The organism is Mesorhizobium sp. B2-3-15, from assembly GCF_006442875.1.
Taxonomy (GTDB): domain Bacteria; phylum Pseudomonadota; class Alphaproteobacteria; order Rhizobiales; family Rhizobiaceae; genus Mesorhizobium; species Mesorhizobium australicum.
This window is the reverse complement of the sequence record NZ_VFVO01000004.1, coordinates 228,900-340,560: the sequence shown is the minus strand read 5'-3', so window position 1 is coordinate 340,560 and position 111,661 is coordinate 228,900. Positions and strand designations below refer to the sequence as shown.

General features: G+C 60.0%; 114 protein-coding genes and 8 pseudogenes. 50 read left to right on the top strand and 72 right to left on the bottom strand.

All coding sequences use genetic code 11. The annotated features are described in order from the left end of the window. Positions 1 to 157: 157 nt before the first annotated feature. The 5 genes from FJ954_RS11220 to FJ954_RS11200 all read left to right on the top strand — a co-directional run bounded on the left by FJ954_RS11220 (position 158) and on the right by FJ954_RS11200 (position 2,356). A complete protein-coding gene (locus FJ954_RS11220) occupies positions 158 to 364 on the top strand; it encodes a hypothetical protein (protein ID WP_140619116.1) in 207 nt (68 codons plus the stop codon). Positions 365 to 471: 107 nt separating this feature from the next. Further along, positions 472 to 654: a hypothetical protein gene (locus tag FJ954_RS11215; RefSeq protein ID WP_140661331.1), complete on the top strand. Its 183-nt coding sequence runs from the start codon at positions 472 to 474 to the stop codon at positions 652 to 654. A 511-nt stretch (positions 655 to 1,165) separates the two neighbouring features. Continuing rightward, positions 1,166 to 1,348: a DUF3606 domain-containing protein gene (locus FJ954_RS11210; protein ID WP_348641130.1), complete on the top strand. Its 183-nt coding sequence runs from the start codon at positions 1,166 to 1,168 to the stop codon at positions 1,346 to 1,348. 18 nt (positions 1,349 to 1,366) lie between these two features. Next, positions 1,367 to 1,678 (top strand): hypothetical protein, encoded by a 312-nt coding sequence (locus FJ954_RS11205; protein ID WP_140661330.1) that lies wholly within the window; start codon positions 1,367 to 1,369, stop codon positions 1,676 to 1,678. A gap of 237 nt (positions 1,679 to 1,915) precedes the next feature. Continuing rightward, complete coding sequence (locus FJ954_RS11200) at positions 1,916 to 2,356, top strand: two pore domain potassium channel family protein (protein WP_181171415.1); 441 nt, start codon at positions 1,916 to 1,918, stop codon at positions 2,354 to 2,356. A 132-nt stretch (positions 2,357 to 2,488) separates the two neighbouring features. On the opposite strand, the gene FJ954_RS11195 is transcribed toward FJ954_RS11200, so the two are convergent. The 5 genes from FJ954_RS11195 to FJ954_RS31810 all read right to left on the bottom strand — a co-directional run bounded on the left by FJ954_RS11195 (position 2,489) and on the right by FJ954_RS31810 (position 6,799). Continuing rightward, on the bottom strand, positions 2,489 to 2,896 hold the full coding sequence (locus tag FJ954_RS11195) for a low affinity iron permease family protein (RefSeq protein WP_140619124.1): 408 nt from the start codon (positions 2,894 to 2,896) through the stop codon (positions 2,489 to 2,491). A 52-nt stretch (positions 2,897 to 2,948) separates the two neighbouring features. Next, entirely contained in the window at positions 2,949 to 3,191 is a 243-nt protein-coding gene (locus tag FJ954_RS11190; RefSeq protein WP_210241311.1) for a hypothetical protein, read from the bottom strand. Positions 3,192 to 3,751: 560 nt separating this feature from the next. Next, entirely contained in the window at positions 3,752 to 4,048 is a 297-nt protein-coding gene (locus tag FJ954_RS11185; protein ID WP_140619126.1) for a hypothetical protein, read from the bottom strand. 829 nt (positions 4,049 to 4,877) lie between these two features. Further along, a complete protein-coding gene (locus tag FJ954_RS11175; RefSeq protein ID WP_140619129.1) occupies positions 4,878 to 5,975 on the bottom strand; it encodes an ABC transporter substrate-binding protein in 1,098 nt (365 codons plus the stop codon). A gap of 182 nt (positions 5,976 to 6,157) precedes the next feature. Beyond that, the gene (locus FJ954_RS31810; RefSeq protein ID WP_210242367.1) at positions 6,158 to 6,799 is read right to left on the bottom strand and encodes a CGNR zinc finger domain-containing protein; all 642 of its coding nucleotides are present in this window, start codon (positions 6,797 to 6,799) and stop codon (positions 6,158 to 6,160) included. A 51-nt stretch (positions 6,800 to 6,850) separates the two neighbouring features. Between FJ954_RS31810 and FJ954_RS11165 the strand changes: the two genes are divergently transcribed. Beyond that, positions 6,851 to 7,645 (top strand): DUF2066 domain-containing protein, encoded by a 795-nt coding sequence (locus FJ954_RS11165; RefSeq protein WP_140619131.1) that lies wholly within the window; start codon positions 6,851 to 6,853, stop codon positions 7,643 to 7,645. A gap of 123 nt (positions 7,646 to 7,768) precedes the next feature. On the opposite strand, the gene FJ954_RS11160 is transcribed toward FJ954_RS11165, so the two are convergent. Then, complete coding sequence (locus FJ954_RS11160; RefSeq protein WP_224641786.1) at positions 7,769 to 8,836, bottom strand: GlxA family transcriptional regulator; 1,068 nt, start codon at positions 8,834 to 8,836, stop codon at positions 7,769 to 7,771. On the opposite strand from FJ954_RS11160, the gene FJ954_RS11155 reads away from it, so the two are divergent. Further along, complete coding sequence (locus tag FJ954_RS11155) at positions 8,835 to 9,149, top strand: DUF1272 domain-containing protein (protein ID WP_140619134.1); 315 nt, start codon at positions 8,835 to 8,837, stop codon at positions 9,147 to 9,149. The genes FJ954_RS11160 and FJ954_RS11155 overlap by 2 nt on opposite strands. 31 nt (positions 9,150 to 9,180) lie before the next feature. Then, positions 9,181 to 9,651, top strand: a complete 471-nt coding sequence (locus FJ954_RS11150; protein WP_140619136.1) for an OsmC family protein — start codon at positions 9,181 to 9,183, stop codon at positions 9,649 to 9,651. A 132-nt stretch (positions 9,652 to 9,783) separates the two neighbouring features. Here FJ954_RS11150 and nadE read toward each other — a convergent pair whose 3' ends face one another. Continuing rightward, the gene (gene nadE, locus FJ954_RS11145) at positions 9,784 to 10,611 is read right to left on the bottom strand and encodes an ammonia-dependent NAD(+) synthetase (protein WP_140661328.1); all 828 of its coding nucleotides are present in this window, start codon (positions 10,609 to 10,611) and stop codon (positions 9,784 to 9,786) included. Between the two features lie 219 nt (positions 10,612 to 10,830). Further along, complete coding sequence (locus FJ954_RS11140) at positions 10,831 to 11,367, bottom strand: DUF892 family protein (RefSeq protein WP_246681060.1); 537 nt, start codon at positions 11,365 to 11,367, stop codon at positions 10,831 to 10,833. Positions 11,368 to 11,435: 68 nt separating this feature from the next. Between FJ954_RS11140 and FJ954_RS31975 the strand changes: the two genes are divergently transcribed. Both FJ954_RS31975 and FJ954_RS11130 read left to right on the top strand, forming a co-directional pair. After that, the gene (locus tag FJ954_RS31975) at positions 11,436 to 11,600 is read left to right on the top strand and encodes a hypothetical protein (RefSeq protein WP_246677754.1); all 165 of its coding nucleotides are present in this window, start codon (positions 11,436 to 11,438) and stop codon (positions 11,598 to 11,600) included. A gap of 1,510 nt (positions 11,601 to 13,110) precedes the next feature. Then, a complete protein-coding gene (locus FJ954_RS11130) occupies positions 13,111 to 14,328 on the top strand; it encodes an NAD(P)/FAD-dependent oxidoreductase (RefSeq protein WP_140619139.1) in 1,218 nt (405 codons plus the stop codon). Positions 14,329 to 15,515: 1,187 nt separating this feature from the next. On the opposite strand, the gene FJ954_RS11125 is transcribed toward FJ954_RS11130, so the two are convergent. The 18 genes and pseudogenes from FJ954_RS11125 to FJ954_RS11035 form a co-directional block, all read right to left on the bottom strand. Further along, entirely contained in the window at positions 15,516 to 16,100 is a 585-nt protein-coding gene (locus FJ954_RS11125) for an OmpA family protein (protein ID WP_181166428.1), read from the bottom strand. A 245-nt stretch (positions 16,101 to 16,345) separates the two neighbouring features. Next, the gene (locus FJ954_RS31530) at positions 16,346 to 16,588 is read right to left on the bottom strand and encodes a hypothetical protein (protein ID WP_181166430.1); all 243 of its coding nucleotides are present in this window, start codon (positions 16,586 to 16,588) and stop codon (positions 16,346 to 16,348) included. A gap of 345 nt (positions 16,589 to 16,933) precedes the next feature. Then, on the bottom strand, positions 16,934 to 17,203 hold the full coding sequence (locus FJ954_RS11115) for a hypothetical protein (RefSeq protein ID WP_140619297.1): 270 nt from the start codon (positions 17,201 to 17,203) through the stop codon (positions 16,934 to 16,936). Positions 17,204 to 17,362: 159 nt separating this feature from the next. Then, entirely contained in the window at positions 17,363 to 18,307 is a 945-nt protein-coding gene (locus FJ954_RS11110) for an AraC family transcriptional regulator (RefSeq protein WP_181177799.1), read from the bottom strand. A 560-nt stretch (positions 18,308 to 18,867) separates the two neighbouring features. Then, positions 18,868 to 20,700: a mechanosensitive ion channel family protein gene (locus FJ954_RS11105; RefSeq protein WP_140661392.1), complete on the bottom strand. Its 1,833-nt coding sequence runs from the start codon at positions 20,698 to 20,700 to the stop codon at positions 18,868 to 18,870. Between the two features lie 130 nt (positions 20,701 to 20,830). After that, positions 20,831 to 21,994 (bottom strand): annotated as a pseudogene (locus FJ954_RS11100) (alpha/beta hydrolase); the annotation flags it as partial. 52 nt (positions 21,995 to 22,046) lie between these two features. Further along, positions 22,047 to 22,955 (bottom strand): formylglycine-generating enzyme family protein, encoded by a 909-nt coding sequence (locus FJ954_RS11095; protein ID WP_140661391.1) that lies wholly within the window; start codon positions 22,953 to 22,955, stop codon positions 22,047 to 22,049. Between the two features lie 128 nt (positions 22,956 to 23,083). Next, positions 23,084 to 24,592, bottom strand: a complete 1,509-nt coding sequence (locus FJ954_RS11090; RefSeq protein ID WP_140661325.1) for an arylsulfatase — start codon at positions 24,590 to 24,592, stop codon at positions 23,084 to 23,086. A 76-nt stretch (positions 24,593 to 24,668) separates the two neighbouring features. Then, positions 24,669 to 25,586 (bottom strand): transporter, encoded by a 918-nt coding sequence (locus tag FJ954_RS11085; protein WP_246681051.1) that lies wholly within the window; start codon positions 25,584 to 25,586, stop codon positions 24,669 to 24,671. A gap of 621 nt (positions 25,587 to 26,207) precedes the next feature. Then, positions 26,208 to 26,546: a hypothetical protein gene (locus FJ954_RS11075; protein ID WP_246677756.1), complete on the bottom strand. Its 339-nt coding sequence runs from the start codon at positions 26,544 to 26,546 to the stop codon at positions 26,208 to 26,210. A 105-nt stretch (positions 26,547 to 26,651) separates the two neighbouring features. Then, entirely contained in the window at positions 26,652 to 27,299 is a 648-nt protein-coding gene (locus FJ954_RS11070; RefSeq protein WP_140661324.1) for a helix-turn-helix domain-containing protein, read from the bottom strand. A 133-nt stretch (positions 27,300 to 27,432) separates the two neighbouring features. Further along, the gene (gene arcC / locus FJ954_RS11065) at positions 27,433 to 28,356 is read right to left on the bottom strand and encodes a carbamate kinase (protein WP_140661323.1); all 924 of its coding nucleotides are present in this window, start codon (positions 28,354 to 28,356) and stop codon (positions 27,433 to 27,435) included. A gap of 1 nt (position 28,357) precedes the next feature. Continuing rightward, positions 28,358 to 29,359, bottom strand: coding sequence for an ornithine carbamoyltransferase (argF, locus tag FJ954_RS11060; RefSeq protein ID WP_140619154.1), 1,002 nt, complete (start codon positions 29,357 to 29,359; stop codon positions 28,358 to 28,360). Between the two features lie 17 nt (positions 29,360 to 29,376). After that, a complete protein-coding gene (locus tag FJ954_RS11055; protein ID WP_140661322.1) occupies positions 29,377 to 30,591 on the bottom strand; it encodes an arginine deiminase in 1,215 nt (404 codons plus the stop codon). A gap of 14 nt (positions 30,592 to 30,605) precedes the next feature. Next, on the bottom strand, positions 30,606 to 32,072 hold the full coding sequence (gene arcD / locus FJ954_RS11050; RefSeq protein WP_140619158.1) for an arginine-ornithine antiporter: 1,467 nt from the start codon (positions 32,070 to 32,072) through the stop codon (positions 30,606 to 30,608). 515 nt (positions 32,073 to 32,587) lie between these two features. Continuing rightward, positions 32,588 to 33,157, bottom strand: coding sequence for a cytochrome b (locus FJ954_RS11045; RefSeq protein WP_140661321.1), 570 nt, complete (start codon positions 33,155 to 33,157; stop codon positions 32,588 to 32,590). Between the two features lie 273 nt (positions 33,158 to 33,430). After that, a complete protein-coding gene (locus FJ954_RS11040) occupies positions 33,431 to 33,961 on the bottom strand; it encodes a cytochrome b/b6 domain-containing protein (RefSeq protein ID WP_140619305.1) in 531 nt (176 codons plus the stop codon). 43 nt (positions 33,962 to 34,004) lie between these two features. Then, entirely contained in the window at positions 34,005 to 34,283 is a 279-nt protein-coding gene (locus FJ954_RS11035) for a PepSY domain-containing protein (protein ID WP_127259068.1), read from the bottom strand. A gap of 259 nt (positions 34,284 to 34,542) precedes the next feature. Here FJ954_RS11035 and FJ954_RS11030 point away from each other — a divergent pair, with 259 nt between their 5' ends. Next, entirely contained in the window at positions 34,543 to 35,040 is a 498-nt protein-coding gene (locus FJ954_RS11030) for a sulfocyanin-like copper-binding protein (protein WP_140619161.1), read from the top strand. 167 nt (positions 35,041 to 35,207) lie between these two features. Here FJ954_RS11030 and FJ954_RS11025 read toward each other — a convergent pair whose 3' ends face one another. From FJ954_RS11025 to FJ954_RS11000, 6 genes are all read right to left on the bottom strand, one after another. Further along, entirely contained in the window at positions 35,208 to 35,798 is a 591-nt protein-coding gene (locus FJ954_RS11025; protein WP_140661320.1) for an NAD(P)H-dependent oxidoreductase, read from the bottom strand. 32 nt (positions 35,799 to 35,830) lie between these two features. Then, entirely contained in the window at positions 35,831 to 36,217 is a 387-nt protein-coding gene (locus FJ954_RS11020; RefSeq protein ID WP_140661319.1) for a hypothetical protein, read from the bottom strand. Between the two features lie 86 nt (positions 36,218 to 36,303). Then, positions 36,304 to 37,554, bottom strand: a complete 1,251-nt coding sequence (locus FJ954_RS11015) for an MgtC/SapB family protein (RefSeq protein ID WP_140661318.1) — start codon at positions 37,552 to 37,554, stop codon at positions 36,304 to 36,306. 13 nt (positions 37,555 to 37,567) lie between these two features. Next, entirely contained in the window at positions 37,568 to 38,017 is a 450-nt protein-coding gene (gene trxC, locus FJ954_RS11010; RefSeq protein WP_140661317.1) for a thioredoxin TrxC, read from the bottom strand. Between the two features lie 28 nt (positions 38,018 to 38,045). Beyond that, a complete protein-coding gene (locus FJ954_RS11005; protein WP_140661316.1) occupies positions 38,046 to 39,899 on the bottom strand; it encodes a heavy metal translocating P-type ATPase in 1,854 nt (617 codons plus the stop codon). Between the two features lie 31 nt (positions 39,900 to 39,930). Next, on the bottom strand, positions 39,931 to 40,317 hold the full coding sequence (locus FJ954_RS11000; protein ID WP_140661315.1) for a DUF302 domain-containing protein: 387 nt from the start codon (positions 40,315 to 40,317) through the stop codon (positions 39,931 to 39,933). A 164-nt stretch (positions 40,318 to 40,481) separates the two neighbouring features. Between FJ954_RS11000 and FJ954_RS10995 the strand changes: the two are divergent. Next, a pseudogene (locus tag FJ954_RS10995) lies at positions 40,482 to 43,164 on the top strand (bifunctional acetate--CoA ligase family protein/GNAT family N-acetyltransferase). 23 nt (positions 43,165 to 43,187) lie between these two features. On the opposite strand, the gene FJ954_RS10990 reads toward FJ954_RS10995, so the two are convergent. Further along, entirely contained in the window at positions 43,188 to 44,741 is a 1,554-nt protein-coding gene (locus FJ954_RS10990) for a bifunctional aminoglycoside phosphotransferase/ATP-binding protein (protein WP_140661314.1), read from the bottom strand. Between the two features lie 49 nt (positions 44,742 to 44,790). Beyond that, positions 44,791 to 45,189 (bottom strand): c-type cytochrome, encoded by a 399-nt coding sequence (locus FJ954_RS10985; RefSeq protein WP_140619176.1) that lies wholly within the window; start codon positions 45,187 to 45,189, stop codon positions 44,791 to 44,793. Positions 45,190 to 45,364: 175 nt separating this feature from the next. On the opposite strand from FJ954_RS10985, the gene FJ954_RS10980 reads away from it, so the two are divergent. Continuing rightward, positions 45,365 to 46,201, top strand: a complete 837-nt coding sequence (locus FJ954_RS10980; RefSeq protein WP_140619178.1) for a universal stress protein — start codon at positions 45,365 to 45,367, stop codon at positions 46,199 to 46,201. Between the two features lie 73 nt (positions 46,202 to 46,274). On the opposite strand, the gene FJ954_RS10975 is transcribed toward FJ954_RS10980, so the two are convergent. The 5 genes from FJ954_RS10975 to FJ954_RS10955 all read right to left on the bottom strand — a co-directional run bounded on the left by FJ954_RS10975 (position 46,275) and on the right by FJ954_RS10955 (position 50,220). Continuing rightward, the gene (locus tag FJ954_RS10975) at positions 46,275 to 46,721 is read right to left on the bottom strand and encodes a pyridoxamine 5'-phosphate oxidase family protein (RefSeq protein WP_140661313.1); all 447 of its coding nucleotides are present in this window, start codon (positions 46,719 to 46,721) and stop codon (positions 46,275 to 46,277) included. A 33-nt stretch (positions 46,722 to 46,754) separates the two neighbouring features. Next, the gene (locus FJ954_RS10970; RefSeq protein ID WP_140661312.1) at positions 46,755 to 47,426 is read right to left on the bottom strand and encodes a phosphoribosyltransferase; all 672 of its coding nucleotides are present in this window, start codon (positions 47,424 to 47,426) and stop codon (positions 46,755 to 46,757) included. Positions 47,427 to 47,429: 3 nt separating this feature from the next. After that, on the bottom strand, positions 47,430 to 47,864 hold the full coding sequence (locus tag FJ954_RS10965; RefSeq protein WP_140661311.1) for a DUF2267 domain-containing protein: 435 nt from the start codon (positions 47,862 to 47,864) through the stop codon (positions 47,430 to 47,432). A 118-nt stretch (positions 47,865 to 47,982) separates the two neighbouring features. Continuing rightward, on the bottom strand, positions 47,983 to 49,260 hold the full coding sequence (gene hemA, locus FJ954_RS10960; RefSeq protein ID WP_140661310.1) for a 5-aminolevulinate synthase: 1,278 nt from the start codon (positions 49,258 to 49,260) through the stop codon (positions 47,983 to 47,985). A 135-nt stretch (positions 49,261 to 49,395) separates the two neighbouring features. After that, complete coding sequence (locus FJ954_RS10955) at positions 49,396 to 50,220, bottom strand: universal stress protein (protein ID WP_140619186.1); 825 nt, start codon at positions 50,218 to 50,220, stop codon at positions 49,396 to 49,398. A gap of 201 nt (positions 50,221 to 50,421) precedes the next feature. On the opposite strand from FJ954_RS10955, the gene FJ954_RS10950 reads away from it, so the two are divergent. After that, positions 50,422 to 50,805: a phasin family protein gene (locus tag FJ954_RS10950; RefSeq protein ID WP_140619188.1), complete on the top strand. Its 384-nt coding sequence runs from the start codon at positions 50,422 to 50,424 to the stop codon at positions 50,803 to 50,805. Between the two features lie 91 nt (positions 50,806 to 50,896). Further along, complete coding sequence (locus FJ954_RS10945; RefSeq protein WP_246677776.1) at positions 50,897 to 51,172, top strand: cytochrome c; 276 nt, start codon at positions 50,897 to 50,899, stop codon at positions 51,170 to 51,172. A 107-nt stretch (positions 51,173 to 51,279) separates the two neighbouring features. Here FJ954_RS10945 and FJ954_RS10940 read toward each other — a convergent pair whose 3' ends face one another. Beyond that, complete coding sequence (locus tag FJ954_RS10940) at positions 51,280 to 51,666, bottom strand: translational machinery protein (protein ID WP_140619192.1); 387 nt, start codon at positions 51,664 to 51,666, stop codon at positions 51,280 to 51,282. Positions 51,667 to 51,724: 58 nt separating this feature from the next. Continuing rightward, positions 51,725 to 51,964, bottom strand: coding sequence for a lipoyl domain-containing protein (locus FJ954_RS10935; RefSeq protein WP_140619195.1), 240 nt, complete (start codon positions 51,962 to 51,964; stop codon positions 51,725 to 51,727). A 362-nt stretch (positions 51,965 to 52,326) separates the two neighbouring features. On the opposite strand from FJ954_RS10935, the gene FJ954_RS10930 reads away from it, so the two are divergent. Beyond that, complete coding sequence (locus FJ954_RS10930; RefSeq protein WP_348641129.1) at positions 52,327 to 52,599, top strand: hypothetical protein; 273 nt, start codon at positions 52,327 to 52,329, stop codon at positions 52,597 to 52,599. Here the strand turns inward: FJ954_RS10930 and fixJ are convergent. Next, complete coding sequence (fixJ, locus tag FJ954_RS10925; protein WP_140619197.1) at positions 52,596 to 53,210, bottom strand: response regulator FixJ; 615 nt, start codon at positions 53,208 to 53,210, stop codon at positions 52,596 to 52,598. The two genes, FJ954_RS10930 and fixJ, sit on opposite strands and share 4 nt — an antisense overlap. After that, entirely contained in the window at positions 53,197 to 54,753 is a 1,557-nt protein-coding gene (locus FJ954_RS10920; RefSeq protein ID WP_140661309.1) for a PAS domain S-box protein, read from the bottom strand. The genes fixJ and FJ954_RS10920 overlap by 14 nt, the downstream gene beginning before the upstream one ends. A gap of 187 nt (positions 54,754 to 54,940) precedes the next feature. Between FJ954_RS10920 and FJ954_RS10915 the strand changes: the two genes are divergently transcribed. From FJ954_RS10915 to FJ954_RS31970, 5 genes and pseudogenes are all read left to right on the top strand, one after another. Continuing rightward, positions 54,941 to 55,750 carry a universal stress protein gene (locus FJ954_RS10915; protein ID WP_181166443.1) on the top strand — a complete coding sequence of 270 codons (810 nt, stop codon included), beginning with the start codon at positions 54,941 to 54,943 and terminating at the stop codon, positions 55,748 to 55,750. After that, positions 55,750 to 58,404: a magnesium-translocating P-type ATPase gene (gene mgtA, locus FJ954_RS10910; RefSeq protein ID WP_246681059.1), complete on the top strand. Its 2,655-nt coding sequence runs from the start codon at positions 55,750 to 55,752 to the stop codon at positions 58,402 to 58,404. The genes FJ954_RS10915 and mgtA overlap by 1 nt, the downstream gene beginning before the upstream one ends. A gap of 47 nt (positions 58,405 to 58,451) precedes the next feature. Beyond that, positions 58,452 to 58,876, top strand: a pseudogene (locus tag FJ954_RS10905) (NUDIX domain-containing protein). A 73-nt stretch (positions 58,877 to 58,949) separates the two neighbouring features. Further along, a complete protein-coding gene (locus tag FJ954_RS10900; protein WP_140619203.1) occupies positions 58,950 to 59,219 on the top strand; it encodes a DUF6455 family protein in 270 nt (89 codons plus the stop codon). A gap of 350 nt (positions 59,220 to 59,569) precedes the next feature. After that, positions 59,570 to 59,851 (top strand): hypothetical protein, encoded by a 282-nt coding sequence (locus tag FJ954_RS31970; protein WP_246677759.1) that lies wholly within the window; start codon positions 59,570 to 59,572, stop codon positions 59,849 to 59,851. A 97-nt stretch (positions 59,852 to 59,948) separates the two neighbouring features. Here FJ954_RS31970 and FJ954_RS10890 read toward each other — a convergent pair whose 3' ends face one another. From FJ954_RS10890 to FJ954_RS10880, 3 genes are all read right to left on the bottom strand, one after another. Continuing rightward, positions 59,949 to 60,647, bottom strand: a complete 699-nt coding sequence (locus FJ954_RS10890) for a CBS domain-containing protein (protein WP_140661308.1) — start codon at positions 60,645 to 60,647, stop codon at positions 59,949 to 59,951. A 132-nt stretch (positions 60,648 to 60,779) separates the two neighbouring features. Further along, on the bottom strand, positions 60,780 to 61,247 hold the full coding sequence (locus FJ954_RS10885; RefSeq protein ID WP_140619207.1) for a DUF2231 domain-containing protein: 468 nt from the start codon (positions 61,245 to 61,247) through the stop codon (positions 60,780 to 60,782). A 109-nt stretch (positions 61,248 to 61,356) separates the two neighbouring features. Beyond that, positions 61,357 to 61,590, bottom strand: a complete 234-nt coding sequence (locus FJ954_RS10880) for a hypothetical protein (protein WP_140619208.1) — start codon at positions 61,588 to 61,590, stop codon at positions 61,357 to 61,359. Positions 61,591 to 61,775: 185 nt separating this feature from the next. Between FJ954_RS10880 and FJ954_RS10875 the strand changes: the two genes are divergently transcribed. The 3 genes from FJ954_RS10875 to FJ954_RS10865 are packed head-to-tail and all read left to right on the top strand — an operon-like array spanning position 61,776 to position 64,053. Next, positions 61,776 to 62,045: a PepSY domain-containing protein gene (locus FJ954_RS10875; RefSeq protein WP_246677760.1), complete on the top strand. Its 270-nt coding sequence runs from the start codon at positions 61,776 to 61,778 to the stop codon at positions 62,043 to 62,045. Further along, positions 62,045 to 62,710 (top strand): response regulator transcription factor, encoded by a 666-nt coding sequence (locus tag FJ954_RS10870; RefSeq protein ID WP_140619212.1) that lies wholly within the window; start codon positions 62,045 to 62,047, stop codon positions 62,708 to 62,710. The genes FJ954_RS10875 and FJ954_RS10870 overlap by 1 nt, the downstream gene beginning before the upstream one ends. Then, complete coding sequence (locus tag FJ954_RS10865) at positions 62,710 to 64,053, top strand: HAMP domain-containing sensor histidine kinase (RefSeq protein ID WP_140619214.1); 1,344 nt, start codon at positions 62,710 to 62,712, stop codon at positions 64,051 to 64,053. The genes FJ954_RS10870 and FJ954_RS10865 overlap by 1 nt, the downstream gene beginning before the upstream one ends. 7 nt (positions 64,054 to 64,060) lie before the next feature. Here FJ954_RS10865 and FJ954_RS10860 read toward each other — a convergent pair whose 3' ends face one another. The 3 genes from FJ954_RS10860 to FJ954_RS10850 are packed head-to-tail and all read right to left on the bottom strand — an operon-like array spanning position 64,061 to position 67,090. Then, a complete protein-coding gene (locus tag FJ954_RS10860; RefSeq protein ID WP_140661307.1) occupies positions 64,061 to 65,572 on the bottom strand; it encodes an RnfABCDGE type electron transport complex subunit D in 1,512 nt (503 codons plus the stop codon). After that, a complete protein-coding gene (locus FJ954_RS10855; RefSeq protein ID WP_246677761.1) occupies positions 65,569 to 66,291 on the bottom strand; it encodes an FAD:protein FMN transferase in 723 nt (240 codons plus the stop codon). The genes FJ954_RS10860 and FJ954_RS10855 overlap by 4 nt, the downstream gene beginning before the upstream one ends. Positions 66,292 to 66,316: 25 nt before the next feature. Continuing rightward, the gene (locus tag FJ954_RS10850) at positions 66,317 to 67,090 is read right to left on the bottom strand and encodes an FMN-binding protein (RefSeq protein ID WP_140619219.1); all 774 of its coding nucleotides are present in this window, start codon (positions 67,088 to 67,090) and stop codon (positions 66,317 to 66,319) included. Between the two features lie 214 nt (positions 67,091 to 67,304). On the opposite strand from FJ954_RS10850, the gene FJ954_RS10845 reads away from it, so the two are divergent. The 3 genes from FJ954_RS10845 to FJ954_RS10835 all read left to right on the top strand — a co-directional run bounded on the left by FJ954_RS10845 (position 67,305) and on the right by FJ954_RS10835 (position 68,895). Further along, positions 67,305 to 67,823: a cytochrome b/b6 domain-containing protein gene (locus FJ954_RS10845; protein ID WP_140619221.1), complete on the top strand. Its 519-nt coding sequence runs from the start codon at positions 67,305 to 67,307 to the stop codon at positions 67,821 to 67,823. 4 nt (positions 67,824 to 67,827) lie between these two features. Further along, positions 67,828 to 68,523 (top strand): VIT family protein, encoded by a 696-nt coding sequence (locus tag FJ954_RS10840; RefSeq protein ID WP_140619223.1) that lies wholly within the window; start codon positions 67,828 to 67,830, stop codon positions 68,521 to 68,523. 156 nt (positions 68,524 to 68,679) lie between these two features. Next, positions 68,680 to 68,895 (top strand): DUF1858 domain-containing protein, encoded by a 216-nt coding sequence (locus tag FJ954_RS10835; protein WP_140619225.1) that lies wholly within the window; start codon positions 68,680 to 68,682, stop codon positions 68,893 to 68,895. 3 nt (positions 68,896 to 68,898) lie between these two features. Here the strand turns inward: FJ954_RS10835 and FJ954_RS10830 are convergent, their stop codons facing one another. Beyond that, positions 68,899 to 69,600, bottom strand: coding sequence for a Crp/Fnr family transcriptional regulator (locus FJ954_RS10830; protein ID WP_140619227.1), 702 nt, complete (start codon positions 69,598 to 69,600; stop codon positions 68,899 to 68,901). Positions 69,601 to 69,747: 147 nt separating this feature from the next. Between FJ954_RS10830 and FJ954_RS10825 the strand changes: the two genes are divergently transcribed. Both FJ954_RS10825 and FJ954_RS10820 read left to right on the top strand, forming a co-directional pair. Beyond that, positions 69,748 to 70,185 carry a pseudoazurin gene (locus FJ954_RS10825; protein ID WP_140661306.1) on the top strand — a complete coding sequence of 146 codons (438 nt, stop codon included), beginning with the start codon at positions 69,748 to 69,750 and terminating at the stop codon, positions 70,183 to 70,185. Between the two features lie 96 nt (positions 70,186 to 70,281). Then, a complete protein-coding gene (locus FJ954_RS10820) occupies positions 70,282 to 71,457 on the top strand; it encodes an NnrS family protein (RefSeq protein WP_140661305.1) in 1,176 nt (391 codons plus the stop codon). A 58-nt stretch (positions 71,458 to 71,515) separates the two neighbouring features. Here FJ954_RS10820 and FJ954_RS10815 read toward each other — a convergent pair whose 3' ends face one another. Then, entirely contained in the window at positions 71,516 to 72,385 is an 870-nt protein-coding gene (locus tag FJ954_RS10815; RefSeq protein ID WP_140661304.1) for an SUMF1/EgtB/PvdO family nonheme iron enzyme, read from the bottom strand. A gap of 52 nt (positions 72,386 to 72,437) precedes the next feature. Continuing rightward, a complete protein-coding gene (gene nirK / locus FJ954_RS10810; protein WP_140619233.1) occupies positions 72,438 to 73,544 on the bottom strand; it encodes a copper-containing nitrite reductase in 1,107 nt (368 codons plus the stop codon). A gap of 362 nt (positions 73,545 to 73,906) precedes the next feature. Between nirK and FJ954_RS31965 the strand changes: the two are divergent. Then, a pseudogene (locus FJ954_RS31965) lies at positions 73,907 to 74,063 on the top strand (cytochrome c biogenesis protein CcmE); the annotation flags it as partial. A 29-nt stretch (positions 74,064 to 74,092) separates the two neighbouring features. Here the strand turns inward: FJ954_RS31965 and FJ954_RS10800 are convergent. The 10 genes and pseudogenes from FJ954_RS10800 to ccoN all read right to left on the bottom strand — a co-directional run bounded on the left by FJ954_RS10800 (position 74,093) and on the right by ccoN (position 82,962). Beyond that, on the bottom strand, positions 74,093 to 74,635 hold the full coding sequence (locus tag FJ954_RS10800) for a CBS domain-containing protein (RefSeq protein WP_348641133.1): 543 nt from the start codon (positions 74,633 to 74,635) through the stop codon (positions 74,093 to 74,095). A 30-nt stretch (positions 74,636 to 74,665) separates the two neighbouring features. After that, positions 74,666 to 74,878: pseudogene (locus FJ954_RS32355) on the bottom strand (hypothetical protein); the annotation flags it as partial. Beyond that, complete coding sequence (ccoS, locus tag FJ954_RS10795; RefSeq protein WP_140619235.1) at positions 74,859 to 75,029, bottom strand: cbb3-type cytochrome oxidase assembly protein CcoS; 171 nt, start codon at positions 75,027 to 75,029, stop codon at positions 74,859 to 74,861. The pseudogene FJ954_RS32355 and the gene ccoS, both read right to left, overlap by 20 nt. Next, complete coding sequence (locus FJ954_RS10790; RefSeq protein WP_140661303.1) at positions 75,026 to 77,314, bottom strand: cation-translocating P-type ATPase; 2,289 nt, start codon at positions 77,312 to 77,314, stop codon at positions 75,026 to 75,028. Before FJ954_RS10790 ends, ccoS begins: the two co-directional genes overlap by 4 nt. Further along, positions 77,311 to 77,808 carry a FixH family protein gene (locus tag FJ954_RS10785; RefSeq protein WP_140661302.1) on the bottom strand — a complete coding sequence of 166 codons (498 nt, stop codon included), beginning with the start codon at positions 77,806 to 77,808 and terminating at the stop codon, positions 77,311 to 77,313. The genes FJ954_RS10790 and FJ954_RS10785 overlap by 4 nt, the downstream gene beginning before the upstream one ends. Continuing rightward, on the bottom strand, positions 77,805 to 79,364 hold the full coding sequence (gene ccoG / locus FJ954_RS10780; RefSeq protein ID WP_140661301.1) for a cytochrome c oxidase accessory protein CcoG: 1,560 nt from the start codon (positions 79,362 to 79,364) through the stop codon (positions 77,805 to 77,807). The genes FJ954_RS10785 and ccoG overlap by 4 nt, the downstream gene beginning before the upstream one ends. A 216-nt stretch (positions 79,365 to 79,580) precedes the next feature. Beyond that, a complete protein-coding gene (gene ccoP / locus FJ954_RS10775; protein ID WP_140619241.1) occupies positions 79,581 to 80,444 on the bottom strand; it encodes a cytochrome-c oxidase, cbb3-type subunit III in 864 nt (287 codons plus the stop codon). Positions 80,445 to 80,446: 2 nt separating this feature from the next. Continuing rightward, positions 80,447 to 80,596, bottom strand: coding sequence for a cbb3-type cytochrome c oxidase subunit 3 (locus FJ954_RS10770; RefSeq protein ID WP_140619244.1), 150 nt, complete (start codon positions 80,594 to 80,596; stop codon positions 80,447 to 80,449). 12 nt (positions 80,597 to 80,608) lie between these two features. Continuing rightward, positions 80,609 to 81,340, bottom strand: a complete 732-nt coding sequence (ccoO, locus tag FJ954_RS10765; RefSeq protein WP_140619246.1) for a cytochrome-c oxidase, cbb3-type subunit II — start codon at positions 81,338 to 81,340, stop codon at positions 80,609 to 80,611. A gap of 11 nt (positions 81,341 to 81,351) precedes the next feature. Continuing rightward, positions 81,352 to 82,962 carry a cytochrome-c oxidase, cbb3-type subunit I gene (gene ccoN, locus FJ954_RS10760; protein WP_140619248.1) on the bottom strand — a complete coding sequence of 537 codons (1,611 nt, stop codon included), beginning with the start codon at positions 82,960 to 82,962 and terminating at the stop codon, positions 81,352 to 81,354. A gap of 110 nt (positions 82,963 to 83,072) precedes the next feature. Between ccoN and FJ954_RS10755 the strand changes: the two genes are divergently transcribed. Further along, positions 83,073 to 83,615: a hemerythrin domain-containing protein gene (locus FJ954_RS10755; RefSeq protein WP_348641128.1), complete on the top strand. Its 543-nt coding sequence runs from the start codon at positions 83,073 to 83,075 to the stop codon at positions 83,613 to 83,615. A 2-nt stretch (positions 83,616 to 83,617) separates the two neighbouring features. On the opposite strand, the gene FJ954_RS10750 is transcribed toward FJ954_RS10755, so the two are convergent. Beyond that, on the bottom strand, positions 83,618 to 84,346 hold the full coding sequence (locus FJ954_RS10750) for a Crp/Fnr family transcriptional regulator (RefSeq protein ID WP_140619311.1): 729 nt from the start codon (positions 84,344 to 84,346) through the stop codon (positions 83,618 to 83,620). Positions 84,347 to 84,508: 162 nt separating this feature from the next. Between FJ954_RS10750 and hemN the strand changes: the two genes are divergently transcribed. Next, on the top strand, positions 84,509 to 85,858 hold the full coding sequence (gene hemN / locus FJ954_RS10745) for an oxygen-independent coproporphyrinogen III oxidase (RefSeq protein ID WP_140619250.1): 1,350 nt from the start codon (positions 84,509 to 84,511) through the stop codon (positions 85,856 to 85,858). 254 nt (positions 85,859 to 86,112) lie between these two features. On the opposite strand, the gene FJ954_RS10740 is transcribed toward hemN, so the two are convergent. From FJ954_RS10740 to FJ954_RS10730, 3 genes are all read right to left on the bottom strand, one after another. Next, a complete protein-coding gene (locus FJ954_RS10740; protein ID WP_140619252.1) occupies positions 86,113 to 86,445 on the bottom strand; it encodes a DUF779 domain-containing protein in 333 nt (110 codons plus the stop codon). Between the two features lie 67 nt (positions 86,446 to 86,512). After that, entirely contained in the window at positions 86,513 to 88,030 is a 1,518-nt protein-coding gene (gene adh, locus FJ954_RS10735; RefSeq protein ID WP_140619254.1) for an aldehyde dehydrogenase, read from the bottom strand. A gap of 134 nt (positions 88,031 to 88,164) precedes the next feature. Next, complete coding sequence (locus FJ954_RS10730) at positions 88,165 to 89,133, bottom strand: helix-turn-helix domain-containing protein (protein WP_140619313.1); 969 nt, start codon at positions 89,131 to 89,133, stop codon at positions 88,165 to 88,167. Positions 89,134 to 89,876: 743 nt separating this feature from the next. Here FJ954_RS10730 and FJ954_RS10725 point away from each other — a divergent pair. Next, positions 89,877 to 90,470, top strand: a pseudogene (locus tag FJ954_RS10725) (SOS response-associated peptidase family protein). Between the two features lies 1 nt (position 90,471). Here FJ954_RS10725 and FJ954_RS10720 read toward each other — a convergent pair. Further along, a complete protein-coding gene (locus tag FJ954_RS10720; RefSeq protein WP_140661300.1) occupies positions 90,472 to 90,747 on the bottom strand; it encodes a hypothetical protein in 276 nt (91 codons plus the stop codon). Between the two features lie 105 nt (positions 90,748 to 90,852). After that, entirely contained in the window at positions 90,853 to 91,608 is a 756-nt protein-coding gene (locus FJ954_RS10715) for a hypothetical protein (protein ID WP_140619257.1), read from the bottom strand. A gap of 73 nt (positions 91,609 to 91,681) precedes the next feature. Between FJ954_RS10715 and FJ954_RS10710 the strand changes: the two genes are divergently transcribed. Then, positions 91,682 to 92,143, top strand: a complete 462-nt coding sequence (locus FJ954_RS10710; protein WP_140619315.1) for a hypothetical protein — start codon at positions 91,682 to 91,684, stop codon at positions 92,141 to 92,143. Positions 92,144 to 93,054: 911 nt separating this feature from the next. Here the strand turns inward: FJ954_RS10710 and FJ954_RS10705 are convergent. Then, a pseudogene (locus tag FJ954_RS10705) lies at positions 93,055 to 94,077 on the bottom strand (IS110 family transposase). 645 nt (positions 94,078 to 94,722) lie between these two features. Between FJ954_RS10705 and FJ954_RS10700 the strand changes: the two are divergent. The 7 genes from FJ954_RS10700 to FJ954_RS10665 all read left to right on the top strand — a co-directional run bounded on the left by FJ954_RS10700 (position 94,723) and on the right by FJ954_RS10665 (position 102,997). Further along, positions 94,723 to 96,300, top strand: coding sequence for a hypothetical protein (locus FJ954_RS10700; RefSeq protein ID WP_140619259.1), 1,578 nt, complete (start codon positions 94,723 to 94,725; stop codon positions 96,298 to 96,300). Then, on the top strand, positions 96,284 to 97,474 hold the full coding sequence (locus FJ954_RS10695; RefSeq protein ID WP_210243315.1) for a PAN domain-containing protein: 1,191 nt from the start codon (positions 96,284 to 96,286) through the stop codon (positions 97,472 to 97,474). The genes FJ954_RS10700 and FJ954_RS10695 overlap by 17 nt, the downstream gene beginning before the upstream one ends. A gap of 91 nt (positions 97,475 to 97,565) precedes the next feature. Beyond that, the gene (locus FJ954_RS10690) at positions 97,566 to 98,396 is read left to right on the top strand and encodes a thermonuclease family protein (RefSeq protein ID WP_140661298.1); all 831 of its coding nucleotides are present in this window, start codon (positions 97,566 to 97,568) and stop codon (positions 98,394 to 98,396) included. Between the two features lie 908 nt (positions 98,397 to 99,304). Next, positions 99,305 to 100,201: a hypothetical protein gene (locus FJ954_RS31960; RefSeq protein WP_246681049.1), complete on the top strand. Its 897-nt coding sequence runs from the start codon at positions 99,305 to 99,307 to the stop codon at positions 100,199 to 100,201. A gap of 105 nt (positions 100,202 to 100,306) precedes the next feature. Further along, positions 100,307 to 101,233 (top strand): radical SAM protein, encoded by a 927-nt coding sequence (locus tag FJ954_RS10680; RefSeq protein ID WP_181177798.1) that lies wholly within the window; start codon positions 100,307 to 100,309, stop codon positions 101,231 to 101,233. After that, positions 101,218 to 101,841 carry a transcriptional regulator BetI gene (gene betI / locus FJ954_RS10675; RefSeq protein ID WP_181177797.1) on the top strand — a complete coding sequence of 208 codons (624 nt, stop codon included), beginning with the start codon at positions 101,218 to 101,220 and terminating at the stop codon, positions 101,839 to 101,841. The genes FJ954_RS10680 and betI overlap by 16 nt, the downstream gene beginning before the upstream one ends. A 373-nt stretch (positions 101,842 to 102,214) precedes the next feature. Beyond that, positions 102,215 to 102,997, top strand: a complete 783-nt coding sequence (locus tag FJ954_RS10665; protein ID WP_140619319.1) for an alpha/beta hydrolase — start codon at positions 102,215 to 102,217, stop codon at positions 102,995 to 102,997. A gap of 199 nt (positions 102,998 to 103,196) precedes the next feature. Here FJ954_RS10665 and FJ954_RS10660 read toward each other — a convergent pair whose 3' ends face one another. Continuing rightward, positions 103,197 to 104,438, bottom strand: coding sequence for a GMC family oxidoreductase N-terminal domain-containing protein (locus FJ954_RS10660; RefSeq protein ID WP_348641127.1), 1,242 nt, complete (start codon positions 104,436 to 104,438; stop codon positions 103,197 to 103,199). Positions 104,439 to 104,688: 250 nt separating this feature from the next. Next, complete coding sequence (locus FJ954_RS10655) at positions 104,689 to 104,970, bottom strand: DUF1127 domain-containing protein (protein ID WP_246681048.1); 282 nt, start codon at positions 104,968 to 104,970, stop codon at positions 104,689 to 104,691. A 182-nt stretch (positions 104,971 to 105,152) separates the two neighbouring features. Between FJ954_RS10655 and FJ954_RS10650 the strand changes: the two genes are divergently transcribed. From FJ954_RS10650 to FJ954_RS10610, 9 genes and pseudogenes are all read left to right on the top strand, one after another. Further along, a complete protein-coding gene (locus FJ954_RS10650; RefSeq protein WP_140619266.1) occupies positions 105,153 to 105,362 on the top strand; it encodes a DUF3072 domain-containing protein in 210 nt (69 codons plus the stop codon). Between the two features lie 157 nt (positions 105,363 to 105,519). After that, complete coding sequence (locus FJ954_RS10645; protein WP_140661295.1) at positions 105,520 to 106,002, top strand: YidB family protein; 483 nt, start codon at positions 105,520 to 105,522, stop codon at positions 106,000 to 106,002. Beyond that, a complete protein-coding gene (locus FJ954_RS32350) occupies positions 105,999 to 106,244 on the top strand; it encodes a DUF4112 domain-containing protein (RefSeq protein WP_348641126.1) in 246 nt (81 codons plus the stop codon). The genes FJ954_RS10645 and FJ954_RS32350 overlap by 4 nt, the downstream gene beginning before the upstream one ends. Positions 106,245 to 106,258: 14 nt before the next feature. Beyond that, the gene (locus FJ954_RS31955; protein ID WP_246681058.1) at positions 106,259 to 106,447 is read left to right on the top strand and encodes a DUF4112 domain-containing protein; all 189 of its coding nucleotides are present in this window, start codon (positions 106,259 to 106,261) and stop codon (positions 106,445 to 106,447) included. 376 nt (positions 106,448 to 106,823) lie between these two features. After that, positions 106,824 to 107,333, top strand: a complete 510-nt coding sequence (locus tag FJ954_RS10635) for an EF-hand domain-containing protein (protein ID WP_140661294.1) — start codon at positions 106,824 to 106,826, stop codon at positions 107,331 to 107,333. A gap of 239 nt (positions 107,334 to 107,572) precedes the next feature. Beyond that, the gene (locus FJ954_RS10630) at positions 107,573 to 107,866 is read left to right on the top strand and encodes a hypothetical protein (RefSeq protein WP_140661293.1); all 294 of its coding nucleotides are present in this window, start codon (positions 107,573 to 107,575) and stop codon (positions 107,864 to 107,866) included. A gap of 195 nt (positions 107,867 to 108,061) precedes the next feature. Continuing rightward, positions 108,062 to 108,585: pseudogene (gene folP, locus FJ954_RS10625) on the top strand (dihydropteroate synthase); the annotation flags it as partial. 3 nt (positions 108,586 to 108,588) lie between these two features. After that, entirely contained in the window at positions 108,589 to 108,948 is a 360-nt protein-coding gene (gene folB, locus FJ954_RS10620; protein WP_023773903.1) for a dihydroneopterin aldolase, read from the top strand. Positions 108,949 to 109,659: 711 nt separating this feature from the next. Next, entirely contained in the window at positions 109,660 to 109,986 is a 327-nt protein-coding gene (locus FJ954_RS10610) for a SemiSWEET transporter (protein WP_140620524.1), read from the top strand. Between the two features lie 75 nt (positions 109,987 to 110,061). On the opposite strand, the gene FJ954_RS10605 is transcribed toward FJ954_RS10610, so the two are convergent. After that, entirely contained in the window at positions 110,062 to 111,570 is a 1,509-nt protein-coding gene (locus FJ954_RS10605) for a protein adenylyltransferase SelO (protein ID WP_246681047.1), read from the bottom strand. Between the last annotated feature and the right edge of the window lie 91 nt (positions 111,571 to 111,661).

Sequence of the window (111,661 nt, the reverse complement as noted above, 5' to 3'; positions counted from 1 at the left end):
CGATCCTGTCCGTTCATTCACGGTCTGCTTGCTCCCGTGTTATCGTTGCCGCGACGTTAAGAACGGCCGCGCACCTTGACAAGTTAGGCAGCCTACGGCTGGGCCAAACTCCTCTGCCGGCGGTTGGAACCTTTTCCAGCCGCGCGGATTGCTGTGCATGACAAAAACCCCTGAAGTTGCTCCACCCATTCTTCCCGAGACCAGCCCGGACCGACCTGTCAATTGCGAGGTCGCTCTGGAAACCGCATTCGCCGCCCTTGTCGCCACCTCCATCGCCCAAGGATGGACCCAGGAAGAGACGGCCGAAACGCTGCACAAGCTGGCCATGGAGCATCTCGAACAGCTCAAGATCATAACAGCCTAATCGGTCCGGCGCGGCTCCGGAATTTCGACACGTCACATGTCGGATTATTTGCATTCAAATGAATTTCACGACGCTATAGATGCTGCCTCAACGTCTGGGAGGAGAGCATGGCTCCGCATGAGCAGCATGCCGTTGAAATCATCCGCGAGAAGAAATGGACCGTGCGTGTGACCGCCTATGGGAGCGTCATCACGTTTACTTTCGAATCTGAAGAGTACGCGCCCTCATACGCGGACGGGCAGGCGTTCCGCCTCGGCGTCGAGGTTGTCGAATTAAAGAAATGCGCCTAGCTACAAATCAGCGAACTTTTTCCCGCACTTCTTTTGGAAGGGGGATTTCGGAGGCAACGGCTTCACCGGGTCGCCAGACTGCTGCGTCCTAGCCTGCGCATGCAATCGGCCGGCGCAGGATGCGGCATGCGGTCGTAATGGTCGCCAGCTGTCGTTGGGCTGACAGGTCGCGATCGCCAGCGTGGGCACGATTTGCCGTGCGTTATCGGAATACTTCCTCTCAAATTAGGCTACGGTCATGGGACTTCATGGCCCTGGGGAGGGCTGTTTCCTTTTTTACCGGCTCACCAAAGTTCTGCCGTTCGAAGTCGCCGTCGACGCCACCGACAACCCGAGCCTTTCTAGGGGGAAAGTATGCCATTGCGGCCAAGGGGCTCACGGCGAGCATTGACGGCTAGTAGGCCAGCCCCCTCAGCATCTCAGCCCCGCGCCGGACTCGCCCGCCGAGACGAAGCGGCCATGCCTGTGCAACAAAGCCAGGCGAACCACGTTGCCCCTCAGGAGTGGAGGAATGAAGATGGCAGACGACAAGCGAAAGAGAGACTCTCGGGATCGGAACCGCGTCTCGGTCGAAGAAGACTACGAGGTGCGATATCTCTCTGGAAGTCCGGGGATTACGGCCCAGCAAGTCCGCGACCTGGTTGAGCAACACGGTAATGACGCCGAAACGCTGGAACGCGAAGCGAAGAACTAAAGGCTCGCTGAGGCCAAGATGGCAAAGTACCAGGTGGAAGAGATCTACGTTGACACCGTCGTGTCGTCTCGCGTCGTCGTGGAGGACGATCCGATGAAAGCAGCCGAACAGGCTGCCGGGCAAAGAGTGTCCCCAAGGGCACTGCAGGAACATTGGTTCCGTGTGGTTGATGAAGAGCAAGCCGCCGTCTATGAATACAGCTTGGCCGCACGTGACGAGCATCCAGTTCGGTTGGAAGGCAAGGGCCGCTCCGGCCTTGGTCGGCCGATCCCCGGCAAGATTCGCGGGTCTGAACTCGCCGACGAGCACCAACCATTTCCAGATCAGTAGGGCCTGCGTCAAGCCTTCTGGGATGAGGTGCCTGGGCATGACCTGTTGGAGAAAGAGCCCGCACAGATCCTCAAGTTACCACCCCGAATCCAGTAAACCCACCGACCGGGCGTCGATGAAGTTTCTTCGCGACTTGGACGAGCCGGACGCAATAATTCTATATCGCAGAAAATCAGACCGTGACACAGGCACTCAATCGCGCGATCAACACGAAGCCTCCTTGAATGGTGCATGGTCATGAACGTCATCGCAGTGAGTCTCGTATCGCTCGTTCTGGCGATAGCGTGTGTTCTGGTCCACTACGAGGCGTTCAAAATGGTCGCGAGCTCTGCCCGTTCAGCCGAGGTCGGCGGGTTCCCCAGCCGAGGACGACTGCTGATCGTAATCTTCGGAGCGCTTGCGGCACATACCGTCGAGATTACGTTCTACGGGTTCGTCTTCTGGGGCCTCCATAGCTATCGGGTGTTCGGCGAAATCGTCGGAGAAATCTCCAATGGATGGGTCGACTTCCTGTATTTCTCCGTCACCAATTACACGACGCTGGGAGTTGGCGATATCAGGGCCGAGGGTCCGATCCGACTGATTGCCTCATCGGAGGCGCTCACTGGCCTGGTGCTGTTGAGCTGGACGGCCTCGTTCACCTACCTTTCCATGGAGAATTTTTGGAAGAGGAGGTAGCGCCGCGAGATCCCAGGCCCGTCTCGATATGAGGTCTACTGAAATGACTAAGGAAGCTACGGCAGCGATCGCGGGCATGTTGCTTCGTGCCATTGGCGAGGAGCGGTTTAATGCCGTTTCTCATACTTACGGTCAGCGATGTTCTTTCCTTGCGCCTTCGCCGCCTTTGCGTGTCTGCCCGGTTGAGCGGGCGCGGGCCACTGCGGCCTCACAGGTCGACCTGATCTCTTCAACCTCGGTCGCGGTTAGAAGATCTATCCCGATGAAGCTGTTCTTGCCTGTACTCACCCGCACCAGCTCGTCAAGCTTAGCCTGTACCGCCGCCCCATCTCGGTTCTGCGTATTCTGGATGAGGAAAACCATCAGGAAGGTAATGATCGTCGTAGAGGTGTTGATGATTAGCTGCCAAGTTTCTGAAAAGGCGAGCACAGGTCCGTAGAAACCCCAGACCGCTATCAACGCAATGCAAAGGATGAATGTGATAGGCCGACCCACTCCTCGAGCAACGGCGTTGGCAATATTTCCGAACGACCTTTCCATTCAGCGTCACGGCCGAATCACAATGAAAGCCGCCGAGGCGGAAGACTTTGCGTCATTGCGCAGTCGCTTTTTTACTCGCCGCCGATTTGGGCTGACCAGATTGGCTTTTTGAAGCGGAATTCTTTGAGTGGGCTGCCATTGCGGGGGCGGCTCCGGTCTTCTTGACCGCGCTCGCCTTCGCACTTGATCGCTTCTTTGCAGTTGCGTTCTTAGGGTCGGCCTTCTTAGCAGGAGCCTTCTTAGCTGCCTTCTCGCTGGAGGAGAAAATGCCGGTGATGCTGTCGATGATGGACACTGCGCTACCCTCCATTTAACTTGACCATCAATGCGCAGCGGCAGGAAACGGTTCCATTCAGGGATCGGCAATCGCTGATCGGACGAGGCCGGCGGTGAGCGTGAAATCCGCTCGCCCGCGCGACGTTATACCGAGTTTCCCTCAAGATCGACCAGCGGCGGCGGATGCGTTTGAAAGTTGTTCGAACAGCTCTCCGGCACAAAAAAAGCCCGACACCTTCGGCGGCGGGCGAGGTCTGCCAGTACGCTCGACCTTAACCACATCGGGCCAGGGATGTGCCGCCGCCCAGTACCTAGCTCGGTCGTGTACTAAGTACACTCGTCTGGCAGGCATTGGCTATGCGATAGGCATCTCTAATCGACCATTCGGCTCTGTTGGGGTCGCAACGCGCTGCTTGGTCGGGCACGCTTGCTCGATCAGCGGACAAGAGGTCCTCAAGGACCTCTTCCCAGATGCTCTTCGACAAGCGATGACACGCCTGCTGAAGGGCACGCGCATCTCATTTCTAGATGGTCAATCCGGTTCCCGTGTTGGACGGATGGAGCCGGACCGGAGAGCGATCAGTCGTCCTGCTGGATAACGACCGGCCGATTGTGGTGGTGACGGTGCACCGAGCGGGTGATGACGACGGTGTCACGGCGATGATGCCGATGGCGCCACGAGCGATGGCCGTTGTCATAGAACGCGTCCTGGCCGCGATGCCGGTGGTGAAGACGGTCACCTTCGTCGTTGTATATGATGGTTGTGCCATGGTGATGCCGGTGATGTGTTGAAACCACCACGTCAGCCTCGGCAGCAGAAGCGACCACCGGAGCCGCAAGCGAAAGAGCCAAAGCGCTTAAGATCAAAACCTTCATTTTGCTATTCCTGTATGCCTGAAATCCCTTCACGAAGGCAACGAGGCAGAGGTGTCTTTGTTCCTGCCTGACGCCCGGGTGCCGCATTGTTCCAATATTGGTGAGGCCATTCCTCCGTAGCTGACAGGCGTTCATTCGTACGCACCGTTTGGTCGGTTAGGTCACCCGCGCTGAGGCGCGAGAAAGATCACGCCACCGAAGCGGATGCTGGGACTGGAAGAGGTATGGAGGTAATCGCGGTTTGCAGCTTCAGCTTGCCGGGTCTGGCGGCGAGACGAGCGCTTCTTATCAGCCTGCGGCAGGCGAAGTGGGCGCGGGTGCGTTGCCGCCTTGGTTTTGCTCGGGGGCAACCTTAAGGGGTGTCGCTTGCCGCGAAGCGTTTGACAAGGGCGCAAATATAAAAAAGGCGAGAAGGCCTAGAAAAACGAGGGCGATCACGAAGACCGCCCAGCTCACGATCCGAGCTGTACCTCGCCGTTCCTGATTGCGTGAGAGATCGTTGGTCATTGGATATCCTTCCAGGATCCAATAGTCGGATCCGAATCGGCTCCCGAACTTCAATTAGGCGCTGATGTTCCTTTCGTTTGGGAACACCAAAACTATTTTCAGGGCTGATGCCAAAGCATCACTTGCCAAGGGAGAGAGCAGCGCGCCGCGCCGGCACGAGGTCGACGCGGGCTCCCTGCGGCAGCGGCTGCATGGAACAATTCATCAGGTTCAGATTTCTCGGAGCCCGTTGGCCATAGCCTGGAGAATGCTCCAAGGCGCATTGGATGGCCAATGGTGACAGCGCTGCTGCCGCCGCGAGCCTCCGCCAGCCAACTCCGCCTCACCTTGGATCGTCAACACGCCTGAATTGCGCCAGGTTGCCCGGTGTTCTTTCGGCGATTTGGATCGGCGCGCCAGTCCACTGCCAAACGGTCGTAGCTGGTGTGCGAAAGAACTGGATGTGGCCACGGGTGCCCGCAACCTCTATGTGCGGCCATGACTCTGCGATGCTGTTCCGGTCAGTGCCGCAGGTCCGTATTGCCTGAGCAAGGACGAGGATCGTGTCATACCCTTCCAGAGCAACGAAGGAGGGCGCCTCGCCCAACGTCTCCCGCAGCTCCCTTTCGACGCGTGATCCTAGCGGGTTGAGGTGTCCGGGTCGGTAGCGCAGGAAGGGGATCGCAGCGCTATCTTCACCTAGCAATGTGGCCCATTCAGCGAATTCCGGTTGCCCAGCTGGAGCGCCGATCTTGATCGTGGACAGGCGGCCGTCATTGCGAACTGACTTCACGATTGAGATAGCTGGATCTGGCTGGCCTACCAGAAGAAGAAGGACTGTTGCGCCATGATCCATAAGTTGGTCGCACAACATTGAGGGGTCCAGCGAGCTCATACTGATGTCCGATAAGGTCGCGCCATTTGCTTGCAGGCGATCACGAAGAATGTGAACGCCAGATGCCCAATAGACACTCTGCTGCGATGCAACTGAGATCCGATCGTGGCCGGCGCGCGAGAGAAAGTCGGCATATATTTGCCAGCCGCGGGACTGCGGCGGGGCAAGACGTGCGACCCATTTCGTTGGTTTTTCCGTTAGCCTGTCGAGTACCGCCGACGAGCAGAGAAAGGGTAGGCCGAGCTCGTCGGCCCTGATAGCCGCCGCGCGAGCAACGACACTGTGATACTCTCCCGCTATCGCCACCACTCCCAAACGAGCCAGTTCATCCACTGCCGCGAAGGCCTTCTGTGGGTCGGCTGCGGTGTCTCGGACGAGCAGCTCAAGCGCCTTGCCGCCGACGCCACCAGCGCCATTGATTTCGCTAACAGCAAGCTGAAGGCCCGCAAGCAAATGTCTGCCTGCCTCAACCCAGCCGGGGCGAGTCAAAGGGACGAGTGCCCCGATTGTGGTCGTTTCTTCGCAGCCCGGACCAGTCGATCCCATTCAAAATCTCCTGGTTCCGCCGCTCGCCGGGTACCCAGCTACAGCGGATATGCGTCGACCGATAGAGACAGTCGGACCTACCTCCAACAATCTGTACCATCGCGACCACCGAGACAGTCCCCCTCGACCTCCGATGCGGCAGGTCTTGAGCGGACCGGCTGCCGGGCCGGCCTTCCCATGCGCTACTTCCGATGTGCCAGGCGGTAGCGGGCCGCCTTCGCGCGGTTACCGCAACTGTCCATCGAGCACCAGCGCCTCGGTTTGGAGCGGCTGTCGTCGATGAAAAACCCGCCGCAATTGTCAGCCTCACATCGCCGGATGTCCTTTCCTGCGGGGAACAGCACCAGCATAGCAGCGGCCGCTGCTGAGCGGCGCAGCGGCAGGTATAGCCTTTCGTTTGCCGACGAGGATTGGAGGTTCAAGATGCCGCCAAGGCCAGCCGAGCCGCCCGCTTGCGCTATCGCTTTATGAAAGCTGCGCAGGGCAACGCGTTTTGAGGCGGCGTCATGGCCGAGGTTTTTCGCACAGACATTGAGCCACGATTTGAGGGCGGCGCGTAGCGTTAGCACCTCGAGATGCACATCGCGGGCGACGCGTGGGTAAGTCACGGCACGACGCTCGAGGACCCGCCCTTCATTTTCCGACAACAACAGGGCCGGAATGCAAAAGACCAACAGATCCTGATAGCTCGGTATGCAGTCGATCTCTGCTCCGTCGCGCCAGTGCAATGTGTTGGCAAGGTCAAGGGCGGGCGCACCACCCAACATTCGCATAGGGCCGCGCGGCGAGAGGTAGGTCCGGACAAATTCTGTTGATTCCATCATCGTCAATATGTAACCTGATAAGCAGTTACTCAAGAGGGCAGGGCGGGTCAAATGAAGAAGCCACTGTTGACGTTCTTGTCCTGGTTTGCGTTTGCAGTCACTGCCCACGCAAATGACGATGTCCTTTATCGCTCAAGCGTGATCGTCACCGGAGATCGCGAGGAAACGCGCGTCCCTGCCATCCCTGAGGGTTTCGCACTGGCAGCGCAAAAGCTGACCGGAAATCCCGACATCGTGCACAATCCGGCCTTCGCTTCGCTGGCGACCGGGGCGCCTGCCATGGTTTGGTCCTACACCTATCATGACCGCATGTTCGGCAGGCCAATTCACGACGAGCAGGGCACACGCGATCGGCCTTTCGATCTCACGTTCCAGTTCGACCGCAAGCGAATGGACCATGCGATGGCGCTGCTGGGTGAGAGACCATGGTTGGGGCCGCGCCCAAAGCTGGCGCTCGTCATCGAGGTTACCGATATGGCGCGTAGCTATGTACTCGCCGCCGATGGCGTCCACGGGTCGGACCTGCGCGAAAGCTTTGAAGATGCTTCGGTGCGATTCGCGATACCGATCATATTTCCGAAGGAGGCCGATCTATCGGCGCTCGCGCTGGATAACGTCGATGCAATACCTGATGGGAGCCTGGCCAGACTGAAATCCAGATTGGGAACTGACGCGATCTTGGTCGGGCACCTCGATTGGGAAACCAACGAGCCGGGCTGGCATGCGGTTTGGCGCCTCCCACTCGTTACAGAAGGTAAAAAGTGGGAGGTTTCCGGCGTAAATTTCGATGCTGCCTTCCGCAACGCAATTGGAGGTGCCGCCAAGCGCATGCGACCGCCCAATTAGGGCGGGGTGCCATGACATTGCGGGAGGTCGCATGGCCCAGTCGCCCAACTCGCACCGCCAGCTGCTGCTGTGAAGCATCCTCGCCTGCGAATCCCGGCTGAGTGGCTATGCCATTTGTCAGGTTCACTCCCAATCCTGAGGAGCTTGCGCAAAGCGGCTCCTGTAGTCGCTTGGGGCAACCCCGAGCGATCTCATGAAAGCCCGCCGCAAAGTCTCAGGATCGCCGAATCCAACCTCATGTGCGATCTGCTGGACAGATTGGCGGCTGGTCTCCAGAAGGTCTCGTGCGGCCTCAACGCGTAGAGCCTCGACGGCTCGTCCTGGGGGCTGTCCATTTTCCTTAGAGTAGACGCGGGCAAAGTTCCGCGGGCTCATGGCCATGAAGGATGACAGTGCCGGGACGGACAGATCGGCGCCAGGATTTTGCCTGATCCAAGCATGCAGACGGTCGAAGCGGCCGACGCGGTCTCTGATTTGTTGACGAAGCGCAGTGCTGAATTGCGATTGTCCGCCGGGCCGTTTGAGGTACAGAACCAACTCCCGTGCGATTGCCAAGGCTGTCGTGTGGCCGAGATCTTCCTCAACCATCGCCAGCGCCATGTCGATGCCGGCGCTTACCCCTGCCGATGTCCAGACGGCCCCGCATCGTACGAAAATTGGATCTGGCCTGACGTCGATCGCGGGAAATCGCTCTGCAAGTTCGGCGCAACGCTCCCAATGGGTCGTGGCGCGTCGGCCATCCAACAGGCCGCACTCGGCCAGAATGAACGCTCCCAGACAAATGGAGCCAAGCCGACGCACGTCTTTTGCTTGTCTGATCAACCAACCCCGAAGAGGACGGGATTTTGCGGCTTCTAAGGCCGTCGCCCCACCTGAAATCAGGAGTGTGTCGATCGAGAGCTCACGGCAGTGATCGAAACTGACGGTGTGGAGAGCAACGCCCGCATCCGTCTCGATCGGCCCGCCTCGTTGCGAAACAAGGATGGTACGAAACGCGGGTTCTCCGCTTGCTCGCTTGGCGTCATTGAAAACTTGCAGCGGGCCGGTGACATCGAGAAGCTTCGTGCGATCGAATACCAGAAAGGCGATCAGTCGTTCGCGGTGCGCGTTGGCAGAATGCGAGGTCATAATGGCATTTATGCCACGAGAACCTTGTGCGATCCAGACGGCGAGGAAAGAGATATGGTCCATGCTCGAGATCAGGCCCAATTGCGAATGGTGCGACCGCGATCTGCCCCCGGGCAGTTCGGAGGCTCGAATCTGCAGCTACGAGTGCACCTATTGTGCAGAGTGCGTTTCGACGGTCCTGCACGACGTTTGCCCGACTTGCGGCGGAAATTTTTCAGCAAGGCCGATCCGGCCCAGGCGTGAATGGCGCGCGGGCTCTTGTCTCGGGCTTGAGCACGATCCAGCGAGCAGCCGACGAACACACTCGAAGTGGACAGCAGAGCAGGTTGCAGATCTCGCGAGGCGCCTGCACGACGTGGCGCCGGAGGGCCGATAAGAGAAAATCCAAACACAGAAGAGATATAGCAATGGCTAAATTCCACGACTACACCTGCCGCATAGGATGGACCGGCAATCGCGGCGCCGGCACCAGAACGTATCGGGGCTACGACCGGACATGGGATATAACCACGATCGGAAAGCCTGTGATAAAGTGCTCCAATGACCCGCTGCTTGGGGGCAATCCGGCGCTACCCAATCCCGAAGATCTCCTTCTCGCATCCGTTTCGGCCTGCCACATGCTTTGGTACCTGCATCTGGCGAGTGACGCGGGAATTGTCGTCCACTCTTATACTGATCAACCCGTGGGCCATGGCGAGAGCGAGCCAAACGGAGCCGGGCGTTTCGTGGGCGCCACATTGCGGCCCAGGATCGAGGTCGAAAGCGGCATCGATCTCGACGAGGCTGCAGCCATCCATCATCGAATTCATGAGATTTGCTACATCGCGCGTTCCGTCAATTTCCCAATTCGTGTTGAGGCCGATTACCGAAAATTGTGAACGAGAGAACGGCACCCGCAGCGTGCGGTCTCATCCTCCGACTGCAAATGCATTGATGTTCAGGCGGCTCGGCCGCCCAACGCCGCCCAGCGCCATGGTGCCGGTCCGACGGGTGGCAAGGACCAAACGCCGCTAGCGAAGCGGGAGATCGGGTGCCACCGGAAGCGAACGCTTGTGAGTGGTGCTTAAATACGCATCAAGGATACGCTTCCGCGCCGCTTCGTCGATTTCCTTACCTTCGAGGAAATCGTCAATCTGATCATATGTTACTCCATACGCATCTTCGTCAGGACGAAGCGGCACGAGGTTCTCCAAATCTGCGGTCGGCACCTTGTTGACGAGTTGCGGCGGAGCGCCCAGATGCGCCGCCAGCGCGCGCACCCGGCGTTTGTTTAGCCCGGCAAGGGGAAGGATGTCGGCGGCGCCGTCGCCAAACTTGGTGAAGAAGCCCATCATTGCCTCGGCCGCATGATCGGTACCAATGACCAGCCCTCGTCTGGCAGCGGCGAGTGTGAATTGGGCGATCATGCGCTGACGGGCCTTTATGTTGCCCAGCAAGAAATCTTCCCGACGAGCATTGCCGAGCTCCACGCCAGCCGACCTGATCGAGTCGAGCATCGCGTCGGCCGCCGGTTTGATGTCGAGCCTGTGCGCTTCGTCAGCTCCGATGGTCTCGAGTGCTCGCTGAGCGTCCTTCTCATCGGCCTGCGTCCCATACGGCAGCCTAACAGCAAGGAATTTGGCGTCGTATCCTGCCCTCCGCAGTTCGCTTACGGCCTGTTGAGCCAGAAGTGCCGCCGCGAGCGAATCCACACCGCCGCTTATGCCTAGCACGTACGTGCAGAGGCCGGCTGCACGCAGGTACCCGCTTAGAAAGTCGATGCGTCGGCGTGCCTCCGCGGCGGCATCGAAACTCGCAGCGACGCGCAAGGCGCTGATGATCGCTTCTTGTTGTGTCATATCCCTTTCTGCTCCCGCTGTTCAAAGAATGAAACGTCGTTGGTGCCGATTCCGGCGACCCGGTCTGCGCCTGCGTGGGAAAACCGGAAAGCGTTTTGGCCATGCCGTCAGACCAGGGCGCGCTTGATCTTCCGAAGCGTTCCGCCGCGGATACCGACCCATATGGTGCGGTATCCGCGAGTCTCTCTCGGCGAATGACAGACACCGTAGTCGCAGTTCCTAAGCTGCCTCGGCAGCGACGTTCACGGCTGACTCGGCGAGCTGCGTAAGGGCTTCGTCGGTGTCCTTTTCCTCGCCAAGGGTAAGCTCGAGAAGCTTAACCGCTTCGGCCATGCCGAGCTCGCTAGCCCAGGTCCGCAACGTACCATAGCGGGAGATTTCATAGTGCTCTACTGCCTGAGCCGCCGCAAGGAGACCAGCATCGAGAGCCTGAGAGCCCTTGTAGTCGTCCATGATTTCGGCGCCCTCCTCGGTGATGCCCATGATGGCGGCACAGGTCTTGCCCTGGGGCTTCTTGCCTAGGGCTTCGAATATTTTCTCCAGGCGCGCGACGTGCTCCTGGGTCTGGCCGCGGTGCTTTTCGAAAGCCGCCTTGAAGTCAGGGCTTTGCGCTGCCTTGGCCATCTGGGGAAGGGTTGCCAGGATCTTCTTCTCGGCGAAATAGATGTCCTTCAAAGTGTCGATGAAGAGTTCGTTCAGGCCAAGAACGCGCAGGCCGCGGCTGCGGCGGCCGCTGCCACGGCTGCCGCAGCCCAGGCTCAACTGGATACGCTGAATTCGCAGTTGAGCGCACTGACGTCGCTGTCTCAGGCGAAATCGACGGCATGACAGCCGAACAGCAGGCGGCCCTGCCCGGCCAGATATCGGCGCTGCAGGCTGACATCACTGCCCAGCAGGCGGTGGTCGACGCCGACAATACTGCGGCCGATGAGGCTGCGGCCGCGGCTGCGGCGGCGGCACCGATGATGCATCACTCGACGCAGCGCTGACCGACATGGCCAACAAGCCGGTCGACGCCGAGGTCACGGCCTGGGCCCAAGGTGTTCTTGCCGGCAAGATCGACCAGACGGCGGCCAAGCTTCAGGCTGGAACGACGCCGTAGCGGTTCGTCGCTGAAAAGGCCGTAGTCACCAGAGGAGATGCCGCTGGGCTTGGCCTGGCGGCATCCTCCTGGAGCCGTTCCCGTTCAACGACAACGCAGAACCGCTTCTCGCTTCGACCTGATTGTCGGCGAAAATCGCTAGACATTTTTCCTGGAATTCGTCGGCCGTCTCGGCCTTCAATAACGTTGACTGCAACAGGCCACCGAAACTCCGCGACTTCCGAGGTGATCTGTCGCTAGCTCACGAATGTTCGTCTATCATAGCCTAACAGCGAGATTAACCCCATCGTGCGCTGGTCGCTCGCCCCGTCTGGCAATCGAGTGCTTGAAAGAGCCCAACACGCTTTCGCCTACACGGACTGGAGAAGCGGCTGTGGACTCGCAGGACTACCTTTCCCCTAGGACATCGCCGTTTTGTGTCAAGCAATCGAAAGTTGCTGCGATGCGATCGGCATCGTCCGTGATGATCCTGAACGCGAAGCCGTAGCCCTCAGGGCGCTCAACCTCTTTAAGATGGGGGGGTGCGCCAGCGAGTTGGCGATCCGCCTCAGCGGTCGTTTCGTTAGGGCAGCGTAGCGCCGCTGCTTGGGTAAGGTCGGCGGCACATGCCAATTGTCCGCGCAAAGCCTGACAGCTATCACATGGTCAGGGCGTGCCGCGTGTCCGCCACTCGCGACCAGAATGACGGCACGGTCAGGCACAGACTAGTGGCTTGGCGTGTCGGGGTACGATCGCGACGGAAACGATCCTCGTTCATAAACAGCAAAGCCCATCAAGGGCAACATCAATTACAATACGGCGAGCGCATCTATCCCATGCCAAGCCACGATTTTATTGGCATACGCCTATCGATCCGAAGGAGAGCGAGCGCTGGTTTGCTCGCAATAAGCGCCTGGACAGCATTGCAGCCCAGGTCCTTATCGGATCGGGCTCGACCGGTGGGACGCGAGCTGCGCCGTGAAGAAAGCGATTCTGACCAGGCGTGAGCGCTTGTGCGTAGCTACGGCCGCGACACCCCGTCGACCATCATCATACCCGCAGGCCAAACGTGCCGTGTCAAGCAAGCCCGCAGCTTCGGCCGGCTTTTTTCGTGCCCGGAACTTTAGTCGTCGGTGGAGGTTAATTAAGCAGTGTCGATCCCCTCCGGGATGTTGCCACTCCATAAGGAAGGCCCGTCGCGTGGGAGCCACGCGGCGGGCTTTTTGCTGTTTCACCGCGGCACGCCCGGGCAAGTCCCTTTACTCATCCCCAGGGACGCCCGCCGCTGCCGTGAACGGGCGGCGGGCAAACGTGGTGGCCCGTTAACGGAAACATTAATCACTGCTGATATCCCAATCAGGCAGTTGAGGGGGACAGCGCCGGGCAAGATACCCGGGGGCATCACCCGACGAGGCACGATGAAGAGCCAGACCTACTCTGAACCGATTGCCGAACACGCCGAGGCGACATCAGTCGACGTGGCCATTGTGGGCGCCGGACTGGCCGGCACCACCCTGGCAACGGCGTTAGGCAAAGCCGGGCGCAAGGTCGCGCTGATTGATCCACACCGCGTACACCACGACGAGTTCCGGGCAGAGAAGACTCGCTTGGAGCAGATGCAGCTGTTCGACAGGCTGGGCCTCGGTCCTGTCATAAACACCCTGGTCACCCCAACAAACGAAATTCAGGTCTTCCGCTTCGGACAGCTCTTTGAGCGTAAGGAGAGCACCGAGTTCGGATTCTCCTACGGTCCGCTGGTGAACGGCCTGCGCGAGGCCCTGCCGCCACAGGTGCTTCTGATGGTCGGGAAGGTTGCCGAGGTCTCGACCGCCCCGAACTGGCAACGCCTTGTGCTCACGGACGGCACCATTCTCGCTGCCCGGTTGTTGGTGGTGGCTACCGGTTATAGCGAGGCGATACGGCGCGCCATCGGCGTGGAGCGCGTTGAGCAATCGAAGGCGCATTCACTGGTGATCGGGTTCGACCTAGCGGTCTCGCCCCAGCAATTCGGTCCTCGCTCGCTCACCTTCTATCCTGGGAGAGTTAGAGACCGCATTCCCTTTTTGACCGTATTCCGAATAGGAAACCGAATGCGGGCAAACCTGTTTGTATACAGAACCGTTGCTGATCCGTGGACACAAGCATTCCGCGCGAGTCCGCAACAAATGCTCTTGCAGTTGATGCCGGAGATAGCCCTTCATTGCGGCGACTTCGCCGTCAACAGCCCGGTCGAGCTGAGGCAGGTCAGCCTGACCACCACCAGCGGTCACCGGCGCGACGGTGTCATCTTCATCGGCGACGCGTTCTCCACGACATGCCCGGCGCAAGGAGACGGCATCCATCGGGCGCTGACTGATGTCGATCGCCTGTGTTCGACATACATTCCCCTTTGGTTGGCCACACCGGGGATGGGATCAGGAAAGGTCTCTGCTTTTTACGATGACCCGATCAAGATTGCTGCAGACGAAAAGGCGATGCGTTCAAGCCTCTATGCCAAGGCGATCGCCACCGAGATCGGATTGGCATGGCGCATTCGACGGCTGCGCAACAACACCGCTCGCAAACTGATGATCATCGGGCGCAAAATGCACCGTTTGGAACAGAGGCCGGCGGCTGGTATCAGCGAAGCGACCTGAGGCAGCCCTATACGTTCGAGTGCGTCCACAGCCTTGCACCTGACGAATGGATTCCAAAAAGTCTTCTGGCGCGCTATTCCCAGCGCCGAGACGCGTCGTTTGGCGATGTCGATCCTATGATGGATGGGGCGGATAGATAGATAAATAAAATCAGCCAGTTGCGAGCATCTGTGTGCAAAAATCGCACACGAAAGTTCTGCTTCTCTTCTTTTTTGGTTCCCACGACGCAGCCGTCGACTGCCCTTTTCGAACACTCTTTTGCCGACGACATTGACCGCCTAGATCCGGATGTTCGCCAGGATATCCGTGAACCTCATTGTCCGCTGCGCTTCCAGTCTGCTGGGGTTCCTGGAAGCTTTCTAACTTTCTGGGGCGCGCCTCAGCCTGAATTGCGCGTGCTTATGGACAAAGTAGGGCACTAGATTCGGTTTTTGGACATTGCGACGGTATGGGGGTTCGAGTTGTTAGAGCGCTACCGCCTTTCCCCCCACTCGGAGAGCATGCGATATCTTCTACAGTGTCGGGCGTGATGGGTCTGTCTCGGTGCTGCAAAGACCGGTAGGGAGCGGGAGAGACTGACCCGAAAGCTATCCACGACGCGAACCGCAGCTTTGCGCCCCCAACCGGACCTCGAGGTCAGCTTTGCGGCTGCTTGAACGCAGCCAAGAGGGAGCAACATCCCGAACATCAGGCGAGCGGGCTAGGTGTAGCTGTCGATGTTCCTTGGGAAACAAACGAGTGCCCGTCGGGCAGTACCCCTGGCGCAGCTCATCGGAACTCGACCCAGGCGTCAGCTGTGGCTGATCGCAATGCGATTTCATCAGCACGCTTTTTCCAGCTTCCGCCGGCCACGGGAGATCCACTGATATTCCTTTCTGATCCCGTCCTACGTCGCGTGTGCCAATGTCGGCCGCGTTTGCCGATTACGACATTCGCGTACAGCTTATCCGGATTCGATAACGCGCTGAATCTGACGTTCCGGAGGACGCGCGAGTTTCTCGGATAAGGTGTCGAGGAGGCACTGCAGAGAAGGGGCGGCTACGTCACTCGTTGCCGTTCTTCCGCATAGCCAGAAAGACATGAGACCACGCGTCAAATTGACCATTGGAAAGAATTTACCGTATCGCGCGCAACAGCAACGCTCCTGTTGAAGCATTTCTCCCCGTTCCGACGGCACCGGTCGTCTTTCACTTTGGTCCGATGTTGAACAGCTCGACGCGGCGGTTCACACCGTCTGCGGGGTTATTGGGGTCGAAGGGATTTTCTTCACCCTGCCCCAGAGGAAGCAGTCTCACCTGTTCAACGTGGAAGACAGTTACAAGCATCTCGGCGACGGCGTCTGCCCGTCTCTGGCTGAGATCCAGATTTCTAAGCCGCGAGCCGGTATTGTCGGTATTGCCGGCGATCACGAACCGATTGCCCAACAGGAGTGGATTGTGGAGCGCATCGGCAATTCGCCCCATCGTGACCCAAGATTCGGGCCGAATGACATCGGAATTCAGGTCGAATTGGATTTGCACGATGAAGTGTGGAAGCTTGGCGAACGCAGCCATCATCGGTTCGGGTCCGCTCGCGTTCGTATTGATCCGGGTTTGGATGTCCGCGCGGATCGCCGCGGTGTCTATTCCCACTTTGCCCGCAGCCTTACCGGATTGCACGAGACCCTGAACGGCTTGGCCATACGTAATCTGATTTTGAGTGTACGCCGTTCCGCCGCCAAGCACCGACGCCATCGAGAATACGGCGAAGTATCTCAAATATCTCATGTTCATGATTGTCCCTCGGACGTTTACGCGCTTGGTCGACTGCCTAATTCGACTTTTTACAAACAACGTCCAGCCAACCCGCATCGCTCATTGCTTCTTTGCATGGATTCATGAGCCTACGAAAGTTCTCGCCCGTCGTTAGGCATCTCAGGATCTTGGCCTGGCCCTTCTTCTGCGTTGAACAGTAGCGTTTGACGTCGGCGGCACATGATTTCGGCGCCGCTGCTTGCGCAGTCAGACGAGCATTCATGTTAGCCAGAAACGTAGTTGTCGCAGCTTGGCAAGCCGGCGATGCCTTGGCCGAGATACAGGGGACCAGTTGTCCGCTGCCCGGCCTGATGCCCTTGCAAACGTTTTGGCACTTCAGCGCCACATGCTTGCACCCAGAGGCCAACCGCATCGCCAAAACTTATCGTTGCGGCACCGACGAAAGTTGTGAAAGGAAGCCCCAGAACAACCAACACGGCAAGCGCGCGTATTTCCAATTTTAACATCGTGTACTGCTCCTGGCTTGGGCATCGAGATTGTCAGTCTGTCTGGACGCTGGTGGCCGAGGCAGCCAACGGTGGCACCACAACCCGTTTCTATGGAAATGGCCGACACCGCGGGTCCGAGGTAAGTCAGCCGGGCCAGCGAGATGGCGTTTGTCGAAAGCGGAGTCCGCCGCATGCTGCGCCGACATCAGCGAGTTGGCCGGTCCAAATCCAGTTGGGCATATCGAGGTCGAGATCACAGTCGCATCTCTGTGTAGGGGCACCTAAGCCAGAGAAGTAAGGTGGAAACGATATGCCGCGCCCGAGCCGGGCCTCCAGCATTCGCCCCTAGTGCCAGCATCTCAGCTAATGTAGGGAGACGACGACATAACGTCCGCCGGAGGGCTGATAATAGACGCCGCCGCAGTGCCATAGCAGGACGCCGTTGACCGAGATCTGGGCACAGGCCGCAGGCAGCTTCGTCACGTAGACAGTTGAACGGCGGATCACTCGCCGTGTGGTACGTCTGGCCACCCCGGCGGCGCTGCCAGGCGTGAGCGGATGCCCCACCCTTGCTTGAGCGTAGCCGACGAACGAGGCGGACGGCGCAACCGGATCGAGCAGGCCGACAAACATTATTGCAGCAACCCCGGCAGCGCCGGTTAGCTTTAAGCCGAACTTTGTCATTGTTAATCCTCCCAAGAGGGAAGAAAATTACCTTTCGTAGTGCAACCGCCGCTATCCGAATTGCGCAACTCCGATAAAACTGATTATCGGTACCGTGATGGCACTGCACTATTCGATCGGCGCGGGCCGGCAATCCGTTGCATCGGCCGGCTTCTGACGCGGCCACGATATTCCCGCACGAAGGAATGTTTCCTTGGGGGATTCACCGAACAGTTGCCGATAGCTCGTCGCGAAACGACCAAGGTGGGTAATCCCGACATCCATCGCAACCTTCGTGACATTCAGGCCATTGGCACGTGCAGTCGTCAGTTGCCGTCTGGCTTCGTTTAGGCGAAGAGCGCGTATGAATTCCAATGGACTTGCCGCGAATGTCGCACGAAATGCGTACTCCAGTTGACGACGACTCACGCCGACCTCCCTGCACAACCGAATGATCGGTAGGTCTTCTTGAATGTGGAAGCGGATGAAATCCTCAGCCGCCCAGGCCTGGCGGAGATATCGACGTGGAGAAACATCGATGGTGAGTGCACGACCGTCTGCAATAGCCCGAGCCTCAGCCAGTGACCCCAAATATTCCAGGAATGCATCGGGGGGCTGCTCCAGTTGAATTGAATCGCCAGCAGCTGCCACGAGATTGTTCGCAGTCGCCTCAACCTGGTCCCGGACAATTCGTGCTTGGTCGATTGAGAGCCTGACGGCCTTGGGATGATCGGCGACCTGCTCCGCGAACATTCCCACGGCAAGCGCCTGAATTTCAGCCCAGAGGGCGGTCGGAATCACGGAGGCCGCATACCTCAGACCGGGCTGGATAGTTGCGGATATCGTCGCGCCAGCGGGGATTGTGACGACCATGCCGTCCTCAAGTGGAATGCGGCAGATTGTCGATCCGCAGGCGCGCTCCACGGCCAATACGACCACTGAGTCGCTATCCAGTCGGCCATTGGCATGTACGGTGCAATTGAAGTTGGCCAGGTCAAGCGCCCACTTGCCATGAGATTGAATTTGTCGGATGCGTGATGGTGCCCCGCCGGCCGAAAGCTGGTCAATTTTCACCAACATTCCCGAGGCTGCGCTTCCAAGTTGGTCCGGGCCCAGCTGCACATCCCTGTGCGAAGGCGATGAAGGCCAAGAGGTCAAGAACCTAATCCTTTGCGCAAAGCGGATAGCAGCGCAGTTATATTAGGGATAGCTTATGATTAAATTGCGCCAGATCAATCGGCGCGAAAAACATTGACGATGCGAAGCTGAGAGGCAGAATTCCGCAGCTTCTGGGCATAGATCGCGACATAATGCGATCGTCACGGCAAGCCTAGAGACGGGCAGGGACATCGATCTGCTGTCGACCTGGACTGATCAGGGCTTACCAGCGCACCTGCAGCAAAGACATGCAGACACGCGCAAGCGCGTGATGAGATCACCCCCATCAGTGCAGGCAAGCCAGATCATAAGCCAGCGGTGTAAGCGCGTCGCTGGCTGGAGGCAGTCCGAGCTATCACGGCCGTCTGCACTGCCGCGGCTAAGACGCGTATTGAAAGCCAATCCTGATCCGATGCGTGTCAGCACTTCCACATCAAGCGCGCCAATCTTGCCACGCGCCATCGCAAACCGCGGCTTTATCCCGAGGGATTAGATGTTAGTGGCTTTGGGACGGCCTGAATGCCGTTTTCCTGAAATGCCTGCTGCACAGCGATCAAAACGGCACGGCGGATCATGAAGTTTCTGCCCGCTTTCGCCTTGAACTTGGCCCGGATGACCAGCGTGCCGTCCTCAACCTCGGCAATTCCCTGGCTCTTGAACGGCTCGAGCAGATCTCCAGCAAGTTCCGGGTTGGCCGAAATATCCTGGCCGATCTTCTTGAAAATTTTGCGGACCTTTTCGACATCGGTGTTGAATGCAACGCGAAAGGTCAGTTTCTCGATCATCCAGTCGCGACTGAAATTCTGAATCTTGCCAATCGAGCCATAGGGGATTGTCGCCAAGGCGCCGCGCTGATGGCGCAGGGAAACCGACCGGACCGAGATTTTTTCTACGGTTCCCTTGGCGCCTGACGTTTCGATATATTCGCCGAAGCGGAATGCATCGTCGATTAGGAAGAACAGCCCGGATACCAGGTCCTTCACCAGCGTCTGCGAGCCGAAGCCGATGGCTAGCCCGAACACACTCATGCCGGCGATCAGCGGCCAGACATTAATCCCGATCGTCACCAGGATCGAGAGCAGCGCCAAGGCCAGAATGCTCGATTTGCCGACCGCGTTGAGCAGCGGCACCAGCGTGCCCAGCCGTGAACGCGGCGCACCCTGCACCTCCTCGTCACCCCCTACGGCGCGCAACTCCGCGCGCAAGGCACGAGCCGTCCCGGCCCCGACCACGTTCCATAGAAACGCCGCCCCCAACATGATCAGCGCCACCCCAGATGCGCCCTTGGCGACCTCCCGGAGATCTATGCCGAACCCGGCAGCCAGCGGTGTCGCCCATAGCGTTCCCAGCATGGCAACAATGATAGCCACGACGGTGAAGCGGGCGGTCTGGCGCCCTGCCGCTGTCAGGATCGAGATGTCAGGAGATTCCAAGCCGCGCTGCGCCCAGTTCCCGATCATTGCGTCGAGATGCGGCGCCACGAGAAACAACAACGCGGTCAGCAGAACGGCCGACCCGCGAAGCGATGCTCCCAAAGTCAGCGCGGCCTGAGTGCTGAGAAAGGTGATTATCAGGAACGCGATTACGATTGCCGGCCACATTTTGGCAAGATGGGTGCGCCAGCGGCTTCTGGGGCGCGGACCGGCTACGGCGACTGCCATTGTGCGCCTGTGCCGCCATACCGCCCATGCAGACAGAAGGTAGATCGGAATTGCCGAGCCCGTTCGCAGCAGATCGTCCAAGGCCGGCCCGACGCTCCAGAGCCGCAACGTCGCGAGCAGCGTAACGGCGATGACCGCCAAGCCAACGGCAAGCGAGAGGTCGCGCACGAGGGCGACCAGATGGGCGGAGCGCTCTGCGAACTCGGTTCGCCGCGATGCCATCAATAGTGATCTGAAAGCAGCGAGAGTGATGAAGCCGAGCACGGTCGCCACCGTCCAAAGCCGAAGGGTTTGCAAAGGCAGGCCAGAACCGCCCAGCAGCCGCGCGGCAATGAAACCGATCACCAGAGCCACCACACTAGCCGCCACGCCCGCGAAGAATCCGCGCCTTCCACTACTTGTGGCGCTCGTCTTCTTGAACCGCCGGGCAAGCAGGATGAACACCCCCGCGACGAGTGCAACAAGCGACACAATCTCGAACAAGAGCACAAGACGAGGCGTTCCCCCAGCCGCAAGCGAAGCCTTCAGGTTTTCAAGTTCGACGGGGACGTCGGCCAAAGCCGCAAGCCGCGCGAACAGTCCGGAAACCAAACGCTCTGCAAGCTGTTCGAACCCCCAAATCAACGAGGGAACGTCTGTTTCCGCCATCGTGTTCACGAATTCTCCCTCACCCGCAGTAGCCGACAAGTCCTGCGCGTCGGTTCTCCAGTACGGATCAGTCGGTGATCGCATCGCCCTTCAGGATCGTCTCCAGGTCGTCGGGCGCGGGTTTGCCCGCTTTCCCCTCGACCGTCGTAATGGGCTCACTGATCGTCGCTGCCGCGGCGTTGCCAACAGTGTCGACCGTACCGGCAATCATCAGACCCAGCTTGTCACCGAGGCCTACTCGCGAGTCGGTCATAATTTGACCGGAACCCAATTGCGCTCCCAACAACTGAACGATTTCCGGGCTTTCGGCAAACTTGCTGTGGTTCAAGCGATCGTCGGTCTTCACGTCGGTCAAATCGAGGACGGTTATTCCGGCTGCCTCCAGCTTCGATTTGTACGGCTCCTTTGACGGATCAGCCTGCCCAACCCGATCGACATTGCCTGCTATCATACGCGAGACCGCAAGCGCCCGATCATCGCGTGAAACTGTGATCGTGAATTTCGGCTTTTTCGGTCCAAGTTCGGTCCACTGGCGACCAAAGACATCCACATCCAGGTCGGGAGATGCAAGGATGACGTTCCTGATCTTGGGCGAAACCTGCCCGTCCTCCAATGCCATCTGCCTCAGCGATTCCATGGCAAGCCATGTTCCCATCGAGTGAGCCATGACGGTAATGTCCGTCACGCTGCGGTCGTCCGCCAAGGCCTTCAGCGTTCGCTCGAACGCAGTCCGTGAAAAATTGGTGCTTTCCTTGTCGTAGTTGTAGCCGAGCACGCTCGCGCGCGAAGGCCACGTGAAAAGAATAGGCACGACCCTTGCTCGCGAGTCATGCACGAACTGCGCGAAGCGAAAAACCGAATCTTCATAACGGTTGTTGAAGCCATGTACGAATACGAGAACATGGCCGTTCGAATTGTGAGAATGTAGCCAATTGTGAGCCTCGGGAATCGACAGGTTCTTCACGGCAACAACAGCGAAGTCCTTTTCGGGATTCGGCGGCAGCGTTTTTGGCCATTCGACCGTGCCGGGCGCCCGCTTCGGCGGAATTGAAATGGTCAGATCGGTCATGGAAAGCGCCGGGCTGCGCTCGCCTGTAAACAGGGTCGCTGGGTCGCCGGAAGGCTTGCGGCTGGTTGCGACCAGCATGGTTACATCTGATGCCGCCGACGATACCAGATTCGCGGGGATTGGCGCCAAAACGCCTTCTGGTCCTGCTCCGCACCCCGTCAGCATGAGGAACAGAGTTGATATACTCCATACAGCCTGCCTACCCGCCCATCTAGACTGTGCCATTAGCCACCTTTGCCTTTGCGGGTATGCCAGCCGAGATTCGGCACCCCGTCCCTCACACCGGACGCACGATACAACGGAAGCCGAGGTGGCAAGTGGACGTGTCTACCGCCTGGGCCATGCGCGCGGCGGGACGATAACGCCGGCAGTAAATGGGCGCGCAGAGGAAGGACCCGCCCTTGGTGACCTTGCGCGGAATCCTGATGTCAGGCGTCAGCGGATCGTAGCTCGCGTCGCGCTGGCCGCCGCGCGGATCTGTCATCGTGCAACATGGGCTTTCGATGCGACGATGCTCCTGGTACCAGTCCGTGGTCCACTGCCAGACGTTGCCTGCCATGTCGTAGAGCCCATAGCCGTTTGGAGGAAACGAGCCGACCGGAGCGGTCCACTCGTATCCATCCTCGCAATCGTTGCGGAATGGGAAGTCGCCCTGATACGTGTTGGCCATATGCTGGCCGCCGGGGGTCAATTCATCGCCCCATGCGAACTCTGTGCCGTCCAATCCTCCACGGGCCGCGAACTCCCATTCCGCCTCGGTCGGGAGCGCCTTTCCCACCCAGTTCGCATAGGCTTCGGCGTCCTCAAATGCGAGATGGACTACCGGGTGGTTGTAGAGGCCTTTAATAGAACTCGCAGGCCCACGCGGATGGCGCCAATTGGCACCCTTCACATAGGCCCACCATCGGTAATGGTCGCTTCGGTTGGTGCCAGGCGGCGGTCGGACGAATATCGCTGATGCCGGAGCGAGCATCTCCGCCGGCGCGTTGGGATACTCGGCTGCATTGGCAGGACGCTCAGCCACCGTCACATATCCCGTCGCGGCGACGAACTTCGCAAAATCACTGTTGGTGACAGTCGTCACATCCGCCCAGAAACCATCGACCACGACGCGGTGAGTTGGAGCCTCTTCCGGATAATGGTGGTCTGATCCCATTAGGAATTCGCCACCAGGGATTCGCACCATGTTCGGAAATGGTGGGCTGTGCCGAGAAACGGAACGAACATGCTCCAAATCCTCCGTAGACGGCACAGCCATGCCTGCATCATTCATGACTCTAGTTCCATAGAACGCAAACTTTGAACCGAGCGGGACTAGTCTCCGAGTTGATTGAACATCGAGGTTGGATCCGCCGCAATTGGCGGTGCACCGAAGGTCAGCTTGATCGCCTCCCCGATCAGCAGCGGCGGTGCCATTTGCTTGGCGATTTCCACGATCTTCGCCTTCATCTCCTTGACGGTGTCCGGCTTCTTATCGGCCAGGTTAGTAGTTTCGGACTTGTCGGCGGCGAGGTCGAACAGTTCGACGCGCTCCAACACGCCGGCCGACCATACAAGCTTGATATCGCCTTCGCGGATTGCGCCGCCGGTCGGGTCGACATTGTAGACCATCTCACTGCGGGGCGAAGGCTTGCCTTCGCTGATCGTTCCCCAGACATCCATGCCGTCGAGCGGCTTGTTCTTGGTTGGCTTCGCCCCGGCAAGCCCGGCAAGAGTCGGATAGATATCCGTGACATGTATCAGGCCATTCACGTCGCCGGCCTTTACCTTGCCCGGCCAGTTCGCCAGGGCGCACACGCGGGTGCCGCCCTCATAGAGCGTTCCCTTGCCACTGCGGTACGGCCCATTGTCGGCCGGAAGGCTGTTGCCGACCTTCGATTCGCCTGCAAACATAGCGTCCCGCACGCCTCCATTGTCGCTCTGGAAGACGATGATTGTATTGTCTCGCATCTTCTTCTTCTCGAGCGCGGCAACAACACGTCCGATTTCGTCGTCCAGGACGGAAACCATGGCCGAGTAAAGCCGGCGCTGCTCATCAGCCACGTGAGCGTATTTCTTGACATATTCGTCGGGCGCCTGGAACGGCGAATGCGGGGCGGTGAATGCCAGGTACAAGAACAGCGGCGCATTGCCGTCATGTCTTTCGATTACCTTGGCGGCTTCCTTGCCGAACAAGGTATTGTCGAAACCCGGCTCTTTCAGCTGCTTGTTGTCTCGATACCAGTCCATCACGCCATGGGACGCGTGTTTGAAATGATCGATTTCACCGACCAGGGCTCCGTGGAACGAATCGAAGCCACGCTGACGCGGCCAATACTCAGTCTTTGCATGACCCAGATGCCATTTGCCCACCATCGCGGTCTTGTATCCCGCATCCTTGAGCATCTGAGGCAGGAGATACTCATCGGTGGAAAGGCCGTAGCTGCCACCCGATGGAATAACGCCCGTCTGCAGCCCGTAGCGCAACGGATAGCGTCCCGTCATTAGCGCCGCGCGGGTGGGCGTGCACATCGGCTGAGCATAAAATTGTTCCAGGCGCGCGCCTTCGGCGGCGAGCTTGTCGATGTTTGGCGTCTTGATGTCCGAGCCGTGGAAGCCCACGTCCTTCCAGCCCTGGTCGTCTGAGATGATGTAGATGATGTTGGGTCGTGCCGTCTGGGCCGCCGCCTGGTCGACGCCGGCGAGACCAGCGAGTGCGCCCGAAAAGCCCACCGGCGCGGCAAGCCGCGCTGCGACAGCCGCCGTACCGGCCATCAATGCATCACGCCTCGTCATTTTGGCGCTGATACCGGCCTCGGCCGGCAATTCCTGATCGTTGTTCATTAGCCCTCCTTGATTTGTCGGCGCTAGCCTGTATTCGGCGTGGGCCGACTGAAAATGTGGCGCGCCCTTCTTCCGATCAGTGCCCCGCCACGCAAAGCGGCATGGCAACCGTTAGGAAGACTGAGTCGCCTTCCAGACGATTTTTGGCATCGAACTCGTGGTAATATTTGATCCGAGTCGAGACTGGCAGCTTGCCAACCTGAAAGTTATAGCCCGCGGTGGCTCCGATCGCCGCCACTTCGCCTTGAAACCCGCCAAGCACTGGGGGAACTCCAGACCCGCTATCGTCGGTCAGCTGGTTGTAATAATAGCCAACCAAACCCACGTCGAATGCCTTGTTGAAATGCTGGTCGATCGTTCCCTCGAAGTGGAAGTCCGTGCCGTTCTTGTAATGGGTCGCCGTATCCTCGCCGTTGAAAGTGATGCCGGTTGCCGCCGAGAGTTCAAGGCCTGTAGCGGAGTTCAGCCACGTGCCCGATGCGTAAATGTCGGCGGCCCAGTGGTTGAACGACAGATTGGCGATGTCGCCCTCGTGGTAATCACCCACCGGGACGTTCACGCTCACTCCGGTCTGCCAGTGAAAATCGCCACTGTGCCAGCCGACAAAGCTTCCAAGCACGGGATCGCCCAGGGTCGTGATGCTGTCTGACACCGACAACGGGCTCGGGAAAATTCTGCCCGTTATATCGGGTCCGCCGATCGGCACGGTCGCAGTGAATGCCAGATTGCCGCCCATGACCTGCCATGGAGAAACCCAAAGGGCGGTCGAAAGATTGATAAGGGCCTTTGCATGGACGTCCGCAACGAGCTTTCCGCCGAGGTCGAGATCGACGCTTGCATTGCCGGAATAGATATAAAAATCGTTCTGGAAATAGACGCCTGGTGGCGGGGTGAAACCCGCCATGGGGCCGCGCGAACCGAGGAGATAGAAGCTCGCGCCACCTTCCGCCGCCTGGACGCTCGGAACCATCACCAGGTTGGCGAGCGCAGTCATGGCGACGCCCAGCAAACCCTTGATGCCGCACCTCATCGTAGCCTCGGCGAAGGTGCTGGATGCCCCGAGCACACTTGTCCGGAATACGTCTTGTCTATTCATAGTCCCCCGCCAGCCGTGAGTCGGCCAATGTTGCGCCAATTGATTTCGCGCACTTTCTTCATAGGTTAGTCTAATCTAACTGGCCTGCTATCCACTTTGCGCAAAGGAGCCATGTTTTGACAAAATGGCCGTTTGCCCGGACGAGCTGTTGGTCCGGGAGAGGATTTCCGTTGCCGCTGCCTGGCTTGGAGTCGGTCTCGACGAGGAGCGAAACCGAGAAGGCGAGGAGGTGGTCAACAATGCGGCTTCCCGCGTCGATGTCCCTGTCTTTCCGGCGGATGAAAAACGCGGAGTGGCCGCGGAGATGCTCGTCTTTCGATCTGCCGCGTCCACAACGGCTCGCGAAGGACCCTGTTAGCTAAGCCGCTGATCGCGCCCCCAACTCCCGCCGAACCAGAACAAGCGTCGCATCGTCGGGATCGGTCGTGACGGTGAAACCCATGTCGCGCTCGACCTCGATCGCGGCACGGTTTTCACGGCTCTCGATCGACTCGATGGCCTTTAGGCCGAGTTCTTCCGCTAGCTCGCAATATAGGCGAGCAGCTCCCAACCGACGCCCAGATGGCGATCCGCGCGAATGCAGATCGCGACCTCGCCGTTTCGATCGGCTGGATCGCTTGCTAGCATCGCGACCGCGATCAGCATTCCGTCGTCCGAGAAGGCAAAAAAATGGATATGGGCGTCGTCGGAACGCGTCATCGCCACCAGCCGCTCGTGTGAGTCGAGAAAGCGAAATCGCAGATCGTCCGGCGTCACATGGACGAAGAACTCCGCCAGAGTTGGTTCGTCTTCGGGCCGTGCAAGGCGTACTTCGAAGTGGAATTCGCTACGTGTGGTAAATGCGCTGTCCGCGGTCATGTGAGGACGTCTAATCCTGGGTTGTTCTGAATGGCCGGATGCGGCGGACCTAAAGGGATATGGCTTTCCTTGGGCATCTCCGTGCCACGGTTAGACGATGTCTGGTCATTCGCTCATGCAGTGGAGCGCGTCGTGCTTGACGATCTCGATGCTGCGCAGGTTGAGAAGGCGGATGACGCCCTTGTCCTTCAACCGGGTGAAGACCCGTGACACGGTCTCGATGGTGAGGCCGAGATAGTCACCGATGTCCATACGCGACATTGGCAGTTCCACCTGCCGCAAGCCGCCCTGGCGCTCCGCCATGTCGACCAGGAAGGCAGCCACGCGTTCGATGGCGTTCTGGCGACCGAGAACCAGCAGGTGTTCCTGAGCTCGGGTCAACCCCTTGAGCGCCAAGGGCAGCAGCTGGCGCGATATATCCGCGCCGGCAGTGAGCCGCAAAACGCGGATAGCGGTCGCGTTGATAGCCTCTGCGAAGAAATGATGCGTCGCGTCCGCCTCAAAGCCGAATGTCTCTCCGGCGAGGTGAAAGGCGCTGATCTGCCGGCGACCGTCGGCAAGCAGACGGTAGATGCGCACGGCGCCGAACTCGACTTGATAGAAGGCTCCAGCCTTTTCGCCCTGGGCGTAGATTTCCGTGCCAGCAGGAAAAAAGCTGACCGGCTGCAGCGGCGCCGGGTCGAACGCGTCCGGCAGGGTTGGTTGCACAGAATGGGACGGCAGTGAGATTCTGGAGCTCGTGTAGGCGTGCATGGCTGTTTTCCCGGTTGATCCGTGACACAGCAATCGCGCGAATCCGTGGCTCGCGAAATTCGGTTATGTCCCTACGGGGAACTACTTAGGACCAGTCTGCGGCGGGCGGACGTCCGGTTGAAAAACATCGATATCACGGGTGAAACGGCGCGCCGGCTTCGAACCACGTCCCGCGCTCACCTTTAACAATTTTGACGGCGTCATCCATCTTGCCGATTGCGGCAGGCTTGCCGGTTGCTTCAGCGAACTCGATTGCAGCACGGACCTTCGGCCCCATGGAGCCCGCTGGAAAATTCCTCTCGGATATTTCCATGGGAGTCACTCGCCGGAGCGCGCGAGCTGCAGCTGATCCATAATTGACATAGACGGCGTCGACGTCAGTCAGCATCAACAGCATGTCGGCCTTCAATTGACGCCCAAGAAGCGAGCTTGCCAGATCCTTGTCGATAACGGCCTCGACGCCGCAAAGACTGCCATCTTCCCGGGCTATCACCGGAACCCCGCCGCCGCCGGCACAGATGACGATCACGCCGCGCTCGACCAGGAACGAGATTACAGACGCTTCCAGGATCACCAACGGCTTGGGCGAAGGCACGACGCGCCGCCACTTGTCGCCATCGGGCGCTATCTGCCAGTCGCGCTCGCCGGCAAGCCTGCGCGCTGTTGCTTCATCGTAGATCGAGCCGACGGGCTTTGTCGGGTGCGCGAACGCCGGATCGTGCGGATCGACCTTCACCTGTGTCAGCAGGGTCGCAAAAAGCCTCTCTTTGAGCAGGTTGCCGACTTCCTGCTCAATGACGTAACCGATCATGCCTGCGCTCTCGGCGCCAAGCACGTCGAGTGGAAAGGTCCCCCCCTCCGCAGTTGCCGCTGCCTGCAGGGCCAAAAGTCCCACCTGCGGACCGTTTCCGTGCGTGACTACGATCGAGTGCCCTTCGCCGACCAGATTCGCCAACACAGCCGCGGCGCGCACGATGTTGGCGCGCTGGTTCTCCGCCGTCATCGGTTCGCCACGGCGTAGCAGTGCGTTTCCGCCCAACGCGACGACGATAAGCATCTCAGTTGCCGATCGTGGCGACGAGCAGGGCCTTGATCGTGTGCATCCGGTTTTCAGCCTGGTCGAAGACGATCGAGGCCGCCGACTCAAACACTTCGTCGGTGACCTCCATGCAGTCAATGCCGTGTTCCTTCGCAACGAAGGCGCCGATCTCGGTCTCTGTGTCGTGGAACGCCGGCAGGCAATGCATAAATTTGACGTGGGGGTTACCGGCTGCGGCTATCACGTCGCCGGTGACCCGATATGGCGTCAAAAGGCGAATGCGCTCGGCCCAGCCCGATTTGTCCTCGCCCATCGACATCCAGACGTCGGTGTAGATGAAATCAGCATCCTGGACGCAGCTCGTCACCTCCTCGTCGAGCCGGAAGCGGCCGCCGCTGCGTTCCGCCAGGTCCCTGAGATGAGCGCAGAACTCCTCGTCCGGCCAGAGTTCCTTTGGCGAGGCGATGCGCATGTCGATGCCGACCTTGGCTGCTCCAAGTGCCAGGGACAGCGCGACATTGTCCCGGCCCTCACCGACGAAGGTGACGATCATGTCCGAAAGATGCTTGTGCGTGAATTCCCGCATGGTCATGAAATCGGCGAGGATCTGTGTCGGGTGCGCCTCGTCGGTAAGGCCGTTGTAGACCGGCACGCCGGCATATGTAGCCAGCACTTCGGCCTGGTGCTGGCCAAAGCCGCGATACTCGATCGCGTCATACATGCGGCCGAGCACGCGGGCGGTGTCCTTCATGGATTCCTTATGGCCGATATGGCTGCCGCTAGGGCCGAAATAGGTGACGTGAGCGCCCTGGTCATAGGCCGCCACTTCGAACCCCGTGCGAGTGCGCGTCGAATCCTTTTCGAAGATCAGGGCGATGTTCTTTCTGACAAGGCGCGGAATTTCGTGACCGGCGAGCTTGGCCGCCTTGAGGTCGGCTGCCAGCCTGAGAAGAAAGCGGATTTCGTCGGCCGTTAGATCGTCCAGCGAGAGGACGGAGCGGCCATGAAGATTGATCGACATGGAGATTTCCTTTCGGGTCAGATCGGGTCGCGGACAATCGGACAGGTCATGCAGTGCCCGCCACCGCGTCCGCGGCTGAGTTCGGCGCCCTCGACGGTGATCACTTCAATGCCGGCGCGGCGCAGCAGCGTGTTGGTGTAGACGTTGCGGTCGTAGCCGATGACCACGCCGGGCTCGACCGCAACAACATTGTTGCCATCATCCCATTGCTCGCGCTCGGCCTCGTAGCGGTCGCCGCCAGTGGCGATGATCCGCAGCGACTTCAATCCGAGGGCTTCGGCGACCACCGTCGTGAACGGCTTTGTCTCATCGGTGACCTCGACCGCTGCCTCTCCATCGCCCGGCCGCAGCGAGAAGGTGCGCAGCCGCTCAACCACCGGCGGGTACATGGTCACCAGATCGCGATCACAGAAGGTGAAGACGGTATCGAGATGCATGAAACTGCGGTCGCGGGGCATCAGGGCCGCAATCACACGCGTGGCCTCACCAGCCGTGAACAGGCTGCGCGCAAGGTCGCCAACGGCTTGCGGCGTGGTGCGTTCTCCCATGCCGATGAGAACCGTTCCGCCGCCAATCGGCATGACATCGCCGCCTTCCAGGCTGGTGCCCGTTCCCGAGCCCGGCGACACGAAAGGGACGCCGCTGTCGCGAAAGCGGGGATGGAAGCGGTATACAGCTTCGACGTTGGCGGCTTCCGGGCGTCTGGCGGGCCAATACATCGAATTGACGGACACCGACCCGTAGATCCAGCAGGAACTGTCGCGGGTGAACAACTGGTTCGGCAGCGGCGGCAACACGAAATCCTGGGGGACGAGCGTCCTTCCCGTCAGGCCTTTGGGTGCGAAAGGAAGCTCGGCGCGGGCAATGCCCCCGACAAGGTAAGACGACAATTGCTCTGACGGCATCTCGTTGAGCCATCCGCGCAGCTCGTCGACCATGTCGAGCCCGACGACGCCGGGATGAACCCGGCGATCGAGAAGCCAGTCGCGGGCCTTGGCCAGGCTCATTGTCTGAGCCAGGAGCTCCCCGAACGAATGCACAAACACGCCGCATTCGCGCAGCGCATCGACGAAGACATCGTGTTCCTGGCGAGCCCGCTTGACCCACAGCACGTCGTCGAAGAGCAGCGCCTTGCAGTTTTCCGGTGTCAGCCTGCGTAGGCTGAGGTCCGGACGGTGGACCATCACCTCGCGCAGGCGGCCGACCTCGGAATGCACACCCAGGCTTGTCATCGCGTCAAATCCTCTCACAGCGGGCTGACGGCGCCGGTCCACATCTCGTAGACGGCGAGGATGGCGACAGCGATGAGGGCTGCGGCAACTGCCGCTTCGGCAGGATGGAACACACGCTGATCAGTTTCGCGGCGCGCCCAGATGTAGAAGATAATACCGGGTGCATAGAGGATCGCGCACATGAACAGGTACGCCGGCCCCGCCGCATAGACGAGCCACACCCCGTAGACGGTTGCCAGCAACCCCGCAAAAAGCGGGCCGGCTCGCGGCTCGCCACTCTCGTAGCTCTCTCCCGTCAACGCGAGCTTGGCCCCATAAGCCCCGGAAAAGATGTAAGGAACCAGGATTGCGGCCGACGCGATGTAGAACAGCGCCTGGTAGGTGCTTTGGGCGAAAAGCGTGATTACCAGAAACGCCTGGACCAGCAGGTTGGTAATCAAAAGCGAAGTCGACGGCACGCCACGCTCGTTTTCCCGGCCGAAGAATTTCGGCATCGTTCCGTCCTTGGCAGCGACATGTGGAATTTCTGCTGCAAGCAGCGTCCAGCTCAGGAAGGCGCCGACCACGGACACGACAAGCGCGATGTTGATGAGGATGGCGCCCCAGGGGCCGACAACCGCCTCAAGCACACCCGCCATCGAGGGGTTCTTCAGCGCGGCGAGTTCGGGCTGGTTGAGGATGCCGAGCGACAGCAGGGACACCAGGGCGTAGAGCGCAAGGCAGGTGAAGAAGCCGAGAACTGTCGCGGTGGCGATGTCCTTGCGGCGCTCGGCACGACCGGAAAATACGCTGGCGCCTTCGATACCGATGAACACCCACAGGGTGACAAGCATTGTACTTTTCACCTGTGCGGTGATCGAGCCGAGACTGGCATTGCCCAAGCCGTTGATGTCGAGCGACCAGACCTGCAATTTGAAGGCGACGGCAATAACCCCGACGAACAGGACAATCGGTGCGATCTTTGCCACCGTGACGATGAGGTTCACAACGGCGGCTTGCCGGATGCCGGCGAGGACGAGGACGTGGATCAGCCACAGCAGTATCGATGCGCCGAGCACCGCCTGCCAGGTGTTTCCATCGCCGAAGGCCGGAAAGAAATAGGAGAGGGCGCTGAACACGATCACCGCGTAAGAGACGTTGCCGACCCAGGCGCTGATCCAGTAGCCCCAAGCGCTGTTGAAGCCGATGAAGGGACCGAAGCCAGCCTTGGCGTAGGCGTAGGGCCCGGCATCGAGCTCGGGTTTGCGGGTCGCAAGCGATTGATAGACAAAGACCAGTGCCAGCATGCCGACCGCGGTGATCGCCCAGCCGATCAGGATGGCGAGGGGACCGGCACCAGCCGCCATATTCTGCGGCAGGCTGAACACGCCGGAGCCGACCATCGAGCCGATGACCAATGCGGTCAGGGACCCCAGTCGAAGTTTCGTTGGCGCCGCAGTCGCCACTTTCGGAACAGGGATGTTGAAATCAGCCGTAGTCATGATGCTCTCCCAAATTTGAAGGCTCTGATGGGAGGCAATGAACAGGAAGACGGCGCTGTCAGCTTTGATGCCGGTCAAATCAGAAAAGTGGGTTCCCGGTTCACGGGTCTTCAAGTTAAGGAGACTCGCTCACCCAAATCGGATGTGTCCGATCCATTCACCCCACTCGCATCGTCAGGCGAAGACAAGGCGGCGACAAGGGCGAGGTGTCGGAGCTCGATCCCGGCAAATCAGGCACATTAATCGTCGATCTGAAGCCTGTGAAATACCTGCTTATCTGCAACGTGCCAGGCCACTATGGCGCCGGCATGTCACCCGAATTCACCGTCGAGCCATAAGCCCTGAAGCCTCAAACGCATGGGGGTGCCTCCCGCCTTCCGGCTCGTCACGCTAAAGCCCTCGTGACGGGCCAAGGGCTGCATATTTGGCCATCCAGATGGACCTAGTTAAATTCGTTTCGGTTGCGCTGGGCTTGTACATATATTGCCCACTTCGACCCGTGCAGTCCTTCGGCCTCACTTTCGCAAGCCCATTTTTTTAGGCAGCATCTGCCGAAGTACATCATCCTTGCGAACGAAATGATGCAAAAGGGCGGCGGCCGCGTGCAGTCCTGCAACGATAAGTATCAGATTGGCGCAGAGGCTATGCAATTCTCTGATGAATCCAGCCGTGGCTCGATCCGGTGGATATGGGGACGGGATGGTGAACAGACCGAAGAAACTTAAGGAGTCGCCCCTGTACCAAGTCAAGAGGACGCCGAGAACCGGGATGGTCACTAGCAGTGCGTAAAGCAGAAGATGGGTGGCCTTGGCCGCCCACCGCTCGATCTGTTTCATTTCCATGAGCGGATCCGACGCGTCCATGGGCAGCTCCGGCGCGCCCCGTACCAAGCGCAGGCATATGCGCACGACGACAAGCGCAAAAAGAAGCAGGCCAAACGAAATGTGAAACCACCAGACGAGATTGCGGACGGGATCGCCCCGAGAAAAAATGTCTGCGACATAGGTCAGCCCATAGAGTCCGATGACCAGCACGAACACTGACCAATGGATGGCCTTCTGGGAGCTTGAATAAGTGGGGTTCATCCGACAATCCCGTTTGGAGGTAACTCTGATCAGCCATGATCTTGTCAAAGCCGTGTTCCGAATGAGGGCATCGCCGCGCCCGACTCAAGTTCTTCTCCAGCCGCCCATCTGGCCTGGTGTTCATGCCGGAATCCAAGGCAATAGATTGGACAGATAAGCAGCTTGGGTACACGCCCATGGCAAGCCCAAGAAGAGGGCAAGGCCCGCAATTGAAGCCATCTTTCAACTCTCGATGCCCTGCGAACCTTGTAGCCACATCACTCCATTTGCGGGTTAGGCGATGTCGGCGGGCTCGGCTTTGCGTTTTCGCCCTGTGATCATGGCTCGGACCAGGTTTTCGCGATGGCGTAAGCTTGCCAGCACAACGCCGCCAATGTGGAGGAAGACGAGTAGCAGCAGGCCGTGCGCAGCCAGGCTGTGCGCCGCTTCGACCCACGCCACGCCGAAATAAGTGTCCGTCGTCATCAGCCAGCCGGTCAGCGCGGTTGAACCCATCGCCGCAATCAGCACGATCACCATCGCGCCACCAGCCGGATTGTGGCCGATGTAGCGGGCTTCGCGACTGCTCAGTATTGCCGAGAGATAGCGCAGCACCGTCGCCGGATCCCGCACGAATTGTGAGAACCGCGCATAGCGCGTGCCCAGAACGCCCCACACGAGCCGCATCGCGACCAGCCCGGCAGCGGCGTATCCAGCCCAGTGATGGATATTCTCCGAGGAATGAGAGGTGAGCCAGGCCGCGACGAAGCTGAGCACCAGTGTCCAGTGGAAACTTCGCACGACCCGATCCCAGACGCGCACCATCTCCGGAGATGGCTGCGCGTCCGCGGCTGCCGAAGCGCTCAGATCAATTTTCGCCGGCTTCGGCATTGTCGAGCTTTTCAAGGGTCTCGGCATTGTAGGCTAGGTTCACCTTCTTGCCGGCCTTGTCCACCGCGTAGACTTCGTAGCAGCCCTTCTCCACTTTGATCTGGCGGACGGTGAGGCCTTCGCCGATCAATTGCGTCTCGAGCGTTGCTTTCGGCTTGAACTGTGATTTCGGGGCGGTGCTGCAACTGCCGCCGGCGGCGAGTGCTGGCCCTGCAATCAAGCCCGCGAGGGCGGCTAGAACAAGTGTGCGGTACATGATGGCTCCATTTTGAAGAATGGGCGCGGATGTTGCGCCTGTGGGTGGGATTTCGATCGCTTCAGTCAGACGGCGACATGACCGTCATTGGTGCGGCATAACCAATTCAACCTGACAATTGGCTGACAGCTGCACGGGCGTCGCCGATCGGGTTCGCGCCGGCCGGTTTGATCTGGCGCAAGGACAGTGGGGGATGTTCATGAACGGGATGATGGCTTGGATATGGAGCGCTCTGCTGCCATCCTGAAGGGAGATCGCCATGAAGGGCATATCAAGAAAGGCAGCACTTGGACTCGCTGCCGCATTGTTCATTGCCGGCAGCGCCGCTGCCGTCCGGGCCGCGACGCTTGTCCAGATTTCGATGTGGGACAAGGGCGCGAGTTCGGAGATGCCGATGGGGCTCGCCTATGCAACACAAGGACTAGATATCGCCAAAGCGACTATGGGCATCAAGGCTTTGCCAGGTGCGGTGAAGGCCGGAGAGGTCACATTCAATGTGAAAAATAACTCCAAAGACACCGTTCACGAAATGATCGTGATGTACCTTGCTGATCCCGGCAAGCCGCTCCCTTACCTTGAGGCCGAGAACCGGGTCGACGAAGACAAGGCCGGCGATAAGGGTGAGGTTTCGGAGCTCGATCCTGGCAAATCAGGCACATTGACTGTCGATCTGAAGGCTGGAAAGTACCTGCTTATCTGCAACGTGCCAGGTCACTACGGGGCCGGCATGTGGGCCGAATTTACCGTCGATCCATAGCCCTAAAGCAGGCAGCCTCTTGGCCGGAACCTGCGACCGTTGCAGTTTCGAAGCTCGCCTGGGTTGCCGTCTTGCCGGTTTGGGCGCCGCATAAGGCCTGGTGGCTCTGGCTTTGTTTGCGGCGCCGGCAAAGGATGGCTTTGAATCGCTGTCCCGGTTTCTGCAGGCTAAAGCCCTCGCTCACCGAGCTTGCGCATTTGTCCGATCCATTTCGCGCGTGTCGGATCGCTGGCGCCCGCGACCATCCCGAACAGGGTCTCCCGCACCGGTCTAATACCGACAAAGTGCAGGATGCTTCGCCGCAACCCGGCGACGCCGTGGCTGAGAAACCAAAGCCGGTAAAGAACCGAAGGCATGCCCATCGTCACCACGACACGAGCGGAACGACCACCAAGCAACGTCCTGGTAAAGCCACCGCCGTTGTCTGGGTAGGCGAAAGCCGTTCCCGGCCGCATCACCTGCTCCAGAAACGCCTTGAGCATTGCTGGCATTGTTCCCAGCCACAGCGGAAAGACAAAGACGACATGCTCCGCCCAGACGATCGCTTGAGCGGCCTCCTTGAGGCTGTCGGGCAGAGCACCGTGCTCAAACTCCTGCATCGTGCGCAGCATCGGAAAATCGAGCGCTGCCAGATCGACTCGGCGGACGACATGTCCCGACTGTTCCGCGCCCTCGCCATAGGCTTTCGCAAGACCACGGCAGAGCCGGCCAGGGGACGGGTCGGGATGACCGACAACGATGAGGATGCGTCGTGACATGGGGTGCCCCGGGGAAGCCTGGCGTCGCAGCGTTAGGGGCGCTCGACCCTTGCTACCCGATAGGTGTGCATGGCGCCATTGCGCTCGATCGACAGATATTCACCGGTCTCGAACCGTTCGTCGCCGAGATGAAAGCCTATCTCGTCGTCGCGATCGCCTTCGGCGTAGTCGAAATACCACTGCCCGCCAGGCTTGCGTCTCAGCCTGCCGATCAAATCTTCCTCGCCAATGCGAAATCGGCGAACACGGCAGGAGGCCTTGTGCGATTTCCACTCTTCCGCATCAATCCGGCCTTCGCCAGTCAATGGAGCAAGCACGTCGTAGCCCTCCTCGCGTTCGCCTTCCGGATGGCCTTTCTCGGGGGCAAGCAGCAGCCGAATATGTCGGAATTTCGGGGTGAGGTCCTTCAGACTGGTCATGGCGAGCTCCTTTCAAGGAGTTCTAGAGCGGTCGCAGGGCCTGGCCCTTGATCCGCATCAAAGCAGGTTCAAGAACCGCGTTTCAATCAAGGGCTAAGCCACAGCATCGCGCAGGTGCCCGCAGTCGCGGCGGCCAGGGTTGCGCCGGCCAGCGGCAACCAGAATCGGAACGGACCAGTGGAGATTGCGAGCAGCAGGCGACCGATTGCGTTTGCCGCCAGCGCTCCCAGCACTGCCTGCCCGATAGTCTCGACGGGGACCGACTGCTTGACCAGCCGCAAGGCACTGAGCACCGAGACATCGACATCGAACGTGCCGACCAGCGCCGAGGTTACCTGCACGCCACGGCCGCCGAATTGAGCTGCCAATCCAGCGCTCGCGGTTGCGACACTCGCAAAGAGCAGGGCGAAGAGCAGCAAGGGGCCCAGTTCGAATGGATTGCGCGCGATGGCGCTACTTTCGCCACCCCCGCTGTCGCGGGCCAGCAGCAACGCTCCGCAGGAAGCGAAGGCGAGCGCAGCGGCAATCGCCGGTATGCCGACCGAAGCGAACACGCCTGGCTCCACGATCAAGACCACGGCGCAGACCCGAAGCAACGAAACCATTGCACCCAGCGATGCCGCCCCGGCGAGTGGCAGTGGATTGGTTGCCAAGGCGGCGTCGCGGGCAAGCGCCAAGGTCACGGCGGTGGAAGAGACGACCGCACCAGCGAGCGAACTGACCAGCAGACCACGCGTATTTCCCAGGATGCGAACTGCTACATAGCCGGCGAACGATATCGAGGCCATCAGCACCGTTAGGAACCAGATTTCCCAGGGATTGAAACCGCCCCACGGGTCCATCGTCCGGTTTGGCAGCAACGGCAAGACGATTGCCGTCATCACCGCCAGGATCAGCGCCGAACGGAGTTCGATCCAGGTCAGTCGCTTCAAAAGACCGTGCAGGACCTCTCGGCTGGCCAGGATCGCCGCCAAAGCCGCCCCACCGGCAGCGGCCGCGCGATAATCTCCGGCGACGGAAAGCGCGCCAAGCGCGAAAACGCCAAGGCCAGCGATCACGCTCGTGACGCTGAAATCCTCATCATGGGCAGCCTCACGCGCCTTGTACCAGGCGAAAATTGCCGCAAAGGCAATGAACCCGCCCACCAGCACGGATACCGCGCCGAACGCGTTGGCCAGGGCGGCGAGAACGCCGCCGAGTAGGCCGGATATGCCGAATGTCCGAATGCCAGCCGTGCGGCTGCGATCGGGGGCATCCCTTTCTTGCCAGCCACGCTCCAACCCGACGAGCAGACCTATTGCCAGGGCGAGCCCAAGCCGGGCGATGAGCGGATCCATTGACGCGGCGACTTCAGGCGGCGACCGTCGGCAGGCGGTCGCGAACCCACCTGACGATCTGGCCGGCCGTCATTGCGCCTGATGTGCGCGCGACTTCGCGCCCGCCATGAAAGAGGATCATGGTCGGGATGCCGCGAATGCCGAGCCTGGCCGCAACAGCCTGCTCATTGTCGGAATTGAGTTTGATCAGGCGGACATGCGGTTCCAGGTCAATTGCTGCCGCTTCGTAAGCCGGCGCCATCATCTTGCAGGGGCCACACCAGGGTGCCCAGATGTCGACGACAACGGGCAGGCTGCTGCGCGCGATCTGATTATCGAAGATCCCGGCATCGACATCTTCGGGATGCCCCGAAAACAGCCTGTTCCCGCACTTTCCGCATTTCGCCTCCGTGGCATTGCGACCCGGCGGCAGGCGGTTGACCCCACCACATATACTGCAAACCACCAGATTCTGCTGTGCCATGGTCCTTTACCGATTGTGCTCTCAACCACTATGCGCGCCGCAGATGGCCATCGCCAAGGGTGCGCAACGCGTTCAGGATAACCGCCACGTCGATCCCTTCCTGAAGCAGCGCTCCGGCAACCGGGGTGATGTGCCCCATCGCAGCCGCGATCATTGCCAGCCCCGACAGTGCCAGCCCGGCGATGATGCTTTGCAAGGCGATCGATCGCGTACGCCGTGCAATCCGAACTGCATCGGCGACGGGCTGCAGCCTGTCGGTCAGCACAATGACGTCCGCTGCCTCGGAGGAGGCGGTCGCACCACGTGCGCCCATGGCAATACCGACCGTTGCGGCCGCCAGGGCAGGGGCATCGTTGATACCGTCGCCGACCATCATCGTCGGCACCGAAGCTTTCTCGGATGCGACCGTCGCGACTTTTTCGGCAGCGGTCGCTTCGGCGACAATGGCGTCAAGGTCGAGCCGGGCGGCGATGCGCTTGGCTGCTACGCCGTCGTCGCCCGTGAGCATGATCATGCGCGCAATGCCGGCGGAGCGCAGCTTGCCGAGTGCATCATGCGCATCAACACGCAGGGCGTCCCCGAACGTGAAAACACCGGCAAGCCGTCGGCCGAGCGCTACAAAGACCCTGAGCACCGGCTCGTCCCGATATTTTTCCTCGCCGATTTTCGCCCAGCCGGGCAGCGGCTTGTTGGCGAGCACGAGAGCCCGTGATCCCGCCGCGATCGACATGCTGTCGACCTGGCCCTTCAGGCCCGCACCCCGATGCTCGCGGACATCACGCGGATGCGAAAGCATCAGCTGTCTGCCGCGCGCCGCCCGGATAATCGAGTCGGCGAGCACATGGTGCGAGGCTTGTTCCAGGGATGCCAACAGCTGCAGCATTTGGTTCGCGTCACGGCCAGGTGCGGTCTCGATTTCGATGAGCTCGGCGCCGCCGATGGTCAAGGTTCCCGTCTTGTCGAAGATCGCGGTTCGGACCTGCGCAAGCGCCTCCAGAGCTGCGCTGCCTTTCATCAGGATGCCGGCACGAGCGGCGCGGGACACGCCGCCGATAAAGGCAACGGGTGCCGCGAGGATGAGCGGGCAAGGTGTCGCGACCACCAGCACGGCCAGCGCGCGGATTGGATCGCCGGAGATGTACCAGGCGGCACCGGAAACCAGCAAAGTGGCTGGCAGCAGGAACAGGGCGAAGCGGTCGGCCATGCGGATGAATGGGGATTTCGCCGTCTGCGCTGCAGCCACCATGCGTACGATCGCGGCATACGTGCTCTGCTCTGCCAAGGCACAAGCCTGCATGCTGAAGGTCTCCCCCGCATTGATGGTGCCGCTGAGCAGCATATCGCCCGCTGTCCGCCGTTCCGGCAGCGGTTCTCCACTCACCGCGGACTCGTCGAGGGAGGCCGAAGCATCGAGCAGGATGCCGTCGACGGGAAGCAGTTCGCCGGCCCGAACCAAAAGCTGATCGCCGACAACAACGTCTTCGACGGAGATCGTCTCTGTGCCCAGCGTTGACGTCCGATGGGCGACACGCGGCGACCGGTCCGACAATGCCTTGAGGTTTCGTTCCGCGCGGCCGCGGGCAAAATCCTCAAGCACCGTGCCGCCGGCATACATGATTGCGACCACCACGGCCGCCAGGGGTTGACCGAGCAGCAGCGCGGCGGACATCGACACCAAGGCAATCGCATCGACACCGAAGCGGCCTATCCAGAAATCACGCAGAATGGAGATGGCGAGAGCCGCCACCACGGGCAAGGTCGCCACCGTCCAGATCGTGTCGGCTTCAAGGGGGCCGACCCCGGTTCGCCAGGCTCCGATTCCAACACCGAGACCCAGGATGGCAATGACCAGCAATGCGCGCCGCAGAGCCGACTCGTTCATGCAATGTCCCACAACCCTGATGGCCCTGGCGCTAGAGTTCGCGGACCATCTCCTCGAGCAGGCGCCGCACATCGTTCGCGACCTGCGCAAGCTCACGATTGCCGATAGCGCCCATTGAAGCGACCGGATCCACCGCTGCGACCTCTACCTTTCCTGGTCCAACCTCCGTGACAATGACGTTGCAAGGCAGCATGGTTCCGATCTTGTCTTCGGCCTGAAGCGCCCGCCATGCGAAATGCGGATTGCACGCGCCCAGAATAACATAGGGCCTGAACTCTGCACCAAGCTTCGCCTTCATGGTCTGCTGGACGTCGATCGAGGTCAGAACGCCAAACCCCTTGCTTGCGAGCTTGTCGGTCACGTGGTCGATTGCCGCCGTGAACGGCATGGCGACGATCTTGCTGAAATAGTAACTCATCTAACTCTCCAATCGTTGATCGCAACCGCTCGTCGCCACTTTGCGAGCGGCCGCCTCGAACTTTGCCCAACAGCTAGTCGCGATGACCTGAGAGCGCTTTGATCCATCGCAACGAACGGGCAAGATGGATTGGCGATGATCGCCAGGAACAGGAGACCTAAGGGGTGACGATTCGGAATCTCGAACATGCGTTCGCCCCGAAGTCGGTTGCCGTGTTCGGGGCATCGGTGCGCGACGGCTCTGTCGGACGTGTCGTCTTCGACAACATCGTCAATAGCGGCTTCGAAGGAGAGATCTGGCCGGTCAACCCGAAATATTCGCAGGTGGCTGGTAGACGCTGCTACGCGAAGGCGGCCGACCTGCCAGTGATTCCCGACCTCGGTGTCATCGTCACGCCACCGAACACGGTTCCCGGCATCGTGCGCGAGCTCGCTGACAAGGGGACGCGGGCAGCGGTCGTGATCACCGCCGGGCTGACACGCGAAAACGGCCTGCGCCCAGGCGGTGCTCGACGCCGCCAAGCCAACCCTTTTGCGGATCATCGGGCCGAATACGGTCGGACTGATGATCCCGCCCATCAAACTCAATGCCGGATTTGCGCATATGGCCGCCAAGCCTGGCAATATCGCGCTGCTGTCGCAATCCGGCGCCATTGCCACGTCGCTGATCGATTGGGCGGCCGACAACAATGTCGGCTTCTCGCAGATCGTCTCCTTAGGCGACATGGCGGATGTCGATGTGGGAGATTGTCTCGACATGCTGGCGGGGGATGCGCACACGCGCGCCATCTTGATGTACCTCGAAACAATTCCCAATCCGCGCAAGTTCATGTCGGCTGCCCGTGCGGCGGCACGCATCAAGCCGGTGATCGCGATCAAGGCGGGCCGGAACAAGCAATCGGCCAAAGCGGCCACGACCCACACCGGCGCGCTATCGGGCGCCGATCGCGTCGTCGATGCGGCATTGCTGCGCGCAGGCATCCTGCGGGTCAAAGGCCTGGCCGAGCTGTTTGATGCCGCTGAAACGATAGCCCGCTTTGCGCCACTCAAACAGACCCGCGTCGGCATCGTAACCAATGGCGGCGGGGCGGGGGTATTGGTCATCGATCAACTCATCGACTGCAAAGGGGAGTTGGCCGCGCTTTCGCCTGCCACCATCGAACGCCTGAACGCGGTGTTGCCGCCGACATGGTCTCACGGCAATCCGGTCGACATCATCGGTGACGCTCCGCCGGAGCGCTACGAGGCTGCAGTCGAAGCAGTGGCGGCCGATCCCGGAACGGACGTCGTCCTGGTGATGAATTGTCCAACGGGGCTGAGCTCGCCGCTTGCCGCGGCAAGCGCGGTGGCGGACCTAGCAAGGGAAGGGACGATCGCCGGCAAACCGGTCCTGACCTGCTGGCTCGGTGAACACATGGCGCGCGCCGGGCGGCAAATCCTCCAGGATGCCGGCATCGCCAGTTTCGAGACGCCCGCTGATGCTGCAACGGCAGTTTCATACCTGAGTGAATGGTCCCGAGCCCAGCAGGCCTTGATGCGCACCCCGTCGAGTCGCGGCGAGGACATCGCGAGCAACCGGGAATCCGTGCTTGCGATATTCAGGCAGGTCGCCAAGGAAGGCCGCCGAATGCTTACCGAGCCCGAAGCCAAGGCCGCAATTTCCGCCTACGGCGTCCCGGTACCCGAGACGATCGTGGCCAGATCTCCTGCCGAAGTGGAGGTGGCGGCCGGCCAGCTCCTCAAGACTTCTGAACATATAGTCGTCAAGCTGCTGTCCAAGGCGATCTTGCACAAGTCGGACATTGGCGGGGTGGTGCTCAATCTTGCCGCTGCCGCTGCAGCCGGGGAGGCCGCACGTTCAATAGAGGCGCGTGTCCGCAGGCACGCACCGCAAGCCAATGTTGAAGGCTACGCCGTTCAGCCGATGGTGGTGCGAAAACAGGCGCACGAACTCATCCTCGGCATGAACCGGGATCCGATCTTCGGGCCGGCCATCCTGTTTGGAGCCGGCGGCGTTGCGGTCGAGGTGATGGATGATACGGCGATCGCGCTGCCACCGCTCGACGACGTTCTTGCCGGTGACCTGATCGGGCAAACGCGGATCGGCCGCCTGCTCGCCGGGTTCCGCGATCGCAGGCCGGCAAATCGGCAGGCGATCATTGCAGCGCTCAACGGCTTGTCGCAGATGACCGTCGACTTTCCGTGCCTCGTTTCATTGGATATCAATCCGCTGCTGGCCGACGCCGAAGGCGTGATTGCGCTTGACGCCCGGATCGAGATCGAGCCGGAACGTGTCGAAGAGCCGGGGCCGAACCCCGCGTTGACGATCAGGCCTTATCCGTCGGGTTGGGAAAAGACGTTTTCGGCGGGCGGCACGCACTATTCCATCCGGCCGATCAAGCCAGCGGACATCGCGCTCTATCCCGAATTCCTCGCCAGGATTTCACCCGACGATATTCGCCTGCGTTTTCTGTCGCCGCGCAAAAGCTTCTCCGACCAGATGTTAAAGCGGCTTACCCAGCTCGACTACGACCGCAACATGGCCTTCGTCGCTATGGAGACAAGCACCGGATTGCTGGCGGGTATCAGCCGCGTGTCTTGCGATCCGGACCACGCTGTCGCCGAATACGCATTGCTGGTGCGCACGGATCTGCAGGGTCATGGCCTGGGCTGGGAATTGCTCAGGCAACTCGTAGTCTACGCGAAGGCCGATGGGATTGGTCGAATCGAAGGGATAATGCTCAGCGAGAATACGACGATGCTGGCCATGTGCCGCGAGTTCGGCTTCTCGATAAGGCGTCATCCGAGTGAACCCGGCCTTGTCGAGGCAACGCTCGAACTGCGATAAGGCCGATCATCCTGCCGGACCCGTCAGGAGGCTGTGCGCAAGGCCTTGGAAGTATCGCGCTCGGAAAACCCCCTCAATTCCGTGACGATGTCGACGAGCTTTCGATCGGCGTTGATCCTGCGCCAGCTGGACTGGGTGGCGTTTCGCAGCAATTGCCGCGAGAGGATATCTATCGTGGCGTCCGAGGGACCGCCCTTGCGTTCACTGACCCGCTGCCAAAGGATGAGCGGATCCGCTTCCAGCCAGAAGCCGGAGAATGCGATACCTCGATGACGCGCTGCCTTTTCAATCCGCTCACGATCGGCCGGTCTGTCGAAAACCGCATCAGCGACAACCGAACCCCCCTCGGAGAGGATCAGGCCGGCGCGCCATGCCATTTCGTTGTAGACCCGTTCGGACACCTCAGGTCGATAGGCCTTGTCCGGCAGCCTGGTCTCGGCGGGCACGCCGTGCATCGCCTTGCGGATGCGGTCGCTTTCGACAATGCGTGCGCCGGGCGGCGCTCCAACATAGGCAGCGAGCGCCTCGGCAATGGTCGTCTTGCCGGAACCACTGAGGCCGCCGATGGCAACGAGCCGCGGTCCTGTCTCCTGGAGAAATGTCAGGGCCAGTTCGAAATAGGATCTCGCCTCGGCAATCAGCTTGTCGCTGTCGGCGCTGCCTTCCTCGACCTGCGTTGCGGTGACATGGGCGCGCACGGCAGCCCGCACGGCCATGAAAAAGGGCAGTAGGATGAAACCGTCTTCATCGTCGGCCTCGTCGAGATAGCGGTTCATCACGAGATTGGCGAGTTGGGGGAAGCCGCGATGCCAAAGGTCCATCAACAAGAAGGCAAGGTCGTACAGAACATCGATGCTGGCGATCTGGTCATTGAATTCGATGCAATCGAAGAGGCGAGGCTTACCATCGAAAAGGCAGATGTTGCGCAGGTGCAGATCGCCATGGCACCGGCGAATCTTGCCCGCGGCCTCCCGGCGGTCTAGCAATCCGGAATGCCGGGCAAGCGCGGTGCGGAAGGCCCCGGCAAATGTCTCAATCTCCTGTTTCGTGAAAACATGGCTGGTGCCAAAGCCAGCCTCGTTGATGTCGAGCACGCCCATCAAATTGAACGAGCCGGTGCCATTGTGGACCTCCGGCGCTGCGCGATGATATTGTACGATCATCCGTGCGACGGCGGTCATCAGCGCCGGCGTCAGTTCTCCCGCGGTTGCCATTCGATCGAGAAGCTTCGACTGGTCGAAGCGGATCATCTCGATCGCCGCGTCGATTATTTGGCCGGTACCGTCAAAAGCCATTTTGTCGTCGGCTTCCCGCGTGATGCGACGCACCCTCAGATAGAGGCCGGGAGCGGTTTTCGAGTTGAGTTCCACCTCTTTCTCGCAAGCGGCCAGCCTGAGGGCTGGCGTCGAGAAATCGACATAGGGCAGCTTGACCGCCCGCTTCATCTTGTAGGCGCGTTGGCCAACAAGGAAAATACGCGAAATGTGAGTCTCGATCGCCTCGACGGGCCCAATCGCGCCATGGGTAGCAGGATCAAGCAAAAACACGGCTGCGGCTTGCTGGTCATCGACGATCATGGCCGGCCTTCCCAGTGTGTCTTGGCAAATTCGTTTCCGCGATCTGCGCTCATTGCTGCAATGTCTGGACATAACCTGCCAACTCATGGATGCGTTCCCTGGTGACGATTTCGCCTGCGTTCGGGCCAAATTTCTTCACGTCGGAAGGCAGGAATCGGCTGCCCCACACTGGCATGTCGCGCTCGCCATGCGCCGGCACCATGGCGCGCCCGTCGATCACGGCATAAAGGCGCCAGTAAGGGAATTCTCCGCCATTGCGCCTGGAGAGGCGTGTCAGGTCGCTCGGCCGCTTCAACAGCTCGTCGCCCAACGGGCCATCGCCCTTGCCTTCGGGACCATGGCAGACGGCACATGAGTTCATGTATTCGGCCTTGCCGTCGCCGAGTTCCTGGGCGCCGGCCGTATTGAAGGCCAATGCTGCCAGAGCGCCTGTGATCAGGAATCTCATGTGTGTTTCCCCGATTGTTCGGCCGAAATCTAAAGCCTTGCTTTGGCAGTGCGTTGATGCGGATCAAATGCCGCTGCGGTCACGGTGTTTGATTCAGCGCAATGAAGGCATCGAGCGCCCTTGCTAGTCAGTGAAACCACGACTGACCCTTCAATCGAAATCAGGAGTTGCCGCCGTGACTTTCAGAACACTGCTTACGGTTACCGGGCCGAACCAGGGTGAAGGTGATCTAAAGCTAACCGCATCGCTGTGCGAACAGGTCGGCGCTCATCTCTCCGTGCTCGTTCTCGAGCTGGCCGCGCCGCCCTCTGGCGGTGAGTATGCGGCTGTCGTCTCACCGGCCTGGCTGGAGGAACGCCAGGCCGAACTGAAAAGGCTCAAGAAACGAATTTCCGACGTCGCTGGCTTTCTCTCCCAGACCGCCGTATCGGCCGATCTGAGCGACGACTATCCCGACATGGGATGGGCGGACGACGTCATCGGAAGGCGTGCCCGCTACGCCGATCTGGCCATTCTCGGACCGGATTTGCTGGCGAGCCATACGCTGAAGCATAAAGTTATCGAGGGCACGCTGTTTTCATCGGGAAAGCCGATCTTGCTCGTTCCCGAGGGTGCGCGGCCAACGCTGAAGCCGAAACGCATCCTCGTTGCTTGGGACGGCCGTCTCGAGTCATCGCGCGCCGTTCGTGAGTCGCTTGATATGCTGAAAGGCGCCGAAGATGTGCGCCTTGTCATCGTCGATCCAGTTGAAGATGAGTTCCATCATGGCGAGGAGCCAGGTGCAGATGCCGCGGCCTATCTCGCCCGGCACGCCGTGAAGGTTACGGTCGACCGGCTGCCGAGCGCGAACCATTCGGTTGCCGACGTCCTTCGCCAGCATGCCGGCGATGTTGCGGCCGAGCTGATGGTCATGGGCGCCTATGGCCATTCCCGGTTGCGCGAGCGCATTTTCGGCGGGGTCACCAAGTCGATGCTTGCGGGTCAATCGCTGCCGGTCTTGATGGCGCGATAGCAATTCAACGGGAGGAGAAAGGGCCGATGCGGATTGCGTCGGCCCTTTTTTCTCGCAAGACTTGATGTCGCGACTACTCGCTTGCTTCTCTTCCAGACACCTGCTCGATCAGGATCCGGAAGAAAACGTGCGGTGCACTGTCGGCTGTAGGAGGATCGACCGGTTTGAGTGCGCCAGGCTCCCACCAGTCGGAGTGCTTGCTCAAGACCGACCAAGCATGATCCCGCTCAAGCTTGTGGCCAATTCGATCCGGCAACTCTTCGTATCGGCCGTCGGCAACGACACTTTTCCATCCTCGCCCCTGGCCATGTTCATCGACCTGGACGGACACCAACGGATTGGCCCGCATCCATTCGATCTTTTTGCCCGGCATGGAAAACGCGTAAAGATGAGCGTCCGAATGGGCGTAGTAGAAGGGCACGACATAGGGTTGCCCATCCTTCGCGCATGCCAAGCGGCCCACGCGATTGGCCGTCAGCAATTTGGTACATTCCAAAGCAGAAAGCGTGCGGATTTGCATCAGTGCGATCTCCTGTTCTTCACGGCTTTTGAATCAGGCCGAAAACGTGCCGCTGGCCAGTTTTGTACAGCCGGCAGCCTCGTCCATAGCGTAGACAACGTCGTTGTCAGAGAGTCGTGGGAACCGCAGATAGTGATGGCTCAAGGCCCGGAACTGTCCTGGCTGACTAAGGCAGACCACACGGTCCGCTTCCTGCTCCAGCGCGGCGACCGTCTCTTGCGGTGAAACGGGAACTGCCACGACGATTTCCCTCGGTGATCGGCGCTTGAGGGCGCGGATCGCGATTTTCATGGTTGTACCGGTTGCGGCCCCGTCATCGACGATGATCGCGATCCTTCCCGCGATCGACATCGGTTTATTCTTACCTCGATAGGCAACGCGCCGGCGTTCGAGTTCAGGACGCTCATTTGCAATCAAGACACGTAAGGCGTCGTCGTTGAGGCCATAAGTCTCAACAATTTCACGGTTCAGCACGACCTCGCCAGGGTCGCCATCGACGATTGCGGCAACAGCCAACTCGGGATTGCCCGGGGCGCCGACCTTGCGGACGATGAGCAGGTCAAGAGGAGCGTTGAGGGCTTTGGCCACTTCCACTGCGACGGGCACGCCGCCACGTGGCAATGCCAGTACGACGGGCCGATGCAGTTGAAGCCTGCTCAATTCCAGGCCAAGCTTCACTCCAGCGTCTTCCCGGTCACTGAACATCGATCAATCCACCGGCCACAGTTTTCGCAGCGACTTCTTCATCGAGTTTCTCACCTGCACGATCTCGCCATGCGAAATGTGACGGTCGAGAAGCTTGAACACGGCGCTGATCGCGACATCGAAATCGATCTCCTCATCATAACCGAAACTGTTTCTGACGCTGACAATGAAGTCGCGCTTCGTGCGTTCACGCGCAGGCGCCGACGGATTCCAGCCTTCGAAATAGATGCCGCGGACCAAAACAGGCAGTTGCGCCGACAGATCGGCCATTTCCGCCGGCGACAGCCAATCCCGCACCGTGTGCAGGACGGATCTCAGGAGGCGGCACGCGCTCGGCTCGCTCCAGCAGAGATCCTTGGCGAGCTCCTTGACCCATTGTTGCGCCTGCTGGCCAGCGTGCGTGAAGTCAGCAAAGGACGTGTGGGTAATATGACCCATGGCGATGCTCCTCGAATATTTTAACCCATTCTCAGGCATCGAAAGGCTTTGAGCATTGAGCAGGATCAAATTGCCCATAGGCAAAGGAGATGAAGGCCGTCTGAGCAGGCGGCGGGTTTCAGCCGCCGGATTTCTGCACCAGCAGCGGAATAATCCGGTCGCTCTTGGCCACGGCCGGCCGGCCCGCCGAACCATAGGCGATGCCGAGCGCGTCCCAGGTTTCGACCAGGGCGTCCTGCAGCTCGGCGATCAGCGCATCGGAATGGAACGGCGTCGGCGTGATGCGCAGCCGTTCGGTACCGCGTGGCACCGTCGGGTAATTGATGGGCTGGATGTAGATGCCGTGGACGCCGAGCAGGCGGTGGCTCGCCATCTTGCAGAGTTCAGGATCGCCAACCAGCACCGGCACGATATGTGTCGGCGACTCCATCACCGGCAGACCGGCCGCCGAAAGGATCTGCTTGGTTCGGCTCGCCTGTTGCTGCTGGGCGTCGCGCTCGGCCTGCGAGCGCTTGAGATGGCGAATGGAAGTGGTCGCCGCGGCGGCGATCGCCGGCGGCAGCGCCGTGGTGAAGATGAAGCCCGGCGCATAGGAGCGCACGGCGTCGATCACGGCACTGGTGCCGGTGATATAGCCGCCAAGCGTGCCGAACGCCTTGGCGAGCGTCCCTTCGATGATGTCGATGCGGTCGGCGAGCCCTTCGCGCTCGGTGATGCCGCCGCCACGCGGTCCGTACATGCCCACGGCATGGACCTCGTCGATATAGGTCATGGCGTTGTAGCGCTCGGCGAGCTCGACGATCTCTCTGATCGGCGCGATGTCGCCATCCATCGAATAGACGGACTCAAAAACGATCAGCTTGGCGCGTTCGCGGCCGGCGGCCTGCAAAAGGCTTTCCAGATGCGCGACGTCATTGTGGCGGAAGATCTTCTTTTCGGCGCCCGAGCGCCGCACGCCTTCGATCATCGAGGCGTGGTTCAGTTCGTCCGAGATGATCAGGCAGTTGGGCAACAGCCGCGCGATGGTCGAGATCGAGGCTTCGTTGGAGACGAAGCCGGAGGTGAAGACCAGTGCCGCTTCCTTGTCGTGCAGGTCGGCCAGCTCGAGTTCAAGCTCCACCAACGGGTTGCTGGTGCCGGAAATGTTGCGGGTGCCGCCGGCGCCAGACCCCATCTTTCCGGCTGCGTTCTGGAACGCGGCGATGACGTCGGGATGCTGGCCCATGCCAAGATAGTCGTTGGAGCACCAGACGGTGATTTCCTCGGCGCGGCCGTTGGCGCGCCAGATGGCGCGCGGAAACTTGCCTGCGATGCGCTCCAGGTCGGCGAAGACGCGGTAACGACGCTCGGCATGGAGCTGGTCGATCGCTTCCTCGAAGAACCGCTGATAGTTCATGTCCGAATTTCCTTGTTTTCTCGCCGTTGCGCTGCGGGCATCGGCTACACCGTACCTGGCAAGGGTTGGACGTAACCCTTTGAGGGAACGGACGACCTTGATTCATGTCAAAATCACGACTCCGAGGCTCCTTCCTCAGTTCGATATGAAGCGATGCAATGATCCGCTGCGCAGCACAGAACGCGTCACGCCGCCAAAGGTCCTCTCCAGTACCCGGCTATGACCGTAGCCACCGAGAACAATGAGATCGGCCGCAATATCCTGTCCGATCCGCAGGAGGATTTCCGCCGGTTCGGAGCGGCGCGCATCCAAGATTTCCGATCGCGCCTTCACCCCGTGGCGCGTCAGATAGAGTTCGACATCCGCTACATTTTCCCTGGGCCCAGTGTTCCCATTGTCTACGGTGGCGATCACGACATCCCTGGCGGTGATCAGGAAAGGCATAGCGTCGATGACGGCACGTCGCGCTTCTCGCGTGTCATTCCATGCAACCAGGATGCTTTCGGCCTTGATCGGCGCCAATGGGTCGGATGCCACGAGTATCGGACGGCCGGCCGCAAGGATGAGACTTGCCGAATCCAGCATGCGATGACGGTCGACCACCAGATCGGCCGAAGGCGAGCCAGTGAGGATCAAGTCGGCGGCACGCGCGTTGAGTGCAAGTTGGCGCGTGGGATTGCCTATCTCTCCGCGCCACGAGGCACAATTGCTGCCTTCGACGATGCTCAGGAATTCCTCTCTCAGGCAGTCGAGGCGACCTTCTATCTCCTCCACCTGACACCACAACGCCTTGGTCGCGGCCTGGTCATCAGTGCCGGTCGGCAGGACAAAATGCGGCTCGGCAGCGCAGAAGCCAATCAGGTCGGCCTCGAGCCGTTGAGCAAGATCCCATGCCATCGCGATGCGTGGCGCGGCGATCGCGTCCGCGTCCAGTTGAACCATGATCGTCTTGAAAGCCATCGCGTCATTCCATCTGCGGTCGACGCGACTTGGCCATCAAATAGAGGGAGGCACCTTGATGCGGGTCAAACGCGCAACGAAACCGGTTGCTGCCGGCACGCTCGTACAGTCCGCAAGGCGATAGGGTTGATCCTGATCAAGGACATGACGACGAATGGCGTCAACGTCCCGCTGTGGAGATTCAGAACGGAGTAGTCGATAATGCACACCCAGCCCGAACCATCCTCATTCGGCACACAATTGTTGCCGATTGCGGGAAATGGCCAGAAGTTCTTCCTTGCTGCCGCGTCTCTTCAAGTGCACGCCTTCAAGGCGATGATGCGCTACAACGTCGAAACGCTGGCATTTCTGAAGCATCGTTGCGAACAGGACGTCAAGCTGGCCGACGATCTCATCACCGGTCCGGAATTCAATGACGCTTTCGACATCTGTGCTGCTTTCCTGCAGAATGCGACATCGCAATATGTCAGCGAAGCCGGTAAGGTCGCCACACTGACCTCCAGGCTTGCTTCGGAAACGGCCAAGCGGGTCCGCGAGGAAGCCAGAACCGCGATCGAGGACGCAGCGGCGAAGACAGTCGCGTAGATCGGCAATGCGGAGGTCGTCAAACATGACCAACTTTTGCAGTCGTCGTCGTCTGCCGGCTTCCGTCCTTGCACTGATGCTGTTCGGACATATGCATCCAGCCCTGGCCGATAGCTTAACTGATCACGGAAAGGCGTTGGTGGAAGTCAATTGCGCCCGCTGCCACGCCATTGGAAAAACCGACAAGAGCAGGCATCCTGACGCTCCGGCGTTTCGCACCTTGTCAAAGCGATATCCGATCACCGATCTCGAGGAGGCCCTCGCTGAGGGGATTTCGACTGGCCATCCAGACATGCCTGAGTGGATCGCCAGCCCCGACCAGATCGACGCAATTATCGCTTACATCAGCACCTTGCAGCAACCGTGATCGGGGGTGTGGACGCGACAGCCCACCGAACCTGACGCCTCCATCGCACGATGGAAGCGTCAACCGATGGTGGCTGTTAACGCGCCAGCAAAACGGCGCGTACCAAGCTAGGGCAACATCCTGTCTGCTGCACGGAAGAACGACCGAGCATGCGCCACGATCTGAGCCTCCGTAGGATGATCGGCAGGTTCGACGCCGATGATGCGATCCTTCAAGTGGGCATGGTGGTCGCGTATATGCTTTGCCAACTCGTCTTTTGCCAATCCTGGCCCTACGATCAGCCATTCCTTCGCCGGCTGCAGCGCCGCGACGATGTCTTGGTAGAAGGACTGGTTTTCCGGTGCACGCTTACCGTCGACGGTGCCTGCCTTATTGTGGGTCTGATGATGCGCAAGCGTGGTGGCAAGCCTAAGGCTCTCGGCCGATTCACGATTGAAGAAAAACACCTTGGCTTCGCGATGGTCCAGCCAGGCAACGGCATGTTGGGTCTGCATCTTGATACATCCTTGAGGCTATAGTTGAGGAAAACCCGACGAGACGTCCTCACGCGGGCTAAGACTCCAGCATCGCCAGGATCGAGCCGGGCTCGATGACGGTATTCGCAGTGGCGACAATCGTCGCGCGGCCACCTGCCGGCGCGACAATCTCGTGCAGCGCGTCTTCGACGCGAACTTCGGCTATTCGCTCTCCGGCCTTGATTGTGTCACCGCTCGTAATGAACCAGCGCTCCAGGATGCCCTCCGGCAACATGCTGGACGCCCACAGGGCTTCATCGACCTTGATATAGTGCATCGCAATTCTCCCTATGCCGACGAATGATATGCGCTTGCGCAGCACGGTCCTTGATCCCGATCAATCGGCGTACGACGCAGGGTGCTGCAATCGCGCGGCGTTTGACGACGATCAATTTCTGATGCGGCAGCAGTCCGAAGATGGCCGGCCGTCGACGGAGTGAGGTCATGAAGCATTACAGGGAAAGGCAGCCGTCGCGATGAGCGCCCGATCAGATATTGGCGCTGCGTTCGCAATCAATTGGGTTGCCCGCGCCGTGCATGTGATCGGCACCGATGACGATATGGCGTCGGCCGCAAGAACTGTTAGCCACGTCAGCCCGACGCCCGGCAACGCGTGTGCTGGTTCGGCGATTCCAGAAAATGATGCAGATCAATGCGCAACACATCGTTTGCGAAGATTTTGATGCGATGTGGAACCCTATCCTAAGCGCGCCTTATGGTCGCCATCTCGAACTCGCCGTCTTCGACGAGGAAGGGGCGCATGCGCTGGTATTTCCCTGCATAAAGAGCCGCGAAGGTTGGAAAAATGCCGCCACCGGCGCCCGTGTCGACATCCGTCCGACCCACTGGCGCGAGTGGGAAGAGGAGAAGGTTCAGGCCAGCACTGGCAACCCTATCGAAGGTTCTCCCTAGGGTCGGGATTCCACGATCAGCGCCATGCGCACGAGATGTGACAGGCTGCTTGCGGCCATTTTGCTCATGACATTGGCCCGGTGGATTTCGACCGTGCGCGGGCTGATCCCCAGATCGTAGGCAATCGTCTTGTTCGGCAGGCCCGAAACAAGTCCATCCAGCACCTGCCGCTCGCGTTCTGACAAGGTCGACAGACGCGCGCGGATATCCGCAGACTGGGGATGCGCCGCGTTCGCCTGGTTCCGGTTGGCCAGCGCGGAGCGGATCGCCTCGATCAGAATTTCATCGTCGAACGGCTTCTCGATGAAATCGGCAGCGCCTTCCTTCATGGCCTGAACGGCGAGCGCCACGTCGGCATGGCCCGTCATGACAATAACCGGAATTGTATGTCCGCCCGCTCTGAGCTGGCGCAGGAACCCGATGCCGTCTATGCCCGGCATGCGTACGTCGGTGACGATGCAGCCGTCGAGATGGCCAGTCGCCGTTGAGAGAAAAGCGGTGGCCGATTCGTGCAGGCGGACTGCGAAGTCTGCTGTTGCCAGAAGAAAACCGAGCGATTTGCGAACGTCGACATCGTCGTCGACCACGTGCACCAGATCACTGTCGGCCATTTGTGATCTCTTCCTTCTCTACGATGCGCAAGGTGAAGCGAAAAGCGGTTCCGCCGGCCGGCATGACCTCGGCCCATATATGGCCACCGTGCGATTCAACGATGGTCCGGCAAATGGAAAGGCCGACACCCATGCCTTGCTTCTTGGTCGTTACAAACGGCTGGAAGAGCTGGGCCGAAACCTCCGGCGCGAGACCCGGGCCTGTATCGATCACGCTCACCTCGGCCATCCCATCATCCCGGGCAATGGTTCTGACCTTCAATTCGCGGCGCGGCGCGTGCTGCATGGCCTCCACCGCGTTGCGCATCAGGTTGAGCAGAACCTGCTGAATCTGGATGCGATCGGTCAAGACCAGTTCGGCGGCAGGGTCAAGCTTGTAGCTGACGAGAAGATTTATCTCCCTCGCGCCGACCAAGGCCAGCGATGCGGCTTCCTCGATCAGCATCGGCAGCCGTTCGACCTGGCGCTCGCTTTCGCCCCTGGCTACAAAATCCCTCAGGTGACGGATCACGTCGCCTGCCCGCAAGGCCTGCTCAGCTGCCTTTTCGACCGCATCCCGAAGCATAGGCGCATTCTCGTCCTGGCTCTTCTCAAGCAGCCGACGACTGCCTTTGAGGTAGTTCGTAATCGCAGTCAGAGGCTGGTTGATCTCATGGGCAAGCGTCGAGGCCATTTCGCCAAGTGCTGTAAAGCGCGCCATGTGGAGGAGCTCCTGCTGCTGCTCCTGGATTCTTGCCTCCGCCCGGTGGCGTTCGGTCAGGTCGCGGCAGAAGCCGGTAAAGAAGCGTCCGGTTCCCGGATGCATCTCGCCGACGGAAAGCTCCATCGGGAAAGTCGTGCCATCCTTGCGCGCGCCGGTAACCGTCCGGCCGAGCCCGATGATCCGGCGCTCTCCTGTCGTCAGGTAGCGAAGCAGATAGGCATCATGCTCGTCGCGGTAGGGCGAGGGCATCAGCATTTTCACGTTTTGACCTATGACTTCGCTTGACTGATAGCCGAACAGCGTTTCGGCAGCGGTGCTGAAGGATTGAATCCCACCCTGTTCGTCGATGACGACCATCGCATCCGGCACTGTTGCCAGGATCGACCGCAAATGGTCCTCACGCAGCCGAAGTGCTGCGTTTGCAAAGGACAGGTCGCTGACATCCGTGCCTTCAACGAAGATCGCGGTGATACGGCCATCGTCGGCCTTGACCGGCTGATAGACAAAATCAAGGATGCGCTCCTCGACCGGCCCGTCGGCTTTGTTGCGAAGGCCAACCTTCACCCCGTGGCCGATGTAGGGCTCGCCGGTCGTGTACACGTGGTCCAGATGTTCGAAAAAGTCATTCCCTTCGAGCTCGGGAAAAGCGTCCCGCACTGACTTTCCAATCACTTGTCTGTGGCCGATCAGTCGCTGGTAGGCGGCATTGGTCAGTTCGAAAACGTGACCTGGCTCGCGCAGGAGCGCTATAAAACCCGGAGCATGATCGAACATTTGCGACAACAGTGCTTTCAGCGTCGTTCCGCCGGGCGACAAACTGAGCGCTTCGTCTTTGATCACTTGAGGTTCCTAAGTTCGAGACGGTGCTACCTGGGCTAACTATCACTTCTCGCCGCATGCGCAAAACGGATGGAGACTATGTTTTCGGACGCGGGTGCAGTCGGCGGTCTTTGACGCGCATCAAGGCATTGGACGCGGGCGAATGCAATTCATCACGCATTCCATCGTTCAGCGAAAGGCGTCCGCAATGTCTTACAAGTCAATCATCGTCAACCTCGCCATCGATGCGCCTCCTGCGCCCATTGTAAAGGCGGGTGTCGAGCTCGCGGAGCGGTTCGGAGCCCGTCTTATCGGCTTGGCGGCTGCGGATGTTCCGCCCTTGGTCGCGACCGGCGAAGGCATGGTCTACGAAGGCGAGATCATGCAGATCCAGCGGACCGAGATCGAAAAGCGGCTTGCCGAACTGCGTGCTGAGTTCGAGAGGCTGGTTCCTGCGTCGATCTTTAGCGAATGGGGCCAAGCTGTTTGCAGCCCGACCCGGTTCCTCAGCGTTTCGGCGAGAGCGGCTGATCTTATCATTTCCGGCCAGGCAGGAGACAACGTGTTTCGCGCCGTGGATGTCGGCAGTCTGACACTGGGTGCCGGGCGTCCGGTTCTGGTCGCCGCAACCAACTTCGAGCACGTCCTTGCAAAAACCGTTCTCGTGGCGTGGAAGGACACCAGGGAGGCACGGCGAGCGATTGCTGATGCGTTGCCTTTCCTGGCCACAGCCAGCGAAGTCGTGATCGTCACGATTGACAACGACCGCGACGAAAGCATTCGTGACAGCCTCGCCGATATCGCGGTTTTTCTCGAACACCATGGCATCAAGGCGCAAACCGAGCTGATCGCAGGCGAGGCTGATGGCGACCGGTTGCTGACATTCGCACGCTCGATTCATGCCGACCTCATCGTCTCGGGCGCTTATGGCCATAGCCGTTTGCGGGAGTGGGCGTTCGGCGGCGTTACTCGTACGCTGATCGAAGAGAGTGGCATCAACCGTTTCATGTCGTACTGATGATAGGCGAAGCCGGCCAGCAATCCGTCTCGCCACAGGAAGGTGGCTATTGGTCGATCGAGACCAATGACCTCCTGCTGCGTCTTGAGACCTCGGTCTCGGGGCTTGCTTCGTCCGAAGCAGCATCGAGGCTCGCAAAATTCGGCCGAAACACGCTCGCGTCGACGTCAACCGCGTCGGCCTTCGCAGTGTTTGCCCGTCAGTTCCGCAGCCCGCTGGTCCTGATCCTCATTTTCGCGGCAAGCGTGTCGGCCTTCGTCGGGGAGGGCCAGGAGGCTGCGATCATCGGCGCGATCGTGCTGGCAAGCTGCGCCCTGAGCTTCACCCAGGAGTATGGTGCGTCGCGGGCGACCGAAGCGCTGAAACAGCGTATTTCGCGCAAGGCTATTGTATTGCGCGACGGCGCCGAGTGCTTGGTCGCCGCCGAAGAGATCGTGCCGGGCGACGTAATCAGGCTTTCAGCCGGAAACCTCATCCCCGCGGACGGTATCATCCTGGATGCGCGCGATTTCAATGTCAGCGAGGCCGTGCTGACCGGCGAAACCTTTCCCGCCATGAAGACACCGGGACGATCGGCGCCGGATGCCGCGCTCACACTGCGCAGCAACGCGGTCTTTACGGGAACATCCGTCCGCAGCGGCACCGCAACCGTGCTTGCAGCATCAACCGGCAGCCGCACGGAATTCGCGTCTATCGCCGCAGCCCTGGAGCGACAAATCCCCGAAACAGGGTTTGCCCGAGGCATCCGGCTGTTCGGCTATCTAATGACCGAGATCATGCTGGCGATCGTCATCCTGGTGTTCTTCGCCAATCTGCTGCTGCATCGACCGCTGATTGAATCGCTGCTGTTTTCGCTGGCACTGGCGGTGGGCCTCACGCCGGAGCTTCTCCCGGCTATTATCAGTGTGACCCTTGCTCGTGGTGCCCGCGCCATGGCGGCCAATGGCGTCATTGTGCGTCGTCTCGATGCCATTGAGAATCTGGGCAGCATGGATCTGCTGTGCACCGACAAGACCGGCACGTTGACGGAAGGCGTCATCCACCTCGATGGATGGCTTGATGTCGATGGCAATACGTCAGCCGATATCCTGCTTTGGGCACGTCTCAACGCGACCATGCAGACCGGTCTGAAGAACCCGCTGGACGAAGCGATCGCTTGTACGCCGGGTGAGGGCGCATTGTTGGCGGCCTTCATGAAGGTCGACGAGATCCCTTACGACCTTATCCGCAAACGGCTGTCTGTTGTAGTTCGGACCAAGGACGCCGACGACCTGCTGATCACCAAAGGCGCAGTCCAAAATGTCCTCGAAACCTGCAGCTTTGTGCGAACAGCCAAGGGCCTGGAACCTCTCGATGAAATGCACCGTGCGGCAATCGACGAAAAATTCCGGCGCTGGAGCGCGGACGGCTACCGCGTTCTCGGCCTGGCAATCCGTCCGTTTGAGGGCCAGAAAACGTTTAGCAGGGAAGACGAGATAGATCTTGCCTTCGCGGGCTTCCTGCTTTTCCTCGACCCGCCAAAGAAAGGCGTGAAGGAAACGCTTGCCGAGCTCGCCCAGCGCGGCATCGCCGTAAAGGTCATTTCTGGCGATAACCGTTACGTTGCCGCGCATCTCGCCCAGGCGATAGGCTTGCGCGCCGACAGGATCATGACCGGCGAGGATCTGTCGAAATTGACCAAGAGCGCGCTTTTTGCGGGCGTGCAGCACACCGACCTCTTCGTCGAGATCGATCCCAACCAGAAGGAACGCATCGTTCAGGCCTTGCGGAGCAGGGGCCATGTCGTTGGTTATCTTGGCGACGGGATCAATGATGCGCCTGCCCTTCATGAGGCAGACATAGGAATCTCTGTCGACAGCGCTGTCGATGTCGCGCGCGAAGCGGCCGATATCATCCTACTCAAACAGGATCTCGGCGTCCTTGTGCGCGGCCTCGACGATGGCCGCAAGACATTCGCCAACACGATGAAGTACATTTCCATCACCACCAGCGCCAATTTCGGCAACATGATCAGCATGGCTGTCGCCTCGCTGTTCCTGCCTTTCTTGCCGCTTCTGGCCAAGCAGATCCTGCTCAACAATTTCCTTTCCGACGTTCCTTCACTCGCTATTGCAAGCGACAACGTCGATCCTGACCAACTGCGCCGGCCTCGCCACTGGGATATCCGTTTTGTGCGGCGGTTCATGATCAGCTTTGGCCTGGTAAGTTCGCTGTTCGACTTCGCGACCTTCGCATTCCTTCTTTTCTTCGCGCACGCCACGGAGGCCGCATTCCAGACCGCATGGTTTGTCGAGTCGTTGCTGACGGAGCTTGCCATCGTGATCATTGTGCGCACGCACAGGGCTTTCTGGGCAAGCCGTCCAAGCCCGTTGCTTGCCTGGCTTACGTTGGCTGTCGGGATTATCGCGATCATGATCCCCTATCTGCCGTTTGCAGCCTGGTTCGGCTTCGTGCCCTTGCCTCTGCCCGTGCTTGCCGGGCTTGTCGCAATTACCGCGTTCTATCTACTCGCCTCCGAGGCGACCAAGCGCTGGTTTTTCGGACAAGGGAACCCCAAGTCGCACCGGAAGAGGGCTGGGCAGACGATTGAAAGAGGGGCAAGCCTCATGCAGCCTACCCGGGATCATAGGCCGTGCGGAGGCTTGAAGCGATGACGAAAGGAAGCGCAGGCATTCTGCCTTAGCGAGGATCGCGGAAGGGGCTGCAGGTGCTGCTTGTTCATCCTGGAGGCCCGTTCTTGCAAGACGCGATCTTGGCGCTTGGTCGATTGCCAAAGGCGAGTATGACGAAAGCGAGCTGCCCGAGGCAGCGGCACGGCGCGAATTCAGCGAAGAGACAGGCTGGGAGCTCAAGGGAACCCTGCTCACTCTGGGGCAGTTGCGCCAGCGAGGAGAAAAACTCATCACGGCATTCGCGTTCGAAGGCGACTTCGATACCACGACGTTGCGCAGCAACCTGTTTGAAATGGAATGGCCGCCACGCAGCGGTCGGGTACAATCCTTTGCCGAGGTCGATCGTGGTGAATGGCTGGATTTAGCACTGGCCATTGACAAGCTGGTTGTCGGTCAACGGCCTTTTCTCACCGCCTCGTCGCTTCGGTTTAGCGCTCAAGAGGTTGTCAGCTGATCGCTCGTTGATCGAGATCAACGCCGCCCGCCGCCAACATGCCAATGATGGCCAGTAGGCAGGAGTGATCCCCATGACCTTTCTCGATTACCTGATTTCAGTTGATGCCAGAACCGCCCTGATGGACCGCATGATGCGGAAGTTGGGCGTCGACAGACAATTGAAGGTCGTGGCAGACCATGCGGCCGTCACGAACCGGGCGGTGGACCGCTGCCGTTCCTGCGGGCATCAGGATGAATGCTCGGTCTGGCTCGACGAACATCAGCAAGCCGATAACCCGCCGGACTATTGCCGCAACAGCGACCTGATCGCTCGACTGCAGCATGCGGCCGGCCAACGCTAGCCATTCGAGCACTCAGTCTGGACGATATCGTTCTGCCCGTGTTTTGACGAGAGTCAACGCAAACCGCGTTTGCCAGTTGATAGGTTGCATTCCACGGGACCAGGCAGTTGAACGCTCTATCTTTTCTGGAAGCATTCCTGCTCTTTGTCGCACCAGGGCCTAGCAACGCTCTTTTGCTGGCGGGGACGGTCAAGCGAAAGAAAGCGGTCAAGCTATTGGCCGCTCAGGCATGCGGATACGGGACCGCATCCGCGTGCTGGTTTACGCTGCGTCCCTTCGTGTCGCCTGATACTATTCAGATACTCAGGCTGGTAGCAGCCGGGTGACTCGTCATTGGCATGCGTCTAACGGTGAGCGCTCGGATCAACGCTTCCAAAAGCGGCGACGCCATTTCTGTTGCGGTGACCAGTGCTCTCAATCCGAAGGCCTTCGTCTATTGCCTAGCTATCGTGCCGATGAACATCGAGCCGCGCGCCCTGGGGATCTTCTGGGTTGCGCTACTGGTGATGACAGCTGCCACCGGATCGGTGTGGCTTTTGCTGGGTCGGCGCTTCAGCGGTGGCAAAACACTGGCAGAAGAAGTTGCGGCGCGGCGCGTATTGGCTTTGCCCTGTTGCTCCTTCGACCGTTGATACCCCTGGTCACGCCCTAAGCGCGGCGGAGCCCTGGGCGAGGACCAGCAACACGGAGAGGCAATGGTGCCTCGTAGCGGATCAATGGTCTGCTCCGCTACGAAACAAGGACGACCGAGACGGGATCGACGCAGAAGAGATTATCCTTGACCGCATTGACGCCGGAGACGTTTTCGGCAGCGACTATTGCTGCCTGGCGCTCGCGTTCGTCGAAGATGGCGCCGCTCAGTGTCACCACGCCTTTGTCCACCATTACATTGATCAAATCGTTGCCAGCCCATTTCTGCCTCGCAAGCTCGGTAACGATGTTCTGCCGAATCTGTTCGTCATCGATGACCGTAGCGGCTCCATTCGGAAGGACGCCGAGCAATGCCCGCAGAAGATCAGAGCGGGTGATGATGCCGACGATTTTCCCAGCTTCGACGACCGGAATGCGTTTGACATGGTGACGCGTCATGAGCTCGACGACTTTCGCGAGCGATGCTGCAGGGGATGCCGTGACGACATCTTGCGACATCACCTCCTCAACCCGTCGACCATTGGCGCGGACATATTCGTCGGCGGCCTTTCCGGGGCTGACGAGAAATTCCAGCCAGCGCGAGCGCTTGCGCTCCGTGCCCAGTTCCCCGCGTCGCAGGAAATCGCCCTCGCTGACGATCCCCACCAGCCTGCCGTCGTTGCGAATGACGGGGAGGCCGCTGACCTTTTTGGAAAGCATCAACCCGGCAGCCTCGGCGATCGATGCCGACGGGCCTATGCCGACGACTGGCTTGCTCATGATGCCTTCGGCTTGCATGTTCGCTCTCCGGAGTTTTTCCAACGTCCGGCTTTCTTAGATTTCACATGCGCGAAGCGCCTTGATCTGAATCATTTGTCGGCGGAGGCAAATGATCCAAACCTGGGCCGGGAACGACCGGGCGCGAACCGGTCAACCAGCGATCGCGGTCTTGGCGACGTTCACGCCAAGTTCGTAGACAAGTAGTCCACCATAGTAGGCCGTCGCAGTGACCAAAAATGCTCCGCAAACTTCGATTAGAGGAATGGCGATGGTCACAGCCCGAAACTCGCGATTCCGTATCCAAAGCGTGAGCCTCACAAGTCCCCAGATCACGAAGGCAAGGGCAGTGATACCTCCCAGGCTTTCATGGATCTCCGCGACATCGCTGCTGAATCCGGCCGCTTCGGCATGATCCAGCGCAAGACCTCCGAAGAACCAGGTCCCCATAGCGAACATTCCGGCAGCCAGGGCCACAAAAGTAGAGATCGTACCGGCTCCCGATCTCCTAGTGACGGCGCTGCCGCCAACGAGCGCTACAACGTCGATAGCCACAAGCAGGTAGATCAGAACAATAGGAAAATGAACGAGCATGGGGTGGATATGTTGAATGGGGATCACGAAACTCTCCAGAAATTGCAGGGGACTTTGGGTAATTGCAGTGCGCCTTGGTTCACGACATTTGCGAGCGCTATGAGCTGTGGCGGGCCACGCGCCGCGAACGAGCGACCTAGTCGTTTTCGTCGGCTTCATCGCCTTGCTGGTCGTCACACGCATCGTCGCCACCCTTGATGGCTTGCGGGGTGGAGGCGTCCTGCATGGGGATGGCCTGCAGATCGATCGGACCGGATGGGACAACAGACGATGACGCCCCACATGATCCTTCGTTCGATTCAGCGGCCACCGGCAGGACAAAGATCGTGAGGCTTGCAAGTGCTGCAAGGACAAGCATGGGGTTGCGCATGGTCTCGTATCCTTCTCAGCGCGGCCATGATTGGACGCGATGATGCCCTGATATGGACCCTTTGCTTGCTGTGGGCTGAGGATAACTGACAGCAAATTGAAAGCTGCAACGTGCGACATGCCTTGCCGATGAAAAGCCGATGGAAGCGTTTGGCGGTGCTGGGTCTCGCGGGACTTGTCCTGGCCATGCCTATCGCTGCTCGTGCCGACGAGGACGATGACGGCGACCATGACCGGGCGCGGGATTTGTACGAACGCGGCGAAATCAAGGGACTTGCCAATATACTGGACGTTGTCCATGCCAAAGCTCCTGGCGATGTTGTTGGCGTCGATCTCATCCGCAAGGCCGACAGATGGGTCTACCGTTTTCAGGTCGTGGGTGCCGATGGCCGGCGAAAGACCGTCGACGTCGACGCTGGCGCCGGTGTCATCATGCGCGATGGGGAGGGTGACTGATGAAGATCCTCCTAGCCGAAGACGAGCCCCGTATCGCTGCCGATATCGCGACCGCTATCAAGGCATCCGGAATGGCGGTCGATATCGTAAAAGATGGTGAAGCTGCCTGGTTCGCAGGCGATGTTGAGAATTATGACGCTGCAATTCTGGATCTCGGATTGCCTAAGCTCGATGGTCTTACGGTCTTGAAACGCTGGCGGGCCAATGAGCGCAGGTTTCCGGTTCTCATCCTGACCGCAAGAGGCATGTGGACCGAACGCGTCGACGGCATCAATTCCGGTGCTGACGACTATCTTCCCAAGCCTTTCGAAATGGAAGAACTGCTCGCCCGGTTACGGGCAATCCTGCGTCGCTCGGCCGGCCAAGCGGCACCCGTGCTGAGGTCCGGGCCGCTGCTCTTGGACACACGCCAGATGCGCATTTCGCTACGCGGCGTCCCCGTTGCGCTTTCGCCGCTGGAATACCGGCTCCTGGCGTTTTTGATGCACCACGCCGGCCGGGTGGTGGCGCCGACCGAACTTGCCGAGCATTTGTACGATTCAGGCAACGACCGCGATCCGAACACGATCGAGGTGATCGTTGCGCGCCTGCGTCGCAAGCTCGGGAGCGACGTCATCGAAACGAGGCGCGGATTCGGGTATCTGATGCCCGACGATTCCCGCTGATGGGCAACTCGATCCGGTTCAGGCTCTGGTTGGCGGCAACGATCTCGATCCTGGTTGCTCTTGCCATCGCCGGCGTTGGATTGCGCTATCTGTTCGAACTGAACGTCGAGCGGCGCGTTGTCAGCGAGCTGACAGTCGACCTGAACGATCTCATCGGCGCGACCAATTTTGCCGCCGATGGCCGTCTTTCGGTCCAGGCGACCTTGGCCGACCCTCGTTTCGCCATCCCCTTTTCCGGCCACTACTGGCAGGTGCAGGATACCGGTTCCGGCAGCCTTGTCCGCTCGCGTTCATTGTGGGACGCGACGCTTGCCTTGCCGGATCGCGCAACCAGCGGCGAACTCAGGGAGATCAAGGAATTCAAGGGGCCGCAAGGGGAGCTCACCATCGCAGTGGAGCGCTCGATCATTGACGCCAGTGGCCGATCGTTTCGCGCCATCGTGGCGGAAGACCACCAAACGGTGAACGAATCCGTCGATGGGTATGTCCGCGACCTTGCGCCAGCCCTGATCCTGCTCGCCATTGCGCTCATGGCGGCCTTCTTCATCCAGATCACCGTTGGACTTGCGCCTCTGGAGACCTTGCGGGTCTCGGTCAGAAACGTGATTGGACAACGAACGGCACGGCTTGAGGTGGCGGCACCAAGCGAGGTCCAGCCGCTCGCGGACGAAATCAATCGTCTTCTCGATGCCCAGGAGAAGGCGCTTGCGCGAGCCCGCTCGCGCGCCACCGATCTGGCGCATGGCCTCAAGACACCGCTGCAAGTGCTGTCGGCCGACATCCGGGCCTTGCGCACGAAAGGCGAGACGGATCTGGCGGACGAGATCGAGAAAAGCGCCGGAGCGATCCGGCGCCATGTCGAGCGGGAGCTCGCGCGCGCCCGCCTCGCGCCCGGCGTTTCCGAAAAGGCATACTGCCTTGTGGCGGACGTGGCGGCTGGCGTCATTGCCGTCGTCAAACGGACACCAAGCGGCAAGCAGCTTTCGTTCAATCTGGATGTCGCGGAAGATCTGACGGCGCCAATCGACGAAGGCGACTTGTCAGAAGTTCTCGGCAATCTGGTCGAGAATGCCGCGCGCTATGCAAAATCGTCAGTTCGTGTCGGTGCATCCACTGCCTGGGACGAGGTGACCGTCAGTGTTGCTGATGATGGCGCAGGTATACCGGATGCTGATCGGGAGTCCGCGCTCTCGCGCGGTGTCCAGCTCGACAGCAAGGGCGGCAGCAGCGGTCTTGGCCTGGCCATCGTTTCCGACATCGTCGAAGCCTATGGTGGACGCCTTGCCATGGCCAACGCCAATCCGGGTCTGGTGGTCACCATTTCCTTGCCGCGACACAGTTGAGTTTGCTTCAGGCAAAACCCGGGAAATAGTCGACCTTTATCTTCGAGCGGCGAACGCCCATGGCCAACAGCTTCTGGCGCAGCGCCTTGACCATCGCCTGCGGGCCGGAAATGTAGAATGTGCGCTCGAGGTAGTCGGGTGTCGCCAGACGTATCAGGCGCTCGTCGATGTATCCGGGATATTGCCCGCGCTCGCCACCGCGCGCCACCGCGTGGATCGTCTTGATCCCAAGTTCCTGCCAGGCCGCGCCAAGAACATCGCGATAAGCGATGTCCTGCTGGCCTTCGGTTCCGTAGAGGATGACGATCGGTCGCCGTTCCTTGCGGTCGAGGAGATACTGCAGCATCGAGCGGAACGGCGTGATGCCGATGCCTCCGGCCAGGAACGCGATCTTGGTTTCACGCCGGGCGGGCAGCGTGAAATTGCCGGCCAGTTGCGCGGCGTGGATCGTGCTGCCCGGCTTCATAGTCATCAGCTCGCGCTTGAAGGCACTTGATTGCGGATAGAACTTGACGCCGAGGCGGACTGTTTCCTCCGTCGGCGCCGAGGCGACCGTGAAATAGCGGCGGTTGCCGCGATTGTCGGCACGATCGAGGCCAAGCGTCCATTCGAGATACTGGCCGGCCTCGAAGGCGAGCTTGCGCGGCGACCGGAAGACGAAGTCGAAGCTGTCGACGGCCGATTGCTCAATGCGTTCAAGAGTCAGCACGAAGCGTCTCTTGGGGCCCGCCGCATAGGCAAACAGGTTGCCGGCAAGCAGCGCCAGTTCCGGCGTGAAATAGAACGAGCCGATATGGATGTTGGGAGCAAACAGAAAGCCGACGATGGCGGCAAAGGCGATGCGCGGCCAACGCATCGTCGGCGCGGTCAGCGGCTCGGTCAGCATCACGAAGGCAAAGAACAGCAGCGGCGATGAACCCAGTGTCTCTGCGAGCGCGGTCCAGTACTGCGCTGGGTCCGTAGTTGCCAGAATGGTCGCCAGCGCCACGAAAACGAAGATCGAGACAAGGTCAAGCCGGCGCAGTTTCCGGACGATAAGCATGCCGCCGACGAGCACGATCGGAAGCAATGGCCGATTGCCGCCCACCCACCATGTGGCTGGTTGGTCGAGCAGCAGCGCGGACAGCGCCACGCCCAGCGCAGCCGGGTTGAAAAGGTGCTTCCGGCCGATGGCGAGAATGAATTTCGATGAAATCGCCCAGACGGACACGAATGCCACCGCCGCGATCCTCTTAATGTCCGTGACCGCAACCGGATCCAGGATAAGCGCCAGGATGAGTGCGGTGATGTAGACGGACTCGTTGTTGGCCGGGACTGCGAAGACATGCGCAAAGACCTTGTTGGTGATCCAGCAGGCGGCCAGCGCAAGCGCCGTGGTGAACGCAAGCGCAATCGGATCATGTGGCACCAGCCTGACGAGGCCGAGAACGAACGCCGCGCCGACCAGCGCCATCAGATAGTAGAGGACCAGCCGGTACATGGTCAGGTGATCGAGAAATCGGTCGATGGTCTTGATCATGGCGAGCAAAGGGCTCCGAACCCGGTTGTCGGCGTGGCGCGGCCGTTGGTGTCGACGACATATCCCTCCAGGCCAGGGGTCTGCTCGATAAAGACAATGCCCTCCCGCCCCATGGCGAACGCCGCGGTGGCGAAACGATCGGCTTCGAGCACATCGGCGCCGATGACGGTCAGGCTGACGATGTCCTGGATCCAACTGCCAATCCCATGTGGATTGTAGATGTGTTGGCCGCGGACATAGGTGCCGGAGGTCGCGACACCGCGACCGCGGGGATAGACGATCTTTACGATCTCGTCCGCGTTGAAGGGATTGCGGATGCCGACGCTCCAGTCATGACCCGAAGCATTCTTGCCGCAAGACTGGATATCGCCGCCCGCCTCGATGAAGAAATCGCGGATGCCGGCCCGTTGAAGAATCCCGGCCGCATTGCGGATGGCCCAGCCCTTGACGATGCCGGAAGGATCGAGCGACCCGTCGGGCTTGCGAATGTCGAAGTATCCGTCCGTCTCGTCTTTCGTCTGCCTGGCGAGAGCGAGCACTTCCATCATCTCGCCACTCCAGAAGGCGACCGGTACGTCGCCGCGGTTGATGGCCGCGATCTCACTGTCGTCCCGGTATGTGCTGAAGCGCCGGTCGACATGCTCGAAATAGTCGAAGACCGTGTCGATCAACCCACCGTCCGAAGCGCCGCCGATGTCGACCGTGATGGGCATGCCCATCAAAATTCGCGTGTCGCGCATGGTTCTACGACGACGCTTTCTTCAGCGCGCCGCGCAGTGACTGGATGAAAGCCCTGCTGGTCAGCGTCGCGCCCGAAATAATGTCGACATTGGCGCTTTGGGCGCTGATCGCTTCGTCGCGCAGCATCGGCAGCGCCTGCCTGTTGATGTTGATGGAGGTGCGGCGATCGGAGGGATATTTCAGTACTTTCAGCGCCGTAAGCTGCCCGCCCTGTACGAGGGCCTGAATCTGGATGATGCCGTAGTAGGCATCGGCGGTAGGCCCGGTATAGACGCCGTCGGCATAGCCCTTTGCCGCCAGCTTCATGCCCACCCGCACGACACGTGCTGGCGCATCCCGATATGCCGGCCTCGGCTGCGGAACTGGTATGTAGACGGCGGGGGTTACGGCGAATGCAGGTGCTGACGACGCAGGATCGGAGACAGCCGGAGCCACTGGCTGGGCCGGTGGCGTTGGCGATGGTTGTGGTGCCACCGGAACCACAGTCTGCCTGACTCGATCAATTGACCATTCAGCGGGCTTGGCTATCCCTGCCGTCGTTTCGCGGGCAATCGGGAACCTTGTGCTGAACCGGGGATCGAGGGTTGCCGGCTGGGTCCGAAGCACCGGCAAAGTCGCGGCGGATGACGACTCTTTTGGCTGCACGGAAGGCGCTCGGCCAGCGTCGGCCGGCAGCGCTTCGCCAAGCAGATCGTTTGCCGGATCCTTGCCGGCCTGATCCCAGACATAAGCGCCGGAGGCGGCGATCACGAAAAGTGACAAGGCAATCTGTTTCATCGGAATTGTGTTTCCACGTTCGATCTTGCAGGGCGATCCATCTGGTCCGCCCGGACGCAATATCCCACGACCAAGCTGACAACTGGCTGTCAGCCGCGTTGAAGCTGCGAGGGCTCGTGAAATCTTAAGGGGAGACAGGAAATGGTTTGTCCTAGATCAACATGGTCGCATAAGCAGCGAGGTAGGAGGGGTCTCTCAAGCGAGGTAGCTGCCTATGACTGTTGCCAACGAGCCGGCCGGATACACCGGAACCCAGATACTGCTGCACTGGACAATCGCGGTGCTGATCGTCCTGCAGCTTGTAATCGGCGAGGACATCAAGCCGGCTTACCGGGCATTCTCACGCGGCGCCGAGCCTGCAGCTGGCGACATCTTCAATGCGAACATTCATGTCTATGTCGGCTTGGCCGTCCTGGTGCTGGCGGTCTGGCGCCTTGCCATCCGCTTGCAGCGTGGCGTCCCCGCTGCCCCGGCAGAAGAGAGCGCCGCTTTGAAGCGGATCGCGACGGCAACCCACTTCATGCTTTATGTGTTCATTTTCGGCATGCCGATATCGGGAGCTTTGGCATGGTACTTCAGCATTGGCGCCATGGGCGACATCCATGAACTCGCCAAGCCGATTATCATCGTTGTCGTCTCCCTCCATGCGGCCGCCGCTCTATGGCAGCATTTTTATGTGAAATCGGGTGTCCTCATCAGGATGCTGCGGCCTGCCGCGCGGCGTGCGCGGTGACATCATGAGCCGTCTGCATGCGGAAAACCACCTCATATCGCGCATTGGCTGGCTGCGGGCCGCAGTGCTTGGCGCCAATGACGGCATTGTGTCGACGGCCAGCCTGATCGTTGGCGTGGCGGCAGCCAATGCCGCGGCCTCCAATGTTCTGGTGGCCGGTATAGCGGGTTTGGTAGCCGGCGCGATGTCGATGGCGGCCGGCGAGTATGTCTCGGTCAGTTCGCAGTCAGATACCGAACGAGCCGACCTTGCCCGCGAGAAAGAAGAGTTGGCCACGCAGCCAGACTTCGAGCGACTGGAACTTGCGGACATCTATGTCAAGCGGGGCGTAGAGCCAACGCTGGCATTGCAGGTCGCCGACCAGTTGATGGCCAACGACGCGCTCGGCGCCCATGCACGTGACGAACTCGGTATTTCGGAGGTGACGACGGCCAGACCGATCCAGGCGGCGCTGGCCTCTGCGGCTGCATTTTCGGTTGGCGCGGCCATGCCATTGGCGATGGTGCTTGTTTCACCTTCAGCCTGGCTTGCAGCAACCGTGTCTGTTGCCTCGCTCCTATTCCTGGCAGTGCTGGGTGCCATCGGCGCGAAAGCCGGCGGCGCCAATGTGATGAGGGCAACCCTTCGCGTCACATTCTGGGGTGCGCTGGCAATGGCGCTGACGGCCGGCATTGGCGCCGTGGTTGGTACCGCCATCTGACCTGGTCCGGCTTCGATCTCGGTAGATTCTATGAGCGCTATTCTTGCGCAAAAGAATCCGGCCCTGAGGAGTCAGCGCTACGAAGTTGCGAAAGCGCAACGAAGCAAGCCATAGCCGGATTTATGAAGACGCTTCGCAAATCGCGGAGATTTCATCGTGAAACAGCGCAGTTCGATCAACCCCGACATGGTCGTCGACGACATCATGAGGAAATGGCCGGCAACGGTAGCGGTGATGCTGAGACACAAGATGCTCTGCGTCGGCTGTCCGATCGGCACATTCCATACCGTGACTGAGGCGTGCCGCGAACATCGGATCGATGAGGGCGACTTTTTGGACGAACTCGAAGCGGCTGTTCGACGAAAATGGTGACGGTCAGCCCTTGTCCCGGTTCTCGGCCAGAACCACAAGGCGATGCGCATCCTTGACCGTGACTTTCTGGCGCCCGCTGATGATGATCCCCTTCTCTTCCCACTTGCTGAGCAGCCGGCTGACTGTGTGCAGCGTCGTGCCCGTCATCTCGGCAATGTCTTGCCTTGAGATCGGGAAATCGATTTCGATGCCGCTGTCGGTCATGCGGCCAGTCTGGTTTGCCAGCCGCAACAGTGCATGTGCGACCCGCTGCTCCACCTGTTCCGTGGACATCTCGACCACCCGCGTCTGGGTCTCCTGCAGCCTGGTTCCAACCGTCTTGTATGTGGTTGCCCCAAACACCGGGAACCGGCGCGCCAGTTCCGCCCATAGGGCATTGGCCCAGGCCAGCACCACGCAATCCACCGCCGCGACAGCGCTGGCGGGGTAGGTTGTCCGGCCTAGCGCTGCGGCGACGCCAAAGATCTCGCCTTCGCTGATGTATCTCGCGATGACCTGCTGTCCGTCAGGCGTGGTGCGGACCACCCGTATGTGCCCGGCGATCAGCACGAAGAAGGAATGGGCCTCGGCTTCCTGCTCGAAGATCGTTGAGTCTTTGGCATAGCGTGACGATCGAGCGCTTCTGAGAAGCTCGCTTTGCTCTTCGGGGGCCATCCCCTGGAAGAGGGGCAGCCGCGATATCAGCGATCGATCCAGCGCAGCCAAGCGAATTTCCTCAGGACCCTGCCGCGTCAATCGTGCGGCAGCCCTTTCTTATCCCGAGTTTGCGCCAGCGCAAATTGTCCTCTGCCGCATCAGGCTAAATGGCATGGAACGGCGCAACGCCGCGAAGACGAAACAAAGGACAAATCGATGAAACTCTCCATCCTCGCTGCCGCAATCTCCCTCCTCGCGCTCGCCGGCGGCGCAAGCGCGGAAGAGCACGTGGTGCAAATGCTCAACAAGGGCGAAAAGGGCGCCATGGTTTTCCAGCCGGCCTTCGTCAAGGCAGCACCTGGCGACACCGTCAAGTTCGTCCCGACCGACAAGACCCACGACGCCGAGTCGATCAAGGGCATGCTTCCGGATGGCGCTGAGCCTTTCAAGGGCAAGCCCAGCGAGGAGATCACCGTTACGCTGACGAAGGAGGGCGTTTATGGCGTCAAATGCGCGCCCCACTACGGCATGGGGATGGTCGCGCTGATCGTTGTAGGCAAGCCGGTCAATCTCGATACCGCCAAGGCGGTCAAGCATCCTGGCAAGGCAAAAACGGTGTTTGCCGACCTGTTCACCCAGGTACCCGCAAACTGACCACCATACAGTCTGCCTGCCGTAAGGGGGCGGGGCACCGGCCGGACGGACCCAGGGTGGCGGTTCATCCGGCCCTTTTCATTTGAGGATTCAGTCATGGCAGTTTCACGCCTGCGGAGCTATTCCGGTCCCCCGGTTCTCTCCTATGGATTCAGGCCCTTCTTCCTCCTCGGGTCGCTGTCTGCCGGGCTCTCCATTCTGGTCTGGCTGCCGATGTATGCAGGCGAGCTTGTTGCCCACAGTGCGTTTGTCCCGGTCGACTGGCATATCCACGAGATGCTGTTCGGCTACCTGCCGGCGATCGTTACCGGGTTCCTGCTGACCGCCATCCCGAACTGGACAGGCCGGCTGCCCGTGCAGGGACTGCCGCTGCTGGCGCTGGTTGTCCTGTGGCTTGCCGGCCGCGCCGCTGTCTTCTTCTCGGCGGATATCGGCTGGCAAGCGGCGGCCGTGATCGATAGCTCGTTCCTGCTTGCGGTCGCTGCGGCGGCGGCACGCGAAATCGTCGCGGGACGGAACTGGCGCAATCTCAAGGTGCTGCTGCCGCTTGCCGTCCTGGCTGGCGCCAACGGCGCGTTCCACATCGAGGCGCACCTTCAAGGCATATCCGACATCTGCCGCAGGCTCGGCATGGCTGCGGCGATCATGCTCATCTCGCTGATCGGTGGGCGCATCATTCCGAGCTTCACGCGCAACTGGCTCGTCCGCGAAAGTCCTGGCAGGCTGCCTGCGCCGTTCGACCGTTTTGACATTGCTTCGATAGCCATCTCAACCGTCGCGCTGGGAGCATGGTCGTTCGCCCCCGACAACAGTGTCTCAGGAATGCTTATGGCCGTCGCCGCAATCTGCCAGGCGTGGCGTCTGTCGCGCTGGGCTGGCGAGCGCACATTGCGGGATCCGCTCGTGCTCATCCTCCATCTTGGATATGCCTTTGTGCCGATCGGTCTCGCCCTCGTCTCGGCGTCGATCCTATTCCCCGATGCCGTGCCAGCGGCGGCGGGACTTCACGCGCTCGGAACGGGTGCGGTCGGCGCGATGACGCTTGCCGTGATGACCCGCGCAACACTCGGGCACACCGGGCGAGCGCTCAAGGCTGGAAGAGGCGCCTCGTTCATCTTCGTAGCCGTCCTTCTCGCGGGATCATTGAGAATTCTGGCCGCCTTCGTCCCCTTTGGACTGTTGATCGACATTGCCGGTGCGGCCTGGGTGGCGGCATTTGCAGGCTTCATCCTGGTCTACGGCAACGCATTGATGACGCCAAAGGCGCGGTGAGCCGGCGGGGAGAGCCGGCGACCGTCGAAACGCGAATGAAGCAGTTGCTTCAGATCTGTCAGGCAATGCCGAGGTAGCCGACGATACGGTTCACCCATCCCCGATGGTCCCGGACCAGCCTGAAGCCCAGATTGTCGGGAGGCGTACCAACGGCACAGCCGCCGCTCTTTCCGTCGCTGACGAAGTTCGACATATAGGCTCTGTGAAGTCCTTCAAGGACGTGGACGCCGCAATTGTCGATCGAACTCGCAACACCGCTTCCATCGGCAGCCAACGTCGTGCGGACATAGCAGGTCGAGGTCCACTCCCAGACGTTGCCGGAAAAGTCGGCGAGGCCCAGGGAATTCATACCAAAAGAGCCACGACTCCTGGGCAACGGGTCCGGTTTGCGATTGAGGTCCACCTCGGCCTTGTAGCTGGTGAGCCAACGCCTGGCGGGGTTGCTGGCGTCGTTTTCGACGCCCTCAAATTCGCCGGCGAACCGCTCCGCCGCGGCAAACGCCCATTCCTCGTCTGATGGCAGCCGCCATTGGTCGCCGGTCACGTCCGAATACCAGCGCGCGTAAGCATTGGCATCGAGATAGCTCACGCCGGTTACCGGAGTATTGCTCGGGATTGCGCGCATCTCCTGTGCCGGCTGACAGCTTCCAGCCGACACGCAATGCGCATAATCCGCCGCGCCAACTTGATAGGTCATGATTTCGAGAGGTCTGTTGAGGTGTCGCTTGAGGCGGGGATTGGCTTGCGGGCGTCCATCCCTAAGGAACTCGCCCGGCGTCGGATAGGTGATCGAACCGGAAAGCAAGACAACCGTCATAGCGGTTGGGTGGGGTTGTCGATCCCCGACCAGCGCCGGTATCGAGAGCCCTACCGGAATAGCGGCGGCGGCCAGGGCGACTAAGGCAACCTTCAGGATGTAAGGAGACATGGTTTTTATCCATACCCGGACAGCGTCGCTGTCCGGGTAAATTGGAGTGCCGTCAGTTGACGGCGATGGGTTTAGGCGCCTCGACCTGCGTCATCAGGTCGTCATCCCACTCGCCCTCGACCATGAAGTGAGCGGTCGCCCCGAGTTCCACGGCCTCAATCAGATTGTGATTGACGTAGGCGTAGACACCCGGCTGGAGGAACGTGTAGAGCGCCGAGCCCGCAGAACCACCGCGGATGAACCAGGTTTCCAGATCCTTGGCCGGCGGATTGGCGAACTTGCCCTGTTCCCAGACATAGTCGCCGTGACCGCCGATCAGATGCGGCCGCGTATCGCGGTTGGCCTGCGAATGGACGATCAACACGGTCTCGCCGACTTTCGCCTTCATGGCGTTGTCGCCGGTCAGAGATCCGACCTTGCCGTTGAACACGACATGCGTCGGGATCAGCCCGCGCATGACCTTGACGATGTCATCGTAACCGTCGCCAGCTGATTCATAGCTCTTGAAATTGCCCTTCTCGTCGCGCGGGATGTAGAAGTCGCTCTCGCCGACGTAGAAGATCTTGTCGTATTTGACCGGTTCGCCCTTGTCGTTCCTGAGTCCGTCGCGCGGCAGCACCATGATTGCGCCGTTCATGCCGGAGACGACATGCCACGGGATCATCGGACCACCGGGCGCGCAGTGATAGACGAACGTTCCCGTTCGCGTCGCCTTGAAGCGCAAGGTCACCTGTTCGCCGGGATTGATCAAGGTGAGGGCGCCGCCGCCGAGCGCACCGGTCGCGGCATGGAAGTCGATGTTGTGGGCAAGCGTGTTGGTGTCAGGATTGATGAGCGTCAGCTCGACATAGTCGTCCTGGTGCACCACCATCAGCGGGCCGGGGATCGAGCCGTTGTAGGTCATCGCGTTGAGCTTCGTGCCATCGGCATCGATGACGACAGGCTTTTCTTCGATTGTCATGGTGAACTCGACGATTTTTGGCCCGCCCTTGGCGACCTGATCGTGCGGGTGCACGAAGGGTGGCGCGACGAGCTTGATCTTTTCGCGGGGTAGCCCGCGAATGTCTGCCTTCGTCACTGTTGCCGACAATGCGGGCAGCGCCGCCACGGCGGCAGCGCCAATCGCTGCTCCAAAGAGGGCTTCGCGTCGCGTGATCATGTCAATCTCCTATCTCTCGACCGTTGCGGATGAGCAGAAGCTAAATGACCCGACGCATCGTTTCTTTGCGCTGGCGCAAATTGGTAGACGTTAATCGCAGAAACAACAGTTCTCGGAATGCGGCCATGTTATGCGCGAGATTTGAGATGGAGCAGTTTCGTGTCGCAGTTTTCTGCAACCCTGCGCAGTCACCGGCGGCTTCCTGAAGATCAGCGGCCGCTTTTGTTTTCAAATCGATCACAATTCGCGCGGCGGCCCCGTCGAGATCTTCGTACTGGCCACTCTTTCTAGGCCCAACCAAAGCCACCCAGGCCCGAGCGCACTAAGAAAGGTGAGGGTGGTCCCAACGAACAGAAGTCGGTCGGATCAGCTATACCGGCATTCTGCGCGATCTGTTTTGAGACAGGCAGGGCGTTATAACGGAGTGCGCATGGACGGCACGCCAAGCATGACGAGCGCTATATGCCGAAGGAAGTCGCCGACGGCCTCCAGTCCAAAGGATATGGGAGGAGAGCAGAACTCGGCTTTGCGTCCCCGCTTTTTCGCAGCTACGAAACCATCATCACCGAGAACGGATCTGTGCGGAGGAAGAGGCCGTCCTTGACTTGCCCAATGCCGGCAACGTTCTCCGCCGCAACGATCGCTGCCTTCCGTTGACGCTCGTCGACAATCGCCCCTGTGAGTTCGACCACGCCGTCGCTGACCCTCACACCAATCAAGTCAACACCGTTCCACGATTGCCGCTGCAGTTCGGCAAGTATGGCCTTACGGATCTGGTCGTCATCGGGCGGCGTGATGCCCGGTTTCGGCAAGGTGCGGATCAGGACGCGCAGCAAATCAGTTCGCGTGATGATGCCGACGACCCTTTCCCGGTCGACAATCGGCACATTATTGATGCGGTGTTGCATCATCAAGTTTACAATGTCTGCAATCGAGGCGCCTGGAGGCGCCGAAATGACCTTTGTAATCATCACCTCATGGATGATCCGTCCGTTCGAGCGCGCATAATCATCGGCGATTGTGCCCGGGCCAAGATCAAACTCCAGCCAGCGGGGACGCGCTCGCTGAGTCCCAAGTTCCTCTCGGCGCAAGAAGTTGCTTTTGCTTACTATGCCAACCAGAGCACCGTCGCTGCCCGTTACCGGGAGGCAGCTGATCTTGTTTAAAGCATGAGCTCGACCGCTTCGGCAATCGTCGCGTTCGCATCCGTCGTGATGACTGGCTTCGTCATTATGGCTTCGGCTTGCATCCTCACCTCCTGATTTTTCGTCAGACGACGATGGGACATTGCGAGCCGCGGCGCTTTGATCTGAGTCACTTGGACCGAGGGGCATTCTCAGCGCCGTCGTCGCCGTCGATGAGAATGCGCTCCGCCGCGCCGTCGAGATCCTCGTACTGACCGCTTCTCAACGCCCACAGGAAGCCGGACAGGCCGAGTGCCCCAAGGAATAGCGCTACCGGGATGAGATAGGTGAGCGTCGTCATGAGGGTTCGGCCAAGGCGTCGACCCGCACGGGCCTGTCTTGCCGCGCGGTTTCGGAAGACGCACTCGTTGCGAAGCTTTGCAGGCGCAAGGCATTTCCAATCACGAGCAATGACGAGGCAGACATCGCGACCGCCGCGATAAGTGGAGTAACATGGCCCAGAATGGCGATCGGCACGGCCACGGCATTGTAAACGATCGCGATTGTTATGTTCTGTCGGATCAGGCGTCCCGCCTTGCGCGAAACGTCCAGCGCCAGCGGGACCGCCAAGAGGCTTTCGCGCAGAAAAACGAAATCGGCTGCGTTGCGGCCAATATCGGCGGCCGTAGCCGGTGCGATCGAGACATGCGCGGCGCTCAGCGCCGGTGTGTCGTTGAGCCCGTCGCCAACCATCAAAACCTTGTGCTCGTCTCTCGCCAGGCTTTCTATGCGTTCAACCTTGCCCGACGGGAGCAGGCAGGGAACGAAGTCATCGACACCCAACACGTCCGCAACCTCGGCGCAGGCTTTCGCGGTATCGCCCGACAGCATTTCCACCGACATCCCAGCATGCTTCAATTGATCGACGGCCGCACTGGCGTCGGCACGCAATGCATCTTCGAAAACGAAGGATGCGACAATCATCCCGTTTTTCGTCAAGACCGTTCCGCCGTAGCCGTATTTGCCCTCACCGCCGGTTCTCGCCTTCCAACCAGCCCATCCGCGTCGACCCAGTCGCCAGGTGCTTGCGGCGTCAGTGGCTTCGATCCCGAATCCCGGGTGCTCGGTGACGGCATCGAATTTGTGTTGCCCGCCAGGAGCGGCAAAGCCTGCTATGGCCTTTGAAAACGGATGGCGGGAATGCGCGGCCATGTCTGCCGCGATTGCCAGCATGCCCGGATCGATCGAGGCCGCATTGACCAGCCGGGGCTGGCCGAGCGTGAGCGTTCCGGTCTTGTCGAACACGGCGGTATCAATCGTTGCCAGGCGCTCCATCGCCGAACCATCCTTGACCATGATGCCATTCTCGAACAGGCGCCGCGCTGCGACCACCTGAACGATCGGCACGGCGAGGCCGAGCGCGCACGGGCACGTGATGATAAGAACGGCAATGGCGATGGTTATCGCCCGGTGCCAGTCCCCGGTCGCCGCCATCCAGCCAAGGAAGGTCACGAAGGCGGTTAGATGAACCACGGGAGCATAGAGCGCTGAAACGCGATCGGCGATGCGGCGATAGTGCGCGCGGCCGCCCTCTGCAGCCTCCATGAGCCGAACCATTTCCGCCAGGAACGAATCCTTGGCGGCGGCTGTCGCCTCGATCGTTAGTGGGCCAGAGAGGTTGAGCACACCGGCCCGCACGGCTTCGCCTGGCGCCACGTTTCTGGGCGTGCTCTCACCAGAGACCAGAGAGCAATCCAGATCCGACGCGCCATGAATGATCTTGCCGTCGACGGGGATTCTCTCGCCGGCTGCAATGAGCAGCTGCATCCCCCGTTCGATCTCGCCAACCGGCAAATAGTCCCGTGCGCCGTCGCCGCGCAGCACCATGGCGCCACGCGCGCCCAACTGTGACAGATTCTTCACCGCAGTCCGGGCCCGCTCGCGCATCACGTGATCGAGCGTGCGACCGATCAACAGGAAGAACAGCAGCGATACCGACGCGTCGAAATAGGCGTGGTCGCCATGGGTGATCGTCTCATAGAGGCTCATGGCGTAGGCCAGTGACACGCCAACCGCGATCGGCACGTCCATGTTCATGCGGCCGTGGCGCAGCGCATTCCACGCCGATTTGAAGAAGATGCCGCCGGCGAAGGCGAGGGCGGGAATGGCGATCAGTGCCGAGACCCAGTGGAACAGGTCGCGGGTCGCGCCTTCGGCCCCGGACCAGATCGAGACCGACAGCAGCATGATGTTGCCTGCCGCAAAGCCGGCAACAGCGACCGCGCGGATCAGCTCCGAAAGCGTCTTGTCCTTGTCACCGACCTCGGGGTCGAACAGATGCGCCTCGTAGCCCAGCCTGCCAAGCGCGGCGACGAATGGTGGTACCTCATCCCCACGCCACCGGATCGCGACCCGCTTCGTCGAAAGATTGACACGAGCGGCCTCGACGTGATCGAGCTTTCCAAGCGCCGTCTCGATCGTCTGGATGCAGGCAGCGCAATGAACCGTCGGCACCGAAAGGTCGGACTGGCGAAGATCATCGCCAATCGATCGGCTTGCCAGCCTGATCTCCTGGCTGGATGGCAGGACCGATGAGGTGTTGACCAGATCCAGCGCCATTTCGGCGCTCGGTGCACAACAGCTCATTTCTGCGCTCCATGAGAAATGATGATCCTGCGGACTTCGCGGTAGGGCTCTGCCAGACCCGCTTCGGCGTCGACTTCGACGATCCAGACACCGTCCTTCGGCATGTGCTGCGCAGCAAACTCCTCGCCCGAGGCGAGAGCGAGCGTGACGGCCTCATCCTCTTTTTCGTAGGCGGGATGGCGAAACAGCACCTTTACGCCATGCAAGGGAACCGGCTTGCCGGCGGCATCGGTGAGGCTGTAGCGGACTTCGCCCCATGCGATGGTCAGCTTGCCGGTCCAGCCGAGGGCTGCCTGCGCGCGCCCTTCCTCGGCCTTCTTGTTGAACTGCTGGCTCGCCACATAGGTGTTTTCGACGACAAGGCCGGTCCAGCTTGTGTTGGCGAGCGTTGCCATTGTCAGATTGACCGCGATCACCACCCCGAAGAAGGCAAGGATGATGGCCAACATGTGCCTGCCGGTGAATTCGCGGGATTTGTGAGCGTTGGAGGTCATCTGGCAATCTCCGGCGCGTTGAAGGTGGCTGTGTATTGGTCCGACTCGAAGCTCGCCTTGTCCTCGACACGGAACGTGAAGGTTTGCGCTGTGCCGTGGATTTGATCGGCGGGCTGGCGCACGAAGACCTTCAGCATTTTCAGGCGGTCGGGTTCGACCGCAATGGCAAAAGAGCGGCCTGCCTGGACGTCGTCGCCGACCATGCTCATTTCGGCGCCTTGCAAGCCTTGCATCGTGACGACGATCGTCCTTGGCTCGGGGATCATGTTGAGTAGTTTGACGGTATAGCCATTGCGGATCGAACCGTCGGACAGCGTGACGAACTGCGGATTGCGGTCATGCAGCACGTTCACTTCGAGCCGGTCGCGCGTCAGCAGCGAATAGAGCAGGCCCAGGCCGATCAGCGACCACATCCCCATGTAGACGTAGGTGCGCGGCCGAAAGATCTTGCGGATATGGAAATGCGCAACCTTGTCGGAGAACAGGCCATCAGCCTTCCTGACCAGCGACGGATTGACCGAACTGACGCCGCCTGCGGTCGCCAGCATCATGTTGGCGTTGTAGTCGGAGAGCGTCGCGTAGGAGATCAGCCCGCGCTCCTTGCCGAGCTTGTCCATGACGCCTTCACAGGCGTCGATGCAAAGCGCGCAGGTGATGCATTCGAGCTGCTGGCCATCGCGAATGTCGATCCCCATCGGACAGACGGCTACACAGGCATTGCAGTCGACGCAGTCGCCGACGGGCTGCCCTGCGGCAAGAACCTTCTTGGCGTGACGTGATCGCGGTTCGCCGCGCCAGTCATTGTAGGTGACGGTGAGCGAACTTTCGTCGAGCATGGCTGCCTGGATGCGCGGCCATGGGCACATATAGGTGCAGACCTGCTCGCGCATCAGCCCGCCGAACGTATAGGTCGTCGCCGTCAGCACGGCGACGGTAATGTAGGCGACAGGCGCCGCGGTGCCGGTGAAGAGCTCGCCGACCAGCGTCGGCGCATCGGCGAAATAGAAGATCCAGGCGCCGCCGGTCAGCGCACCTATGACCAGCCAGATGGCGTGTTTCGACACCCGCAGCACGAGCTTGCGGGCAGTCCAGGGCCCGGCATCGAGCTTCATACGCGCGTTGCGATCGCCCTCGATGGCCCGCTCCACGATCAGGAACAGGTCGACCCACACGGTCTGCGGGCATGTATAGCCGCACCAGGCACGGCCGACAGTCGACGTGATGAGGAAAAGACCGACGCCGGCCATCACCAGAAGGCCGGCCACATAGTAGAATTCCTGCGGCCAGATCTCGATGAAGAAGAAATAGAAGCGCCGGTTGGCGAGATCGAGCAGCACCGCCTGGTCCGGGGCAAATGGACCCCGATCCCACCGCAACCACGGCGTCAAGTAGTAGATGCAGAGCGTGATCGCCATCACCAGCCATTTGAACCGGCGAAAGCTTCCCGAGGCCCGCTTTGGGAAGATCTTCTTGCGCGCGGCATACATTGGCTGGCGCACTTTGGCGGAGTTGACCGCCTCCGCTTCGGGCCGCTCTACCTGCGTATTGTCAAGCACTGGTTTCTCCCGTCGTGCAGCTTGTGATTTCGCCGGGCAAGTGACCTTGCTGGGTGCAGACAGTGCGCGAAATACAGCGTCGACCGGATTGTGCCGCTGACTGGATTGCGCCGCGTTGATGCAGGTCAATCGCCTGGACCACGGAAACAAATCGAGGCCCGGCAGAGCCGGGCCTCGTCGCTTGGGCGGTGAAGGGCCGGGAATAGGCCCCCGTTCCTATTCCCCACCGCCTAGCGAATGGACGTAAACCGCCAGTTCCTTGACCCTGGTTTCGCCAAGGCGTCCGACCCACGCCGGCATCACGCCCTGTTTCGGCGCACGGACCTGGGCGGCGATTGCTGTTTCGCCTGACCCGTAGAGCCAGATAGCATCGGTCAGATCGGGGGCGCCGAGCTCCTTGTTGCCCTTTGCATTGTCGCCGTGGCAGGCCACGCAATTTTCGGCAAAAACCTTGGTTCCGGGTTCGACCAATGCTTGATCGCTAACGGTGCCCGACAGACTGGCGACGTAGGCGCTGACCTGTTTGATCTGATCTGCGGTGATGATGTCGCCAAAGGCCGGCATTTCCGACAGGCGCGTATCCGGATCCGATGCGAAGCGGATGCCATGCGTGATCGTCTGCTGGATCTGCTCGGCCTTGCCGCCCCACAACCAGTCGTCGTCATTGAGGTTGGGAAAGCCCTTGGAGCCCTGAGCGCCGGAGCCATGACATTGGACGCAATTGACCTTGAAAGCGGCGCCACCGGCAGCGACCGCGAATTCGCGCAACGCATCGTCGGTGGCAATCTCCGAAACGGTTTTCGATTCTACCGCAGTGACATATTTGCCCTTCGCAACTTCGGCCGCCGCAAGCTCGTTCCCGACATCGTTGCGGCTGGAATAGCCGAGCACACCCTTGGTTGCCGAGTGCAGGAGAGGCCATGCCGGATAGGCAATGGTGTAGCCGATCGCCCAGACTATGGTGATGTAGAACGTCCATACCCACCAGCGCGGAAGTGGGTTGTTGAGCTCCCTGATGCCGTCCCATTCATGGCCGGTGGTCGAAACACCAGAGATTTCATCGATGTGCTCGTCGCTCATGATCACTCGTCCTCAAGGGGAATCCGGGCAGCTTCGTCGGCCAGCTTGCGGCTGCCAGGGCGAAGGGCGAAGGCGATAGCGCCGACGAAGAAAAGCGCCATGGCGACCAGACCCCAACTGTCGGCAAACTCCCGCATCAGATTGTAATTCATGGATGAAACTCCTCAGCGGTAGCCGGCGGCTTCGTCGTAGTTCTTGAAATCGACCAGCGTGCCCAGCATCTGCAGATAGGCGACCAGCGCGTCCATCTCGGTCACCTGTTGCGGGTTGCCGTCGAAATCGCCGATCTTGGCTTTGGGGTAGCGGGCTTCGAGGCCGGATGTGTCGGCGTTGGGATCGGCCTGGGCCATTAAATCCGCATTGGCGTGCGCGATCATGTCATCGTTGTAAGGGACGCCGACCCGCCGGTTGGCAACCAGATGCGTGGAGAAGTCCTTCACGTCGATCGGCGCGTCCTTGAGGAACGCGTAGCTGGGCATGATCGATTCCGGGACGACCGAACGCGGATTCGAAAGGTGGTCGACGTGCCATACATTCGAGTAGCGGTCGCCGACGCGCGCTAGGTCCGGCCCGGTTCGCTTCGATCCCCATTGGAATGGGTGATCGTACATCGACTCGGCTGCCAGGCTGTAGTGACCGTAGCGCTCGACTTCGTCGCGGAACGGCCGGATCATCTGGCTGTGGCAGAGGTAGCAACCCTCGCGCACATAGATGTTGCGCCCGACAAGTTCGAGCGGCGAGTAAGGGCGCATGCCTTCGACCTTCTCGATCGTGTTGTCGAGATAGAACAGCGGTGCGATCTCGACGATGCCGCCGACGGTCACCACAAGAAGCGAGCCAACGAGAAGAAGCGTGGCGTTCTTCTCGACGAGTGCGTGTCTGTCCATCAAGCCCATTTTCTGGCTCCTTATTCGGCAGGCTGAAGGGCGGGTACAGAGCCGGGCATCGGCTCCTCCTCGCGCTGGTATCCTAGAATGGTCATGCCGATGTTCCAGGCCATGATCAGGGTGCCGGATAGGTACATGGCTCCGCCGATCGCGCGCATGACGTAGTAGGGGTGCATGGCGGCCACGGTTTCGGCGAAGGAGTAGACCAAGAAGCCCTGCTCGTCGTATTCGCGCCACATCAAGCCCTGCATGATGCCGGACACCCACATGACCGCGGCATAGACAACGATGCCGAGCGTCGCCAGCCAGAAGTGCCAGGTGACGAGCCGCAGCGAATAAAGCCGTTCGCGGTTCCACAGCTTCGGCACCATGAAGTAGATCGCGCCGAACGAGATCATGCCGACCCAGCCGAGCGCACCAGAGTGCACATGGCCAATGGTCCAGTCGGTATAATGCGACAGGGAGTTGACTGTCTTGATCGACATCATCGGGCCTTCGAAGGTGGACATGCCGTAGAAAGCGATGGCCATCACCATCATGCGGATGATCGGATCGGTGCGCAGCTTGTCCCAGGCGCCCGACAGCGTCATCAGGCCGTTGATCATGCCGCCCCATGACGGCATCCACAGCATGATCGAAAACACCATGCCGAGCGTCTGCGCCCAGTCGGGCAGGGCGGTGTAGTGCAGGTGATGGGGCCCGGCCCAGATGTAGAGAAAGATGATCGCCCAGAAATGGACGATCGACAGGCGGTAGGAATAGACCGGTCGGTTCGCCTGCTTGGGCACGAAATAATACATCATGCCGAGGAAGCCGGCGGTCAGGAAAAAGCCGACGGCATTGTGGCCGTACCACCACTGCGTCAGGGCGTCCTGGACGCCGGAAAAGGCGGAGTAGCTCTTGGAGCCGAGGAAGGAGGCCGGCATCGACAGGTTGTTGATCACATGCAGCATCGCGATGGTCACGATGAAGGAGAGGTAAAACCAGTTGGCGACGTAGATATGCGGCTCCTTGCGCTTCAGGATCGTGCCGAGGAACAAGATGAGATAGGCGACCCAGACGATGGTCAGCCAGATGTCCACGTACCATTCGGGTTCCGCGTATTCGCGGCTTTCAGTGATGCCGAGCAGGTAGCCAGTCGCGGCCATGACGATGAAAAGCTGGTAGCCCCAGAACACGAACCAGGCGAGATCGCCGCCGAACAGGCGGGCGCGGCAGGTTCGTTGCACGACATAGAGAGACGTGCAGAGCAATGCGTTGCCGCCGAAGGCAAAGACGACGCCCGACGTGTGCAGCGGTCGCAAGCGGCCGAAATTGAACCACGGCTGGATGTTGAGATCCGGGTACGCAAGCTGCAACGCGATGACGACGCCGACAAGCATGCCGACGACACCCCAGAACATTGTGGCGATAGCCCCGTAGCGGATGGGACCATCCATATAGGCTGATGGATCGACCGCGACTGCCGGCGCGAAACTCGTGTTGCGAAGGAGAATAGCGACAAAGCCGAGCAGCACCAAGAAGAGCACCCACATATGCTGTCGGAATGGCTCGTCAACGCCGAAGCCGGCAGCCACAAAAGCTGCAAATGTGAACAGGCTCAAAGCGAAGATGTGCGTGCCGAACTTCATGACATGTCCCCGAGGTCGACTCCGATGCGCGGACGTCAATCCGCAGGAACAGCAATTCAGCAGTCGCCCCTTCGCCGCCTTGATCCATGTCAAAGCCATTTGCATTTGGATTGGGCAGCCTCGAACCGCAAACGATCAGGAGACTGTTATTGAACAGGGAGAGGGAGCCGGCATCGTCGCTGTTCGAAACAAGTCGCGCCAGTTCGATACTGGCAGGTCGATCTGACAGAGAAACGGTCCCGGCGGCGGTGATGAAGCGTGCGCATCTGGAAAAGCTGCAGCTCTGCGATGCCCTGGAAAGCATCGCCGACACCCTGCCCAAGGTCGATTGCCTGGCATCCCTGGCTGCAGCAAACGCGATAGTTCCGCTGTTGCGCAGCATTCATCGATACGAAGAGACGGTGATCTTTCCGGCCTACGAGGCCGCTTTAAGCGGCGGCGATGCTTCAACCCGGCGACTGCGTGCCGAACACGTCGAGGACGAGTGCTTTGCCGGCGAGGTGACTGAAATCCTGCTGGCGATTGGCCATGGCGAGCCGGTCGAGAATGCCGAGGCTGTCGGCTTCATGCTGCGCGGTTTCTTCGAAAGCATGCGCCGGCATATCGCCTTTGAACGCGAGCACGTCTTGCCGATGATCGGCGTCGTCGATTGAGCCTAGGCGCCAGAGCGTCGCTGCAGCCGGGCCAGGCTGTCGACGGTCACTTCCCTGTTGTTCTCTATCCGGATCACGTCATCTGATCGCAGCCTGGTCAGCTGGCGGCTCACCGTTTCGATGGTCAGACCAAGGAAATCGGCGATGTCCGCGCGGGTCAGCGGCAGATCGAAACATGTCGACTGGGCGGCCGCGTCAAGCGTGGGGTCGATGTTTTTGGCGATCATCAGGAGAAAACTCGCCACTTTTTCCGAAGCGCTCTTCCGCCCCAGCGTCAACATCCAGTCGCGGGCTTCGTCGAGTTCATTCAGCGCCTGCTTGAGCAGACGATGCTCAAGCTCCGGTGATTCCTTCATCATCCGTTCGATGGCCGCCTTTGGAAACGAACACACGGAAACGGCGGTTGCGGCTTGGGCGTTGATCGCGCTTTCCACCTTGAAGGGCCTGCCTAGAAAATCGGGGGCGAACTGGAGGCCAACAATCTGCTGGCGTCCGTCAGAAAGGCTCTTTGTCAGCTTGACGACGCCAGAAAGCACGTTCGAATAGCTGTCGACGGTCTCGGTGTCGCCAATCAGTTCAACGCCTGGTTCAACACTGTGCTTCGATGAGCTCTTGGCCAGCCCCACCAATTGATCGGGATCGAGCGCGCCGCAAACGCCGCGGTGCCGTGCTTCGCACGATTGGCAAAGCACGGGAATGCCGGCGCTGTGAACATCCTGACGCACTGTCACCACGATCGCCCGAGAAATTCGAAGTTCCAGCAGGATATAGCATCGGTCCGAGAAAAAGCCTTGCGGCAGTTTGTCCGCGGCAAGACGGCATTGACCGAAATCAAGGCTTCCGGTGTCCAATGCAATCATTGTCGCGCCATGCAAAGTGGAGCGGGTAGAGACATGCGGCCGGAATTGCTTGCCAGACTTGCTGAGAACGTGCCGCGCTATACGAGCTACCCGACCGCGCCGCACTTCCACCCGGGCGTCGGTGCCCTTGTCTATCGAAGCTGGCTGGAAGCGCTTGAGAACGGTGATGAGATTTCACTCTATCTGCATATTCCTTACTGCGACAGGCTCTGCTGGTTCTGTGCCTGTCACACCAAGCAGACACGTCACTATGAACCGGTGACGGCCTATCTCCGCTCGTTGCATGCCGAGATCGCCACCATTGCCCGTATTGTCGGCGGCAAGGCGGGCGTGCGCGCCGTCCACTTCGGTGGCGGCTCTCCGACGATGCTGAAGCCCGAGGACATGGTTATGCTGGGTGAAGCATTGCGTGCGAACTTCGATTTCCTTCCGGACGCCAAGATCAGCGTCGAAATCGATCCCAATGATATGGATGATGCTCGGCTCGATGCGCTTGCCGAGATCGGCATGACCCGGGCAAGCCTCGGCGTTCAGGATTTTGACCCGAAGGTGCAAAAGGCAATTAACCGCGAGCAGAGCTTTTTGCAGACCAAAGCGGTGGTGGACGGCGTTCGTTCGCGCGGCGTCGCTTCGGTCAATCTGGACCTGCTCTACGGCTTGCCACACCAAACCAGGGAGAGCGTCTCCTCCACCGTCGCGCAGGCGTTGACCCTGGAGCCGGATCGGATGGCATTGTTTGGCTACGCGCACGTGCCCTGGTTCAAGAAGCATCAGACGATGATCGACGAGGCATGGTTGCCGGGTCCGGCGGAGCGGTTTGCTCAATCACAACTGGCCGCTTGTCTTATGCTGAACGCGGGATATGAAGCCGTCGGCTTCGACCATTTCGCCAGGCCCAACGATGCGTTGGCCGTAGCGGCCCGAACCGGGTGCCTGCGCCGCAATTTCCAAGGCTACACGGAGGATCGCTGCGAAACATTGATCGGCCTGGGACCATCATCCATCAGTCAATTTCGCCAAGGATATGCGCAGAACATGCCGTCGACCGCGGAGTATGGACGCATGGTGTCGGACGGTGGATTGGCGGCTGTGCGCGGTATCGCGCTTTCCGACGACGACGGCGTTCGCGGTTGGATCATCGAGAGGCTGATGTGTGATTTTGCGTTCTCGGCGATCGAACTGGTGGAGCGCTTTGGCGCAGCTGGCCAAAGGCTTCTGCTCAAGGCAAGCTCCACCGCCCTGCGTGATCCCGAGGGGTTGCTTGAACTTGATGGTGACCGCTTCGTCGTGCCGGTGGAAAGTCGCCCCTTTGTCAGAAGCGTCGCGGCGAAATTCGACAAATATCTCGAAACCGGCAAAGCCAGGCATTCGGTAGCGGTGTGAACATCGGCCCGGTCAGAAGTGTTCGCCAGCCTTGAACGGGCCGATGCGGGTGCCTGCCGCGATCAGATAGGCGGTCGACCAACCGTGCCACCAAGTATCTCATCGCATGCGTGACGGCGATCAGACCAAACGGGTGGATCAAGACCGTTAGACTTATGACGACGGTGCCGATGAGCAGATTGAAGATCATCGTCGGAACGTAAAGATCGATACGGCGCCTTCCTTGCTCGAAATCAAAACCGGCATGTTTTCGCCTATACGGCGCAGATCGTCGACCGGGTCAGGAACCGCTTCTCCCGTCTATTGTCGAGGAAGAACATACCGCCGCGACCAGGCACCACGTCGATGATAAGATCGGTATGCTTCCAGGCCTCGAGTTGCGATGCCCCGATGTAGAACAGTGCGTCGCCGATGTGGCCAAGCAGCACGTCCTGGTCGCCGACGATGAATCCGGCCGACGGATAGCACATCGGCGAGGACCCGTCGCAGCATCCGCCGGACTGATGGAACAGCACCGGGCCATGACCGGCAACAATCTCCGCGATCAGTTCAAGGGCAGCCGGCGTCGCCGAGACTTTCGCATGCATGGTCTTTTCCGATTTCAAAATTATGGCGCGGCCGTGCCAGGACCGCGCCAATGAGCCAAAGAGTCGATCAGAAGAAGCCGAGCTTCTTGGGGGTATAGCTGACCAGCATGTTCTTGGTCTGCTGGTAGTGGTCGAGCATCATCTTGTGGGTCTCGCGGCCGATGCCGGACTGCTTGTAGCCGCCGAAGGCCGCATGCGCGGGATAGGCGTGGTAGCAGTTCGTCCAGACCCGGCCGGCCTGGATCGCACGGCCGAAGCGGTAGGCACGGTTGCCGTCACGCGTCCAGATGCCGGCGCCGAGGCCGTAGAGCGTGTCGTTGGCGATCGACAGCGCCTCGGCGTCGTCCTTGAAGGTCGTGACCGAAACAACCGGTCCAAAAATCTCCTCCTGGAAGATGCGCATCTTGTTGTGGCCCTTGAACACGGTCGGCTTGACGTAGTAGCCGCCCGCCAGATCGCCAGGGAGCACATTGCGCGCGCCGCCGGTCAGCACCTGAGCGCCTTCCTGGCGGCCGATGTCGATGTAGGACAGGATCTTTTCCATCTGCTCGGACGAGGCCTGTGCGCCGATCATCGTGGCCGGATCGAGCGGATCGCCCTGCACAATGGCCTCGACACGCTTGAGGGCACGCTCCATGAACCTGTCATAGATCGCTTCATGGATGAGGGCGCGGCTCGGGCAGGTGCAGACCTCGCCCTGGTTCAGTGCGAACATGACGAAGCCCTCGATCGCCTTGTCGAAGAAATCATCATCCTCGGCAATGACATCCTTGAAGAAGATGTTGGGCGACTTGCCGCCCAGTTCCAGCGTGACGGGGATCAGGTTCTGGCTGGCATACTGCATGATCAACCGGCCCGTCGTGGTCTCGCCGGTAAACGCGATCTTGGCAATGCGCGGCGAGGACGCGAGCGGCTTGCCGGCCTCGAGGCCGAAGCCGTTGACGATGTTCAGCACGCCCGGCGGCAGCAGGTCGCCGACAAGGTCGGCCCACAGCATGATGGCGGCCGGCGTCTGCTCGGCAGGTTTCAGGATGACGCAGTTTCCAGCGGCAATTGCAGGAGCAAGCTTCCAGCATGCCATCAGCAGCGGGAAGTTCCACGGGATGATCTGGCCGACCACGCCGAGCGGCTCATGGAAATGGTAGGCGACGGTATCGTCGTCGATCTGGGAAAGGCTGCCTTCCTGGCCGCGCAAAGCGCCGGCGAAATAGCGGAAATGGTCGATGGCAAGCGGCAGGTCGGCCGCGGTGGTTTCACGGATCGGCTTGCCGTTGTCCCAGGTTTCGGCGCACGCCAGAAGATCGAGGTTTTCCTCCATCCGGTCGGCGATGCGGTTGAGGATGAGCGACCGCTCGGCCACGCTGGTGCGTGCCCAGGTGTCCTTGGCGGCATGCGCGGCGTCGAGGGCAGCCTCGATGTCCTGAGCGTCAGAGCGGGCCACCTCGCACAGCAACCGACCATTTACCGGCGAGAAGTTTTCGAAATAGCGACCGGAGCGCGGCTCGGCCCATTTGCCGCCGATGAAATTGCCATAACGCTTGTCGAAGGGCACCCTGACCGAGCGCGAGAATTCAACCTTGTTCACATCTACCTCCCAAAGCTGACGCCGCGGAATGCGACGCGTGGAGGAGATATGCTTGCGCAGATGCTGATTGTCAGGCCGCCGAAACCAGGTCGTTCGTGCGAGTGTCGCAGAACTGAGACACTTCGGTCGCAAACTCAGTGAGAACGCCCCAACTCGAAGCGCTTCAACTTGCGATGCAGAGTCGCCCGACTGATTCCGAGCGCCTCGGCGGCCGCTGAAATGTTCCCCGAGGTATGAGCCAGGGCTCTCTGAAGCGCAGCGCGCTCGGCCCGGTCGAGGCTGCCTTCCATCCCTTCGGCGCCACTCAGCACGTCCATTGCGGCCAAGCTTCGTGTCAGCGATCCTTGGGAAATGCCCAGCGCGATCCGCGCCGGTCGCGTCGCTCCGACCACGAGATCGTCGGAGTCGATCGCGATGAGCCCGCCGAGCCCACCATTCGTTTCCGGAAGGAGAAGGACGCGCGCACGGGGAAATGCCCGGCGAAAGTTCTCCGCCTCGATTCGCTTTGCGGCGTCCGCGACCGCGACCGAGATCAGATTGGTGAACGCCTCGGTGAGATCGGCGCGACAAGACGATACGTCAAGCGCCGCTGCGAGGTTGCCTTCGTGATCGTAGATCGGCGCTGTCGTGCAGCTCAGCAGCGTATTGCGTGCATAGAAATGCTGATCACGATGGATTGTCAGCGCTCGCCGCTCGGCGAGACATGTTCCGATGCCATTGGTGCCTTCGCTCTCTTCGCCCCAGACCGAGCCCGTCCACAGTCCCCATTCCTCGAAGGTCTCGTTGTCGGAGGCAGCGCCACGGCGATCCACCGGAACTCCGTCGAGGTCGGCCAGAAGCACGCAGCACCCAACGCCGCCAACCGCGAGATAGAGCCTGTCGAGGCTGGACTGCGCCGCCACTTGCAGCGGCTCTATCCTCTGCCTGGCTCTTCTGAACTCGGCTTCCGTCAGACGCTTGGGCGATTTGCGCTCGGCGGGATCAAGCCGGTGCAGGTTCGAGGAGCGTTGCCACGAAGCGACCAATGCCGATTTTGCTGCCGCGTCGGAATTGATCGCAGCCTGGACGCGATCTTCATGATGGCCGGCCGAGTGCCCGTTCACGCTGTCCTCCCGCTCTCGAAACTTTCCCTTGTCTGTTCGGTCACATTCTTTTTCAGGGAAATGCCCGTCATGGTGAAGCTTGTTTCCCAAGTTGGTCACCGAGCTGTCAATTCGTCGAAGGAACTAGTTTGTGCCATCCGGCGGCTCGGAGACCGTCCGCGGGAGTTCCATTGGCACGCCATCGGCCGCCAACTGCACACGTCTACAGGTGATAGGAGCCGTTGATATTGATGTGCGCAAATCAGCGTCAAATCGTTGGTCTTGCCGCAAAAAAAGAGGTCGGAAAACTTGTCAAACCCGCACACGATTGTGGCGCAAGGCGATTGCGCTCCGTCGGGGCCAGTAGGTCGCGGCCGAAAGAAAGCAACGGGCCCATCCACGCTTAGCCCGCACCTCCGAAGGCCGAGGTCACAGGTTTGAATCCTGTCGGGTGCGCCAATTGTAGCATAAATAGCAGATAGTTAGCCGAGGATTATTTAGCAATTGTCCTCGCGCTTGCGCGGAAGCGCTACGGAAGCACAAGAGGGCAGTACCAATTTCGATGCACCCCTCCTGTGGAAAAAATGCCATTGGTGTCTTATTGAGGGACTGGAAGAGGCCGCTGGTGCTCGCAAGGTACTTGTTGAGGCCGCAAAGAAGGCCGGTATTCTGGTTGAACGGGATTCTTGGGTTGAGTGCCGGTCGCTTTCCATCGGGTGTCGGCATTCCGTAGTATAGACAGAGCACTGAGGTCGGACCCGTCCATGTGCAACGATTACGAGCAGCATGTCGTTTGGTCCGACTATTGCCGGATGATGGCGTCGCTTGCGCTCAAAGTCCCCGCCCACCAAACCGAACTCGATTTGCCACAAGCAGACGACGTCCGCATCAATGATCCAGCGCCGATAATGCGCGTTGCAGACGATGCCATCGAACTGGCATCGATGACGTTCGGATTTCCACCGACAGGACCAAAGGGCGGCCCGGTGTTCAACTTCCGCTCCGAAGGCCGGCAATTCGGGAATAGCCAACGCTGCCTTGTTACCGCATCAGCGTTCTTCGAATTCACAGAAACGAAATATCCGAAGGCGAAACATCGCTTCACGCTGAACGGCTCTCCATTCATGGCCGTCGCTGGGCTTTGGCGCGAAGCTGTCGGCAACAAGCCGCCCACCTTCACCATGCTGACGACCGACCCCGGGCCGGATGTTGCGCCGTACCACAATCGATAGGTCGTGGTCCTTCAGCCCGAGAACTGGGCGGCTTGGATCAACCTGACGAAGGCCGAGGCTGAGCTTTTGCGGCCGCTTCCAGCCGGCTCGCTGTCGGTGGAGACAGTTCGCCCCGAAAGCTCGTGACTCAGCTGCGCAATATCTCCGGCACGCTTAGGGGACCAAGATTGACAACCGGTGTGTATTCGCCCGTACGGCGCCAGGCGCCCCGCACCTTTCCATTCTCCCGATCCCGCCTTGGATCGAACATCAGCCCATCGAAGTGATTACGGAACGCCTGTGCAGATGCGGCATCGCCGAAGCAGTGGAGCCGATAGGTTTCATATTTGCCATTCGGCCATTTCGCCTGCACGTGCCGCGTTTGGTGCTTAAGCCCTCGTTCCTGGCAGAACTTCCCGATCATGGTGAAGTTCCGCTCGGTGCAGAGATCGTCCGGCAACGCAACCTGGTGTGGCCAGTCGCGATCGATCGCCGACGGCGTTGGTAAGCTCCGACCTGCGTTTGATCACTATTCGAAATGCATGGACTGGCCGCGCATCATTGCCAAGATCAGCGCGATTGCAGGATTTGCCGGCGGCTTTTCCATATGCAAGGAACCGTCGAAATCGCGCCATGCCGCCATGCGCAATTCATCATCGTCATCGCTGGCGAATGGGTCGAAAACATGGGCATCGCAGGGATCTCGATCAATCTCGATGGTCCAGTCCTTAAGCGCTTTGCGTGCCATCTCTTTAACCTGTGCAAGGTCACTGGTGAAGAAGGGGATGCGGTCGCCATCCTCCGAGAGCGGCTCAACCCGATCCAGCGTCGGCCGCTCGGGAACCCAACCGAGAACGAAGGCAATATCGAAATCGATGTGGCGATCCGGACCGGTCGAAATCTCCAGGCGTTTGACGACATCAGGATAAAGTTGCTTCCGCTGCGGCCAGGTGTCTGGATCCGCTTGAGCTTGCAATTTCGTGCGGGGAATGTCGATCAATTCCATGATCTGATGGTGCGGAACTTTTTCTTCCGGCCAGCCCGCACAACATGCAACCGCGGCAGCCTCGTCGGCCTCCAACCAAATTGTGGCGGCTCGGTCCTCCTCCGCGGTAGGCTTATCGTCCTCGGGAAAGCCCTTAATATCCCAGCTTTCCAACGCAAACAGGCCTTCCGCACCCTGCAAAGCCGTAATGCCGGCGCGTTCAAACACTGCTTCTGCTGCCGCGATACCGCGCGCAAGCTCCTGCGCCGTGGCGTCCTCAATGTTCAAGCGAAGTTCCATGGTTCGCCTCCTATTGGGCTAGTCAGCCAATAGCAAACCATGGCCGGCGTCAATCGCGCTGGCCGGCGAAGCTATGGCGAAAACAGCGGAAGACAATTTTCGGATCGAGGTATGGGATCGCGAGGAGCAGGCTTTGTCCGAAACCATTTCGCGTTCCCCTGACTCGACAGTGAGTCAGGCAGCCTGGCAAGCCGCCATCCGGCGCCGGCCGGGCATGTTGCTGATCCACTACAACAGTCGGCATGTGATGGAGAAAATCCTGACACCAGGCGAAGTGAAGATCGCACCGCAGGCCATCATCGACGGCAGCGTTCACGCCGGTCTCGATATTGCGCTCGGAGATCTTCGCGAATGGCATGTGTTGCGGGCCTGGTGCAGATCCTGTTCGAACCATGCAACGGTAAAGCCTGCCGGGCTCATCGAACGCTATGGAAAAGGCGCTCTGTTCAGTTCAGTCGAGCGCGCGCTTTTCTGCACGAGTTGTGACAGGGGCGGGCCTGTCAGGCTGGAAATTCACAAGCTGCCACGCAATTGAGGCGAGCCGAAACGGTGCAAGACTGGCGGACCGCCGCGGACGGGGACAGTCGGTCCCGCGTCCCGTCCTGCGGCCGGCGCTATGCTGACGCTCCTACGGCTGTCCCGTTTACCGCCCGCGGCGGGGGCGAATTTCCTCCGTCCTCCGCGCGACACCCGTCCACCGTTGCGGACGCGCGAAGGACTGCGGCTTATACGCCGTTCTTGCTTGAACGCCGGCAGTCGCCGGCGTGGAGATAGAGGGAGGCGAAGCGCATCGTCTGGAAAGACAGGAGAGAAAAATGCTGTGACTGCCTACGCATTCCCGTCGGCTTCGCTCTCCTCGTCGATGGTGCGCACGCCGCGCCTCGGAGCGGCCATCTCAAGCTGTGCGTCTGAAATGGGATCGGAAGGAGAAGAATCGAAGCGATGGTGGGTTGGCGGCAGCCATCGCGGCATTGCTGGTGGGTTGGCAGCGTATGGTGCGCTGCACGACGACTTCGCGCTACCCGTTGGGTATCTCGACGGGCGAGATTTCCATTTTCATCGCGCGGCGGCCTGGCTGATGTTCGCCGGGTTCGCTTGCCAAGCTGCAGCTATCTTGGTCGCGGTCGATGCTGTTCCTGAAAATGATGAGCCTAGTGTGAAGAGTGTCCGCTCAGGGGCCGTGTATGGACGGCTCTCCGTTGGCAAGGGATTCTTTGAGCGTTGCCGTTGCTGGTTGGTGCGGCCATGTATCCGACCTGTAGGTGCGGCCTATCATGTGCCGCTGGCCATAATGCCATTCGCGCGTCTCAGGTCCCGATCGTAAGCTCGCACTCGAGGTGCACGGCCCCAGTGGGTTTTCCTGATCCGGCGGTATCAACCGGCTTTGTGCATTAGCTCCTGTCCGCCCTTTCCAACCTCGTCAGCGATCGCTCGCCTTATCTTGTTCTATGCGATGACCGGCTCCCTGTAGCGCTCGCCGTTCGTCATCAGTGCCCAGACCATCCGGGCGGTCTTGTTGGCCAACGCAACCGCCGCAACCTTGGCTGTTCGCCGCGCCATCAACTGCACGAGCCATGGCCCTCCTGGTACCGTTGCGCTCGGCATAGCGGATGACCGCCATCGCACCCACCACGAGCAACTGCCGCAAGTAGCGATTGCCGGCCTTGGAGATACTGCCGAGCCTCTCCTTTCCCCCGCTCGAGTTCTGCTTCGGCACGAGTCCGATCCATGCCGATAGACAGCGCCCCGACTTGAACGCATGCGCATCGGCGACCGTAGCCACGAATGCACTCGCCAGCAGCGGGCCGACGCCTGGGATCTCCATCAACCTGCGACCAAGCTCGGTCTCACGCGCATTCGCCCGAACCCTACGATCGTTCTCGAGTATCTGTTTCTTCACGACCCCGAGCTGCGCTCAAGCATGCCAAGGCATAGCCGCGCGTCAGCTGGTATCCTGGCCTCGTTCTCGTCGTTGACGACCACGAGCAGTTGCTCAATCCCATTCCGCCCGATCGGCGCTACGATCCCGAACTCGGATAGGTGTGCCCGCAACGCGTTCGATATCTGCGTGCGCTGGCGGTTGAGCATCAACCGGACCCGGTGCAGCATCATCACACTTTGCTGCTCGGGTGATTTCACAGGCACGAAGCGCATGGTCGGCCGAGTGACCGCCTCGCAGATCGCCTCTGCATCTGCGGCATCATTCTTCTGCCGCTTCAGATAAGGCTTCACATATTGTGCCGGCAGTAATCTCACATCATGGCCACGTGCAGTCAGTTCTCTCGCCCAATAATGCGACGAGCTGCAGGCTTCGATACCGACCAGGCAACGTGGCAGGCTCTCGAAGAATGCCATCACGCGCCCACGCGTCAGCTTCCTGCGAACGACAACCTCACTCGCCGCATCCACCCCGTGGATTTGAAACACTGACTTCGCAATATCCAGACCAATCGTCGTAACGTTGCCCATTATAGATCTCCTCCAGCTTCTGGCCCAACGATCATACCGCAGGGCGGGAGGAGAGCCGTCCACCGCATCACAAGCGGACTGACAGCTACCAGGAGGAGATCATCTAAAGCTGGCATCCCGCTGTCCAACTCATCTCGTCCGGAAGGGCGATTTGATGCGATCACTATCTAGAAAGCCGAATGCCAGCCTTCGCGACTTATATTAGTCCTGACGGGGAAGTGGCCTTCACGCGCTGGGCTCACATCGGGACTCAGGGCCGTCGAATAAATGCCGGGGTTCCAGGCACCGGATTGAGCTTCACGCGAAAGCTTGGGTGCAAGCGCCCGAAGGCGTTAGCCGAAAATATCGACGAGATGCCGCCACCTCGCCAAAGCTTTTTTGTCCGAGGCGCTGTCGGCGCATTTCGAGTGGCGACGCGGCGTTGATACTTGTTCTCGTCGCAGGGTTGCTCAACCGCTAACGGGCAACCGTATTCGCGCCCGTCGTCCCACAGATATTCTATCGATATCCAGGCGTGAAAGTAACGATGTTTCTCGAAATCAAGGAGATTCACCAAGCGCACGGCAATTTTTGATGCAAAGACCGGTGTTGAGTGGCAAGGTGCACTGGGGATATAGGGAGGCGGGGAGCCTGATGTACGCAAGTATGAGCCAGAAGCTGGCCAGCTATGGCCAGTGGACATACCGTGGCGCGTGGGCACTGGAGATCATAGCTTCAATCATTGGCCTTGCCACGGGTCTTGTATTGGGCGTCCAAGCCTTCGAAGCAAGTCAGTCTGCAACCGCGATGGACCTCATTCTGGCCAGTGCGCCGTTCTTCATCGTCTCGATCGCAGAGCTTACGAAGATTCCGATAGCCACCCTTTTGTACAGCGCCTCCTGGTTATGGAAGCCGTTTATCCTGGTGTTTCTTCTTCTTTTGGCCGGTATCACTTTTGAGACGGTCTTACTGGGCCTGGAGCGAGCCGGCACCCTTCGCGAACTGCAATATGAGGAGCTGGCCGATGGGATCGACACGCTTAACAGAGAGAGCGCGAAGCTGACCGCCTCCGATCAGACCGCGCAGCAGACTGACCAGGTCGCGAAGGCAAGGGCGGATCTGGAAGAGGTGAGTGCGCTTGCCGACAAAGCTCGCAAGGAGATTCAAGACCGCATCGCCGATGTCGATTCGGAACTCCAGGCTGCCACTGTGTTGACGCCGGAGGCGGCCAGAGCAAGAGAACAGGTTCGCGAGAGCGAGCAAAGGCGAGCGGACTTGATTGCCGAACGAGACGGCAAAGTTAAGCAGGCCGTAGAGGAGTTTGAAAGACAGAGGGACAGTTTCGTCCAGCGGATCAAAGACGCTCGAGAATCTGGCGATGCTGCGTCCGTGAAGCACTGGGAAGACGAGATCGGAAAACTTGCCAATCCTCGCACCAAGATGGAAGCGAAATACGAACCGCAAATCGTCGCCATAGATCAAGAGATCGCGGCCGCCCGAACAGAGTTCGACCGCTTGAGGGCCGAAAGCCCCGAGATGACCACCGACCAGAAGCAGGTGCTTCAAAACCGGCGAAGTGACCTCGAAAAGTCGCTGGACGCCACGGCCGCGGATTGGGAGCAGCGCCTCAACCAGGCGCGGAGTACGTTGGCTGCCGCCCAATCGGCGGAGGCCTCCCAGGATAAGGTATTGGCTGCAAATCAGGCGCGGCGCGACGAAATTGCGAGCCAATTGGGCGAACTTGAAAAGAAGCGGATCCCGCTCGCTCGAACAGACCAGATTCGACGCATCGCAGCTCGCTGGTACGGCGAAAAGCCGGAGGAAGTAAGCGAGGCCCAAGCAGGAAAGGTTGCGGCAATCTGGTTCGGCTCGCTCGCCGTAATTGCCGGATTGGCCGGTCCGATCACTGCCATGGTGGCTCTCGGCTTGCAGAGAATTGCAGCACAGGCCGAAGACCGCTCTGAGAGCCGGCTGTCGAGACTGATCAGACGAGTGCTATTAAGATGGCGCTGGCGCCGTGTTCGCACCGTTAAGGTCCCTTTTGAAGTGGTTGTCGACAGGGAGGTCGAGAAACGGGTTGAGGTTCCCGTCGAGAAGGTCGTGAAAGAAATCCTCTATGTGCCGGTTTTGACCGACGATCCTGATGCTCTTCGAAAGGCGCTGAACGAGGATTTGCCTGCGGAGGTCGCCGATCTCGTCAAGGTGTCTGCAAAGGGTGGTCGCAAACGTGCTGATCCGGCATAACACGGCCCTTTTTGAGCGGGCTGTTGATCTGGTCGTCAAACAGGCGGCCATCCCGACGCTGCAGGCTGAGGCTGCAGCGCATGACAAGATAGCCCGCGCAAACGCCTTCAGGAGGATGATGACGGGCGGTGCGATCGCGATCGCTGCTGTTGGTATCGGTTACGGGGCGGCGCTGTTCTTCGGGCGAGACCACCAGCTGCCTCCCGTCGTCGACACAACGCAAACCGAAAAACGCGACGACAGGATACCAACAACGGAGAAATTACCCCAGGACAGTAAGACGGAGCGGACGGAAGCGCCTGCCCCCGAAGTGACTCCCAAACCGGACACGACAACTCCGACTCAGGCTCCAAAACCACCTGACGTCGTAACCGCGGACTTCAACAAGTTCCTCACTCGAGAAATCGACTGGCAGGGTTCGCATTGGTCCTTGGTTTCTGGCCATCATTTCAATGACGAACACGATGCGACTTGGGACCATGCCTGGTGTTACACACGCCGGCTTGTTAATGGCGTCGATGTAAATGTGGACCTGGTGAACCGGGCCTCCCCAACGGCGCGGCCGCAGGCGCCGGTGTCGCCTTCGATGACTCTCGCGTCCATCGGTGTGAATGACGCATCAGCTTTGGAACTCGCTTCGAAATGCGTATGGCTCGACAAAAGCAGCTTCAGCGCCAATGACTACGAGGCCCCAGCGGGCCGAGCCGAGGCGGCCAACAAACTCGTTGCCCAGGATGGCTGGGATGCGATGGGCTCCGACCTCCCGAGTATGCCGCTATGGAATGTATCATTCGACCAATGTCAGACCCAATGCGAGGGCGACAATCGCTGCGCTGCCATCACATACGACAAAAAGCACTCTGCATGTTTCATGAAAGGGGACGCATCTGTTTTGGTGAAGGATCCAGATGCCACCATGGCAGCCAAGCAGGTTGTTGGGGGTAAACTTCAATACTCCAGTCTCGTTTTCTACAAGAACACCGTTGTGGTGGGTGAGTCCTATTCGAACGTCCCTAGCGCATATGCCGATTGTGTCATGGCATGTGCGATGGATCAGAAATGCTTGGGCTTCAATTTCGATTCCCCGAACAAGATGTGTTCAATGCTGGATCGGGTAGACTCGCTGGCCCTGTTTAAGGGGGTGGCTTCGGGGAGCAAGACAGCGGGGAATTGATGACCGTTAGGCGACCACACCCTAGGGCGCCGGCGCGGCCTCTGTTGGCTTGTGCGGGCGGCGTCGCCTATTCCTCTTGGGGAGTGAGGGCGTGGACAAATCCCGATACGACAATCGGTCCGACCAATGGCGCAAACGCAGAGGCGCACAACGACGACGTGCACGTCTGCTGGCGAGCATTCCGAAGCGGCTGGTGTTCGTGACGATAGCGGCGATTGCCGCCTACGTGACGCAGTTCGTCCTGCAGCACAGTGAAGACGCACCCGACCTGAATGTTTCCCACTGGATTGGACGTTCACCGGACCCGATCGCCGGGATTGCTTCGGTGATCGACGGCGACACGATCGAGATTCACGGACAGCGCATCCGCTTCAACGGCATTGACGCGCCCGAGACCGCGCAGCAGTGTGACGACTCCAAGGGCTTTCGATATCAGTGCGGCGTCAAGTCGGCCGTTGCCCTCGTTACGTTCCTGACCCTCTCCAGGCCCACGCACTGCACATTCGTCTCTTGGGACCGCTACGGCCGCTATGTAGGCGACTGCTACCGTACAGACGGCAAGAGCGTGGCCGGCTGGCTGGTCGAGAATGGCTTGGCGTTGGATTGGCCCAACTATAGTCACGGGGCCTATGCAGGGCAACAGGCGAAGGCCAAAGCGGCAAAGATCGGTCTGTGGGCTGGCGCATTTCAGGCGCCTTGGGAATGGCGGGCAGAGCACAGAGACGGCGTTAAGCCATCTAGCAGCCAACCGCTCGGTATTATCGGCGGCCCTCAGGTGGCGCAGAGCTACTTCTGCCAGCCGCGCCGAACCTGCCCGCAGATCAGCTCCTGCGACGAGGCGAACTGGTATCTGGCCAACTGCCCCTGGGGCGGGAAACTCGACCGCGACAAGGATGGCATTCCGTGCGAGAGCCTATGCTGAGATATGTGTAGGGTCGCCGACGAGAGCACACGAGACTTTTGGGAATCGTTGAGCCTACGGCCTCCCCTGGCATATGTTTTTTGAATAAAGCCATCCTTCGATATTCAAACTCTGAATTTGAAGTATAATGGCTTGGGTGGAGATTTCCGGCCAAGTGGGGCTGCACGGCGCAGAGCAGTTTACAATTGAGATTCCGCAGAACTTTCGCAGTTTTGTGGATGGTGCATTAGTTCGTGTCCAAGCTCAATATCCATCCCTTCGCTTTGTCGTATCGGCTGATCGACGTCGCTTGCATCTCTTCGAATGATTTGGACGACGTGCGCAAAAGCGTGCTCCATGCCGTCTACCGAGAGAAGATCTACGTTGAGACACTGCCACTTCGGCAAGCCTTGATCGAAGCGGTGACTGCGAAATGACCGTATGGCCACTCAAGTTTCGCGAGTGTGGCGGCGGCGAATTTCTCTTAACCGACCATGCCGGCGGGTTCTTCCTCAGCGATCAGTCATTTCTCGAACGGTATGTCGGCAACAATCTAACGTCGGCCGATCAGACTTTTCTCCGTGAAAATGGCCATTCCTTCGAACGGGAAGGCGACCCCGACTGGACGGCATTTTCCTTTCGATGGGCTCGACGCCAATCAAAGAGCAGCAGGAACTTTCGTACGTTATCCTCGTGCCAACGCTACGCTGCAATTTGACGTGCGGCTACTGTCAGGTTTCCCGAGCGCCGGAAACAGCACGAGGTTTCGACTGGAGGGACGAGACGCTGAACGCGGCTCTCGGCTTATCGGAGAAATGAAAGGGCCACGGATTAAGGTCGAGTTTCAAGGCGGCGAACCTTTGCTGCGTGTTGATCTGCTTGAATAGATACGCTCATTCACCCGGGCGACGTTTCCGGGCAGCCAGTTTGTGGTCTGCACAAATCTGCAACGCCTGGGCGATCGAGAATGGGCTTACCCAGAGCAAGCCGATACCTTCGTCAGCACCTCGCTCGACGGAGATCGAGATACCCATCAGCGCCAGCGCACCCACGATGATCCGACAACCGACACGTTCTTCAAAAACCTCGCCGAAGCCGTGCGTCGTCTTGGACCGGGTAAGGTATCCGCGCTTCCGACGATCGACGTTGATGAGCCGCCGGATTTCGAGGAGCTAGTCGGCAATTTCGAGCGCTACGGGATGCAATCGATCTATCTCAGGCCGATAAACCACCAAGGATTTGCTCGCCGCCGAAGAAGCGATCCGCATTCGATAGCCAAGTGGAATACGCTTCATTCCAGCTTCATCGACTACCTGATTGATCGCAACCACCGCACTGGTCGTTACGTCGAGGAATATTCTTTCAGCCACTGCCTAAGGAGATTCCTCAGATCGGGGGTTGACGATCATGTCGATCTTCGCAATCCCAACTTCTTCGCTTCGGACTACATAGTCATTGATCATGACGGGCAGCTTTACCCGACAGACGAGGCAAGGATGCTTTCGCGTATAGGGTACGTCGATCTGTCGATCGGCACGGTGACGGCCGGCATCGACCAGGCAAAGATCCGGTTGCTCAATAGTGCCTCGCTCAACACCTTTGATCAGGACTGCATCCACTGCGTCTATCAGCCCTTCTGCGGGACAGACGTTGTAGACGATCTGTCGAGGGTCGGACGAATTGACCTCGTTCGCACCGATACTGGTTCTGCCAGCGACATCTGCGCCTCTTCGACAAGGTTGTGGAGGTTATCAGTCGGCGGGATGAAGCCGCGCTTCGATCGGTCGCCAAATGGACCCGTGTGCCCTCGTGGGGGGATCACATGATCCCTGTGCATACATGATCCCTGTGCATACATGATCCCGCTCCGGCTCAAGATCGAGACTGACGTTGTAGATCCATATGTGGTTCGGCTGCGGTCGTGCGAAGGAATGCCTGAGCCGCTGGGCAACGTCAGTTGTCTGGATGCAGTATTGGAAACCGCCGACGGCGAAAAGGCGCTCTTTACGGGGGCGGCAGGCAGCCTTCACCTGTTTGGGGTCGATCCATCCGAGGTGGACGGTGATGTTGTGTTTGTCGTGCCATCCCGCAAAACGGCACATCGGCTAATCCGGGCGAACTCTCGCCACAACACACTTTTGAGCACCGAACGCTGCGACCAGCTGTGCGTGATGTGCTCGCAGCCACCGAAAAAGCAGCACGTCGACATGTTTCTTTTTTTCGAGACGGCCGTGCTTCTGACGCCGGAGGATTCAATCATTGGCCTGTCAGGTGGAGAGCCGACGCTTTTCAAATCGGAGCTATTCCACTTCTTGCGAAAGACGATGGAGCAGCGGCGTGACATCAACTTTCACATCCTGACCAACGCGCAGCATTTTGAACGCGATGATCTCGCTAGGCTCCGTGATTTGGATTTAAGCCGAATCCTTTGGGGGGTTCCCGTCTACTCGAGCGACAGCGCGACCCACGATCATGTCGTCGGAAAGCCAGGAGCCTTCAATCAGGTAAGGAACAACCTTTCTATCCTTTGCGAGGCTGGGGCAAAAATCGAGTTGCGAACCGTACTTATGAAGCCCAACGCACCCGGGCTGCTGGACCTAGCCAGGTTCGTGACGGTTGCCCTGCCATTCATCGACACGTGGGCAATCATGCAGCTCGAAAATATCGGCTATGCTCGCAAGGACTGGGATTCTCTGTTTTTCGATAGTTCCTTGGGCTTCGACTTGGTGAGCAAGGCGCTGGATTTATCGATCAGCCGTGGCATCGACACCAAGCTCTACAATTTCCCGCTGTGCACTGTTCCTCCTGACTATCGCGCATTCGCACCATCCACGATTTCGGATTGGAAACGGGCTTGAGGAAGCGAACGAAAATCGAGGACATCCGGCGTGTCGAACTGGTCGCGGCCGCGCACCGTGTGTTCCTCGTGCATGGGCTGCAAGGTATGACTTCGGCCCGCATATGCCGTGAAGCCGGCATGTCGCCGGGCATCCTGGCTTATTATTTCAAAGGCAAGGACGAGGTTCTCTTCGGGATAGTGCGGCACAACAATCGGATCCTGATGGAGGACGTCGTCGCGAAATTGAGGGCAGCGAAGACACCCTGGCAGCGGTTCATCGCCGTGGTCGAGGGAAACTTCCCCGAGAATGCATTCGAACCGAACGTGGCGAAGGCTTGGCTGTCCGTCTGCGCGGCGGCTGCCAGCAGTTCTCAATTCGCGCTTTTGCAGGCGATCTTCTATCGGCGCCTGAAGTCAAACCCGAGTTCGGCGTTCGCGGGTGTGCTTGATCCCACGAGCCTGCGCGCAGCTTCGTTGGCGGTCGGTGCGCTGATTGACGGCATGTGGCTCCGCAAGGCTGCGGGTGACGACGTTTCCCGCGATCAGGCCATCGAGATAATCGTGGCGCATATCAAAGGCACTTTGACCGGCGAGGCGCTGGAATGGCTCACCAGTGCCGAAGGTTGAACTAGTTTCGGTCAAGGTCGTCCAAGCGGGGATAAATCTTTGCGCCGCACTTCCCGTCTCCAGGCATCGGGTCCATCGAGAAAGATGGCGATCACTTCAAATGGGTGCCCAGAGACAAGCCCAAGTAGGCATGCCATCAGAACGACATAGCCATATTCCTTGGCGACTTCGCCACCGGCCGTCATCGAAAGTTTCGTGGCACCTTTGCTGGCTTAAGTCCAGGAGATGATGTCATCACGAAGCGGTGACGACTGTAACGAACACTGGGCGGGCTGCGAAGGTTGGGTATGAGCGGCAAGCGTTTGCGGCTCGCCTCGCTCGAAGTTTCGATGCGAGTTGGATTCAACTCAGCTGTCCTCCCAAGGAACCCACAATCATGATCAACAGGCGTACTTTCTCGACCGCGCTTGCCGCTGGAATGGCAACAACCCTGCTGGCCGGCGCCGAGAAGGCCCGAGCGCAGACAGGCTCCAAAATTCGCAATGTCGTCCTGGTGCATGGCGCGTATGCCGATGGCTCGTGCTGGTCGGAGGTAATTGGCATTCTTCAGAAGGCCGGCCTCAACGCAACCGCCGTCCAACATCCGCTGACCACTCTGGAGGCCGGTGTCGAGGCAACGCGGCGCGCGATCGCGCTTCAGGACGGACCAACCGTGCTTGTCGCACATTCCTTTGCCGGCATGATCGTCACCGAGGCAGGGGTGGATCCGAAGATCGCTTCACTCGTCTACGTCGCGGCGCGTGCACCCGACGCCGGCGAAGACTATACCGCACTCGCCAAGACTTTCGCGGCGCCGCCGGCCTCTGCCGGCCTCGTCTGGTCCGGAGGCTATGGCAAGCTCAACGAGGAGGCTTTCCTGCGGGATTTCGCCGGCGGTATTCCTCGCGAGAAGGCGCGCATTCTTTATGCCGCCCAAGCACCGATTTCAGACAAGCTTTTCACCGGAAAGACGACACAGGCGGCCTGGCGCTCGAAGCCGAGCTGGTACGCCGTCTCGGCCCAGGATCGCACGATCAACCCGGATCTCGAGCGCTTCATGGCCAAGCGCATGAACGCAAAGACCATCGAAGTGAAGGCAAGCCACTTGTCGCTGATTTCTCATCCGCACGAGATTGCCCAGCTCATCCTGGAAGCTGCGGGGCGGCAAAGCGCCTGACGCGGCTTCGGATTGAGGGCGGCGCGCAAGCCGCCGCCTCCGCGGTGCGTCCCAGTCAGTCAAGCGAACTGGCGGGACCTGTTCGCTAACGCCGAGACGCGATTCATCACGTCCCTGCGATTGGCCGGTTCACACCTTAGAAAGACGACGGCCAGTCGTTTGTTGCCAGAGAAGCCACAAAAATGGAGCCAATGATGTTTCAAAGCGACGATGGTAGCGAAATGGGCGACTTCCGGAGTCGAAAACGGAAACTCTCCCACGAGCCCAACCGGCAAAGGCGTTGGGTCCGGAGCCTTCCGGATTGTAGCGCCCGCACATCGTTCGGAGCGTGTCGGCTGCGATCTCGATATGGTCTGACGGCTTTGGCCCCGTGATCCGCAATCTCCCGCGGCTGCCAGGGCGTGCAAGGCTGGCCAGCAGCGTCCACGAGCCAGGAGGCGGCGGTATCTCTCCACGCCTCGAAATCCAATTGTGGCGCTGCGATCCCCTGCAAATCCGGGGTGGCGAGCGACGGATCGCTCTTCCAGAAGAAGGTCGCTTCTCCGCCGCTGTTGCGAAGCGGGAGCGGCGTCCGATATTCAAAAACGCAGGGAACCGCGATGTGGTCCTGAAAATTGCGCCCAACGCCCGGGAGATGCTGCACCACCTCGATGCCGGCCGCGGTCAGGTCGCGCTCATCGCCGATACCCGATTGCATCAGCACCTTGGGCGTGTTGATGGCACCGAGCGAAAGAACTGTCTCGCAGCGTGCCAAGGTCCGATGGATAACGCCCTCGTGGACAAACGCCACCCCGACGGCGCTTTTACCCTCCAGGAGGACGCGCGTCACCAAGGCGCCGGTGAGCACGGTGAGGTTCTGCCGGTCCATATAGGGGTAGATATAGGTGCGAAAGACCGACTGGCGGCGGCCGTCGCGGATGCGGAGATTGAACAGGGCGGCACCGCCGTTGCCTTCCATCATTTGGCCGTTGTGGTCGTCGAAGGTCGGAATGCCGACGGTTCTGGCGGCGTCCACTACCGCCGGCGCCACAGGATGCGGATCACGCGCCGGCTCGACATGGACGAGACCGCCCTTGCCCCGCCGCAAGGGGTCCGGCACCCCTTGCCAGTCCTCGATGCCGCGAAAGATGCCGAGAACGGCATCGTAGCCCCAACCCGGATCGCCGGCTTGTTTGGCGAAATAGTCCCAGTCGTTCCGGTGCCCGCGCGCCCAATTGGTGACGTTGACGCTCGAGCCGCCGCCCAGCACCTTGCCCATGGAGAGCGGCAGCCGACGGCCGTTGAGCAATGGATTGGGCAAGGCTTCAAATCCCCAATCACGTCTCGTGCCGAAATTGGCCGGCCATTGTCCCGGGTCCCAGACGCGTTGCACGTCATCGGTCCCGCCGGCCTCGAGCAACAGCACCGAGGCGTCGCCGGTCTCCGCGAGACGGCGCGCCACCACCCATCCCGATGATCCTGATCCGCAAACGATGAAATCGTAGGACGGTCGGATATCGGCCGCGAGTTGGCGCTGGTTGGCGTGGATACGAACATCGAGCTCGGATGTTGCGGTGGTTCTTCCCGACGTCATGCTGGATCTCCGTGTGGGCGGGTGTGCGCGGACATTTTTGAGAATGGCGGCACGAGCTTCGCCGCCCTCCAGGTAGGGCCGAGATTCCGAATGATCGAGATCGGCGTCCGATCGTGCACTATTTCGCCAGGTGCGCTGGCTGCTGTTCCGGCAGACGGCCGTGTTGAACAGCCGCGTAAAGGATCTCTCCGCGACTTAGGCCGATGTCCGCAAGCAGGCGGTCGTCCAATTGCAGCAGTTTCATGATGTCGCGCCGGATCTGACGCCGATGCCTGAACCAAGCCGCAAATTGTCTGACTGGTTTCAGCAGACCCGCGCCCCAAGAGGAGATGCTGGGATCCGGCCCTGTTGAACCAATGCGGGGGTGACGCGTCTCCGAGGAGACGCTTGCGTCAAACATTCGGCGTCCACGGTCCCTGACCGGGAGCGCGGCAATGTGCCAGCCGGATGGTATATCACTTGCGCATGCTGGCGCCGCCGTGCCTGACGCCCCAGCCCAACCTAAGCGAGCCCCAGCCTTGAGAAAACGATTGGAACAAAAAGGGATCAAACGCATTCCCTAGGCTACGACAGGAGATTGCAATGGAAGACTTGCGCGCAAAAACCGATGCAAACGTCGAGAAAGATCCCGACCAATGGGTGAGTGGTGACGACCCGATGACGCCGTCCCAGGCCTCCTATCTGAAAACCCTGTGTGAGCAGGCTGAGGATCAGGAAAGCTTTGCAGACAACCTCAGCAAGGCAGAGGCGTCTAAGCGCATAGATGCACTGAGGGCAAAGCTGAAACTTTAAGCACCGGCTCGGGCGCTCTATCGTTACCAAACTTGACCTTCCGTCTCGCGCGATGGAGCGGTCGCGATTGCCAAGCCGTTCCTGATATTGCTGGCAATTTGCGGGAACTTTTGGCAGGGCGAGACCTTCTCCATGTTCGAAACCACAGGAGGAACGAGTGGCCAATCTAGGAAGACTTGCGATCGCTATGCTGGGGGTTTTGGCTTATCAAAACCGCGACAAGATCGCGGAGGCGATCCGCGGAGCGGGAGAGCGCGATCGCAATAATCCGCAAGGCGGGATACTGGACCAGGTGTCGAAGGGCCTATCCGGCACCGCGCTGGGCGATATTCTTGACCGCTTTAGAAATGCAGGTGCCGGGTCGAAGGTGGACTCCTGGGTTGGCACTGGGCCGAACCAGCCGATCGAGGCGCACGAGGTGGAAACGGCGATTGACGCTCAGACACTGGAAGCACTTTCCCGCCAGACCGGCCTCTCGCGCGAGGAGCTGATTGCAAGGATTACCAGGGATTTGCCCGATGCGGTTAACCAGATGACCCCGGACGGCACCCTCCCAGCAGACCACCGAACAAAAGTCCCAGACCAGCCCAACCTGCTCGACGACGTGCCTTCCCGGCGATACAAAGCTAATTCCACATGACGGAAGCGGACTGGAGAGGTGCGAAACCGAGGAGATTGGATCGAGCGAGCAATGGCAGCCGGAAAGTAGGGACAAGCGAAACGCCTATTGTGGATCGCCAGACTGCGAAGGCTATGTCGGAGCTCGACCTCTTGGCAGTGCTGCTTGATTCGCGCTGGCGCATCCCGGGAACGCCAATTCGGTTCGGACTGGATGCCCTGGTAGGCCTGGTGCCTGTGCTGGGAGATACAGCAACCGGTTGATCTCGGCTTACATTGTGCTGCGAGCCCGCAAATGCGGCGCTGGGAAGCTGTTGGTTGCTCGGATGTTGGCCAATGTGCTGTTTGATACCGTCTTGGGAAGCGTGCCCGTCCTCGGATCGGTCTTCGATGTTTACTACAAGTCGAACAACCGCAACATCCGCCTGCTTCGTGGCCATCTAAGCCGTCAGGTTGCTGAACGGTAGTTCGCAGGGCATCACCCATGCGGCGTTCGCGACCGGGAAGCGGCCGGTGTTGGCCGGAGACGATGCCGTTGCCGCCAACTTGGAATGTTTCATCCAGCCGCACTCTCGGAACTGGCTGCGGAATCTGCGCCACCTTTGTCGATGTGGGTTCAATGAGTTCGGCAAAATCGGTGAAGACCGATCTTTGTTGCGCCGCTGGCAAATCTGCGCAGCGATCAGGTGATCGGTAAGGTCGATTCCGACAAAGACAGCCAGCGCTTTGCTGAGGTGATCGGAGCTATGCCGCTTTTGCGCCCGATGCCTAGGAACCATGAACCGACCTGCTGGTTTGGACAGCACGCCGGGTGGTCGGCGTGGCAGTTAATGGAGAAACCCAATGACACGAGCATTCACGACTACAGTATTGGCGGCCGCGTTCGCTATGCTCGCCCCGTCCGCCTTTGCGCAATCGGCGGATGTTCCCAAGCCCGCATCACCAGCCCAGGATCGGACGGCGGACGAAGCCGGACAGAACCAGCAAGCAATGCGTCAAATGATGCGCGAGATGATGGATGAGATGCTGCAGGAAAAAACAGCAAAGGATCGAGACCCCGAGGCAGATTGGCGACACAGGGGCCCAAGGCTTCAGGACGACGAGATGAGCGATCGTGATACGGGACGTATGAAGCACGGCCGCAGGGCGGGAGCCGATATGATGCAGGGTGCCAAAATGAGGATCACGTTCGCCATCATGGACACCGACGGTGATGGTACACTGTCGCGGACGGAGGTTCAGGATTTCATTGGGCGAATTTTCAACGCTGTCGACGAGGACGGCGATGAAAGCGTCGACATGCAGGAACTCCAATCCTTTTTCCGTCCCGGAGGAGACCAGGACCGACGTTAGCACCGACAGGTTGTACCTCGGCCTGCTCGACGTCTGAAGCTAGGGCCCACAGGAGATGGCTCGGAGCACGGTATTTGGCTCCCCACCGTCTCATGCTCCGCCGATACTCGGTAGGATCAACGGGGTAAAGACCTGCGCAGAGCTCGCACGAGGCTGGACGGCTGTGCCCGTCGACGACCATAGGTCAAGCATTCCAAAGAAGTGGCTCTAGGCAAGCATTGCGAGGTTTAGGGGCAAAGATGCATCTGGTCCAGATTCTGCTACCTCGCGCCGACAACGCAGGAAAGCCCTTCGCCAAGCAAGAGTTTGACCGTGTGAAGGAGGAGCTCGCGCTCCGCTTCGACGGTGTCACCGCGTATTTGCGCGCGCCTGCGGAAGGTGTGTGGAGGCAGGGAGCAGACGAGATCGTCATCTTCGAGGTTATGACTCACGAAGTCGATCTGCCCGATTGGCAAAGGCGGCGTTCGGAATTGGAGCGGCGGTTCCGCCAAAAGCAGGTTGTGATTCGGTATCTGCCGATGGCTTTGGTCTAGCGCCTGCGGCAATGGTGTGGCCCAGACGATGACCGAGTGCATGCCGCTTCACGTCTGAGGTATACTGCAAGGCAGCTTCGGACTCAGTGCGCCAAACCGCTGATTCAAACTCAGTCAACGGTGGCTCGGCTGTCCTCAAAGGACGATGGCTAGCTGACGGTCTGCACTTCCTGACGGCCACTTTGACAAGATAAACGCCTAGCTCATGCGAGCGGTGCGCATATCGTCAACGACGTCTGGGGTCTGCAGCGCGAGCCCGACATTGCGCGGGTGGCGGCCGAAACCGGCGCCGGGCTCGTCATCATGCATACCGGACGGGATCGCGACAAGCTGCCCGATGTGATCGCCGACCAGCTGGCGTTCTTGGGAAAATCGCTTGAGATCGGGCGCGGCAAGGTGTTGCCGACGGCCATATCGTGCTCGACCCCGGCTTCGGCTTCGCCAAGGAGACGGCGGAGGAAAACCTCGATCTGATGGCACGGTTTGCCGAGCTTGGCGCGCTCGGCTTCCCGCTGATGGCCGGTACGTCGCGAAAGCGTTTCATCGGCACCGTCACCGGCCGCGACGCCGCCGACCGGGCGGCCGGCACGGCGGCGACCAGCGTCATTCTCCGGCTCAAGGGCGCGCATCTGTTTCGCGTCCATGATGTCGCAATCAACGTGGACGCGCTGGCGGTGGCGGATGCTATGCTGGCGCGGGAAACCGGATCGGAACGCTGAGCCATGTATGTCATCCGCATGAAGAATTGCGCCTTCTTTGCCCGGCATGGCGTGCTGGACGAGGAAGAAGCGCTGGGGCAGCGCTTCTATGTCGATGCCTCGCTCACCGTCGAGCCGGGACGCGCGCTCGTCGATGACGCCATCGGGGAAACCGTCAACTACGGCGTCGCCTTCACCGTCATCGAGGAGATCATCACCGGACACCGGCGCTTCCTGATCGAGGCGCTGGCCCTGGAAGTCGCGAAGGCTCTCACCGGGCGCTTTCCCCAGATCCGGAAAGCCGAGGTCACCGTTCGCAAGCCCAATGCGCCGGTGCCTGGCGTGCTCGATTACGTCGAGGTGACCGTTGTCTGGCCCGAATAACACCGTCTATCTGAGCCTCGGCGGCAATCTGGGCGATCCGGCGGCGTCGCCCTCAAGCTCATTTCCTGTAAATTTGCATGTTGGAAGATCCCTCTGGACAGGGTTCGAACTGCCTCAACCCTGGCTTCGTCAACGCACCGCACCTTCTGCCGCCCAGCGTCACCGGTCAGCCGCCGGCGAGACGGACGACGTGTCAGGGCTCGTTGTTGCCCAGACGCACTGCTACTTGGTGGGGTATCACAAAGATCCGCTTGCCTTAACACACGTTAGTTTCTTCCGCTTGCTTCCAACTTATAAAGTCGAGCGATGAGTGATCCCCGGCAAGCACGCAAGATCTATTTGGAAGCAGCTCACCTCGGTAGCCGTCGGGCGCGGGCGAGCGCTGAAGACTTGCTTCGTACCATTGAGGAGACACGGCGCCTTATCCAAGCGTCCCGCGACTTGCTGTCGCGGCTCAAAGCGGCTGAGCTTCGAACCTGATCACCACCCTCAGAAGCCGCTCTGATCTGCTGACAGATTGTGTGGGAACATCCCCATGCGGCAGGGCGTCCCTGGCCATCTCGGCCAGTGCTGTGATTGGCTCTCGCTGGGCGGCTTCCAACCGGGGAAGCACTGTGCCCTCGGTACCCAAAGACTTTGCCGGTATCGCCGAGGTCGAACAAGCGGGCCTTTCGGGCGTGCGAATGAAGCCGATAGTCGGAGGTTGGTTGCGTGGAAAAGGTCACGCTCATCGGTTCGCTGGCAGCGCTGTGCTCAATGACCAGTTTTGCCCCGCAAGCCTGGAAGATCATCAAGACCCGGGACACGGCTGGCATATCCGCGTGGATGTATGCCATCACTGTGCTGGGCTTCGTGCTGTGGCTGACTTTCGGCATCATTAAAGGCGAATGGCCCATCATAGTCACCAACGCTGTCTGCCTCGTGCTCGCCACTTTTATCCTGCTGATGAGGGTCCTTCCCAGTTCCAAGAGGGAGATGGTGGCGGACGCAATCGATCCTTCGCCTGGCTCCGAGAGGCCTCGCCCGCCCGCGTCCTGAGGCCTGTCTCGTTAGCTTGACCCGGCCCTACAGAGTTCGCCCGCGTCGGTGGCGTCTCGCGGCATGGCGGGGATGTCACGTGCCACAGAAGGTCTGCAGAACGCGCTCGTGCGGCTTGGGTGGTTTCGCATAATAGGACAGCGTGGGCTGTTCCTCGAACGGCCGTGACACGACTGCCAACAATTGCTCGAAGATTCGGAAGTCATCGTCCTCCACCGCAGCCTTGATCATTGTCTCTACGCGATGGTTGCGAGGAATGAACTTGGGATTGCTGCCGTGCATCGCGGCTTTGCGCGTCGAGGTGGCGCCGCCGTCCCGCGCCGAGCGATTTCGCCAGCGCATCGACCAGGCATCGAAGGGGCCGGGATCCTCAAACAGCCGCCTCGCGGTAGCTTGGGCGCCAGGGATGTCGAGGTCATCTCCCAGCAAGCGGAAGGTGAGCGTGAAATCCGCTCGCCCACGCGCCATCACATCCAACAGATCGTTGGCAAGGTCCAAGTCACCGTCAGCTTCATTCAGCAGCCCAAGCTTTGTCCTGAACCCGCGATGTAAAATAGCTTCGTAGCGAGCGTGAAATTCCCCTAGTGCCTGCTCGGCCTGCGAGATTGACTCACCCTCGCGCTCGCTCAGGAGCGGCAGCAGGGTCTCGGCGAAGCGTGCCAGATTCCAGACTGCCACCCGAGGTTGGTTGCCGTAGGCGTAGCGGCCATATTGATCGATGGAGCTGAACACCGCTTGCGGATCGTATGAATCCATGAACGCGCACGGTCCATAGTCAATCGTCTCTCCGGATATCGACATGTTGTCGGTGTTCATGACGCCGTGGATGAAGCCGAGCAACATCCACCGCGCCACCAGTTCCGCTTGCGCCGCGATCACAGCCTCGAGCAGAGCCAGGTAAGGTCTCGGTTTCCTGGCCGCCTCGGGAAAATGACGCTGGATGGCATAGTCGCAAAGAAGCTTCAGCGCTTCTACATCATTGCGGGCGGCAAAGTATTGGAAAGTGCCGATACGGATATGACTCGCCGCCACCCTGGTCAGCACAGCCCCTGGCAGCTGACGCTCGCGGTAGACTGGGTCCCCGGTAAGCACCGCCGCAAGACTTCGGGTGGTCGGTATGCCAAGCGCAGCCATTGCTTCGCTGACCACGTATTCACGAAGCACCGGACCAAGCGCAGCACGGCCATCGCCGTTGCGCGAAAATCGGGTCGGTCCTGAACCCTTCAGCTGGATATCCCGACGCACGCCGTGCATATCGACGACCTCGCCCAGCAGTGCTGCGCGTCCGTCGCCCAGTTGGGGGACGAAGTTGCCGAATTGGTGGCCAGCGTAGGCTAAAGCTATAGGGTGCAGTCCATCTGGAAAATTGTTCCCGGCAAGCACGGCGATCCCAGCAGGGCTCCCGAGGTGATCGGGATCAAGCCTTAACTCCAGAGCTAGGGGCTCGTTCAGCCGGATTAGCCTGGGGTTTGAAACCGGGTGGAGAGGGGCACGCGCGAAGAAATGATCCGGTAACTGGGCATAGCTCTGCTGAAAGGGCCAGATCGGGCTCCGCATGGCTGATCCGGCTGTGGATGAAGGCATGAGGTTCTCCTTCGCTGTGGCAGAGGTCGGAACCATGTCGATCACTGCGTCGATGCCGATGTCAACCCGCGGCCGCCGGCTCGCTCCCGGT

What these genes read in the sequence shown, in the direction of transcription:
- FJ954_RS10970 (WP_140661312.1), bottom strand. Translation starts at nt 47,426, where the DNA reads ATGTTCAGTGACCGGGAAGACGCTGGAGTGAAGCTTGGCCTGGAATTG.
- ccoO (WP_140619246.1), bottom strand. Translation starts at nt 81,340, where the DNA reads ATGGGCTTGATGGACAGACACGCACTCGTCGAGAAGAACGCCACGCTT.
- FJ954_RS11220 (WP_140619116.1), top strand. Translation starts at nt 158, where the DNA reads ATGACAAAAACCCCTGAAGTTGCTCCACCCATTCTTCCCGAGACCAGC.
- FJ954_RS11025 (WP_140661320.1), bottom strand. Translation starts at nt 35,798, where the DNA reads ATGTCACGACGCATCCTCATCGTTGTCGGTCATCCCGACCCGTCCCCT.
- FJ954_RS31975 (WP_246677754.1), top strand. Translation starts at nt 11,436, where the DNA reads ATGACAGCCGAACAGCAGGCGGCCCTGCCCGGCCAGATATCGGCGCTG.
- FJ954_RS10890 (WP_140661308.1), bottom strand. Translation starts at nt 60,647, where the DNA reads ATGCAAGCCGAAGGCATCATGAGCAAGCCAGTCGTCGGCATAGGCCCG.
- folB (WP_023773903.1), top strand. Translation starts at nt 108,589, where the DNA reads ATGTATGTCATCCGCATGAAGAATTGCGCCTTCTTTGCCCGGCATGGC.
- FJ954_RS11125 (WP_181166428.1), bottom strand. Translation starts at nt 16,100, where the DNA reads ATGAACATGAGATATTTGAGATACTTCGCCGTATTCTCGATGGCGTCG.
- arcC (WP_140661323.1), bottom strand. Translation starts at nt 28,356, where the DNA reads ATGCTTATCGTCGTCGCGTTGGGCGGAAACGCACTGCTACGCCGTGGC.
- FJ954_RS10855 (WP_246677761.1), bottom strand. Translation starts at nt 66,291, where the DNA reads ATGGGCATGCCCATCACGGTCGACATCGGCGGCGCTTCGGACGGTGGG.
- FJ954_RS10650 (WP_140619266.1), top strand. Translation starts at nt 105,153, where the DNA reads ATGGAAGACTTGCGCGCAAAAACCGATGCAAACGTCGAGAAAGATCCC.
- FJ954_RS11195 (WP_140619124.1), bottom strand. Translation starts at nt 2,896, where the DNA reads ATGGAAAGGTCGTTCGGAAATATTGCCAACGCCGTTGCTCGAGGAGTG.
- FJ954_RS10875 (WP_246677760.1), top strand. Translation starts at nt 61,776, where the DNA reads ATGCCTATCGCTGCTCGTGCCGACGAGGACGATGACGGCGACCATGAC.
- FJ954_RS11040 (WP_140619305.1), bottom strand. Translation starts at nt 33,961, where the DNA reads ATGGTGCGCGTCTGGGATCGGGTCGTGCGAAGTTTCCACTGGACACTG.
- FJ954_RS10840 (WP_140619223.1), top strand. Translation starts at nt 67,828, where the DNA reads ATGAGCCGTCTGCATGCGGAAAACCACCTCATATCGCGCATTGGCTGG.
- FJ954_RS10630 (WP_140661293.1), top strand. Translation starts at nt 107,573, where the DNA reads ATGCATCTGGTCCAGATTCTGCTACCTCGCGCCGACAACGCAGGAAAG.
- FJ954_RS11175 (WP_140619129.1), bottom strand. Translation starts at nt 5,975, where the DNA reads ATGGGATCGACTGGTCCGGGCTGCGAAGAAACGACCACAATCGGGGCA.
- FJ954_RS11150 (WP_140619136.1), top strand. Translation starts at nt 9,181, where the DNA reads ATGGCTAAATTCCACGACTACACCTGCCGCATAGGATGGACCGGCAAT.
- FJ954_RS10860 (WP_140661307.1), bottom strand. Translation starts at nt 65,572, where the DNA reads ATGATCAAGACCATCGACCGATTTCTCGATCACCTGACCATGTACCGG.
- FJ954_RS10815 (WP_140661304.1), bottom strand. Translation starts at nt 72,385, where the DNA reads ATGTCTCCTTACATCCTGAAGGTTGCCTTAGTCGCCCTGGCCGCCGCC.
- FJ954_RS11115 (WP_140619297.1), bottom strand. Translation starts at nt 17,203, where the DNA reads ATGTTTGTCGGCCTGCTCGATCCGGTTGCGCCGTCCGCCTCGTTCGTC.
- FJ954_RS11090 (WP_140661325.1), bottom strand. Translation starts at nt 24,592, where the DNA reads ATGAACAACGATCAGGAATTGCCGGCCGAGGCCGGTATCAGCGCCAAA.
- FJ954_RS11200 (WP_181171415.1), top strand. Translation starts at nt 1,916, where the DNA reads ATGAACGTCATCGCAGTGAGTCTCGTATCGCTCGTTCTGGCGATAGCG.
- FJ954_RS10965 (WP_140661311.1), bottom strand. Translation starts at nt 47,864, where the DNA reads ATGGGTCATATTACCCACACGTCCTTTGCTGACTTCACGCACGCTGGC.
- FJ954_RS10635 (WP_140661294.1), top strand. Translation starts at nt 106,824, where the DNA reads ATGACACGAGCATTCACGACTACAGTATTGGCGGCCGCGTTCGCTATG.
- FJ954_RS10820 (WP_140661305.1), top strand. Translation starts at nt 70,282, where the DNA reads ATGGCAGTTTCACGCCTGCGGAGCTATTCCGGTCCCCCGGTTCTCTCC.
- FJ954_RS11160 (WP_224641786.1), bottom strand. Translation starts at nt 8,836, where the DNA reads ATGGACCATATCTCTTTCCTCGCCGTCTGGATCGCACAAGGTTCTCGT.
- FJ954_RS11095 (WP_140661391.1), bottom strand. Translation starts at nt 22,955, where the DNA reads ATGGTGCGAATCCCTGGTGGCGAATTCCTAATGGGATCAGACCACCAT.
- FJ954_RS10720 (WP_140661300.1), bottom strand. Translation starts at nt 90,747, where the DNA reads ATGATCGGGAAGTTCTGCCAGGAACGAGGGCTTAAGCACCAAACGCGG.
- ccoP (WP_140619241.1), bottom strand. Translation starts at nt 80,444, where the DNA reads ATGAGCGACGAGCACATCGATGAAATCTCTGGTGTTTCGACCACCGGC.
- FJ954_RS11015 (WP_140661318.1), bottom strand. Translation starts at nt 37,554, where the DNA reads ATGGATCCGCTCATCGCCCGGCTTGGGCTCGCCCTGGCAATAGGTCTG.
- FJ954_RS10605 (WP_246681047.1), bottom strand. Translation starts at nt 111,570, where the DNA reads ATGCCTTCATCCACAGCCGGATCAGCCATGCGGAGCCCGATCTGGCCC.
- fixJ (WP_140619197.1), bottom strand. Translation starts at nt 53,210, where the DNA reads ATGGCCGACAGTGATCTGGTGCACGTGGTCGACGACGATGTCGACGTT.
- FJ954_RS11165 (WP_140619131.1), top strand. Translation starts at nt 6,851, where the DNA reads ATGAAGAAGCCACTGTTGACGTTCTTGTCCTGGTTTGCGTTTGCAGTC.
- FJ954_RS11035 (WP_127259068.1), bottom strand. Translation starts at nt 34,283, where the DNA reads ATGTACCGCACACTTGTTCTAGCCGCCCTCGCGGGCTTGATTGCAGGG.
- FJ954_RS11070 (WP_140661324.1), bottom strand. Translation starts at nt 27,299, where the DNA reads ATGCACGCCTACACGAGCTCCAGAATCTCACTGCCGTCCCATTCTGTG.
- FJ954_RS32350 (WP_348641126.1), top strand. Translation starts at nt 105,999, where the DNA reads ATGACGGAAGCGGACTGGAGAGGTGCGAAACCGAGGAGATTGGATCGA.
- FJ954_RS10770 (WP_140619244.1), bottom strand. Translation starts at nt 80,596, where the DNA reads ATGAATTACAATCTGATGCGGGAGTTTGCCGACAGTTGGGGTCTGGTC.
- FJ954_RS31810 (WP_210242367.1), bottom strand. Translation starts at nt 6,799, where the DNA reads ATGATGGAATCAACAGAATTTGTCCGGACCTACCTCTCGCCGCGCGGC.
- FJ954_RS10655 (WP_246681048.1), bottom strand. Translation starts at nt 104,970, where the DNA reads ATGTTTGACGCAAGCGTCTCCTCGGAGACGCGTCACCCCCGCATTGGT.
- trxC (WP_140661317.1), bottom strand. Translation starts at nt 38,017, where the DNA reads ATGGCACAGCAGAATCTGGTGGTTTGCAGTATATGTGGTGGGGTCAAC.
- hemN (WP_140619250.1), top strand. Translation starts at nt 84,509, where the DNA reads ATGCGGCCGGAATTGCTTGCCAGACTTGCTGAGAACGTGCCGCGCTAT.
- nadE (WP_140661328.1), bottom strand. Translation starts at nt 10,611, where the DNA reads ATGACACAACAAGAAGCGATCATCAGCGCCTTGCGCGTCGCTGCGAGT.
- FJ954_RS11105 (WP_140661392.1), bottom strand. Translation starts at nt 20,700, where the DNA reads ATGGCGGAAACAGACGTTCCCTCGTTGATTTGGGGGTTCGAACAGCTT.
- FJ954_RS10935 (WP_140619195.1), bottom strand. Translation starts at nt 51,964, where the DNA reads ATGCACTATATCAAGGTCGATGAAGCCCTGTGGGCGTCCAGCATGTTG.
- FJ954_RS10915 (WP_181166443.1), top strand. Translation starts at nt 54,941, where the DNA reads ATGTCTTACAAGTCAATCATCGTCAACCTCGCCATCGATGCGCCTCCT.
- FJ954_RS11005 (WP_140661316.1), bottom strand. Translation starts at nt 39,899, where the DNA reads ATGAACGAGTCGGCTCTGCGGCGCGCATTGCTGGTCATTGCCATCCTG.
- FJ954_RS10950 (WP_140619188.1), top strand. Translation starts at nt 50,422, where the DNA reads ATGCACACCCAGCCCGAACCATCCTCATTCGGCACACAATTGTTGCCG.
- FJ954_RS31530 (WP_181166430.1), bottom strand. Translation starts at nt 16,588, where the DNA reads ATGTTAAAATTGGAAATACGCGCGCTTGCCGTGTTGGTTGTTCTGGGG.
- FJ954_RS10700 (WP_140619259.1), top strand. Translation starts at nt 94,723, where the DNA reads ATGAGCCAGAAGCTGGCCAGCTATGGCCAGTGGACATACCGTGGCGCG.
- FJ954_RS10985 (WP_140619176.1), bottom strand. Translation starts at nt 45,189, where the DNA reads ATGAGATTCCTGATCACAGGCGCTCTGGCAGCATTGGCCTTCAATACG.
- FJ954_RS11000 (WP_140661315.1), bottom strand. Translation starts at nt 40,317, where the DNA reads ATGAGTTACTATTTCAGCAAGATCGTCGCCATGCCGTTCACGGCGGCA.
- FJ954_RS10710 (WP_140619315.1), top strand. Translation starts at nt 91,682, where the DNA reads ATGGCGAAAACAGCGGAAGACAATTTTCGGATCGAGGTATGGGATCGC.
- ccoS (WP_140619235.1), bottom strand. Translation starts at nt 75,029, where the DNA reads ATGACGACGCTCACCTATCTCATCCCGGTAGCGCTATTCCTTGGGGCA.
- FJ954_RS10680 (WP_181177798.1), top strand. Translation starts at nt 100,307, where the DNA reads ATGCCTGAGCCGCTGGGCAACGTCAGTTGTCTGGATGCAGTATTGGAA.
- FJ954_RS11155 (WP_140619134.1), top strand. Translation starts at nt 8,835, where the DNA reads ATGCTCGAGATCAGGCCCAATTGCGAATGGTGCGACCGCGATCTGCCC.
- FJ954_RS11085 (WP_246681051.1), bottom strand. Translation starts at nt 25,586, where the DNA reads ATGACTGCGCTCGCCAACCTGGTGATGGTTCCGAGCGTCCAGGCGGCG.
- FJ954_RS10990 (WP_140661314.1), bottom strand. Translation starts at nt 44,741, where the DNA reads ATGATCGTCGATGACCAGCAAGCCGCAGCCGTGTTTTTGCTTGATCCT.
- FJ954_RS11075 (WP_246677756.1), bottom strand. Translation starts at nt 26,546, where the DNA reads ATGACCGCGGACAGCGCATTTACCACACGTAGCGAATTCCACTTCGAA.
- FJ954_RS10825 (WP_140661306.1), top strand. Translation starts at nt 69,748, where the DNA reads ATGAAACTCTCCATCCTCGCTGCCGCAATCTCCCTCCTCGCGCTCGCC.
- FJ954_RS11130 (WP_140619139.1), top strand. Translation starts at nt 13,111, where the DNA reads ATGAAGAGCCAGACCTACTCTGAACCGATTGCCGAACACGCCGAGGCG.
- FJ954_RS11185 (WP_140619126.1), bottom strand. Translation starts at nt 4,048, where the DNA reads ATGAAGGTTTTGATCTTAAGCGCTTTGGCTCTTTCGCTTGCGGCTCCG.
- FJ954_RS10945 (WP_246677776.1), top strand. Translation starts at nt 50,897, where the DNA reads ATGCATCCAGCCCTGGCCGATAGCTTAACTGATCACGGAAAGGCGTTG.
- FJ954_RS10870 (WP_140619212.1), top strand. Translation starts at nt 62,045, where the DNA reads ATGAAGATCCTCCTAGCCGAAGACGAGCCCCGTATCGCTGCCGATATC.
- FJ954_RS11030 (WP_140619161.1), top strand. Translation starts at nt 34,543, where the DNA reads ATGAAGGGCATATCAAGAAAGGCAGCACTTGGACTCGCTGCCGCATTG.
- FJ954_RS10845 (WP_140619221.1), top strand. Translation starts at nt 67,305, where the DNA reads ATGACTGTTGCCAACGAGCCGGCCGGATACACCGGAACCCAGATACTG.
- FJ954_RS11020 (WP_140661319.1), bottom strand. Translation starts at nt 36,217, where the DNA reads ATGACCAGTCTGAAGGACCTCACCCCGAAATTCCGACATATTCGGCTG.
- FJ954_RS10740 (WP_140619252.1), bottom strand. Translation starts at nt 86,445, where the DNA reads ATGCATGCGAAAGTCTCGGCGACGCCGGCTGCCCTTGAACTGATCGCG.
- FJ954_RS10715 (WP_140619257.1), bottom strand. Translation starts at nt 91,608, where the DNA reads ATGGAACTTCGCTTGAACATTGAGGACGCCACGGCGCAGGAGCTTGCG.
- FJ954_RS10790 (WP_140661303.1), bottom strand. Translation starts at nt 77,314, where the DNA reads ATGAGCTGTTGTGCACCGAGCGCCGAAATGGCGCTGGATCTGGTCAAC.
- FJ954_RS11045 (WP_140661321.1), bottom strand. Translation starts at nt 33,157, where the DNA reads ATGAACCCCACTTATTCAAGCTCCCAGAAGGCCATCCATTGGTCAGTG.
- FJ954_RS10955 (WP_140619186.1), bottom strand. Translation starts at nt 50,220, where the DNA reads ATGGCTTTCAAGACGATCATGGTTCAACTGGACGCGGACGCGATCGCC.
- ccoN (WP_140619248.1), bottom strand. Translation starts at nt 82,962, where the DNA reads ATGAAGTTCGGCACGCACATCTTCGCTTTGAGCCTGTTCACATTTGCA.
- nirK (WP_140619233.1), bottom strand. Translation starts at nt 73,544, where the DNA reads ATGATCACGCGACGCGAAGCCCTCTTTGGAGCAGCGATTGGCGCTGCC.
- FJ954_RS10975 (WP_140661313.1), bottom strand. Translation starts at nt 46,721, where the DNA reads ATGCAAATCCGCACGCTTTCTGCTTTGGAATGTACCAAATTGCTGACG.
- FJ954_RS10930 (WP_348641129.1), top strand. Translation starts at nt 52,327, where the DNA reads ATGATGCAGATCAATGCGCAACACATCGTTTGCGAAGATTTTGATGCG.
- FJ954_RS10785 (WP_140661302.1), bottom strand. Translation starts at nt 77,808, where the DNA reads ATGACCTCCAACGCTCACAAATCCCGCGAATTCACCGGCAGGCACATG.
- arcD (WP_140619158.1), bottom strand. Translation starts at nt 32,072, where the DNA reads ATGACTACGGCTGATTTCAACATCCCTGTTCCGAAAGTGGCGACTGCG.
- hemA (WP_140661310.1), bottom strand. Translation starts at nt 49,260, where the DNA reads ATGAACTATCAGCGGTTCTTCGAGGAAGCGATCGACCAGCTCCATGCC.
- mgtA (WP_246681059.1), top strand. Translation starts at nt 55,750, where the DNA reads ATGATAGGCGAAGCCGGCCAGCAATCCGTCTCGCCACAGGAAGGTGGC.
- FJ954_RS10880 (WP_140619208.1), bottom strand. Translation starts at nt 61,590, where the DNA reads ATGCGCAACCCCATGCTTGTCCTTGCAGCACTTGCAAGCCTCACGATC.
- argF (WP_140619154.1), bottom strand. Translation starts at nt 29,359, where the DNA reads ATGTCGATCAATCTTCATGGCCGCTCCGTCCTCTCGCTGGACGATCTA.
- FJ954_RS11055 (WP_140661322.1), bottom strand. Translation starts at nt 30,591, where the DNA reads ATGACAAGCCTGGGTGTGCATTCCGAGGTCGGCCGCCTGCGCGAGGTG.
- FJ954_RS11210 (WP_348641130.1), top strand. Translation starts at nt 1,166, where the DNA reads ATGAAGATGGCAGACGACAAGCGAAAGAGAGACTCTCGGGATCGGAAC.
- FJ954_RS11205 (WP_140661330.1), top strand. Translation starts at nt 1,367, where the DNA reads ATGGCAAAGTACCAGGTGGAAGAGATCTACGTTGACACCGTCGTGTCG.
- FJ954_RS10900 (WP_140619203.1), top strand. Translation starts at nt 58,950, where the DNA reads ATGACCTTTCTCGATTACCTGATTTCAGTTGATGCCAGAACCGCCCTG.
- FJ954_RS10940 (WP_140619192.1), bottom strand. Translation starts at nt 51,666, where the DNA reads ATGCAGACCCAACATGCCGTTGCCTGGCTGGACCATCGCGAAGCCAAG.
- FJ954_RS11215 (WP_140661331.1), top strand. Translation starts at nt 472, where the DNA reads ATGGCTCCGCATGAGCAGCATGCCGTTGAAATCATCCGCGAGAAGAAA.
- FJ954_RS10865 (WP_140619214.1), top strand. Translation starts at nt 62,710, where the DNA reads ATGGGCAACTCGATCCGGTTCAGGCTCTGGTTGGCGGCAACGATCTCG.
- FJ954_RS10850 (WP_140619219.1), bottom strand. Translation starts at nt 67,090, where the DNA reads ATGAAACAGATTGCCTTGTCACTTTTCGTGATCGCCGCCTCCGGCGCT.